At 44.1% G+C, this 115,343-nt stretch carries 110 protein-coding genes, 1 tRNA gene, 1 CRISPR repeat array and 1 other annotated feature (2 of these 113 running past the window's edge); of the genes, 18 read left to right on the top strand and 93 right to left on the bottom strand.

Going from position 1 to position 115,343, the window contains the following annotated elements; all coding sequences use genetic code 11:
- The 4 genes from eno to R2J37_RS13395 all read right to left on the bottom strand — a co-directional run.
- Positions 1-503, bottom strand: the beginning of a protein-coding gene (gene eno, locus R2J37_RS13380) for a phosphopyruvate hydratase (protein ID WP_316265517.1). Its footprint begins 787 nt before the window's first position; only the first 503 of its 1,290 coding nucleotides appear in the window; the start codon lies at positions 501-503; its stop codon lies beyond the left edge, outside the window.
- Positions 504-616: 113 nt separating this feature from the next.
- Entirely contained in the window at positions 617-1,966 is a 1,350-nt protein-coding gene (glmM, locus tag R2J37_RS13385) for a phosphoglucosamine mutase (RefSeq protein WP_230105215.1), read from the bottom strand.
- Between the two features lie 111 nt (positions 1,967-2,077).
- Positions 2,078-3,256 (bottom strand): phosphoribosylaminoimidazolecarboxamide formyltransferase, encoded by a 1,179-nt coding sequence (locus tag R2J37_RS13390; RefSeq protein ID WP_230105214.1) that lies wholly within the window; start codon positions 3,254-3,256, stop codon positions 2,078-2,080.
- 40 nt (positions 3,257-3,296) lie between these two features.
- Positions 3,297-4,010 carry an IMP cyclohydrolase gene (locus R2J37_RS13395; RefSeq protein WP_256193088.1) on the bottom strand — a complete coding sequence of 238 codons (714 nt, stop codon included), beginning with the start codon at positions 4,008-4,010 and terminating at the stop codon, positions 3,297-3,299.
- Positions 4,011-4,267: 257 nt separating this feature from the next.
- On the opposite strand from R2J37_RS13395, the gene R2J37_RS13400 reads away from it, so the two are divergent.
- Positions 4,268-5,302 (top strand): acyltransferase family protein, encoded by a 1,035-nt coding sequence (locus R2J37_RS13400; protein WP_316265519.1) that lies wholly within the window; start codon positions 4,268-4,270, stop codon positions 5,300-5,302.
- A 71-nt stretch (positions 5,303-5,373) separates the two neighbouring features.
- Here the strand turns inward: R2J37_RS13400 and R2J37_RS13405 are convergent, their stop codons facing one another.
- From R2J37_RS13405 to R2J37_RS13445, 9 genes are all read right to left on the bottom strand, one after another.
- Positions 5,374-5,610 carry an HPr family phosphocarrier protein gene (locus R2J37_RS13405; protein WP_230105211.1) on the bottom strand — a complete coding sequence of 79 codons (237 nt, stop codon included), beginning with the start codon at positions 5,608-5,610 and terminating at the stop codon, positions 5,374-5,376.
- Between the two features lie 189 nt (positions 5,611-5,799).
- Positions 5,800-7,323: a response regulator transcription factor gene (locus R2J37_RS13410; RefSeq protein ID WP_316265520.1), complete on the bottom strand. Its 1,524-nt coding sequence runs from the start codon at positions 7,321-7,323 to the stop codon at positions 5,800-5,802.
- Entirely contained in the window at positions 7,298-9,007 is a 1,710-nt protein-coding gene (locus R2J37_RS13415) for a sensor histidine kinase (RefSeq protein ID WP_316265522.1), read from the bottom strand. The genes R2J37_RS13410 and R2J37_RS13415 overlap by 26 nt, the downstream gene beginning before the upstream one ends.
- On the bottom strand, positions 9,008-9,742 hold the full coding sequence (locus R2J37_RS13420; RefSeq protein WP_316265525.1) for an amino acid kinase family protein: 735 nt from the start codon (positions 9,740-9,742) through the stop codon (positions 9,008-9,010). It lies immediately after the preceding gene.
- 22 nt (positions 9,743-9,764) lie between these two features.
- A complete protein-coding gene (gene greA / locus R2J37_RS13425; RefSeq protein ID WP_230105207.1) occupies positions 9,765-10,268 on the bottom strand; it encodes a transcription elongation factor GreA in 504 nt (167 codons plus the stop codon).
- A gap of 52 nt (positions 10,269-10,320) precedes the next feature.
- Entirely contained in the window at positions 10,321-11,622 is a 1,302-nt protein-coding gene (locus R2J37_RS13430) for an MATE family efflux transporter (RefSeq protein ID WP_316265527.1), read from the bottom strand.
- A 279-nt stretch (positions 11,623-11,901) separates the two neighbouring features.
- Complete coding sequence (locus tag R2J37_RS13435; RefSeq protein ID WP_316265529.1) at positions 11,902-14,565, bottom strand: translation factor GTPase family protein; 2,664 nt, start codon at positions 14,563-14,565, stop codon at positions 11,902-11,904.
- Positions 14,566-14,678: 113 nt separating this feature from the next.
- The gene (locus tag R2J37_RS13440) at positions 14,679-15,332 is read right to left on the bottom strand and encodes an ATP-binding protein (RefSeq protein WP_316265531.1); all 654 of its coding nucleotides are present in this window, start codon (positions 15,330-15,332) and stop codon (positions 14,679-14,681) included.
- Between the two features lie 251 nt (positions 15,333-15,583).
- Positions 15,584-16,918 (bottom strand): MATE family efflux transporter, encoded by a 1,335-nt coding sequence (locus R2J37_RS13445; RefSeq protein ID WP_316267046.1) that lies wholly within the window; start codon positions 16,916-16,918, stop codon positions 15,584-15,586.
- Positions 16,919-17,111: 193 nt separating this feature from the next.
- Between R2J37_RS13445 and R2J37_RS13450 the strand changes: the two genes are divergently transcribed.
- Positions 17,112-17,693 carry a restriction endonuclease subunit S gene (locus R2J37_RS13450; protein WP_316265533.1) on the top strand — a complete coding sequence of 194 codons (582 nt, stop codon included), beginning with the start codon at positions 17,112-17,114 and terminating at the stop codon, positions 17,691-17,693.
- A gap of 74 nt (positions 17,694-17,767) precedes the next feature.
- On the top strand, positions 17,768-18,637 hold the full coding sequence (locus tag R2J37_RS13455; protein ID WP_316267047.1) for a site-specific integrase: 870 nt from the start codon (positions 17,768-17,770) through the stop codon (positions 18,635-18,637).
- 4 nt (positions 18,638-18,641) lie between these two features.
- On the opposite strand, the gene R2J37_RS13460 is transcribed toward R2J37_RS13455, so the two are convergent.
- The 8 genes from R2J37_RS13460 to add form a co-directional block, all read right to left on the bottom strand.
- Positions 18,642-19,145, bottom strand: coding sequence for a restriction endonuclease subunit S (locus tag R2J37_RS13460; protein ID WP_316265535.1), 504 nt, complete (start codon positions 19,143-19,145; stop codon positions 18,642-18,644).
- Between the two features lie 146 nt (positions 19,146-19,291).
- The gene (locus R2J37_RS13465) at positions 19,292-20,893 is read right to left on the bottom strand and encodes a type I restriction-modification system subunit M (RefSeq protein ID WP_316265537.1); all 1,602 of its coding nucleotides are present in this window, start codon (positions 20,891-20,893) and stop codon (positions 19,292-19,294) included.
- A 42-nt stretch (positions 20,894-20,935) separates the two neighbouring features.
- Entirely contained in the window at positions 20,936-21,544 is a 609-nt protein-coding gene (gene fic / locus R2J37_RS13470) for a protein adenylyltransferase Fic (RefSeq protein WP_316265539.1), read from the bottom strand.
- A 17-nt stretch (positions 21,545-21,561) separates the two neighbouring features.
- Entirely contained in the window at positions 21,562-22,788 is a 1,227-nt protein-coding gene (locus tag R2J37_RS13475) for a restriction endonuclease subunit S (RefSeq protein ID WP_316265541.1), read from the bottom strand.
- A gap of 119 nt (positions 22,789-22,907) precedes the next feature.
- Positions 22,908-26,105 carry a type I restriction endonuclease subunit R gene (locus R2J37_RS13480; protein ID WP_316265543.1) on the bottom strand — a complete coding sequence of 1,066 codons (3,198 nt, stop codon included), beginning with the start codon at positions 26,103-26,105 and terminating at the stop codon, positions 22,908-22,910.
- Complete coding sequence (locus R2J37_RS13485) at positions 26,086-26,670, bottom strand: restriction endonuclease subunit S (RefSeq protein WP_316265545.1); 585 nt, start codon at positions 26,668-26,670, stop codon at positions 26,086-26,088. Before R2J37_RS13485 ends, R2J37_RS13480 begins: the two co-directional genes overlap by 20 nt.
- A 178-nt stretch (positions 26,671-26,848) precedes the next feature.
- Complete coding sequence (locus R2J37_RS13490) at positions 26,849-27,664, bottom strand: purine-nucleoside phosphorylase (protein ID WP_316265546.1); 816 nt, start codon at positions 27,662-27,664, stop codon at positions 26,849-26,851.
- A gap of 37 nt (positions 27,665-27,701) precedes the next feature.
- A complete protein-coding gene (gene add / locus R2J37_RS13495; RefSeq protein ID WP_316265548.1) occupies positions 27,702-28,676 on the bottom strand; it encodes an adenosine deaminase in 975 nt (324 codons plus the stop codon).
- 174 nt (positions 28,677-28,850) lie between these two features.
- Here add and hdhA point away from each other — a divergent pair, with 174 nt between their 5' ends.
- Positions 28,851-29,648: a 7alpha-hydroxysteroid dehydrogenase gene (gene hdhA / locus R2J37_RS13500; RefSeq protein WP_316265550.1), complete on the top strand. Its 798-nt coding sequence runs from the start codon at positions 28,851-28,853 to the stop codon at positions 29,646-29,648.
- A 246-nt stretch (positions 29,649-29,894) separates the two neighbouring features.
- Positions 29,895-31,576: a CRISPR direct-repeat array (repeat unit 36 nt; unit sequence GTTTCATTACCCTATAGATTTACACTACTCTCAAAC).
- A gap of 51 nt (positions 31,577-31,627) precedes the next feature.
- On the opposite strand, the gene csn2 is transcribed toward hdhA, so the two are convergent.
- From csn2 to rplM, 6 genes are all read right to left on the bottom strand, one after another.
- The gene (gene csn2 / locus R2J37_RS13505) at positions 31,628-32,293 is read right to left on the bottom strand and encodes a type II-A CRISPR-associated protein Csn2 (RefSeq protein ID WP_316265551.1); all 666 of its coding nucleotides are present in this window, start codon (positions 32,291-32,293) and stop codon (positions 31,628-31,630) included.
- A complete protein-coding gene (cas2, locus tag R2J37_RS13510; protein WP_316265553.1) occupies positions 32,290-32,595 on the bottom strand; it encodes a CRISPR-associated endonuclease Cas2 in 306 nt (101 codons plus the stop codon). The genes csn2 and cas2 overlap by 4 nt, the downstream gene beginning before the upstream one ends.
- Positions 32,596-32,606: 11 nt before the next feature.
- Positions 32,607-33,473 (bottom strand): type II CRISPR-associated endonuclease Cas1, encoded by an 867-nt coding sequence (gene cas1 / locus R2J37_RS13515; protein ID WP_316265555.1) that lies wholly within the window; start codon positions 33,471-33,473, stop codon positions 32,607-32,609.
- Positions 33,470-37,537 (bottom strand): type II CRISPR RNA-guided endonuclease Cas9, encoded by a 4,068-nt coding sequence (cas9, locus tag R2J37_RS13520; RefSeq protein WP_316265557.1) that lies wholly within the window; start codon positions 37,535-37,537, stop codon positions 33,470-33,472. Before cas9 ends, cas1 begins: the two co-directional genes overlap by 4 nt.
- A gap of 374 nt (positions 37,538-37,911) precedes the next feature.
- A complete protein-coding gene (gene rpsI / locus R2J37_RS13525; protein WP_230105196.1) occupies positions 37,912-38,304 on the bottom strand; it encodes a 30S ribosomal protein S9 in 393 nt (130 codons plus the stop codon).
- A gap of 28 nt (positions 38,305-38,332) precedes the next feature.
- The gene (gene rplM / locus R2J37_RS13530; RefSeq protein WP_230105195.1) at positions 38,333-38,761 is read right to left on the bottom strand and encodes a 50S ribosomal protein L13; all 429 of its coding nucleotides are present in this window, start codon (positions 38,759-38,761) and stop codon (positions 38,333-38,335) included.
- Between the two features lie 437 nt (positions 38,762-39,198).
- On the opposite strand from rplM, the gene nox reads away from it, so the two are divergent.
- Positions 39,199-40,527: a H2O-forming NADH oxidase gene (nox, locus tag R2J37_RS13535; RefSeq protein WP_316265559.1), complete on the top strand. Its 1,329-nt coding sequence runs from the start codon at positions 39,199-39,201 to the stop codon at positions 40,525-40,527.
- Positions 40,528-40,642: 115 nt separating this feature from the next.
- On the opposite strand, the gene R2J37_RS13540 is transcribed toward nox, so the two are convergent.
- Positions 40,643-41,023: a GNAT family N-acetyltransferase gene (locus tag R2J37_RS13540; protein WP_316267049.1), complete on the bottom strand. Its 381-nt coding sequence runs from the start codon at positions 41,021-41,023 to the stop codon at positions 40,643-40,645.
- A gap of 304 nt (positions 41,024-41,327) precedes the next feature.
- Between R2J37_RS13540 and R2J37_RS13545 the strand changes: the two genes are divergently transcribed.
- From R2J37_RS13545 to R2J37_RS13560, 4 genes are all read left to right on the top strand, one after another.
- A complete protein-coding gene (locus R2J37_RS13545) occupies positions 41,328-42,512 on the top strand; it encodes an IS110 family RNA-guided transposase (protein WP_316264811.1) in 1,185 nt (394 codons plus the stop codon).
- Positions 42,513-43,030: 518 nt separating this feature from the next.
- The gene (locus R2J37_RS13550; RefSeq protein WP_256193063.1) at positions 43,031-44,434 is read left to right on the top strand and encodes an MATE family efflux transporter; all 1,404 of its coding nucleotides are present in this window, start codon (positions 43,031-43,033) and stop codon (positions 44,432-44,434) included.
- Positions 44,435-44,536: 102 nt separating this feature from the next.
- On the top strand, positions 44,537-45,844 hold the full coding sequence (locus R2J37_RS13555; RefSeq protein WP_316265560.1) for an alpha-amylase family glycosyl hydrolase: 1,308 nt from the start codon (positions 44,537-44,539) through the stop codon (positions 45,842-45,844).
- Positions 45,845-45,949: 105 nt separating this feature from the next.
- Complete coding sequence (locus tag R2J37_RS13560) at positions 45,950-46,894, top strand: carbohydrate kinase family protein (RefSeq protein WP_316265562.1); 945 nt, start codon at positions 45,950-45,952, stop codon at positions 46,892-46,894.
- 30 nt (positions 46,895-46,924) lie between these two features.
- Here the strand turns inward: R2J37_RS13560 and R2J37_RS13565 are convergent, their stop codons facing one another.
- The 4 genes from R2J37_RS13565 to nagA all read right to left on the bottom strand — a co-directional run bounded on the left by R2J37_RS13565 (position 46,925) and on the right by nagA (position 51,191).
- Positions 46,925-47,446 carry a flavin reductase family protein gene (locus R2J37_RS13565; RefSeq protein WP_256193060.1) on the bottom strand — a complete coding sequence of 174 codons (522 nt, stop codon included), beginning with the start codon at positions 47,444-47,446 and terminating at the stop codon, positions 46,925-46,927.
- 146 nt (positions 47,447-47,592) lie between these two features.
- The gene (tyrS, locus tag R2J37_RS13570; RefSeq protein WP_230105188.1) at positions 47,593-48,813 is read right to left on the bottom strand and encodes a tyrosine--tRNA ligase; all 1,221 of its coding nucleotides are present in this window, start codon (positions 48,811-48,813) and stop codon (positions 47,593-47,595) included.
- Positions 48,814-48,961: 148 nt separating this feature from the next.
- Positions 48,962-49,235 (bottom strand) — a binding site (T-box leader).
- Between the two features lie 77 nt (positions 49,236-49,312).
- A complete protein-coding gene (locus R2J37_RS13575) occupies positions 49,313-50,014 on the bottom strand; it encodes a DUF5714 domain-containing protein (RefSeq protein ID WP_316265565.1) in 702 nt (233 codons plus the stop codon).
- 28 nt (positions 50,015-50,042) lie between these two features.
- Positions 50,043-51,191 (bottom strand): N-acetylglucosamine-6-phosphate deacetylase, encoded by a 1,149-nt coding sequence (nagA, locus tag R2J37_RS13580; protein WP_316265567.1) that lies wholly within the window; start codon positions 51,189-51,191, stop codon positions 50,043-50,045.
- Between the two features lie 171 nt (positions 51,192-51,362).
- Between nagA and R2J37_RS13585 the strand changes: the two genes are divergently transcribed.
- On the top strand, positions 51,363-52,646 hold the full coding sequence (locus R2J37_RS13585) for an L-cysteine desulfidase family protein (protein WP_316265569.1): 1,284 nt from the start codon (positions 51,363-51,365) through the stop codon (positions 52,644-52,646).
- A 99-nt stretch (positions 52,647-52,745) separates the two neighbouring features.
- On the opposite strand, the gene R2J37_RS13590 is transcribed toward R2J37_RS13585, so the two are convergent.
- The 10 genes from R2J37_RS13590 to R2J37_RS13635 all read right to left on the bottom strand — a co-directional run bounded on the left by R2J37_RS13590 (position 52,746) and on the right by R2J37_RS13635 (position 63,281).
- The gene (locus tag R2J37_RS13590) at positions 52,746-54,284 is read right to left on the bottom strand and encodes an ATP-binding cassette domain-containing protein (protein ID WP_316265571.1); all 1,539 of its coding nucleotides are present in this window, start codon (positions 54,282-54,284) and stop codon (positions 52,746-52,748) included.
- Between the two features lie 385 nt (positions 54,285-54,669).
- A complete protein-coding gene (locus tag R2J37_RS13595; protein ID WP_316265573.1) occupies positions 54,670-55,956 on the bottom strand; it encodes a permease prefix domain 1-containing protein in 1,287 nt (428 codons plus the stop codon).
- The gene (locus R2J37_RS13600) at positions 55,943-56,284 is read right to left on the bottom strand and encodes a PadR family transcriptional regulator (protein WP_230105182.1); all 342 of its coding nucleotides are present in this window, start codon (positions 56,282-56,284) and stop codon (positions 55,943-55,945) included. The genes R2J37_RS13595 and R2J37_RS13600 overlap by 14 nt, the downstream gene beginning before the upstream one ends.
- A gap of 198 nt (positions 56,285-56,482) precedes the next feature.
- A complete protein-coding gene (locus tag R2J37_RS13605) occupies positions 56,483-58,465 on the bottom strand; it encodes a sodium-translocating pyrophosphatase (RefSeq protein ID WP_230105181.1) in 1,983 nt (660 codons plus the stop codon).
- A 114-nt stretch (positions 58,466-58,579) separates the two neighbouring features.
- Positions 58,580-59,368 carry a tRNA pseudouridine(38-40) synthase TruA gene (truA, locus tag R2J37_RS13610; RefSeq protein ID WP_316265576.1) on the bottom strand — a complete coding sequence of 263 codons (789 nt, stop codon included), beginning with the start codon at positions 59,366-59,368 and terminating at the stop codon, positions 58,580-58,582.
- A gap of 80 nt (positions 59,369-59,448) precedes the next feature.
- On the bottom strand, positions 59,449-60,264 hold the full coding sequence (locus R2J37_RS13615; RefSeq protein ID WP_316265578.1) for an energy-coupling factor transporter transmembrane component T family protein: 816 nt from the start codon (positions 60,262-60,264) through the stop codon (positions 59,449-59,451).
- Positions 60,261-61,127, bottom strand: a complete 867-nt coding sequence (locus R2J37_RS13620) for an energy-coupling factor transporter ATPase (RefSeq protein WP_230105178.1) — start codon at positions 61,125-61,127, stop codon at positions 60,261-60,263. Before R2J37_RS13620 ends, R2J37_RS13615 begins: the two co-directional genes overlap by 4 nt.
- Positions 61,112-61,969 (bottom strand): energy-coupling factor transporter ATPase, encoded by an 858-nt coding sequence (locus R2J37_RS13625; RefSeq protein ID WP_230105177.1) that lies wholly within the window; start codon positions 61,967-61,969, stop codon positions 61,112-61,114. The genes R2J37_RS13620 and R2J37_RS13625 overlap by 16 nt, the downstream gene beginning before the upstream one ends.
- Positions 61,970-62,025: 56 nt before the next feature.
- On the bottom strand, positions 62,026-62,544 hold the full coding sequence (locus R2J37_RS13630; RefSeq protein WP_230105176.1) for a peptidylprolyl isomerase: 519 nt from the start codon (positions 62,542-62,544) through the stop codon (positions 62,026-62,028).
- 86 nt (positions 62,545-62,630) lie between these two features.
- Positions 62,631-63,281 carry a hypothetical protein gene (locus R2J37_RS13635; protein ID WP_316265581.1) on the bottom strand — a complete coding sequence of 217 codons (651 nt, stop codon included), beginning with the start codon at positions 63,279-63,281 and terminating at the stop codon, positions 62,631-62,633.
- A gap of 188 nt (positions 63,282-63,469) precedes the next feature.
- Between R2J37_RS13635 and R2J37_RS13640 the strand changes: the two genes are divergently transcribed.
- Positions 63,470-64,075, top strand: coding sequence for a putative ABC transporter permease (locus R2J37_RS13640; RefSeq protein WP_256193050.1), 606 nt, complete (start codon positions 63,470-63,472; stop codon positions 64,073-64,075).
- A 272-nt stretch (positions 64,076-64,347) separates the two neighbouring features.
- Here the strand turns inward: R2J37_RS13640 and R2J37_RS13645 are convergent, their stop codons facing one another.
- From R2J37_RS13645 to sdaAB, 17 genes are all read right to left on the bottom strand, one after another.
- The gene (locus R2J37_RS13645) at positions 64,348-64,626 is read right to left on the bottom strand and encodes a hypothetical protein (RefSeq protein ID WP_316265584.1); all 279 of its coding nucleotides are present in this window, start codon (positions 64,624-64,626) and stop codon (positions 64,348-64,350) included.
- Between the two features lie 170 nt (positions 64,627-64,796).
- Entirely contained in the window at positions 64,797-65,525 is a 729-nt protein-coding gene (locus R2J37_RS13650) for an NAD-dependent protein deacylase (protein ID WP_316265586.1), read from the bottom strand.
- Positions 65,526-65,544: 19 nt separating this feature from the next.
- Positions 65,545-65,991, bottom strand: a complete 447-nt coding sequence (locus R2J37_RS13655) for a MarR family winged helix-turn-helix transcriptional regulator (protein WP_230105171.1) — start codon at positions 65,989-65,991, stop codon at positions 65,545-65,547.
- A 38-nt stretch (positions 65,992-66,029) separates the two neighbouring features.
- Positions 66,030-67,121: an NAD(P)H-dependent flavin oxidoreductase gene (locus R2J37_RS13660; protein ID WP_316265587.1), complete on the bottom strand. Its 1,092-nt coding sequence runs from the start codon at positions 67,119-67,121 to the stop codon at positions 66,030-66,032.
- Between the two features lie 10 nt (positions 67,122-67,131).
- A complete protein-coding gene (locus R2J37_RS13665; protein ID WP_230105169.1) occupies positions 67,132-68,847 on the bottom strand; it encodes an acetyl-CoA carboxylase carboxyltransferase subunit alpha in 1,716 nt (571 codons plus the stop codon).
- Positions 68,844-70,202 (bottom strand): acetyl-CoA carboxylase biotin carboxylase subunit, encoded by a 1,359-nt coding sequence (locus tag R2J37_RS13670; protein WP_230107586.1) that lies wholly within the window; start codon positions 70,200-70,202, stop codon positions 68,844-68,846. Before R2J37_RS13670 ends, R2J37_RS13665 begins: the two co-directional genes overlap by 4 nt.
- 19 nt (positions 70,203-70,221) lie before the next feature.
- Positions 70,222-70,650 carry a 3-hydroxyacyl-ACP dehydratase FabZ gene (fabZ, locus tag R2J37_RS13675; protein ID WP_230105168.1) on the bottom strand — a complete coding sequence of 143 codons (429 nt, stop codon included), beginning with the start codon at positions 70,648-70,650 and terminating at the stop codon, positions 70,222-70,224.
- Positions 70,651-70,667: 17 nt separating this feature from the next.
- A complete protein-coding gene (gene accB / locus R2J37_RS13680; protein WP_230105167.1) occupies positions 70,668-71,174 on the bottom strand; it encodes an acetyl-CoA carboxylase biotin carboxyl carrier protein in 507 nt (168 codons plus the stop codon).
- A gap of 16 nt (positions 71,175-71,190) precedes the next feature.
- Positions 71,191-72,429, bottom strand: coding sequence for a beta-ketoacyl-ACP synthase II (fabF, locus tag R2J37_RS13685; protein ID WP_230107585.1), 1,239 nt, complete (start codon positions 72,427-72,429; stop codon positions 71,191-71,193).
- Entirely contained in the window at positions 72,429-73,169 is a 741-nt protein-coding gene (gene fabG, locus R2J37_RS13690; RefSeq protein WP_256193047.1) for a 3-oxoacyl-[acyl-carrier-protein] reductase, read from the bottom strand. Before fabG ends, fabF begins: the two co-directional genes overlap by 1 nt.
- A 54-nt stretch (positions 73,170-73,223) precedes the next feature.
- On the bottom strand, positions 73,224-74,156 hold the full coding sequence (gene fabD / locus R2J37_RS13695) for an ACP S-malonyltransferase (RefSeq protein ID WP_316265591.1): 933 nt from the start codon (positions 74,154-74,156) through the stop codon (positions 73,224-73,226).
- Entirely contained in the window at positions 74,149-75,087 is a 939-nt protein-coding gene (gene fabK / locus R2J37_RS13700; protein ID WP_230105164.1) for an enoyl-[acyl-carrier-protein] reductase FabK, read from the bottom strand. The genes fabD and fabK overlap by 8 nt, the downstream gene beginning before the upstream one ends.
- Positions 75,088-75,178: 91 nt before the next feature.
- Positions 75,179-75,403, bottom strand: a complete 225-nt coding sequence (acpP, locus tag R2J37_RS13705; RefSeq protein ID WP_256193044.1) for an acyl carrier protein — start codon at positions 75,401-75,403, stop codon at positions 75,179-75,181.
- Between the two features lie 83 nt (positions 75,404-75,486).
- Entirely contained in the window at positions 75,487-76,452 is a 966-nt protein-coding gene (locus R2J37_RS13710; RefSeq protein WP_316265593.1) for a beta-ketoacyl-ACP synthase III, read from the bottom strand.
- A gap of 134 nt (positions 76,453-76,586) precedes the next feature.
- Positions 76,587-77,315 (bottom strand): class I SAM-dependent methyltransferase, encoded by a 729-nt coding sequence (locus R2J37_RS13715; protein ID WP_316265595.1) that lies wholly within the window; start codon positions 77,313-77,315, stop codon positions 76,587-76,589.
- Positions 77,316-77,445: 130 nt separating this feature from the next.
- Positions 77,446-78,321, bottom strand: a complete 876-nt coding sequence (gene sdaAA / locus R2J37_RS13720) for an L-serine ammonia-lyase, iron-sulfur-dependent, subunit alpha (protein ID WP_256193040.1) — start codon at positions 78,319-78,321, stop codon at positions 77,446-77,448.
- Between the two features lie 16 nt (positions 78,322-78,337).
- Complete coding sequence (gene sdaAB / locus R2J37_RS13725; protein WP_230105159.1) at positions 78,338-79,015, bottom strand: L-serine ammonia-lyase, iron-sulfur-dependent subunit beta; 678 nt, start codon at positions 79,013-79,015, stop codon at positions 78,338-78,340.
- Between the two features lie 258 nt (positions 79,016-79,273).
- Between sdaAB and R2J37_RS13730 the strand changes: the two genes are divergently transcribed.
- The 3 genes from R2J37_RS13730 (at position 79,274) to R2J37_RS13740 (ending at position 80,324) form a co-directional block, all read left to right on the top strand.
- Positions 79,274-79,356: transfer RNA gene (locus R2J37_RS13730), tRNA-Leu, on the top strand.
- A gap of 288 nt (positions 79,357-79,644) precedes the next feature.
- On the top strand, positions 79,645-79,935 hold the full coding sequence (locus R2J37_RS13735; RefSeq protein ID WP_230105156.1) for an LPS biosynthesis protein: 291 nt from the start codon (positions 79,645-79,647) through the stop codon (positions 79,933-79,935).
- A 47-nt stretch (positions 79,936-79,982) separates the two neighbouring features.
- Positions 79,983-80,324, top strand: a complete 342-nt coding sequence (locus R2J37_RS13740; protein ID WP_256193039.1) for a phenylpyruvate tautomerase MIF-related protein — start codon at positions 79,983-79,985, stop codon at positions 80,322-80,324.
- A gap of 17 nt (positions 80,325-80,341) precedes the next feature.
- Here the strand turns inward: R2J37_RS13740 and R2J37_RS13745 are convergent, their stop codons facing one another.
- Together R2J37_RS13745 and R2J37_RS13750 are read right to left on the bottom strand one after the other, a co-directional pair.
- On the bottom strand, positions 80,342-81,838 hold the full coding sequence (locus R2J37_RS13745; protein ID WP_316265600.1) for a PH domain-containing protein: 1,497 nt from the start codon (positions 81,836-81,838) through the stop codon (positions 80,342-80,344).
- A complete protein-coding gene (locus R2J37_RS13750) occupies positions 81,825-82,313 on the bottom strand; it encodes a PH domain-containing protein (RefSeq protein WP_230105153.1) in 489 nt (162 codons plus the stop codon). The genes R2J37_RS13745 and R2J37_RS13750 overlap by 14 nt, the downstream gene beginning before the upstream one ends.
- 178 nt (positions 82,314-82,491) lie before the next feature.
- On the opposite strand from R2J37_RS13750, the gene R2J37_RS13755 reads away from it, so the two are divergent.
- From R2J37_RS13755 to R2J37_RS13765, 3 genes are all read left to right on the top strand, one after another.
- The gene (locus tag R2J37_RS13755) at positions 82,492-83,196 is read left to right on the top strand and encodes a response regulator transcription factor (RefSeq protein WP_316265602.1); all 705 of its coding nucleotides are present in this window, start codon (positions 82,492-82,494) and stop codon (positions 83,194-83,196) included.
- Complete coding sequence (locus R2J37_RS13760; RefSeq protein WP_316265606.1) at positions 83,168-84,730, top strand: sensor histidine kinase; 1,563 nt, start codon at positions 83,168-83,170, stop codon at positions 84,728-84,730. The genes R2J37_RS13755 and R2J37_RS13760 overlap by 29 nt, the downstream gene beginning before the upstream one ends.
- Positions 84,731-85,041: 311 nt before the next feature.
- The gene (locus R2J37_RS13765) at positions 85,042-85,770 is read left to right on the top strand and encodes an HAD family hydrolase (protein WP_316265608.1); all 729 of its coding nucleotides are present in this window, start codon (positions 85,042-85,044) and stop codon (positions 85,768-85,770) included.
- 25 nt (positions 85,771-85,795) lie between these two features.
- On the opposite strand, the gene R2J37_RS13770 is transcribed toward R2J37_RS13765, so the two are convergent.
- The 6 genes from R2J37_RS13770 to R2J37_RS13795 all read right to left on the bottom strand — a co-directional run bounded on the left by R2J37_RS13770 (position 85,796) and on the right by R2J37_RS13795 (position 91,344).
- Entirely contained in the window at positions 85,796-86,851 is a 1,056-nt protein-coding gene (locus tag R2J37_RS13770; protein WP_316265610.1) for a carbohydrate kinase family protein, read from the bottom strand.
- A 51-nt stretch (positions 86,852-86,902) separates the two neighbouring features.
- Positions 86,903-87,751, bottom strand: a complete 849-nt coding sequence (locus tag R2J37_RS13775) for a class II fructose-bisphosphate aldolase (RefSeq protein ID WP_316265612.1) — start codon at positions 87,749-87,751, stop codon at positions 86,903-86,905.
- Positions 87,752-87,876: 125 nt separating this feature from the next.
- Positions 87,877-89,148 (bottom strand): hypothetical protein, encoded by a 1,272-nt coding sequence (locus tag R2J37_RS13780; protein WP_230105148.1) that lies wholly within the window; start codon positions 89,146-89,148, stop codon positions 87,877-87,879.
- Positions 89,149-90,024, bottom strand: coding sequence for an ABC transporter ATP-binding protein (locus R2J37_RS13785; protein WP_316265613.1), 876 nt, complete (start codon positions 90,022-90,024; stop codon positions 89,149-89,151). It lies immediately after the preceding gene.
- Positions 90,009-90,824: a hypothetical protein gene (locus tag R2J37_RS13790; protein ID WP_316265614.1), complete on the bottom strand. Its 816-nt coding sequence runs from the start codon at positions 90,822-90,824 to the stop codon at positions 90,009-90,011. The genes R2J37_RS13785 and R2J37_RS13790 overlap by 16 nt, the downstream gene beginning before the upstream one ends.
- Positions 90,817-91,344: an RNA polymerase sigma factor gene (locus tag R2J37_RS13795; RefSeq protein WP_316265615.1), complete on the bottom strand. Its 528-nt coding sequence runs from the start codon at positions 91,342-91,344 to the stop codon at positions 90,817-90,819. The genes R2J37_RS13790 and R2J37_RS13795 overlap by 8 nt, the downstream gene beginning before the upstream one ends.
- Before the next feature lie 264 nt (positions 91,345-91,608).
- Between R2J37_RS13795 and R2J37_RS13800 the strand changes: the two genes are divergently transcribed.
- Positions 91,609-93,048, top strand: coding sequence for an ISLre2 family transposase (locus R2J37_RS13800; protein ID WP_316265616.1), 1,440 nt, complete (start codon positions 91,609-91,611; stop codon positions 93,046-93,048).
- Between the two features lie 464 nt (positions 93,049-93,512).
- Here the strand turns inward: R2J37_RS13800 and R2J37_RS13805 are convergent, their stop codons facing one another.
- The 26 genes from R2J37_RS13805 to R2J37_RS13930 all read right to left on the bottom strand — a co-directional run.
- Positions 93,513-95,033: a DUF6034 family protein gene (locus R2J37_RS13805; RefSeq protein WP_316265617.1), complete on the bottom strand. Its 1,521-nt coding sequence runs from the start codon at positions 95,031-95,033 to the stop codon at positions 93,513-93,515.
- Between the two features lie 18 nt (positions 95,034-95,051).
- Positions 95,052-95,351, bottom strand: coding sequence for a type II toxin-antitoxin system RelE/ParE family toxin (locus R2J37_RS13810; protein WP_316265618.1), 300 nt, complete (start codon positions 95,349-95,351; stop codon positions 95,052-95,054).
- 3 nt (positions 95,352-95,354) lie between these two features.
- Positions 95,355-95,603, bottom strand: a complete 249-nt coding sequence (locus R2J37_RS13815) for a type II toxin-antitoxin system prevent-host-death family antitoxin (protein WP_316265619.1) — start codon at positions 95,601-95,603, stop codon at positions 95,355-95,357.
- Between the two features lie 165 nt (positions 95,604-95,768).
- On the bottom strand, positions 95,769-96,386 hold the full coding sequence (locus R2J37_RS13820; RefSeq protein ID WP_230105144.1) for a V-type ATP synthase subunit D: 618 nt from the start codon (positions 96,384-96,386) through the stop codon (positions 95,769-95,771).
- A gap of 38 nt (positions 96,387-96,424) precedes the next feature.
- A complete protein-coding gene (locus R2J37_RS13825; RefSeq protein WP_230105143.1) occupies positions 96,425-97,855 on the bottom strand; it encodes a V-type ATP synthase subunit B in 1,431 nt (476 codons plus the stop codon).
- A 15-nt stretch (positions 97,856-97,870) separates the two neighbouring features.
- Positions 97,871-99,637 carry a V-type ATP synthase subunit A gene (locus R2J37_RS13830; protein WP_230105142.1) on the bottom strand — a complete coding sequence of 589 codons (1,767 nt, stop codon included), beginning with the start codon at positions 99,635-99,637 and terminating at the stop codon, positions 97,871-97,873.
- Positions 99,630-100,217, bottom strand: a complete 588-nt coding sequence (locus tag R2J37_RS13835; protein ID WP_230105141.1) for a V-type ATP synthase subunit E — start codon at positions 100,215-100,217, stop codon at positions 99,630-99,632. The genes R2J37_RS13830 and R2J37_RS13835 overlap by 8 nt, the downstream gene beginning before the upstream one ends.
- Before the next feature lie 31 nt (positions 100,218-100,248).
- A complete protein-coding gene (locus R2J37_RS13840) occupies positions 100,249-100,557 on the bottom strand; it encodes a V-type ATP synthase subunit F (protein WP_230105140.1) in 309 nt (102 codons plus the stop codon).
- A gap of 1 nt (position 100,558) precedes the next feature.
- Positions 100,559-100,993, bottom strand: a complete 435-nt coding sequence (locus tag R2J37_RS13845; protein WP_230105139.1) for an ATP synthase subunit C — start codon at positions 100,991-100,993, stop codon at positions 100,559-100,561.
- 18 nt (positions 100,994-101,011) lie between these two features.
- Positions 101,012-102,952 carry a V-type ATP synthase subunit I gene (locus R2J37_RS13850; RefSeq protein ID WP_230105138.1) on the bottom strand — a complete coding sequence of 647 codons (1,941 nt, stop codon included), beginning with the start codon at positions 102,950-102,952 and terminating at the stop codon, positions 101,012-101,014.
- Positions 102,949-104,007 (bottom strand): V0D/AC39 family V-type ATPase subunit, encoded by a 1,059-nt coding sequence (locus R2J37_RS13855; protein ID WP_256193022.1) that lies wholly within the window; start codon positions 104,005-104,007, stop codon positions 102,949-102,951. Before R2J37_RS13855 ends, R2J37_RS13850 begins: the two co-directional genes overlap by 4 nt.
- A 3-nt stretch (positions 104,008-104,010) precedes the next feature.
- On the bottom strand, positions 104,011-104,322 hold the full coding sequence (locus R2J37_RS13860; protein ID WP_256193021.1) for a hypothetical protein: 312 nt from the start codon (positions 104,320-104,322) through the stop codon (positions 104,011-104,013).
- A gap of 145 nt (positions 104,323-104,467) precedes the next feature.
- Positions 104,468-104,926, bottom strand: a complete 459-nt coding sequence (locus R2J37_RS13865; RefSeq protein WP_230105135.1) for a hypothetical protein — start codon at positions 104,924-104,926, stop codon at positions 104,468-104,470.
- An 82-nt stretch (positions 104,927-105,008) separates the two neighbouring features.
- Positions 105,009-106,604, bottom strand: a complete 1,596-nt coding sequence (locus R2J37_RS13870; RefSeq protein ID WP_316265622.1) for an aryl-sulfate sulfotransferase — start codon at positions 106,602-106,604, stop codon at positions 105,009-105,011.
- A gap of 66 nt (positions 106,605-106,670) precedes the next feature.
- Positions 106,671-107,534: a DUF2238 domain-containing protein gene (locus R2J37_RS13875; protein ID WP_416387391.1), complete on the bottom strand. Its 864-nt coding sequence runs from the start codon at positions 107,532-107,534 to the stop codon at positions 106,671-106,673.
- The gene (thiD, locus tag R2J37_RS13880; protein WP_230105132.1) at positions 107,512-108,336 is read right to left on the bottom strand and encodes a bifunctional hydroxymethylpyrimidine kinase/phosphomethylpyrimidine kinase; all 825 of its coding nucleotides are present in this window, start codon (positions 108,334-108,336) and stop codon (positions 107,512-107,514) included. The genes R2J37_RS13875 and thiD overlap by 23 nt, the downstream gene beginning before the upstream one ends.
- Positions 108,333-109,001, bottom strand: coding sequence for an HAD family hydrolase (locus R2J37_RS13885; RefSeq protein ID WP_230105131.1), 669 nt, complete (start codon positions 108,999-109,001; stop codon positions 108,333-108,335). Before R2J37_RS13885 ends, thiD begins: the two co-directional genes overlap by 4 nt.
- Positions 108,998-109,654 (bottom strand): thiamine phosphate synthase, encoded by a 657-nt coding sequence (thiE, locus tag R2J37_RS13890; protein WP_331490096.1) that lies wholly within the window; start codon positions 109,652-109,654, stop codon positions 108,998-109,000. Before thiE ends, R2J37_RS13885 begins: the two co-directional genes overlap by 4 nt.
- Positions 109,635-110,456 (bottom strand): hydroxyethylthiazole kinase, encoded by an 822-nt coding sequence (gene thiM / locus R2J37_RS13895; protein ID WP_316265626.1) that lies wholly within the window; start codon positions 110,454-110,456, stop codon positions 109,635-109,637. The genes thiE and thiM overlap by 20 nt, the downstream gene beginning before the upstream one ends.
- Positions 110,457-110,483: 27 nt before the next feature.
- The gene (locus tag R2J37_RS13900) at positions 110,484-111,413 is read right to left on the bottom strand and encodes a SufB/SufD family protein (RefSeq protein ID WP_230107583.1); all 930 of its coding nucleotides are present in this window, start codon (positions 111,411-111,413) and stop codon (positions 110,484-110,486) included.
- Positions 111,414-111,453: 40 nt separating this feature from the next.
- Positions 111,454-112,179, bottom strand: coding sequence for an ABC transporter ATP-binding protein (locus R2J37_RS13905; protein ID WP_230105129.1), 726 nt, complete (start codon positions 112,177-112,179; stop codon positions 111,454-111,456).
- Positions 112,151-112,711: a phosphodiesterase gene (gene yfcE, locus R2J37_RS13910; RefSeq protein ID WP_230107582.1), complete on the bottom strand. Its 561-nt coding sequence runs from the start codon at positions 112,709-112,711 to the stop codon at positions 112,151-112,153. Before yfcE ends, R2J37_RS13905 begins: the two co-directional genes overlap by 29 nt.
- A 98-nt stretch (positions 112,712-112,809) precedes the next feature.
- Positions 112,810-113,433, bottom strand: a complete 624-nt coding sequence (locus R2J37_RS13915) for a DUF47 domain-containing protein (RefSeq protein WP_230105128.1) — start codon at positions 113,431-113,433, stop codon at positions 112,810-112,812.
- Between the two features lie 24 nt (positions 113,434-113,457).
- Positions 113,458-114,510 (bottom strand): inorganic phosphate transporter, encoded by a 1,053-nt coding sequence (locus R2J37_RS13920; RefSeq protein ID WP_256193014.1) that lies wholly within the window; start codon positions 114,508-114,510, stop codon positions 113,458-113,460.
- A gap of 21 nt (positions 114,511-114,531) precedes the next feature.
- Positions 114,532-115,197 (bottom strand): potassium channel family protein, encoded by a 666-nt coding sequence (locus R2J37_RS13925; RefSeq protein ID WP_230107581.1) that lies wholly within the window; start codon positions 115,195-115,197, stop codon positions 114,532-114,534.
- Between the two features lie 48 nt (positions 115,198-115,245).
- Positions 115,246-115,343 carry the 3' end of a TrkH family potassium uptake protein gene (locus R2J37_RS13930; protein WP_316265629.1) on the bottom strand. The gene runs 1,204 nt beyond the window's last position, so the window shows 98 of its 1,302 coding nt (coding positions 1,205-1,302); its start codon lies beyond the right edge, outside the window; it ends in the stop codon at positions 115,246-115,248.

A 115,343-nucleotide genomic window follows, 5' to 3' on the forward strand; every position in this document is an offset into this window, starting at 1 on the left:
ATAAATTCCTGAATATCGATCGTATTGTCTGCATGCTGTCCGCCGTTCATAATATTCATCATTGGAATGGGCATCGTCTTCGCATTAACCCCTCCCAGATAAGAATAAAGCGGAAGCCTTAACGCCGCTGCTGCTGCCCTGGCCGCCGCCATGGAAACCCCCAGCGTCGCATTAGCGCCCATATTCCTCTTGTTGGGCGTCCCGTCCAGCTTTATCAGCAGTTCGTCTAAGGCCACCTGATCCAGTACATTTTTTCCGATGATCTCCGAAGCAATCTTTGTATTGACATTTTCCGCCGCCTGCTGTACCCCTTTCCCTCCGTAACGTTCCTCTCCATCCCTTAATTCCACAGCCTCATACTGTCCTGTGGAGGCGCCGGACGGAACGCTGGCTCTTCCAAGGTATTTATCTGCAGCAAGCACTTCCACTTCTATCGTTGGATTTCCCCGGGAATCAATGATTTCTCTTGCGTATACATCTGTAATCGGTAAATACTGATACATACTGACTCCTCCTTTTTAAACCGTTTTGCCGGCTCCAGGAATTAGTATGTCCCTTTTCCTCATCAAAATACCCCGCAGAATACTGCGGGGCAATGATTTTTCACTCTATGTTCTTATGCTTCGGCAACCAGATTTTCCTTATATATAACCTCGACTACCTGATCCACATATTTGCTGCACAGCTCGTCAGTAGCAGCCTCCACCATAACACGGATCACAGGTTCTGTTCCGCTTTCTCTTACCAGAATACGTCCGTCATCACCAAGGGCCGCTGTTACTTCCTCTACTGCTTTTACAACAGCCGGATTTTCTCTTGCTGTCTTTTTGTCAGTTACACGCACATTTTTCAGAAGCTGCGGATAAATCTTGACTTCCTCTGTCAGTTTGCCAAGGCTTAACTTCTTCTCCAGCATAACTTCCATAACCATAAGGGAGGTCAAGATGCCGTCTCCGGTTGTAGCATGTTTGCTGAAAATAATATGTCCGGACTGTTCCCCGCCCAGGGAGAAATTGTTTTTCACCATGTTTTCATAGACATATTTATCTCCAACTGCCGTCTTTTCATACTTCAGTCCCACTTTATCACAGGCTTTGTAAAGTCCCAGATTGGACATGATCGTTGTAACAATGGTATCTCCATTGAGACGTCCGTTTTCTTTCATGTATTTTCCGCAGACATACATGATCATATCGCCGTCCACTACATTTCCGTTTTCATCTACTGCGATGCAGCGGTCTGCATCACCATCGTAGGCGAACGCAATATCCAGGCCCTCTTCTTTGACATACTGCTGCAGTACTTCTATATGAGTGGAGCCGCAGTTTAAGTTAATATTTGTACCATTTGGCTCGTTATTGATGACGTATGTTTTAGCTCCAAGAGCATCATACACGCTTTTAGCGATCATAAACGCGCTTCCGTTGGAACAGTCAAGTCCTACTTTAATTCCTTCAAAAGAACGGGTCGCAAGAGAAATCAGATATCCTACATACCGGTTTCTTCCTGCCACATAGTCTGTTGTCCGCCCGATATTGTCTTTCTTTGCAAGGGGCAGTTCTCCTATCTCGCCGTCAATATAAGCCTCGATTTTTTCTTCTACCTCGGCCTCCAGTTTATGCCCTTTTCCGTTGATCACCTTAATTCCATTGTCATAGAACGGGTTATGGCTTGCAGAGATCATAATACCACAGTCAAAGTTTTCTGTTCTTGTTACATAGGACACGCTGGGAGTTGTTGTTACGTGAAGAAGGAACGCATCCGCACCTGATGCGGTCAGACCTGCAACAAGCGCATACTCAAACATATAACTGCTTCTTCTTGTATCTTTTCCGATCACTACTCTCGCCTTGTGCTCCTGTCCATAATACCATCCCAGAAACCGGCCTACCTTAAAAGCATGTTCTACTGTCAATACTTCATTGGCTTCTCCCCGAAAGCCATCTGTACCGAAATATTTTCCCATCTTACTAATTCTCCTTTTACCGCATATTTTTGACCGATTGTCCGTTTTTTTTGCACAATCAGTCTCACACAAAACTATTATAATCGTTTTGCGTCAAATATACAACAAATTTTAATGATGGAAAAGGCGGATCCCCGTAAATGACATCACTATACCGTATTTATTGCACACTTCGATGACATTATCGTCTCTCACAGAACCGCCCGGCTGAGCGATATATTTCACTCCGCTTCTGTGGGCGCGCTCAATATTGTCCCCAAATGGGAAGAAAGCATCAGAGCCAAGAGCAACGTCTGTCATCTGATCCAGCCATGCTCTTTTTTCTTCTCTTGTAAAGACTTCCGGCTTCCTTACAAAAATTTTCTGCCATTCTCCTTCTGCCAGCACATCCATGTAGTCTTCTCCGATATACAGGTCAATAGCATTGTCCCTGTCTGCTCTTCCGATAGACGGAAGGAACTCAAGTCCCATTACCTTGGGTGACTGGCGAAGGTACCAATTGTCTGCCTTCTGACCTGCCAGCCTTGTACAGTGGATCCTGGACTGCTGTCCTGCTCCGATTCCGATTGCCTGTCCGCCTTTCACATAGCACACGGAATTAGACTGGGTATATTTCAGTGTGATCATAGAGATAGCAAGATCGATCTTAGCCTCTTTTGTCAGTTCCTTGTTCTCTGTCACGATATTGTCGAAGAAATCTTCACCGATATTCAGCTCATTTCTTCCCTGCTCAAATGTGATTCCATAAACCTCTTTATGTTCCAGAGCTGCCGGAGTATAATCCTCATCGATCTGAATGATATTGTAGTTTCCTTTTTTCTTCTGCTTCAGGATTTCCAGCGCTTCCGGCTCATAACCCGGCGCGATCACTCCGTCGGATACTTCCCTCTTGATCAGTCTTGCTGTATCTGTATCACAAACATCAGACAGAGCAATGAAATCTCCGAAGGAAGACATTCTGTCGGCTCCCCTGGCTCTTGCGTAAGCGCTGGCAAGCAAAGAAAGCTCTCCCAGGTCATCTACCCAGTAAATCTTGGCAAGGGTTTCGCTTAATGGAAGGCCGATCGCAGCCCCTGCCGGGGATACATGCTTAAAGGAAGTGGCTGCCGGATATCCGGTGGCTTTCTTCAGTTCTTTTACAAGCTGCCATCCATTGAAGGCATCCATAAAATTGATATATCCCGGTTTCCCGTTCAGCACCTGGATCGGGAGATCACTTCCGTCTGCCACATAGATCCTGGATGGTTTCTGATTAGGGTTGCATCCATATTTCAACTGTAATTCTTTCATTTTTATCTGTTCCTTTCTTTTGTTTTTTCTCTTCAAAAAACTACTGATTTTTATTGATGATACGTGTCTGCCACTTTCCCGTTTCTATATCAATATAACGCACAAACAAGGAGACCTTATTTTCCTCATTCAGACTGCTCCAGAGACTTTCTGCAAAAGCATCCATATCATCCGGAATCCCGATCAGCTTCGGTTCACCTTCAAAACTTGGCAGAGGATTGCCGTCATGCATATATGTATGGATAAAATGTCCCTCTCCCGGAGCTGCATTCTCATAGGCAAATGTAAAACGATTACAGCTTTCAGGGCTTCCGTTATTGCTCTTTAAAATAGACATTGCATAGCTGTATTTTCCGCCTTCTATATGCATGATACCGGAAATGCGAGGTGTATAATTAGGGCCGTCCGGCTCAAATTCTCTGCAGCGAAGAGATTGTTCAAATGTCATCTGCTTGTCCATACCTTCATAGATCGTGTCTGTCTGATCTCCGTTTGTCACGATCGTCTTATTTCCCAGCACGCGCACCGGTGCATAGATGATCAGGCTTGGGTCCGTCAACTTAGAAGGATCAAATGCCTGAGTACGGATTCCGTCACCGTCTTCTACGAAAATGCGGTTGCGGCTGTTTTCACTTCTTCCCATAATAAAATATGCTGTCACTGCATTTTTCCCATCTGCACTTCTTCCAATAATGATTCCTCTGCCCGGATAAGAATTTCCCTGTAATTCTTTTTCAATTGATAACATTTCCATGTATCCCTCTCCTTTTCATGCCATTTGCTGGTTTATCTGTCCCCGGCTGCAGGCACACATTCTTTGCCAGCCGAGGTTTTCCTCTATCATTATATAAGAATTACCAATAACTTTCCACTATTAATTAGCATTATTTATAAGAAAACCCTTGTCTCCCTCCCCAAAAAGGAGTAAGATATCTTCTGCGAAATTCGGCAGTTTTTTGCAGAAGCACAGATGTTTCTGTATGCCGCTGCATTTTAGCAAGGGGGATTCCAATGGATACAACAACCGCAAAGCGTGATTTTCTTTTTGACAATTATAAAGCTGTCTTGATCGTCCTTGTCATTATGGGACACTTTACAGACTTAAACTATGGAAATAATGCTTTTTTATACAATTTAAAATGGCTGATCTCATCTTTTCATATGCCGGCTTTTATCTACATATCAGGATATTTTTCCAAACGCCAGCATTCTTTGACAGAGCTGATCCAAAAGCTCCTCATTCCATATCTCGTATATGAATGTGTTTATTATGCCCTGTACACCTTCATCCTGCACAGGCCCACAGGACTCTATCTTCTCTATCCGAAGTTTTCTCTGTGGTATATTCTAGCTCTTTTTGCATGGAGATTGGCAACTCCCTACTTCAAAAAGCTGCCGGGACATATGATCCTTGCAGTTGCGGCAGGACTCCTGATCGGGCTGTCCGGAATGAAAGACAACTTCCTCTCCATTCCAAGGATCCTGGTCTTCTATCCTTACTTCCTGGCAGGCTATCATATGAACCGGGAATTTTTCACAAGGATGCGTACCCGCCGGATACGTATTCTTTCAGCTGCAGGACTGATCTTTGCCACCGTTTTCCTTGTCGCTGATCCGATCCACAAAGGCTATGATCCTAAGATATGCTACGGAAGATACAATTATCATTACCTGGGACAAGCTCCTCTGGAAGGAATGCTGGTGCGCCTGATCTGCTATGGTGCAGGATTTGCTCTGACTTTCCTGATCGCCTTTATCATAACGGAGAAACGCACATTTTTCTCTTACCTGGGCAGTCGGACCATGCCGATCTACATCTTTCACGGGCTTGTATACTCCTGCTTTAAATACGGTTCCCATATCCTGCAGAATATAAATACTATTCCGGAGACCATCCTTTTGCTTGCTTTCTGCACAAGCCTTGCTTTCATCGGTTCTTCCGATATCCTGGTCAGAATTACAGATCGGATTTCCCATCTGATTCCTCCTTCCGGCAACAGACCTTCTTTCGGGAAATCTTATCGTGAAAACAAAAATGTAAATTAAAAAGGGAGGCCGCCTGTTCATCCATCGCTGATGATCTGCGGCTCTCCCTCATTTTTTCATTTTAAATACTTCTATGCAACGACATACTTCCCGATCGCATTTACAACTTCACTGCAGTCTTCGTCGGAATAAATACACAGCTCCAGGTTATTTTCCAGTCCGAGAGCAAGAATACCAAGCAGCGATTTTGCGTCAACAACTTTTCTGCTGCTTTTCTTCAGATCCATGTTGTAATCATACTTTGAAACAACATTTGTAAAATCCATAACTTCTTCCGGCGTTTTGAATTGTACTTTTACCTGACTCATACGTCTTCCCCTTTTCCTAAAATTTTCTTAAAACTATATATTCTTGTCTGTCTTATTATGTTCCATTTTTTCCAAGTCAAGACTATCATATATCATTATTGCCAAAAAAACAGGCTCATATTTTTAAAAAAGGAGTAATTTTTTAATCTTTTTCGTGTATTTTCCCCGTATCCTCTGTATCGTTCCCTCCTACAAATGTGTTTTCCGGTATTCTGAAGGAAGCATTCCTGTCTCTTCCCTGAAAATCCTGCTCATGTATTTCGGATCACTGTAGCCTGCCTGGTCTGCGATCTGGTTCAGCTTTAAACTGGTAGACACAAGGAGTTCTTTGATACGCTCTATTCTGACTTTTTTCATTGTCTCCGTAAATGTCATGCCGGTTTCTTTTTTCAGCCGCGTACTCAAATATTCTCCCGACACCCCCAGCTTATCCGCAATCTCTTCCAATGTAATTCCCTGATTATAATAATCTCCAATCAGAACACGTGCCTTTCTCACAAGAAGACTTTCATCCTGCTCCTCATTCTCTCCTTCAATCTGACTCATACAGTCAGAAAATACATCTCTGATCTGCTGCCATGTCACAGCTTCCATCATCTCCTGCATCCGCCGGGCCACGGGAAGATCTGTCTGATAGATCCTTCCGTACTCCCGCGCCGCATGGAAAACCACACTGAAATAGCGGAAACAGGCTTCTTTAACTGCTGCCGGATGGAAATCTCCCGCCTTGCAGTAAGCGATAAACTTATCCACACACCTGGATATTTCGGTACTGTTCTTCCCTGCAACTGCCTGTTTTACTCTTGTTTCCAGCTCCAGCGGATATTTGAACGGCTCCTTCCCCATTTCCAGGATCTTGTCATAATATATAAGCTCCCGTCCCCCTCCGGTCAGAGAATAATCGAGTACGCCAAAAAGACCCGCCGCTGCCTCTGACAGCCCCTTAAGCCCATGGCAAAAATGAAGCCCCATGACCGCCCGGCCTCCTGTCTGCCCCGAAATCACAGAAGCAAGCTTTGTTTCTATGTATGCCGCTGCTTCTTCCTGACCCGGCATCCGATACAGTACTGCCATCACAAGGTCTCTCTTTTCTCTTTTGAGAGCACAGGAAGAAAAAATCCCACTGTTCCTGCCTGCCTCCTTAAGGCTGCTGTAAATCTCCTCTGCATAATCCTGAAACCGCTCTCCCAGCCACACGAAGAAAATGCCCAAATTTCCATCTGCGTCAAATCCATACTTCTCCATCAGCTGTTCTTTCATATAGGTATCTGTTTCCGGCATCTCTGCCAAAGCCAGGGTTAAAGCCGACTCCAATGAATATTTTTTCTTTTGTTCTTTTTCCTCATTGATCCTTTTTTCGGCAAGCTTTAAAGTCTCTTCCAGTTCCTTAAGCTTTACCGGTTTAAGAAGATAATTTTCAATTCCTAGTTCAATTGCTGTTTTCGCATAGTCAAAATCAGAATAGGCCGTTAAAACCACTGCCCTGCAGCCATTGTTCTCCTGTCTGAGTACTTTCAGCATCTCAAGGCCGTCCATATCGGGCATACGGATATCCAGGATCACCAAATCCGGCTTCTCTTTCCGGATCATTTCCAATCCTTCTATCCCGTTTGACGCTTTTCCCACAAGCTCATATGCCGGATTCAGCTTTTTCAGTATATTTCCCATTCCATTTCGTATTGCCGCTTCATCTTCTACAATCACGATTTTCATCTATATCGCCGCCTTTTTCTGTAGGAATATACATATGTACTCTTGTAAATTCTCCCGGAACACTTTCAAATTCCAGGGATGCTCTGCTGGAATAATACAACTGAAGCCTCTTCCTTACATTTTCTATTCCTACGTGCCCGTTTTCCGGTTCCTTCTGCCTGATCTTTTCCAGTTCCCGTTCCCCAATCCCTTTTCCATTGTCTTCTATGACAATATGAAGCAGACCTTCCTCCTGTGCCATGCGTATCAGGAGCCTGCATTCTCCTTGCTGATCGCGGAACCCGTGCCGGATACTGTTTTCCGCAAAAGGCTGAAGCAGCAGTTTATGGAGCTTTCTATTTTTTATATCTTCCGGCACATCTTCCTCTATGAGAATTTCCTTCCCGATTCTTTCCTGCTGCAGCCTGACATATTGACGAAGCCAGTAAAGCTCCCCTCTTACCGTTGTTTCTTCACCGGCGTTCATCACAGAGTAACGAAGGATATCAGCAAGATCTCCTAACATCTGGCTGATTTCCAGTTCCCCCTTTTCAATTGCTTTCCAGTTGATCGCATCCAGTGTATTGTAGAGAAAATGAGGGTCTATCTGCGCTTCAAGAGCCTGGAGTTCTGCATTCCTTTGTTCCTCTGCTGCCGCCCTGCCCTGCTTATCCAGAATATCGATCTGACGCATCATGTCATTAAACCCTTCTGAAATCCGATTCAGTTCGTAAGGCATCTTCTTATCTGCCGTCAGTCTCACAGAAAAGTCCCCGCTTCTTGCGGCATTCATAGCTGTCACAATCCGTCCCACCTGCCGCACCAGAGGCGCTGACATAAAATAGGCTACAACTACCAGAATAACAATAACAGCGACAGCAATCATCAATTCAAATATCACCTGCCCCCAGAGAGTCCGCGCATACAGACTAAGAGAGTAATGCTCCTCAATCTTCCATCCTGTATCCTTCATTGTTCTTGTCTCCACATAAGAACTGTCATCACTTAGCTCTTTTGTAGAAATGCCGATGGCGGAAGAGTCTGATGAGCTGATCACCCTGCCTTTATCGATGATAAAAGTCGTTGTATTGGAGCCGTTTTGAATAGTTTCTCTGATCACGTTTTCATTCAGGCTCATTACTACCTGACCTATTGCATTTTCTTCCTCATCTTTTATAAGACCGATAATATGAAAGAGATACTGCTCCCCTGATTTCGTAAACACAGGTGCAGTATCTGTATGGTAAGTAATCTCCTGATCTGTTTCCACAAAAAGGCTCTCATCCATCCAGCTGTCAGACTTTGAGGCTTCTTCCTCTCTTTCATAGAAGAGCGAAGTCCCCCTCGGTCCCAGCAGGCTCATCCCTTCTATACCGGTGTTTCTCCGGCAAATATATGCAAAGTCCTGCTGTATACTTTCTCCGGCTGCTTTTCCCTTCCCCTGTTCTTCTCCAAGATTCCGGACGTTTTCCTGAAATTCTTCATCTGTTGATAATTCGTGCAGAATAGAAGTATATTTGTCCAGAGTAACATCAAGCATTCTTACTGACTGCTGCAGATCGTTTTTTACCTGTTCCTGATAGCGGTCAGTAAGAGTTTCTTCCAGGCTGACGATTGCCATAACAGAAAGAATCACAACCGGTATGGCTGCCAGCGCCAGAATAAGCGGCAGCAGCTTTTCCCGGAAGGTTTTTTCTTTTCTCATCTAATCTTCATCCTTTTCATGAGCATAGAGCTGATTTTCATCCTTAATCATGGCCGTCCCTACTCCTGCTACACTGAAAAATTCCAAAAGGAGGGCATGCTGCATCCTTCCATCCAGGAGATGTACACGGTTTACTCCCTTCTCGATTGCCGTAAGTCCCCGTTCCACTCTGGACATAACGCCCTCGGTCACTTTTCCCTCTTCTTTCATCTTCTGGATCTTCTCTACCGTCAGATGAGGATAAACTTCGGTTCTTTTCTCATCCTTCCATATTCCCCTGTGGGAAGAAAGATAGATCAGCTTGTCCGCATGAAGGACCACCGCCGTTTCAAGCGCAGCATCCTTGGAATCAATCACTACGTTTTCATTGTCAATATCATTGGGCATGATAACCGGAATATAATCATTGTCCAGCATCATGTGAAGGGTATGGGAATCGATGCCGCACACGCCGATCGCCTTCGTGCCGCATAATTCCAAAAGCTTGGCAATACGCTTATTCTCCCTGAATTTATCTACTCCCATTGGAGCATCATGGACAACTACCGGTTTCATTCCTACTGTTTTTAAAAGAGCAATATCCTGCATCAGATCCTGTTCTGCTACAGGACTTAAATACTTACGGCACCCATATTCAATGACCGCCACCTGCCTGTTGAAATCTCTGATATAGGGAAGCGCCCTGATCAGAATTTCCGCTTTGCGTTCAATCTCCTCAAATACTTTCTGTTCCATTTTCCCTTCTCCTTCCTCCCCTCTAATACCGACGGATCTCATCCTCGTCCTCGCCTTCTGTGCTTTCCACAGAACGGATCACAACATAGTACCCGGCATTTTCATTTATTTTTACATAAACCCTGTCACCGGCCTTATGCTTCAAAATTGCTTTTCCAATGGGGGATTCTATGCTGATCTTTCCATTTAAAGAACTTCCCCTCACAGAAGTGACGAGCTTAAATACTTCTGTCTCATCATCGTCTTCAAAATAGACCTCTACTTTCTTGTCTATACCCACCTCGTCAGCTGCAGAGTCATCCTGAACGATTTTCGCCGTTTTCAGCATCCGCTCCAGATACCGGATCCGGCTCTCATTCTGATTCTTATCTTTTTTAGCAGCATGGTACTCAAAATTCTCACTGAGATCGCCATGGGCTCTTGCCTCTTTTACTGCCTCAATTGCATTTTTTCTTACAACCAGCTTCCGGTACTCAATTTCTTTCTGTATTTTTTCCACATCCTGCTTCGTCAGCTGTTCCCGCAATTTTAACACCTCTTTATTTCTTCATCTTCTTATTCACTATAGCATAAATCGTCTACCTGGAAAAGGGATTCTTCCTGCGCCAAACAAAAAAGACAGATAAAAGAAGGGTCGTTGCCTCCGTAGCCGGAAATGCCGCCCATATGCCGGTCATGCCGAACAATTTTGAAAGGACTGCCGCGTAGATCACAATACAGATCAGCCCTCTCATTACCGAAATGAGGAAGGATTCTCCTGCCTGCTCCAATGCTCCTTTGCACGCGGCTGTCACAATATTCACACCTGCCGCCAGAAATCCCAGGAAGTAGATACGAAGACCTGTATGAGCGATACGGGCAAGCTCCTTATTCCCCTCGCTGTTAAATACAGCGATCAAAGAATCCGTGGCAAAAAATGCGGTCAGTACAAGAAAAACACCTACTGCCAAAGCCAATATCACCATATAACGATATATTTCCCGCACTTTTGCACCGTTTCCCTCCCCATAATATTTGCTCAAAAGAGGCTGGCTTCCCTGTGAGATACCGGTAAAAATCGAAAGAGCCACCAGGGCAAGGTTTGCGATCACCCCATAAGCCGCAACTCCCGTATTTCCGCTGATCCCCAGGATCAAAAGATTCAGAACGATCAGTACGACGCCGGAAGAGACTTCATTGATAAAGGATGAAGCTCCCAGACCAGGGATCCCTTTTGCATAGCGCCAGAAGGATCCGTCTGTCTGCAAATGAAAGCCATTCTTTCCGGAAAACTTGTGCCGGGAAAGGATCAGCATACTGATAACAGGAGCAAGCCCTGTCGCAAACGCTGCTCCGAACATTCCCATATCCGCCGGGAAAATAAAAATATAGTCTAAAATAACATTGGAAAAACTTCCCACAAGCATCCCGATCATAGAAAGCCGGGGATTGCCGTCATTTCTCACAAAGGCAAGAAAAATGTTGTTGCATATAAAACAGGGGGAAAAACATAAAATTGTCCGCAGGTAAACCGTAGTCATCTCTATGATCTTTCCCTCCGCTCCAAGAAGGATCGATAGCGGCCGAGCCGCAAAAATTCCCACTGCAAATAAAATGATTCCGATCAAAAGTCCCATTGCAAGGGCCGCCGTAAATACACGGTTTCCCTTTTCCTCTTCTCTTCTGGAACGATAAATAGAGTACTTTGTTCCGCCTCCGATCCCGATCATCAGCCCCGTTCCATTGATAAAACTGTAAATAGAAATGGCAAGATTAAGGGCTGTCAGACCGTCGGCCCCCATCTTTGCTGAAACAAAAAATGTATCCGCCAGAATATAACAGGACAGCCCCAGCATTCCAAAAATATTCAAAGATACATATTTGCCAAATTCTCTCTTCATGTCTTATTTCCTCCTTGCTCCTCTTTCTGCCAGGTCACTTACTTTTTGCGATACCCGAAAGGCTCTTATTTGATCAGGGAACAAAGTTTCCCGACAAACAAAAATATCCAGCCGTATTCCTTCTAAGACCTACCGGAATACGGCTGGACACTTTTCTCCATCTACCCGGTGGCAGATGGGGCCCTTTCTCTTGCTTGTGTCTACTTATATCACAGTCAGATATTCGAAGTCAAGCATTTTTCCTGCATTTTCTTTTCCTGCATTTCTTTTTCAAAGTCATCATTCCCCGGAGTTCAAAACATCATCCGGCATGATCTCGGACAAATACGCTTTTCCGGAAACAGGGCGGTCCATATGCTGCAGGCGCATTTCTTTCCCTGTATCCTTTATTTCCCGAAGAAGCCCCTGTGCAGACAGTCTTCTTGCCCCCTGTCCCATTATGATGATCTGCTCCAGACCGTCCGAGGTAGCGACCGTCACCTGATGCTCTTTTGAGATCTCATGCACAGTCTTCTCAATATATTGATCCGCCGTCTCTGCCTCCTTGGTGTAAACAACATAAATATTATGATATTTCTGCACTTCCCCTGTGTATCCCGGCACTTTATATGCGTCAAATACAAGGATCAGCGTCATTTTGCGGTAGCCCTGATAATTGCAGAGAACATCCATCAGCTTCCCTCTGGCTGCCTCAATATTCTCCTTAGCCAGTTCTTTCAGATCTTCCCATGCAAAAATAATATTATATCCATCCACCAAAAGGTATTCTTTTCCTTTTTTCTTCTTCTCTCCTCTATAGGTGCCGCTGCTTTCCGAATGCACGGTGCGCTTCCATGCAGTGCGCTTTTCTCCGGAACCATATGTTCGTGCAAAAATCGCCTTCAGCTCCTCTTCATCTGCCATGGCGGTATGAACCCTGTGCTTTCGATCCTCCAGCTCCGATACTTCCTCCGCCTCTTCTCTCTTTCGGATCCCTTCCACATGCATATAATCTTCCACCTGATCCCAGCTGACGGTAAATCCCGCTCCATGAGCGCAGAATACGGATCCTGTCGGATTATCAGTATCCGCCTCCGGATCATATCCCATCTTTTCTACGATTTCTTCCTGGTTGTGGCAGGGCTCATATCCTTTCAGCGTGCAGAAAAACCTCCCTCTTCCACCGGTAAAGGACAGAAGTTCTGTCTGATATCCTCTCATACAGATTACCGGGGCGCTTCCGGTTAAGATCATCCGATCCCCTTCTGCAACGGGAGGCTCAAAACTGCCGCTCATTCGCTGCACATCTGCAAGCACACGCCCGATCTGCTCCCGGGGAACCTCGATCCGAAATTCATACACCGGTTCCAGAAGAACACTTTCCGCTTTCCGAAGTCCCTGGCGCACTGCCCGGTATGTAGCCTGGCGGAAGTCTCCGCCTTCGGTATGCTTCTGGTGGGCCCGTCCTGCAATGAGTGTGATCTTCATATCTGTAATCTCAGAACCGGTCAGCACTCCTCTGTGCTTTTTCTCTTCCAGATGGGTCAATATCAGTCTCTGCCAGTTTACATCCAGCATATCCTCACTGCATTCCGCTGCAAACTGCAGTCCCTCTCCTCTCTCCCCCGGTTCCAGGAGAAGATGGACTTCCGCATAATGCCTAAGAGGCTCAAAATGTCCCACTCCCTCCACCGGGGCGGCAATCGTCTCCTTATATACAATGCTTCCCTCCCCAAAGGAAACCGGCACTCCAAACCGCTCCAGAATGAGAGCTTTTAAAATATCCATCTGCACTTCACCCATGATCTGTATATGGATTTCCGACAGTTCCTCCTGCCATACGATGTGCATTTCCGGAATCTCTTCCTCCAATTGCCGAAGCTTCAGGCAAAGACTGTGCATGTCGCAATCCACCTGCGGCTGCAGCCGGTAAGTCAGCACCGGCTCCAGAATCGGCGCTTCAGACTGTTTCTCTATGCCCAGTCCCTGCCCCGCATAACTGGTCCGCGGTCCGATCAGGGCGCAGATCGTTCCGGGGCCGGCCTCTGTTACATTCTGAAAACCTGTCCCGGAATAAATGCGGATCTGTTCCGCCTTATCCTCGCTTGTCTCATCCAGACGCATTTTCACTTTCAACGTTCCGCCCGTCACTTTCAGATGGGTCAGTCTCATACCTGAACTGTCTCTTGAAATTTTATAGACTCTGGCGCCAAATTCCCGGGGATAGACAGGATATTCCATGTACCGGTCCAGACCATCCAAAAACTGCTGTACCCCCTCCATCTTAAGGGCCGAACCGAAAAAGCAGGGAAACAGCTTCCTTTCTTTTACCAGACCTGCAATGTCTTCCCTCCCCGGCATATTTCCTTCAAGATACTCTTCCAGAAGGGTTTCGTCATGGAGGGAGATCCTTTCACAAAACTCCTCATCAGCCTGTTCACCGTCCCGCATAAAATCCTCACAGTCATCAGAAAGCCGTTCCTTCAGCTCTCCCATAAGCTGCTCCCTGTCTGTTCCTTCCAGGTCCATTTTATTGACAAACAAAAACGTTGGTATATCATAACACTTCAGCAGGTGCCACAGCGTTTCCACATGGCCCTGCACCCCGTCCGATCCGCTGATCACAAGGACCGCATAGTCCAACACCTGCAGCGTCCGCTCCATCTCTGCGGAAAAATCCACATGTCCCGGCGTATCAAGAAGCGTCACTTCTTTCTCTCCAATGGTAAGTTCTGCCTGCTTGGAAAAGATGGTGATCCCCCTCTCCTTCTCCATTGCATGGGTATCAAGAAACGCATCTTTATGATCCACCCGGCCCAATTTACGGATCTGTCCGGTCTGGTATAATATGCCTTCCGCCAATGTCGTTTTCCCCGCATCTACATGGGCCAGAATACCGACACAGATGTGATCCGCCCGTTTTCCGGGCGCGTTTTTCTCTCTATTTTTGGATGTATTTTCCATGAAAAAACCCCTTTTTGCGCTGTAATAATGACTGTATTATCATAGCACAAAAAGGGGGATAAGTCGATAAAGCATTGTCTGTCCTGTATCGTTTAAGGAGCGGAAAGCTTTATCTATTTGATTTTGTATCTGCGCCCTTTGTTCTTTCCGATCGCTTTTATCTTATTTCGCTTTGCAAGTTCATTTACCAAAACTCTGGCTCTCGACTCTTTCACTCCGATGACTTCTGCTATCTCACTTGTTTTATATTCTTTGTCCGGAAGCATGTATTCCAAAACAGTCTCCATCTGTCGTTCTGTCTTTTTTGTCACTTTCTTTTTATCACCGCTTTTTATCGCCACTTTTTTATCGCCACTTTTTATCGCCACTTTTTTTACAAACGATAATTTTAAAATGGTTCTGTCTGGTCCATATTCTTCTATGACCTCCGGCTGCTCCCATCCCTGCCGCTCCCAGGCACTATATATATCCGGCACACCGCTTCCTGCTCTTTCTCCAATCCCAATCAAATTAAACATCTTCATCAAAGCTTTATTCCTGGGATCCGATATACCTCCTTTCAGCATCTGCTCTTTTCCAGTTCTGATACTTCCCGGATTTTCCATTACGATAGTCTCTTCATCTTTCCGGATCACAATTCCTCTCGGAACGTAAAAATCTGTATTTACCAAACAATTCGCCAAGGCTTCTCTCAACGCTTTATGCACAGGCGTATCATCTACTCTGGTTATCCCTTCCAGTTTAAAAGGAATTTTCAAATCTTTCACAACTTTCCCATAAACTCGAAAAAAGAAATCGAATAAATTCCCTGTCCAGTCACCGGAACTAGATTGCAATCTGTCCGTCCACCGGATACTAGGATCAAGAATTTCCCGATAATCCAGGAAATATTCCGGGAATTCATACAAAATCCTATATTCCTCTCCAAATATTCTTCATCGTTTAGCCTCTCCCATACATGTTCCGTTCTATAAGCCATATGCCGATTACGATAAGCACGTACAGTTTCTGAACTTTGCTAGGCTGCCTGCAGGATATGCCGTATACATTTTTTCCTCACAAAATAGAAACATATCGCCTGCATAAGAATCGTAATGATCCAGGAAGCCGGATAGGAGATAAACAGAAAGTAAAGCGACCTGTGGTTTGGAAACATTCCGTAAATCCACACGATCCTTGTTCCTACCGTTCCGATCACCGACAGGATCATGGGTACTGCCGAATGTCCCATTCCCCGCAGCGCTCCCGGTATCAGATCCATAATACCGCACAGGAAATACGGCACTGTCGTAATGGACAGGATTTCCAGACCGTAGCGTATTACGTCACCTTCTGTCGTATATATCTTTAGAAGCGTTCCTCCGAACACATAACTGCCAACTCCCAGAACAGCCGCCGTCCCCACCGATAATATCATGCAGTTTAGCAGTACTCTGTCCATTCGCTTATACTTCCCTACGCTGTAATTTTGGCTTGTAAAGCTCATGCACGCCTGTGTTACTGCATTGATGGCCACATATAAAAATCCAAGGATATTGTTGGCCGCCGCATATCCGGCCATAGCGATGGAACCAAAAGAATTAACCGACGACTGCAGAAGAGCGTTGGAAAAATTGATCACCACACTCTGGATCCCCGCCGGAATCCCCACCTGAAAAATCTGTTTCAAATGAACGCTTTTCATCCTGAGCATGGAGAATTTAAGCTGGTAACTTCCTTCCGTTTTACACAGACACCGCACTACAAGGATGGACGAAACACACTGGGATGCCACTGTACCCACCGCTACTCCCGCAACCCCCAACGGTATGACAATGACCAGCAAAAGATCCAGTACTACATTTGCCATTCCGGCCAGGCTTAGAAAGAGCAGAGGTCTTTTTGTATCACCTACCGCACGCAGGATTGCTGATCCGTAATTGTAAAGCATGAAAAACGGCATTCCCATAAAATAGATCCTCATATAGCGCGCAGACTGCCCGATCACGTCCGATGGAGTCCCCATCAGTTTCAGCACAGGATATGCAGAACACACGCCGATGAATGCCATCACGATTCCTGAGAGCAAAGCAAATGTAATAGCTGTATGTACCGTCTCAGACATTTCCTTATCCCGCCCCGCAGCATAATGTCTGGCAGCCAGTACATTGGCGCCCAGAGAGATTCCAACAAACAGATTCGTAAAAATATGGATCAGAGATGTTGTGGATCCCACGGCAGCCAAGGCCGAGCTGCTGTCAAACCTTCCCACGACAATAATGTCCACTGCGTTGAACATAAGCTGAAGAATACTGGTCAGCATAAGCGGCAGTGAGAAGGAAATCAGTTTATCCATGATCGAACCATTGCACATATCGATCTCATATCTTTTGTTTTTCAAGAAGAACCCCTCCCATATCACGTTTTCTACCACAGATTATCTTACTTCGTTCTTATTTTTTCGTCAATGGTTCTTTCCGTAATAAAAAAGAAAGCGAATTTTACATTTGTATTTTCATCATTATAATCAACTACAAATCTGCAAGTATAATGTTGAAATATTAAGGATGACCATAAAAATATTTTTATTCATAAACTTTGTAATTATATTAGCTTATACTGGATTTACGGAAGATTGGGAACAGCGTAAGGTATCTGATTTACTTCAAGAACGTAATGAACAAGCACCAATGAGTGAAGAATATCCATTGATGGCATTTATTGCTAATCAGGGTGTTGCCCCAAAAGGAGAACGCTATGATCGTAGTGCCTTAGTAAATGACGAAAAAGGAAAGAAATATAAAAAAACAGAATTTGGTGATTTTATTTATAGTTCAAATAACTTAGAAACAGGTTCAATTGGATTGAATAAGTACGGAAATGCTAGTATTTCTCCTGTTTACAGTATCTTTAAACCAATTGGTATAGATGATTTAGACTTTCTTGGAAGAAGATTTTTAAGAAAAGATTTTATTAATGAAATGGTTAGATGGAGACAAGGAGTTGTTTATGGACAGTGGAAAATTCACGAATCTGATTTTTTTAAAAAAAAAATTACTGTTCCTACAATAACAGAACAAAAGAAAATAGGAGGTTATCTGGATAAACTTGATCAACTTATCACCCTTCATCAGCGTAAGCTACTATAGCAAGGAGGTGTTATATATTGTCAAACAACTTTAAAAGCGCTGATTTATTCTGTGAATATTATTTTACATGGATTATGGTTTATAAAAAGGATGCCGTCAGAAAAGTAACTCTAAATAAATATTTCATGACATATCAATGGATAATAAAATTAGCTCCTAAACTAAAACTATTTGAATTGAATCGCATCACATATCAACAATTGCTAAATGATTATGCTACTTGTCACGAACGCCAAACTACTATGGATTTTCACCATCAGTTAAAAGGAGCCATACTAGATGCTGTAGATGAAGGTTTAATCAACCGCGATCCAACACGCAAAGCAATTATAAAAGGGAAAACTCCAACAGAAAAAAAGCTGAAATATCTTAATCAGTTTGAGCTTCATACACTACTAAGTTCCCTATCACTAACTCCTGAAATAAACTGGGATTGGTTTATACTACTTCTTGCAAAGACTGGAATGCGGTTTTCCGAAGCACTCGCTTTGACCCCAAAAGATTTTGATTTTATTCATCAGTCTCTTTCTGTAAACAAAACATGGGATTATAAAGAAGGTACCGGCTTTTTGCCCACAAAAAATAAGTCTTCTATTCGCAAAATTCAAATAGACTGGCAAACAGTAGTTCAATATTCAACTCTGGTGAAAAACTTACCGGAGGATGAACCAATATTTGTAAAAGGCAGAGTATACAATTCCACAGTGAATGGAATATTGTCACGTCACTGCAAACAGGTAAATATTCCTGAAATAACGGTTCATGGACTTCGACATAGGCACGCTTCCCTTCTCCTATTCGCAGGAGTATCGATTGCAAGTGTAGCACAGCGTTTGGGGCATTCTAGCATTACAACAACTCAAAAAACTTACTTACATATTATTCATGAACTAGAAAATAAAGATGTAGATTTAGTCATGCGATCTTTGTCTAGTCTAAATTAAATTTTTATTCAAATAGCTTACGCTGATGAAGGGTGATAAGGTGGTCGATGTTTTCCAAATAATCTCCAATAACTCTCTGTTCCTCAATGGATGGAAGGGATACCGTTGTGTTTCCTACAAGCTCTTTGTTAAGATTATTAACCGTGCTACCTGCGGCAAACATCCTATACTGGTTAAGCATTTGTTCCGTTCCAAGCATGTGACACAGGAACTTCAAATCAAACCTGCTCTGAGTATCTCGGATGAGGAGCCAACCGTCATGAATACATCCATTTATCCCCATAATATATGGTTTTCCGAAACTCATTGAGTTGGAAAGAATCAAATCACCAGGCTGCACTTGCCTCGTTTTTGAAAGGCCTTCCGGTTTTATTTTTTCGACGGTTTTGGTGATGTATCTGCCTTGCTCTGGAGCATCTCCAATCTTCACCCAATTCAGGCCGTTAGGTGCGTCGGTGATGTAATCATCTATCGGCCTGGGCGATCCACCACGCTCAATTAGTACCAAATCTGAGAACTTACGCTGTTCCCAAACTATAGCTTTTCCACCTTCTCATCATTCTCTTTTCCTGGTCTTTATTAAACTGCCAATATTTATATAGGTCTTTTTCATTCGTTCCATATAATAAACTCAATAATTATCATATATCTTTTTTATAATTCCACGCCTAAAATTTCGAGCTGCTCTTTTATCTCTTTTTCAAGCTTCTCTATTTCTGCATTATCCTTTTCCAACTCTTTGCACACTGCCAATATATCTACCGGAGGTTCTTCCTCAAAAGTATCTACATATCTTGGTATATTCAAGTTAAAATCATTGTCTTTAATCTCTTCATATGAAGCAAGATGTGCATATTTATCAATGTCTTTTCTTTCCTTATAGACTTTAATAATTTTTTCTACATTCTCATCACTTAAATTATTTTGATTTTTCCCTTTTTCAAATTCTTGACTGGCATCTATAAACAATATATCTTTCGTTGTACGGTTTTTCTTAAATACCAAAATTGTTGTCGGAATACCTGTACCATAGAACAAATTAGGTGGCAAGCCAATCACTGTATCCAGGTAATTCTTTTCTATAATTGTCTGCCGTATTTTCCCTTCTGCTGCCCCTCTAAACAGAACACCATGGGGAAGCACAATTGCCATCGTCCCTTCATGATTCAAATGATAAAGACTATGCAGTACAAATGCATAATCTGCTTTAGAGGCAGGTGCAAGCTTTCCATATTCCACAAAACGGGGATCCTTTAATTTCGACTCTCTGTTATCCCACTTTGCGGAATATGGCGGATTCGCTACAACAGCATCAAAACTGCGAGGGTGATCTACCCCCTTTTCATCTGGTCCATCAGGCCAGTCAACCTCTAACGTATCTGCATTATTTAAGTCCATATTATTAAACGAAACATTATGCATCATCAGATTCATTCGAGCAAGGTTATAGGTTGTTGTATTTAACTCCTGACCGAAAAATTTAATTGCTCCTGTTCTGCCTCCTTCCGGAAGTTCATCACGCACTGTTAAAAGCAAAGACCCTGACCCCATAGCAGGGTCGTATACCATAAAAGTATCATCCAGCTTTTCAATATTAGCTGTTACTATTTTAGCTAAAATCTTGCTTACCTGGTGAGGTGTATAAAACTCTCCTCCTTTTTTTCCCGCACTAGCTGCAAATTGTCCTATCAAATATTCATAAATTTCTCCGAGAATATCCTTGCCATCCTCACTCTTATATTCAATTCTATCTACAAGTTTTACAATGTTATTCAAAGACTTTGCACGTGCAGTTGTAGAATTTCCAAGCCTGGAATCACCCAGGTTAATGTCATTAAATACTCCCCGAAAATCTCGTGACGCATCAGAATTTAACTCCGCATTTTTATTGAAATGATCGAAAATTGTTTGATAATCACTGGGAATTACCATGGATTCATCTATTTTATAATTTAAAGAAGCCCATGTATCTTCCGGTTCAATTGCATATCCTAATGTTGCAGAAATATCCCGGAGATATTCTGGAAGTTCTTCTCCCGACGCCTGCTCACTATATGCTTCATTAATCGTTTGATCTTCCCTGATATCAATGACACCATTATCAACCAGATATTTTTCCTGATGCTCTGACAAATAACGGTAAAACATAAATGCTAAAATATAATTTTTAAACTCCCCTGCATCCATGTTTCCACGAAGTTCATTCGCCATAGCCCATAATTGGCTTGCTATTGTATTTACATTATTATTAGACATAACTTGTCTCCTTTTATCCTTTCTATTTCACAAAGATCTCTTTTATTGAAGCTCTTCCGTTTTGAATGTATTATAACCTTCATAATAATAACTCGCGTCAATCCCTTTCATATAGACACTTCTGTCATTCACCGCATCCGTTAATGCCTCTTTTAACAAAACTTTGATCTCCACATCTTTAATCGGACTTCTCTCCATCGCAAGCAAATAATCTTCTTTATCTACTTTGCTCCAGTCAATCACTTGCTGTATTTCTTTTTTCAAAATTGCGTCAAGCCAAATTCTTGTACTCCTCCCGTTTCCCTCTCGAAAGGGATGAGCTACATTCATTTCAACATATTTCTCTATAATCTCATCAAATGTTGTTTGAGGCATTTTATCTATATGTTCCAAGGCTGCCGCCAGATACATAACCGGTGCAAAACGAAAATTTCCTTTAGCAATATTCTCGTCCCTTACTTTCCCTGCAAAATCATATACTTCATCAAATAAGTATTTATGAATTTCAGCCAGACCCGCAAAAGTACCAACCTCAAATTGATCCAATAAGCCTTTTTCAAATAATTCCATGGCCTTTTTCTTGCTTATTCTTTCTTCTTCCCGCGCAAGTTCCGACGAATCGCTGATTCCTAATTTATTTTTTAACGCCATAAATATAAACTCCTTTTCTATACAAACATTTGCTGAAGCAGACCTTTTTTCAACTCTTTCAGATGATCTAACTTACGCTGATGAAGGGTGATAAGGTGGTCGATGTTTTCCAAATAATCTCCAATAACTCTCTGTTCCTCAATGGATGGAAGGGATACCGTTGTGTTTCCTACAAGCTCTTTGTTAAGATTATTAACCGTGCTACCTGCGGCAAACATCCTATACTGGTTAAGCATTTGTTCCGTTCCAAGCATGTGACACAGGAACTTCAAATCAAACCTGCTCTGAGTATCTCGGATGAGGAGCCAACCGTCATGAATACATCCATTTATCCCCATAATATATGGTTTTCCGAAACTCATTGAGTTGGAAAGAATCAAATCACCAGGCTGCACTTGCCTCGTTTTTGAAAGGCCTTCCGGTTTTATTTTTTCGACGGTTTTGGTGATGTATCTGCCTTGCTCTGGAGCATCTCCAATCTTCACCCAATTCAGGCCGTTAGGTGCGTCGGTGATGTAATCATCTATCGGCCTGGGCGATCCACCACGCTCAATTAGTACCAAATCTGAGAACTTACGCTGTTCCCAATCTTCCGTAAATCCTGGAAATCTTAATTCCGGAATTTTTTCTCCATTTTTAGGAAACATTTTTTGCAGTAATCCTTTTTTCAGCTCTTTTAAACGATCACACTTACGCTGATGAAGGGTGATAAGGTGGTCGAGTTTATCAAAATATGCTGCTATTTTTGCCTGTTCTTTCTGCGAAAGTGGCATAACTATCTCACTTCGCAATATGTTGTCATTGTATAAATGCTTGACTGTAGACCCCTCTATCAACCACTTTATTACTTGATAAGATATCTTAAGGAACTTTTTGTTAATACTCCCATCTGTCTTGAGCCATACAACGTTTGAATCTTGAAAATACTCATCTTTCCCTTTATATTCAGCAGTTCTTCCGATACTTCCAACTACTGAAATCAAAGTATCTCCTACTTCTGGATACGGATATAGTCTGCGAAATTCTTCGTACACTTCTCTTGAAATATATGAGTCAGGTTCTAAACCAATAGTTCCATTCTTAAAAAAAGGAATGTCTCCATGTTCCGATGTTTGTTCTTTAAAAATACGTTTGCAAGTCTGAACCGTACCGAGTTCCCCCAACTTACGCTGTTCCCAATCTTCCGTAAATCCTGGAAATCTTAACTTTGGCACTCTTCTTTTATTTTCATCACTTTTACTCATTTTCTTTCCTCTAAATTCTTTTACTTAAAGTGATAATTATTACGCAACAATAATCATCCGTATTGCCATTTTACCATTTTTGTTTTCCCTTCGCAATTTCACTATAGATATACCCTCTTTTAATGATCTGCCAGTTCGTCCGCCAACGCATAAATTGCATCCCTAAGGCTGTTTCGATACTTAATCCTCACCATTGACTGTACTTCTTCATCATGGGCCAGCATTGCATAGTCACGGCTGCCTTTAGCTATAATATCCTGGATACGGCCTGTATCATCTAAATCTCTCTGTCCGAATCTATGTCTTTCAAACATCTCTCGCATTTCTTCACTTGAAACAACATCAATAATTCCCCACTTGATCCGGAAATCCTGGAAACGCCGTTCCAGACTTACCTTATTTGCCTCCTGTATGATTTCAACGCTTCCGTTTTTCAGATGTACCGGATATTTAAAATCAGGATCATTTGGATAAAGTCCATTAATAATTGCCAGTACTGCATTCATGATCTGTCCTGCGTAATGCCTGTCTTCCAAACCATTGGCAAACTGACGTATCTTCTCTTTTGTTTCACCAGCTCCATCTCTGTCTTTTTCATGTACCTGATTTAAGAGCTTTTCTACAAGTTCTGTCAGGTAATCATAATCTACCTTGATATCTTTTACATGAGTCATTTTCAGTTCAATCTGAACAACTGGTATTTTCTTTTCTTTTGCAATGCTCTGTTTCAATTCATTACTAAGAACCGTTGTCAGCATAACCTCTTCTTCCGGCTCCATTCCCAACGCCCGAAGCAGATCATCCGGTTCCTCATAATCAAACCCTATTTTTTCTCCATTTATGATTTCCGGGTCATACTGTTTCAGTTTTATCATCCCGGCGTTATATTGGCGCATGAGATCCAACATCTTTTCCTGCTTTTTTTCACTATCTGGAATCTTTTGGAATTGATCTGTCATTTCTTTCAATTCCCCCACAATTCCTTTAACTTCATTAAAAACGGATTGAAACGGCTTTGCTATAATACCCGATTTTTCATTGAAATCTTTTCGTTCTTCATCCGACAGTTTTGCTGAATCTCTGTTGGCATATACAGAAAGAGCTTCATTCATCAACTTTTCGTTCTGAGCCGGCCAGCGATAATTAACAATCCTTCCCCATGGTTTTGCCTCCCGATCTGAAATCCGGTTTGTTCTGGAATATGCCTGAATAAGATTCGCCCCTCGCAGCACTCTGTCCACATAGAGCGTATTCAGTTCCGGAGCATCAAAGCCTGTCAGAAGCTGATCGACTACAATTACCAGATCCAGATACTTTCCGTCAATGGCCGTACGATCCAACCTACTCCTCACATCTTCTGTATAAGCAGATATATCCTTCATTTCAAACTCTGTATCAAATTCCTTATTATACTGATCTATTGCCTCAGACAGTCCTCGATTCGTTTCAAGCTGGCTATCATTATTTGATGTATTCAAACTAAACGTAACCGCTACTTTTAAAGTCGGTTTTCCTTCTTTTTCATTCTTTTGATTCACCCGCTGAAATTCTCTGTAATACATCATAGCCATGGGGGTACTGGCTCGTCCTCCTCCCACATGCGTAGTAAACATTGCATTATATTTTCCATCTCCGGAACGATTTTTCCAGTTCTTAAAAATATCTTCCACTACTAATTTTACATGTTCTTCATTCTCATCATAAAAGCTTGGCTCTATCGTGTCATCGATATCTTCTACTGTTAAATGTTTTATTTTTTCTTCAATCTGTTCCTTGGTCCATTTCGGGAAGCGCGCTTTATAAAACTCTGGGAGATATTCTGTTCTCATTTTTTCTTCATCAATTGTAGTTTCAAAATCCACCTTAAATCCAAGTACATTTTTGTCCGCAATGGCCTCACGAATTGTATAAGCATGAAGAAGTTTTCCAAATATATCTTCCGTCCTAAGTCCTGTTGTCGTTTCATCAAACATTGGCGTTCCTGTATAACCCACCCACGCCGAGCGTTTAAATGCTTTCTGTATTGCGGCAAAATTATCTCCCGCCGTACTTCTGTGCGCTTCGTCTACAATAAACACAATATTCTTATCCGGGGATTTAAAACTTTTCCTTTTTACCAGTGTCCCTAGTTTTTGCACGGATGTCACTATAATCTTATTATCTTTACTTCTTAATTTCCTGCTTAAATCGGTCGTGTTTTTTGTATCCTCTACCCCTCCTGTTGCAAAGCTTTCTCCTGCATACCCATCCGGATCATAAGCCTGATATTTCTCATTTGTCTGTCTTGTAAGCGCAATCCTGTCCACGACGAACACAACTTTGTCTACATTTGGTAATCTGCTTGCCAGCCATGCCGTTTTAAAACTGGTAATCGTTTTTCCCGACCCTGTTGTATGCCAGATGTATCCCACTTTTTTATCACCGGCCTCAAAGTCCATATGTTTGATTCCTTCTATTACTTTCTGTGTTGCATAGACTTGATAAGGACGCATTACTTTTAATGTTTCCTTGTTTTTCGTTCCATCCAGAATCATATAATTTACTGCCATTTGATGTGCCATAGGAATACTGAGCATACAATCTGCAAATTCTCTCCAATCACGCACAATGGAGTTGTCTTTTCTTCTCTGCCAATGAAAAGCAAAATCTTTGTTAAACTTTTCTATTGTAGTATTTGCCATATACTTTACATTATTTGGCGTCATTGCAACTAAAATTTGCAACGTGGAATAGATATTCCCATACTGATTCTCGTCTATGTACTGGCGCATTTGATTGAGCGCTTCATTGACATCATGAGTATCGGATTTTTCTTCAATCTGTATGATTGGAAGACCATTAATCAGAAGAGTGGTATCAAATATCCTTTCTTGCTTTCCTGCGATAACCGGCTGACGATGAATTTGATTCACCACCTGATAAATCGTATCCCCTGCCCCAATTTGCTTCTGATCAAATACAGTGAGAAAGACATGGCGGCCATCGTCCAAATCTATCTCAATCTGCGAAACTCCATTTAGGCCATATAAGAATTGTCCTGCCTCATATGGCGTATGAAGATCTGAAATAATCTTTTTTACCTGATTAAATTCTACCACACTCAAGGGGTAATCCAGAGTAGCCTGGTTATGCTGTTCTAATATTTCTTTAAAATTTTTCCACAAAGCTTCTGTCGTTTTGATGTGTGGTTCATATTTCCACTTTTTCGTTTTTACAATATAGCTGCCCGTTTCACGAATTTTGTTATTTGATTTATCCCCTATACTTTCTCCCGAAAGATAACGGATTAATTCATTTTCAAATACAAGTTCTCTCATATATTTCCTCCAATCTACTGAATATAAGCAACTTTTCTTCTTCTGCCTTTCTCTTTTTCAAAGCCTCCACCCTCGTCTGCTTCAGATAAACTTCTCCTATTCCTCGCTGTATTTCCAATAGCGGCAGCGATGGAAACCTTATTTCTTTTAATTGTTTCAATGTATATTTTAAAACAGAAGAGCCTTGCAAGCCCGACCTAAGCTGTTTCCTTACTTTTCTGTCCTGATTCAAAAGATAGACCAAAAATGACGGATCCAGATTTTCATTTGGACAGATTTTGATATAGTTTTGAGTATACAAAAATCCCTTATGAGCTTCTCCCACGACACAGGCATAACCTGATATTAAACTAAACACTGTATCGCCCGCATCCAGGGTAGACACTATATCATTCGTATAGATTTTCTTGCTCGTTTCACAATTATCTTCTATTCCAGTCAGATCTTCCATAAGATCCTTTTGACTGTACATCTCATATTCTTTGGCCTGTCCCCTCGAGAGCTCTACTATTCTAAATTGAGGTGATCCACTCATAAATCTGACATATTTTTTCAATTCATACATAATCGTGCCTTTCAATAATTACAAATTTTTTATATTCACTATATCATATTTATTTACTAGGTACAATATTTTTGTAATTTTTCAAAATTACTTCTATTTCATATATAAAAAAGGATGGTTTCTACCACCCTTTCATATTCTAAACACCAATCCTCTTTTAACCATCTGCCGTAACCGCTTATTTTCCCACCAGTCCGGTAATCAGATTCTCAAATTTTTCTTTTGCCTGATCCGCGCTCTTTTGCACCTCCCGGTGATCCAGAGGCTGATCCAAAATTCCGGCGGCCATATTCGTAATACAGGAAATCCCGCATACTTTCATTCCCATATGACGGGCGGCAATCGCCTCACAGACAGTACTCATACCTACCGCATCTGCACCCAGCGCACCCAGCATCCTTATTTCCGCCGGCGTCTCATAACTGGGACCGCTGCACTGCACATAAATCCCTTCTCTAAGGGAAATACCCTGGCGCGCCGCCGCTTCTTTCGCCGCCTCCTGAAGCTCCGGATCATAGACATGGCTCATATCCGGAAAACGAGTTCCCAGCTCATCTATATTTTCTCCTCTGAGGGGATTCGGAACCGCTATAGAAATATGATCCGTGATCAGCATCAGATCCCCCGCCTGGAACGTCCTGTTGATCCCACCTGCCGCATTGGTAAGGATAACCGTATCTGCTCCCAAAAGTCCCATCAGACGCACCGGGAGCACCACATCTTCCATGGGATATCCCTCATAGTAATGCACTCTTCCTTTCATCAAAATAACGGGAGTGTTTTTTACGTAGCCAAACAAAAACTTCCCGTCGTGACCCTGTACAGTGGACACAGGAAATCCCGGAATTTCACGGTATGGAATTTCACAGGATATTTCCATATTATCGGCATATCCCCCAAGCCCGGATCCAAGCACAATTCCCACCTGGGGCCTGAAGTCTGTCCTTTTTCGTATTTCCTCCCGGCATTTCAGCAATCTTTCATATGGACGCATATTTCTTTCCTCCTTTTTCCATCACTGGACAATAACCTTATATTTCATATAGACGAAGCAGACGGTTTTTCACTGCTTCATCAGCAAAAGATACTTCCACTGCATTTCTCATCATCCTAAAAATTTCTTCGTCTTTTATTCCATAATTTTTCTGAATAAACTTTAGCTCATCCGTAACCGTTGTTCCGCTCACGGTCCGGTTATCTGTATTCACCGTTACCAAAAGCCCTTCTCCTAAAAACAGATTCATGGGATACTCCCGGCGGTCCGGCACCGCTTTCGTCTGCAGATTGCTGACCGGGCACATTTCGATCCCAATCTGTCTTTCCCTGCAAAGGCAGCGGATTTCCGGATCTTCCCTCATAGCAATCCCGTGTCCGATCCTCGAAGCTCCCACCTCCACAGCCTCTTTGGTATTCTTCGCACTTCCGCATTCCCCGGCATGGATCGTAAATGGCATGTCCATTTTCTTCACTTCCCCAAAAAGTTCCAGAAATCCCTCCATCGGATAGGCTGCCTCATCTCCTGCCAGGTCGGCGGCGCACACTCCTTCTCCAAGAAATTCTCTCGCCTGCCGGATCATGTGCAGATTATCCTCCAGGCTGTGATGCCTCATGGCACAGACGATCACATTGTACTCTACTTGAAATTCCTTTTTTCCCTGCTCCAGTCCCTGCAGAACGCTCTCTATCACCTGTTTTGTCCCCAGATTTTCGTGTACAGAAAGCAAAGGGGCAAACCGAACCTCTATATACTTCACATTTTCCTTTGACACCGAACGGATCAAGTCATAGCCGGCTCCTTTTAAGCCTTCCTCATTCTGCAGCGCCAAAAGTGGCAGATCAAATTTCTGCAAATATTCCGCCAGATTTTTACACTCCCATCCAGCCTGAATCTGCGACAAAGAAATATCCTGTCTTAGCCTTTCTTTTAAAAATTCTAAAGACAAGGAGCCATCTAAATGACAATGAAGCTCCAGCTTGGGCAAATTCCGCAGCAATTCGTAATCCATATCCTCCCCCGCCTTTCTACCATGTCAACCACTTTTTGTATACAATTTTGTGTAAGCAAATTGTACCATAATTTCCGAAAGAAACAAATATAAATGTGACCAAATCACTGTTAATGCATTTTTTACCGGACTATAATATAAAATAACAGAAAACACCGGAAAGGAGAATTACTTATGAGACTAAAAAACAAAGTGGCTGTTGTAACAGCATCTACCAGAGGAATCGGAGCTGCTATTGCAGAAACATTCGCACAGGAAGGAGCCAAAGTTTATCTGGCTGCCCGCAATCCCGAACGTGCTCAGGCTATGATCGACCGCCTGACGAAAGAAGGATGTTCTGTTTCCTATGTATATAATGATGCCTATAAGCAGGAGACTTATAAAAGCATGATCGAAGAGACTGTTGAAAAGGAAGGACGAATCGATATCCTTGTCAATAACTTCGGTACTTCTGATCCGACGAAAGATCTGGATATTAAATCCACAGAATACGATGAATTTCTAAGAACCCTCAATGCAAATATCGGAAGCGTGTTCCTCGCTTCCCAGGCTGCTATTTCACATATGGCAAAAAATGGCGGCGGAAGCATTATCAATATTTCTTCTATCGGCGGTTCTGTACCGGACATTTCACAGATCGGTTATGGTACCAGCAAAGCTGCCATCAACTATCTCACTAAACTGATCGCCACCCAGGCTGCCAGAGATAACATCCGCTGCAATGCCGTACTCCCGGGCATGACTGCAACTGATGCCGTTATGCAGAACCTGACCCAGGATTTCCAGGATTTCTTCCTGAAGCACACGCCAATCAAACGGATGGGAACTCCGGAAAACATTGCGCAGGCTGTATTGTATTTTGCAAGCGATGAGTCTTCCTACACAACAGGCCAGATCCTGGAAGTATCAGGAGGCTTCGGAATGCCTACACCGGTTTTCGGTGATATGATCGAGATGAAGAATAGGAGATAATTCAGACATCAATTTAGTTCAAAAAAGTCCATACTTCCCTTTGGGGAATGGTATGGACTTTTTAGTTATTTCTGAATTAAGGCTTTTCATTATTGTAAATACCTGTTATGTTCTACTTTTTTGAATATAGTGTCACAAACGTTCATCGCTTTTAAGCACACCATCCGAAAGTCTTTCTGGATATTTTATTACCCTATATTTACACTACTCTCAAACTACGGTTCATGCAGCACCTGTCCGGAACTTGTTTCATTACCCTATAGATTTACACTACTCTCAAACTTCAGATCATCCCACATCACAAGCAAAGGAGTTTCATTACCCTATAGATTTACACTACTCTCAAACGATGATGTTGCAAATACAGAAAGTGACATAGTTTCATTACCCTATAGATTTACACTACTCTCAAACTAGCTCTTTGGATTGTGTGCGGATATTAGGTTTCATTACCCTATAGATTTACACTACTCTCAAACGAGGTATTGGATATTGAAAGCCCAAACACCGTTTCATTACCCTATAGATTTACACTACTCTCAAACGATATTCATAGAGGTATAAATCAAATCACTGTTTCATTACCCTATAGATTTACACTACTCTCAAACTCCCTTAATAAGACAGAGTATGATGCAGAGGTTTCATTACCCTATAGATTTACACTACTCTCAAACTGCCCTGTGTCCTCTGACCTAACCGCGTTGTTTCATTACCCTATAGATTTACACTACTCTCAAACACTCTGTGCAAGTTCCATTCCATTGTTTCCGTTTCATTACCCTATAGATTTACACTACTCTCAAACTTGACTGCTGCCGTCGCAACTCCCGCGATCGTTTCATTACCCTATAGATTTACACTACTCTCAAACTACTTGTGTTTTCTCATTTACACAAACTACGTTTCATTACCCTATAGATTTACACTACTCTCAAACCCTGCATATGGATTTTTCTCCTCTTCGTCAGTTTCATTACCCTATAGATTTACACTACTCTCAAACTGAAGGAGATTCTGGAATTACGGATAAAAGTTTCATTACCCTATAGATTTACACTACTCTCAAACTACTCCTTTTACATCATGGTATGGTGACGAGTTTCATTACCCTATAGATTTACACTACTCTCAAACCGTATCACCGCCCTGATTGTTCTTTCCCTCGTTTCATTACCCTATAGATTTACACTACTCTCAAACTTTGTCTCGATAACCTGCATTCCTTCTTGGGTTTCATTACCCTATAGATTTACACTACTCTCAAACCCGTACCCCGGAAGAAATGCGGCTTTTATGGTTTCATTACCCTATAGATTTACACTACTCTCAAACTAACTGGATCATATCCGATGTAAAATTCGGGTTTCATTACCCTATAGATTTACACTACTCTCAAACTGTGTTTACGCCGGTTTTCTGATGCGCAAGTTTCATTACCCTATAGATTTACACTACTCTCAAACTGTGCCGAGAGACGGATACCATGGGCTTTAGTTTCATTACCCTATAGATTTACACTACTCTCAAACGAAAGAGACACTTGAATTTTTTAAAGCAATGTTTCATTACCCTATAGATTTACACTACTCTCAAACCGTAGGTCTTAGAGTTCATAGTCCAGAACAGTTTCATTACCCTATAGATTTACACTACTCTCAAACGGAGAAACGGGAGCATACGGAGGGTTCCAGGTTTCATTACCCTATAGATTTACACTACTCTCAAACTGCGGGCATATACTTTCTGGATATTTACAAGTTTCATTACCCTATAGATTTACACTACTCTCAAACAAACCTGTCCTGCGTGGATAGTGTCGCTCTGTTTCATTACCCTATAGATTTACACTACTCTCAAACCTCTACCGCCAAAGCACAGTATCTACATGGGTTTCATTACCCTATAGATTTACACTACTCTCAAACCTCAAATTCAAGAAAACGACCTGCTATCGCCGTGAAATCTATAGGGATTATTCAAAACTCACATAAATCACGATCAACAATCAATCGACTTTCATTTTCCAACCCTTCGAAATCATGACTGTCAATCAACAACACTTGAAAAGAGTGTCCTGTCACAGTATCTGCAAACTCCTGTAGCTGCTCTCTTCCAATATAACTACTCAAATTAACAAAAATAAACAGCTTATCTCCTTCAAATTCCCGCACCAGTTCCATATATGCATAGATTTTGTCAACCAGTCTATCATACTCATCTGCCACTGTCAGTTCTGCCGCTTTAAGTATCTGCTGAAGAGAGATATCATGACACTCTATATCTGCATCAAAATTAAGGCTCAAATCATTAATATATGTTTCAATTTCAGCCATCAATTTTTGTGTCCGTTCATAGTATACATCATCCTGTCCGCATTTTTCCATAGCTGCCAGCACCTTTTTTATGATCGTCCTGTTATTCATCTCAACAGCCAATGGATCAGTGACCAGTTCCGCATATTTATGAAAACTAACAGGTTCATCATGAATCGAGAGAACCGTATCACCATCAAGATTATCCATCTGTCGTTTTATATCAGTTAACACTTCATACAGAAAATCCGGTGCTTCAATCACAAGCACATTGATTCGTTGATCTGATATTTCAATCCTACTGCTTATCTTTGGATGTACAACTTTCATAATATAACCAGCCTTTCATCTGTATCTATCACTTCTTTGTTTGATTTTCCCACCAAAAATTCCATTTTTGAAAATTGTTTCTCCGTAACAGACAGAACCTGTACTAATCCTGATGGGGGCTTGGCTTTTCGAATTGTATCAACCACACTTTTTTCTATACTTGGATTCAAGACCATTCTACAATAAACAGATTCCTGCATCATAAAAAAACCGTTTTTCAAAAGTGTTTTTCGAAATGATCGGTAATTTCTTATATCTTCTGATGTTTGTACCGGCAAATCAAAGAAAACTAAAATTCTCATAAATCGATAACTCATAATCCATAAAATGTAATCAATGATAAATCCTTTTCATTTATCGCATCAAAAACGCTTTTCACATAAATCTTAATACCATTATTCAGCACTTGCCGTGTATTGTTAATACCTATTTCCTGTTGTAGAAGTTCTAACATTCTGTGCTTTTCTTCCACCGAAAACTCTGTAAATCCACCGGCATAAACATATCGGTCTACCAGGACACGAAACGGTTCCATCAAATCACAGCTCAAATTGAATTGATTGAACATATTATCATGAAAAAATCCCAGTTGTGTCAGATAACCATTCGCCACAACCTCCCGGTTAATTGTCGACAAGATGAGAGAATATCCATAGTTCAAAGCCGCATTGACAGGATTGTCATCGTTTCTGGTAAATTCTTTTCCAAACAGTGCATTAAAATAAACTTTTGCTGCATGTCCTTCCCGATTCGTTGCATCCCGATATTCCATTTCGTCTATATAGCCCCTAAGCAGCGCTTCTTCATCTTTTTGTAAATCTGCCAAAAAGTCTGCCTGTTTTCGGATTTTCTCTTTCACAATTCTCGTCCATATCTCACCTTTTAATTCTTCACTCCAGGATATCTGTAATTTAATTTTGCTGGAACAATCATGGCAGCCATAATAAGGGACTAATTCTGATTGAGGATTCCTTTTACTGTCACAAAAAATCACTTTGATCTTTTTCTGCATCAATGCCTCAATCAGACAACCTGTAAGAGATACAGCCGGATTCTCTATAATGATTGTATGAATGTCATCTAAGAGAATCCTCTTTGTATCTTCTTTTCTCACTTCCAGGAAGTTCATTTTGTAATCTAATTTACAGCGTTTCGTAATAACAACAGTTCTAAAACTCATAATAACTCCAATAGATTTTGAGAGACCTTTCTATGCAGCCCAGCTGCAGAAATATCAACAATTCGGACGTCTTTGAAAGACTTTTTCCAGTTAGACAATTTAGAATTAGTAGTAAAAATAGCAGCCTGTCCAACTCCCCCTAACGCTTTTAAATCACATCCTGTTGTCCTTCCTGTCTGAAAAACTGAAAGGATATTTAAAAGTACTTCTACCTGCTCTTCCAGTGTTAATTTTTCAAACTGATCCTTACCATTTTTCAGCACCTCCAATTGACTTCCAAATATCGCATCATACGGTTTAGTCTCTAATTTACCTTTAAAAAATGAATACATGGAGCTATTTTCCGCTTTTGTTATTTTGTCATATGTTTCCTCCACATATAATTCTTTGCTTTGCTTTTTCTTTTTAGAGAAACTCTCCAGACGTTTTATATATCTTTCTTTCTCACGATCCACAAGCAACGGCATCATAGATCTGAATAATAACTTTTGTCCTCCACTAGATTTTCCTGCAATAGCCACGTCAAATCCATCCAATGACAAGAGCGTATTTACTTTTAGTTTTCTCATACCTAATGGAAAGCTTACTTCCTGCACCGTTTCTCTTGGTTTCCCGATAATCTGTGCAATTGTTTTTCCTACATATTCTTCCGCATATGTTTTATTGTCCATGATTCGCTTCGTTTCCATCAAATCAATCGGGACAAACATCACGTCTTTCTTGGGTTTTTTCCCCGCTTCTGTATATTTTGCCAACAGGAAATAACTTGCGGTTGATTTATTATAACCGCCATACTTTTCCGTATCCAATCCACCTTTTCGTTCAATCAATCCAGCTGCTGCTCTCAATGGCTGTTGGTCAAACAAACCGCCTTTTCTCTCAAAAGCATATCTCGTGTAATGGACACTGTTCTTAGCAAGCACTTTCTTCACTCGTGCAATATCTTTTCCACCATTCCACACCAATTCTTTTCCACACCATACTTTATTCCCAAAAATCACCTTAGTTTTGACTGAATAATCATCCTGATCAATCTTAAAGAACTTTGTAGTAAATCTGGCATTATACACCTCTCCTGCCACAATATTTAAATATGCATCTTTGGCATGATGAAGGTCATTGACACTCCTGCTTTTCACGGATTCCAGCACCTGATTTCGGAAATCAGAAACTAAGCCTGCCTTTACGAAAACTATTTCTGTTTCGGGAAAGACATATTGAAGAATCCTCGTCACTGCTTTTGTAGACTGACGTGTTTCCACTAATTGACGATTGATAAATTCCATTTTCTCAGTATTTGAAAACGAAGTTTTTCTTGTTAAACGTAGATATTTTTCATCTGAAATCAAGCCTTTTTTATGATAAACTCTCCACATATCAGCCATTTTTTCCTGGATTTCTGCACTGATCGGATATTTATCCCCTTTTGCTCCATTTTCTTCCGATAGAACAAGTACTTTATTTGACAGACTGTCATCCTTTACTCTACATTGCGGATAAATGTGATCTACGTTATAGGCATCTGTTGGCAATTTATTAATATCAATCGGTTTCCCGGAATACATACTTCTTCCAAGCTGCATAAAATATAAAAACAGTACTTCACTTCTAAGTTGACGTTCTCCCCTGTCTTCCAGCTGCTTTGACAATTCACGCACTTCTGCTTTATCCATGTTCTTATATAATTCCAGAATCTGTTCTTTTCTTGATTTTTTACGACTTTTCTCCTCTTCCTGTCCTCTTGCCATCTCTACATAAATCTTTTTTGGCGCTGTCTTACAAACACTTTTAATATCTTTTATTATGTCTAACGTTCTGTAAATCGGACGCTTTACAGCATTTGAAACATACATTTCATCCAACAAAGACTCTATTGTCATCGGATGTTCTGCATAGTATTCTCTTTGTTCTTCTTCAATGCGCTCTTTGAACGTATAGCGGTCTGAAAGCAACTTCATTAAATTATCATTTTTCTCCCACAATGCCTGTATAATAGTAAAGCTCTCACCTGTCTCCTTGTCTGCAGCACGGATTCCAGTAAGCAATTTCTTAGACAGCCTCCCAAATCCAGTATATTTCAGTTTCGATAAATATTTTCTGTCTTCCTCTGATAGTTTTGGAAACTCTCGTTCTAATCGCCGCAAAATCCTACTGCGTTCTTCCGAATATGTAATGCATTCTATAATTCTTTCAACTTCTCTTTCGCTTAAGATTCCAGAACGCAGAAGTCTTTTGAAATCATGCTGCGGCTTTAAAGAAGATTTTATCGCAATATCAATACCGCCAAGTGTATCTCCCGATTGCATATAGTTGTTACTGATCAAATATTTCTTTATTTTATCAACAGTTACCTTTTTATTTTCTTCAAAAAGGCCATAAATTTCCTGTTTACATTTTACCGAAATTGGCTCCCCATTGACCTTAATATTATTGATCTCATTCAATACAGTGAATTTACAGTACAATAAGGAGTTCTGCGGCAGCACAGTCTCACCTGGCAGATAAGAACAACTATTTGTCATCCGATCAATAAACGCATCCTCGCTCTGATCCAAATCCACCTTTTCCTCAAAATTCCAAGGATAGATTTTCCCTTCTGTCTTCCGTTTCAACCACGCATGTTCGCTAGCTAGGCAAAGAGGCCCCACAAAATATGGAATACGGAATTCAAAAACAGAAAGCAATTTCTCTTTATTAGAAATTCCATCCTCATCTGTCTCACGCAAAAACGGCAGATAAGTTTCTGCATTTTCCAGAATTTTTTTTAACTCGTAATAATAAAGTTGGTATGGTATTACACGATTGTCCCCGTTTACCTGTTTCGGCATAAACGTATATGTCTCCAATCGGAGCATGATTTCCTGATATACCTCCTGGTCTTCCGGCTCACATGTGATATCCTTTAATTTCTTTTTCAGATAGTCGCAAAATTCCTCTTGTGTTGCTTTTTTCTTATAGTCCTTCGTTCTTTTTTCTTTTGGTATATTATATACATACGCCGCATAGTTTTCTTTATCTACACTCTTAAAAATTGCGTTAAACTCATCCGGACAATACTTATGAACAAAATTTTTTAACACATTCAAATCTGATTTGTGCTGATCATAATCCTTTACTTTTGCTTCGGAAATACTGGAACAGCCATGCAAAGAATCCACCAGCAAAGCCCAGTCATAAAGTGCTCTAAGCCGGATTAGGTATTCTGCATCTTCTGCATCCATTTCACTTAATATCAATTGAAAATCTTCTTCTGATTTTCTCAAAGAAATGGAAATCTTCTCTTCAAAATCTTTCTGACAGAATAGTTTTCCTGCTTCTACAGTTCCACCGGCAAGAAGTTTTATAATCCCCTCCTTGCTAATATGGTCCTCTTCCTCGGTCTTCGGTTTCTTTCCAGCATATAACAGATCCCAGAATTGACGCTCTTTATTTCTAACCGTCTGATTCAACAGGAGAATACTTTGAAATTTTTCTTTATCATCACACATCCACGGCTTTTCAGAAAAAAGTTCCATGAAATTTCCATAGATCGAATCGAAATCAAGTAATGCAGCAATATTATCCTTGTTTACCTCACTCAAAAAATGCCCGCGGTGCGCCATAAGCCACGCAACTGCCAAATAAACCAACCGAACATCATGTGGAGTTTGATCCTCCATTAATTCCTTAATGAGATGATGAATGGTCGGATAATCTCTGTGATACTCCTTGTCCGTATATGTTTCGTCTTGAAAAAAGATATAGGTATCTCTCCCGCTGGTATCTTCCCGAAATAATGCGCTTTCTTTCAATCGTATAAAAAAACGCTCGTCAATTTCACTGATAGCTTTTACAAAAATCTGTTGTGTCAAGTGAACCCTCTGCTGCCTGCGGTCTAAACGTCTGCGTGCCGTTCTATATCCGCGCCGCTCCGCACACTGCTTACCTTCTTCAAACACGTGCGATCCCCACATAGGTTCTCCTTTATGCTTCAATAAATTGAAACATTCATCTGTCACTGCATAACCAACAGAATTTGTTCCAATATCCAATCCCACATAATAATTCTCTTTCATTCTTGACATCCCACCTCAGAATATGATATTTTCTATTTGTAAATCATTACCCTATAGATTTACACTGCAAGTTCAAATAATATTATTATGAAATCGTCGGGCAACCGACAAACACAGTGTGTGTTATTAAAGAGTCTATCTTTGATAGGCTTTTTATTTTTCTTGATTTTAATATACCATCTTTTTCCATAAAAACAACTAAAAATCTCCTAATTTTTAGTTACTTTTTCACAATTATAATAGTAACATATAGTTCTCTTTCTTATCTAAATTTACCTTTATAAAAATCCAGCTATTCTTATTCTACGAAAAAACCTCCCAAGACCAAAGTCTTGAGAGGTTTGTAAATTTTCTTTTGAAATTGTCTGCTCTGAAACGTCTGATTATCGTTTGGAGAACTGCGGAGCTCTACGAGCTGCTTTGAGTCCGTATTTCTTACGCTCTTTCATACGTGGGTCACGTGTCAGGTATCCTGCTTTCTTAAGGATCGGTCTGTAATCAGCATCTGCCTCAAGAAGAGCTCTGGAAATTCCGTGGCGGATTGCTCCTGCCTGTCCTGTGTAACCGCCGCCTTTTACGTTAACGATCACATCAAATTTTCCTTCTGTCTCTGTCGCAACAAGCGGCTGACGAACAATAACTTTCAGTGTTTCCAGTCCAAGATACTCATCGATATCTCTTTTATTTATTGTAATTTTTCCTGTTCCAGGTACTAAATATACTCTTGCGATTGATTTTTTTCTTCTTCCTGTTCCGTAGAATTTTCCGTTAGCCATTTCTTAATATCCTCCTTTCGACCTCTGATTAAAATTTCAGTTCTTCTGGTTTCTGAGCCTGATGTGCATGCTCTGGTCCAGCGTATACATGAAGTTTCTTAATCATGCTTCTTCCTAAAGGTCCCTTCGGAAGCATTCCTTTTACAGCCAGCTCAATTACTTTTTCCGGTTTCTTATCCATCATCTCTGCCAGTGTAGTTTCTTTCATTCCGCCTACATAATCAGAGTGATTGTAGTAAATTTTCTGAAGCATTTTCTTTCCGGTTACTTTTACATCTTTTGCATTGATCACGATCACGTAATCACCTGTGTCGATATGCGGTGTAAATTCCGGTTTGTTCTTTCCTCTCAAAACCTTAGCTACTTCTGATGCTAAACGTCCTAATGTATATCCTGCAGCGTCAACTACATACCATTTTCTTTCAATCTTGTCTGGACTAGCCATATAAGTTTTCATTGGTTTACCTCCTATGAATCGTTGCATTCTATGCGTTTACTTATAGATATTATATCGAAATCAGCCAGGTTCCGGGGCTTTGGTGCCTGCTGTTTCTCCTTTTGTCATACTGCATTATTATATTATACGCTTCCACGCGTGTCAACTGTTTTTATGGATTTTTTGCTGTATTTCTTCAGTATTTTTACCTTATTTTATTTGGCAAAAATCTGGAATAAATATTTCCGGACTAATCTTTGTTTATAGATTGACAATTTTCTTCTTTTATCCTATAATCGTCTTAAAAATAACAGTAATAGTTATTATTACCTTTTAGGTATGTGTTCCGGACATCAGAAAGATTTATCATCCAAAAAACAAACAGTACGGATATACGGCTGTTTTATTTATAAAAAGTAAAATCCTATCAAAAACTATTTATCAAAGGAGGAACAACTATGAAAACTGTAATTATTGGAGCAAATCATGCTGGAATTGCTGCAGCCAACACTCTCTTGGACAACTATCCTGATCAGAAGGTGGTTATGCTTGACCAGAACACAAACTTAAGCTATCTCGGATGCGGAACTGCACTGTGGGTCGGACGCCAGATTGATTCTTATGAAAATCTTTTCTATACCGATAAAAGTGCTTTCGAAGCAAAGGGCGCTGTTATCCGCATGGAAACAACGGTAGAAAAGGTAGATTTTGAAAAGAAGATTGTTTTCTGCAGAACAAAAGATGGTGCTTCTTTTGAAGAAAATTATGACAAGCTGATCCTTGCTACAGGTTCTCTTCCAATTGCGCCGACACTTCCCGGCAGTGATTTAAAAGGGATCAGTTTCCTGAAACTTTTCCAGGACGGCCAGAATGTAGACCGCCAGATCAGCGATCCAAACGTCAAAGACGTGGCTGTCATCGGAGCCGGATACATCGGTGTGGAAATTGCTGAAGCAGCGAAACGCCGGGGCAAAAATGTCCGCCTTTTCGATGTAGCTCCCACTTCCCTTGCCAGCTATTATGATCCGTGGTTTGCAGAAGATATGGACAAAAATCTCGCTGCACATGGAATCGAGCTTCATTATGGCGAGCGCGCTACTGCCTACAAAGGCACAGAACATGTAGAAGCAGTTGTGACAGATAAGGGAGAATATAAAACAGATCTTGTCATCAACGCAATTGGCTTTCTTCCAAACAACGCTCTTGGAAAAGATCATCTGGAGTGTTTCCGGAACGGAGCATATAAAGTAGATAAACATCAAAAGACAAGCGATCCGGATGTATACGCCGTAGGCGACTGCGCCACAATCTACTCCAACGCGCTTCGGGCTGAGACTTATATCGCACTTGCCACCAATGCAGTCCGTACAGGAATTATTGCCGCTCACAACATTGGCGGAACCACCCTTGACGCTATTGGAGTACAGGGTTCCAACGGCATTTCCATCTTTGGCTACAATATGGTTTCCACCGGATTGTCCGTTGCCGCTGCACAGAAAAACAATATGAGTGTGGAATATACTGACTACGAAGACCTGCAAAGACCGGGATTCATGAAGGAAAACGCAAAAGTTAAAATCCGTATCGTATACGAATCAGATTCCCGCCGCATTGTAGGTGCACAAATGGCTTCAACAGAAGATATTTCCATGGGAATCCATATGTTCTCCCTTGCAATCGAAGAGGGCGTAACTATTGATAAACTGAAACTTTTGGACATTTTCTTCCTTCCTCATTTCAATCAGCCGTATAACTACATTACTATGGCTGCACTTAGCGCAAAATAAAAATCCGCCTGCAAGAGGCAGGCAAAAATAAGAAAGGCCCTCTATCCCTTCCATTTCTTTATAGGAAGGGATAGAAGGTCTTTCCTGTTTTTTCATGCAGCTATACTGACCGCAGTTATTTCGCTTTATCTATCATGTAGGATTGCAGGCTTTTTTGACAGCCATTTTTTTCATAAAATCTTTCCACTCCCGGCTGCGCGCCAAAATATAACATAGTAGGAGTGTTCTCCTTTGCAAGTTCAAGAAGTTTACTTCCTACACCTTGCCTTTGATATTCCGGAAGAACAAGCAATTCTGTAATCGTTCCAAAAAAATACCCGTCTGTAAGAATGCGCAGGCACCCCACAAGTATTTCATTATCATACGCTGTAATATTCACTGTCTTAGATAATGCAGTTTGTGTCCGTTCCATATCATAATCGCCTTGCCATATTTGATTGACAAAGGGCAGGAAAACCGAAGCCGCAAGCTCTGTATCATTTACTTTATATTCCATTTTATCCCTGGTATATTGTAATTGACTCATCTAACGGTCACTTACAAATATACCGTCTCCTTTCTATCAACCTTTTAGTCCGTGGTTGATTACGGTATTGTACATTTGTATGATGTAAATATGTGATGTGGATTTGTATTTTTTTATCCTGTGGCTTTGACTACTTGTAGGAGGTTCTCACCACACCTTATTTCTAAATAATGATTAGTTAGATGAGTCTTGAATTCCTATCTTGTACCAGGTTTTACGAAGTAAGTGCTGTGGATAACACATTGCATATTTTTTACGAAAGGAATGTATTATCATGATTTTAGTCGGAATTGACATTGGTAAACATCAACACATCTTCTCCATCATTGACAAACAATCCGGTGAAATACTTTCTAATCCTTCTGTTTTTCATAACAATCAAGATGGCTTTTTGTTACTCATCGGAAAACTAAGCTGCTATGCCAAATCACAGCTTCTTATTGGCATGGAAGATACCGGGCATTATCATTTTGCCTTACTCAAATATCTTCTTAACAGGCACTATACTGTTGCTCTGATCAACCCAACCACTACTGACCTTACCAGAAAACTTCAGGGCGGCATTACCAAAAACGATCCCCTGGATTCTCTTACCATTTGTGATGTCATCGGCTCAAATCAGCGTAAAAAGCCTTATCGCATTACAAAAGTAAACCGTTTCGACCTTTATGAACAAAAGCAGCTGACACGCCATCACCACAACCTGAAAGAGGAATTAAACCTCTACAAAAACCGGCTTCAGAAATGTATTGATATCGTATTCCCTGAATTTAATTCCTTATTCCGTTCAAAGTATGGCATTGTTTACATGAATGTTTTAAAATCGTTTGCTTCTGCTGAAAAGATTGCAAACTCTGATATCCGGACCATCCGGAAATGTTTTGAATATGAGGGGCGCGGAAAACGGATTCAACTTTCTGCCGAACAGCTTAAAACAGCAGCCAAAGCTTCTGTCGGCATCTCTTCTGTTGCTGAAGAAATCCAGATCAGACACCTTGTAAGTCAAATTGAAATGATAGAAGAACAACTTTCTGAAATAGACAAAAAGATAGAAGAGTTTTCCCTGCAAAACAACTCTCCTATCCTCTCCATACCAGGAATTTCACACTTCTCTGGTACTTCTATTTTAGCGGAATTAGGAGATGTTTGCAACTATACAAAAGCGTCTCAAATCATTAAATTTGCCGGTGTCGCCCCATATCACTATGAATCCAGTCAGTTTATCGCCCGGCATACTGCAATCACCAAGAAAGGTTCCCGGTATCTGAGAAAAACACTGTATCAGATTATCTTGCCGGTCATCAATCACAACAGGGTCTTCACTTCTTATTACAACAAAAAGATAGCCGAAGGCAAAGGTCACAGATGTGCTCAGGGTCACTGTATCAGAAAACTTTTAAGAGTCATCTATCATCTTCTAAGTACCGGACAGAGTTTTGATTCTACGTTACTGATATAGCTATAATTACAACCCAGCTTATTACAATGAGCCTTCTTGGGAAGGTCTGTTTGTTGTGCCACAAAATCCATAATTATTCACATATTTTCAAAGTACATACTTTTACTAACTAAAATTCAATGTTAAAAAAACTACTTGATTTTTATATAGTTAGCTCCTATATATAATGAATCATATTCCGATAATCTTTCCATCTATGCCTGCATCTTCGCATACACTGGATTTTTCATATTCTCATTCTACCATAGCTCTCCTTTTTCCGGCAATCTCTGTTCTCCCTGTTCTTTCTATATTATTTATATTTTGCCGTAAGTGAAATGGACTTTTCCCTTGCCTGTAATCTGCTCATTTGATTCTTGCCTTCCCTCCTGTGCAAAGAGTATAATATGTTGGCATTAGATTTTTTTACTTTAGCGTCGGTGTACAAGGGGGACAAAATCTACCCTTCACCGCCGTGTTGCCCCTTGTACACCGACGCTATCATCCTTTAATGAAAGAACACTCTGGAGGAATCATCTATGAGAAAAAATATTGACCTCGTAAACGGCCCTGTGCTGAAATCTCTGACACAGCTCGCCCTTCCCATTATGGCCACCTCTTTGATACAAACCGCCTACAACCTTACGGATATGCTCTGGATTGGAAGAGTCGGCAGCAATGCTGTCGCGTCAGTGGGGGCTGCCGGAATGTACATGTGGCTCTCCAATGGTCTTGCTGCTCTGCCAAAAATGGGCGGTCAAGTAAATGTGGGGCATGTGCTGGGAGCTGGCCGTCCCAAGGATGCAGCCAACTACGCAACAGCCGCACTTCATATTTCTATAATTTTCGGCCTCGTTTTTGGACTGGTCTGTATCTTGTTTTCCAATCCGCTGATCGGATTTTTTAACCTGACCGGACATCAGGTCATCGCCGACGCTCGCATTTACCTGAAGATCACCTGCGGATGTGTCATTTTTTCTTTTTTAAACCAGACACTTACCGGAATATTTACTGCAGCCGGCAATAGCCGCTCCTCTTTTATGGCAACTTTAACCGGCCTTCTTATCAATATGATATTGGATCCGGTACTTATCTTCGGACTTGGACCATTTCCTGTCATGGGTGTGGCCGGAGCGGCTATCGCAACTGTACTGGCACAGGCGACAGTAACCCTTATCTTTTTTGTCTTTGCCAAAAAAGACAACATTATTTTTTGCCATATAAAACTATTTCGAATCCCGGACAGAAGTCTTTTTTCTTCTATTGTCAGAATCGGATTCCCAACTTGCATACAAAATATGATTTTTACAGGTATTTCCATGATCATTGCCCGGCTCGTTGCAGGATATGGAGATGCCGCTGTTGCAGTGCAAAAAGTTGGTTCACAGATTGAATCCATCTCCTGGATGACTGCAGATGGATTTGCCGCTGCTGTAAACTCTTTTCTTGCTCAAAATCATGGTGCCGGAAAATACAGCCGAATCCCAAAAGGATATTACAGCGCAATGAAAGTTGTTCTTGTATGGGGACTTTTCTGTACACTACTGCTAATTTTCCTCCCTGCCCCTGTATTCCGCCTTTTTATTACAGAAGCAGACATTCTCCCCATGGGAGTAGATTATCTCATGATACTTGGTGTGTCCCAGCTCTTCATGAGTGTTGAGATTACCACCGCCGGTGCATTTGCAGGGCTTGGCAGAACTTTGCCCCCTTCTGTAACCAGCATCGTTTTGACAGGTATGCGCATCCCGCTTGCTATGCTCCTGATCCATACGCCACTTGGACTGAATGGAATCTGGTGGAGTATTACTATTTCCAGTATTTTCAAAGGAATTATCTTATTTATATGGTTCCGTCATCTGCTCGCTCACAGGAAAAACTATGTTGATATATCCGACAGCGGGAAAATGTATACAGAATCTTCTAAATGTAGTAAAATATAAACACAATTTCGTACGTACTGATCAGGAACAGCTCCTGTCAGGACTGTAAATGATCCAGGCTAATATAATAATCAATAATAATGACAAAGAGAGGTTAAAACTATGTGGGCTTACAATAGCATTTTTTATCAAATATATCCTATCGGCTTTTGCGGGGCTCCGGTTCATAATGACGGGGAATGTGTACCGCGTATACGTAAAATTATGGAGTGGAGTGAATATCTGGAAAAACTCGGTGTAGATTCTATTTTACTGAACCCGATTTTTGAATCCGACAATCATGGTTATGATACCCGCGATTTCAAAATCATCGACTGCCGTCTGGGGACAAACGAAGACTTTGCCGATGTCTGCCAGGATCTTCACAATCACAATGTAAAAATTGTGTTGGATGGCGTATTTAACCATGTCGGCAGAGGATTCTGGGCTTTTAAAGATGTCTGTGAGAAGAAATGGGATTCTCCATACAAGGACTGGTTCCACATCAATTTTGACGGCAACAGCTGCTACAATGACGGCTTCTGGTATGAAGGATGGGAAGGTCATTTTGAGCTGGTAAAGCTGAACCTGCAAAATCCCGCTGTGACGGATTATCTTCTGGAATGTGTCAAATTCTGGGTGGATACTTTTGATATCGACGGCCTGCGCCTGGATGTGGCCTACTGCCTGGATCCTGATTTTATGCGCCGTCTGCGTTCCTATGCCCAGGAACTGAAAGAAGACTTTGTCCTGATCGGGGAAGTTCTTTTCGGAGACTACAATCGTATTGTCAACGATGAAATGCTCCACAGCTGTACAAATTACGAATGTTATAAAGGAATTTATTCCAGTTTTAATTCCATGAATATGTTTGAGATTGCCCATTCACTTCAGCGTCAGTACGGCCCGGAACAATGGTGCCTGTACCGCGGAAAACATCTGATGACCTTCGTAGATAATCACGATGTCACCAGGATCGCAAGCATTCTCACAAACAAAAACCACCTTCCCCTGACTTACGGGATTCTTCTTGGAATGCCGGGCATTCCCTGCATTTACTATGGAAGCGAATGGGGAACATTAGGTGAAAAAGCGCCCGACAACGATTATGCACTTCGCCCCTGCTTCGAACAACCCAGCCCCAATGAACTTACAGAACTCATCCACAAGTTAATCCGAATCCGCCAGCAAAGCGATGCACTGTGCAGCGGTTCTTACCGCAATGTCGTACTTACGAACCATCAGCTCATTTTCGAGCGCGCATCCGAAAAAGAACGCATGTTGGTGGCGATCAACGCCTCCGACACTGACTACACCGCATACCACGGCGATCTCCAGGGAAATGCCCGTGAACTGATAAATGAAAAAATTTTAAGCCTTGACGGAAAACTGGAAATGCCGGCCTACAGCATACAATATCTTGTGTTTTAAGCAATTTTGCACAGGGTGTTTCGCAGTTTTGCACGGGGTATATTGCAGATGAGGACGTAACACTTTTAAACTTTGTTACGTCCTCATCTGCAGAAAGGAGCCAATATGAACCATCCTATCTTTATCATTGCCGGAGCCGCTATCATGGATGTTCTTGCGCGACCGGTGAATCCTTCTGTCTTTCGGACCGGTTCCATACCGGCGAAGGGGATTACGATGCGCACCGGAGGCGATGCCATGAATGAGGCCAAGGCACTCTCTTCTCTTGGCAATCCGGTCCGTCTGATCAGCAAGATTGGCCGGGACACCGCCGGGGATACGATCATGACGGAATGCTCCATGTCCCGTATTGACACGAGCTGCATCTGCCGTTCCGAGGATATCCCTACCAGTGTGAATATTGTTCTTGTGGACGATCAGGGAGAACGTCATTTCATCACTTCACCCCGGGGTACCCTTCGGAATCTGTACCCGGAAGACATTCCTGACAGTGCTTTGGAAGGAGGTAAATTTTTCTGTTTTGCCAGTATTTTTGTATCTCCTTTTTTTGACAACGCCGCCCTCACGGATCTGTTCCGAAGAGTCAAAGATCAGAAAATGACCTTATGTGCCGATATGACCAAGTGTAAAAACAAGGAGACACTTGCAGATATGAAGGAGTGCCTCTCTCTTCTTGACTATGTCTTTCCCAACTATGAGGAAGCCGCGCTTCTTACCGGCAAGACGGACCTTGACGATATTGCGGATGCTTTTCTTCAATGCGGAGTGAAACATGTTGTTATTAAAAACGGTTCCCGGGGCTGTTTTATCAAAACCAATCAGGAACGCTGGGAAATACCGGCATATTCCGGTGCGAAATGTATAGATACAACCGGAGCCGGCGATACCTTCACCGCATGTTTTCTCCATGCATTAGGCAAAAATTTTTCCCTCCCCGACTGCGGCCGTTTTGCAAATGCCGGAGCTTCCATCTGCATTGAAAATCTGGGAGCCTGCGGCGCCGGGAACGATATAAACGTTATTTTAAAAAGAGCAGGACTTGAGGAATGATTCCCAGGTCCTGCCTTTCTATTACCGCCCTTATTCTCTTACAAGAACTTTCTCGATTTCCGCCATATACATCACATGATAGTCTTTCTGCGGATACCAGGTTTCTTTGCTTTTTTCGTCCACAAAACACTCCGGAAGCATTTCCTGCACATAGAGTTTTCTGCAGACAAAGATCATTTCCGCCTCGGAAACAGCAACTGCTTTTCCGCCTTCTACTTCGACACAGCAGGGCGTAAGACCCGCCGTCTCCCATTTATCTGCCACATCTCTTCCGGAAACAGAACCGCAGATTTTAAGAGCCTCTCTTTTTTCTTCCGTCAAAAAGGAAAGGGTGAATCTGTCATTTGTATCTACAAATTCTTTTGTGTATCTCTGGGGGCGGATATAGGCGGTTGCAACCGGTTTCCCCCACATAAATCCAACGCCTCCCCAGCTTGCTGTCATTGTATTGGATTTCTCCTGATCTCCTGCTGTGATCAGCATCCACTGTTTGCTGATCTTATCAAAGGGATTAAACTGCAGCGTATGGATATCTACTTCTTTAAAGGCCATATTTTTTCCTCCTCGTTGTCTCTGTTTCTCTTAGTACCAGCGCACCATTGGGAAATCATTGTCAATTCCATTTGTCGACACAATCTGGTGCAGGTCAATCATTCCATTTATGAGGATTATTTTTTATTTTCCCGATAAAAAATCTCTTATTTCATCACAATTTTACGGAAGTTTTTCTTTCCCTTTTTCAGCACAATACCTGCTTTAAATGCATCCTCTGTGAACACTTCATGGATGTTTTCCACTTTTTCGCCATCCACGGAAACGCCGCCTTGCTGCACTGCACGTCTTGCCTCTGATTTAGAAGGAACCAGCCCGCTCTTTACAAGCATTGTGAGGATATCGATGCATCCGTCTTCCATATCCTCTTCCGTAAGCTCTGTAGTCGGCATCTGTGCCGCTGCACCCTGGCTGAACAAAGCTCTTGCAGACGCCTGTGCTTTTTCTGCTTCTTCCTCGCCATGCACCAGTTTGGTAAGCTCGTAAGCAAGGATCTCTTTTGCAGTATTTAACTGTGCGCCTTCCCAGGAATCCATCTTGTCAATCTCTTCCAGCGGAAGGAATGTCAGCATACGGATACATTTCAGTACGTCTGCATCTGCCACATTTCTCCAGTACTGATAGAAATCAAACGGAGAGGTCTTTTCCGGATCAAGCCATACTGCGCCGCTCTGTGTTTTTCCCATCTTCTTTCCCTCGGAGTTCAGAAGAAGTGTAATGGTCATAGCGCATGCATTTTTACCCAGCTTACGGCGGATCAATTCAGTTCCTCCCAGCATGTTGCTCCACTGGTCGTCCCCGCCGAACTGCATGTTGCAACCGTATTTCTGGAACAGTTCATAGAAATCATAGCTCTGCATGATCATATAGTTAAACTCCAGGAAACTTAATCCCTTTTCCATTCTCTGTTTATAGCATTCTGCCGCAAGCATACGGTTTACGGAAAAATGCGGTCCCACTTCCCTGAGAAGATCAATATAATTCAGATCCAGAAGCCAGTCTGCATTGTTTACCATCAAAGCCTTTCCGTCAGAGAAATCAATGAAACGGCTCATCTGCTTCTTAAAGCAGTCGCAGTTGTGCTGGATCTGCTCCGGCGTCATCATGGAGCGCATGTCTGATCTTCCCGAAGGATCGCCAATGTAGCCTGTTCCTCCTCCGATCAGGGCGATCGGTCTGTTTCCAGCTTCCTGGAGACGTTTCATCAGACAAAGCGCCATAAAATGTCCTACGTGGAGGCTGTCTGCTGTAGGGTCAAATCCAATATAAAAGGTTGCTTTTCCATTGTTGATCAGTTCTCTTATCTCTTCTTCATCTGTCACCTGGGCAATCAGTCCTCTTGCCTGCAGTTCTTCATAAATTCCCATTTTTTCTTCTCCTTTTTTCTGATTCTTTTTTGACTCATTCTGCTTTGATCTCTGATACATGAAAGGCCTGTGCATTCTGTCCGGAGCGTTTTATTCAGTAGGGAACGAAGATTCCTATTGAATAAAAAAGCCCCTACTGTTTTTCAACAGTAAGGGCGAATTGCTCGCGGTACCACCTTATTTCACCGCTGCCTCACAGCAGACGGCCTTTCAAGGCTGCGTTCTCTTTTACAGCCTGTGCATGATAACGTATGCCACCTACGTCGCATCCTACTTTCTTTTGACCTTTCCTTTGGCCTTTTCCGATTTCAGTGCGAAGCTCCAAGATGTATTCACATCCGACTCCTTCATGCGCCTCTCATCCGCCGGCAGCTTTCTGTCTGGGTGTTTCGAATGCTACTTCTTCTTTTCAAAGCCTTTTTATATTTGTCGTTTCTCTGTCTGCAATCCTAACGTATTTGCATATATTTGTCAAGCACAATATAAAGTAAAATCTCCTTTACCTGTGATACGGACAGGCCTTTTTCAGGCACTGCTGATTTTCCTCCGAAAAAGTGCAGACGATTTCCGCCGGGCAGTCCATTTCCACCCCAAGTTCCTTTGCCGTCATCTCCGCCGCTTTTCGGATCGCCGTAAATGTATCCCGCTTGCAGCACCTGGGGCCTCCAAGCTCCCCGATGGCCTCCAGCGCCTTGGCCGTTGTCCGGTTTGCCAGCCCCCAGGAGCGTCCCGCAAGAGGCGTGGCTCCCGTTACAATACTCATATAGATCCCTGTGCTGACTCCTGCTCCGCAGCACCCCCAGAAGCCGCACACGCCGCCCGGTATCTGGCTGCCTCTTTCTTTCATCTCTTCCAGGGCCTCTTTTAAGTCGATATCGCCGCCGCTGTTGCGGTATGCCGTAAGAAGAACCGCTCCCACCATGACATGATGTTCCGGCCCATGCATGTAAATGTAGGGATCTTCCATGATCTTCCGGGCAATTTCCACCGGATTTTTTGAATCCGTCTTTTGGCAGATTTCCATAATGACCTCAATGCCTTTTTTAGCATGGCAGGCATCGCAGACATAGTGCCCTTTCTCGCAGGAAGCATGAGAAAGTTCCGTCTTTCCACAGAAAACACATTCCATCTCCACTGCTTTGGGATAATAAGTCAGATTTTCTCCGCATACCAGGCAGGCGCCTCTTTTTCTCTCACTCATTGTCGTATTCCCTCTTTTTCCCTTTTTATTACACAGCTTGCCTTTCTAACATTTTCCCGTCTTTTATGACTGCTTTCAGGTTCAGATCCTTATCAAGGAGCAGCATATTGGCCTTTTTCCCCACGGAAATAGATCCGTATTTATCATAGACTCCAAGGCTTTTAGCCGGATTTACTGTGGCGCATCCGATAGCTGTCTCCAGAGGAATCTCCATCTTTTTAACTGCCGTCCGCACACAGTCCATCAGATTGGTTGCAGATCCTGCCAGAGATCCATCCGATACAAGGGTTGCGCGGTTCCCCTTCACATCCACGTCCAACCCTCCCAGTGTGTATCTGCCGTCCGGCATACCGGTGGCTCTCATACTGTCGCTGATGAAAATGATCCGTTCTTCTCCAAGCATTTTAAAGGTTGTACGCACCACTGCCGGGTGAATATGCACCCCGTCGCAGATCAGTTCCGCCATCACATGAGAGCTGTCCGCCACAGCCCCTACAACGCCCGGCGCCCGGTGAGAAAAGGCCGGCATGGCATTGTACAGATGAACCGCATGACATGCCCCTTTGTCGTACGCTGCCTTTGCAGAGTCATAATCCGCATTGGTATGAGCCAGGGAAACATGGACTTCGTCTTTTACCTCTTCCACAAATTCCAGCGCTCCTTCTTTTTCCGGCGCGATCCCGATATATTTCACAAGTCCTTCTGCCGCATTCTGGAAACGCCGGAACATGCCGGCATCACACCTGCAAATATTCCTTGCATCCTGGGCCCCTTTCTTTTCTTCACTGATAAACGGTCCTTCCATATTCACGCCCAAGAGGTCGGCCCCTCCATGAGCGCCTTTCCGATATCCTGCCGCTGTGGCAAGAATGTGCTCCAGCTCTCCTGCCGGAAGCGTCATAGTGGCCGGGCAAATGGCTGTCACGCCTACAGACGCCTCGTATTCCGCGATCTTCTCTATTGCCTCTGTTGTGCCGTCACAGAAATCATAGCCTTTGCAGCCGTGGAAATGGATGTCAATGAATCCGGGAACTGCAAAGCAGCCCTCTCCATCTATCACTTTCCCTTCCGGCAAATTTTCGCCTTCCGCAAAAATCCCTCTGTCTTCATCTATAAAAATTTCTCCTTCTTCAAATCGTTTGTCTTCTCCGTATACTTTTACATTTTTAATCTGCATGATCTTTTTCGCTCCTTTCCCTGCTCTTCCCGGACAAATTCCCTTTCCGGGGCGGACAATGCTTTATGCAAAGATTGTAACATTTACCGTCAACAAAAGCAATTTCCAGCATTGTGGATTGTTATGCTTTTTGTTATAGTAAAGTTGTAATCATACAAATCGGAGGAAACAATGAACGGGGAAATTTATAATAATTACGTAGAAATTTTAAGAACAGAACTCATACCTGCTCTTGGATGTACGGAGCCGATCGCTCTTGCCTATGCTTCCGCAAAGGCAGTAGAAGTCCTTGGAGATTTTCCGGAAAGTATAAAGGCTCTGTGCAGCGGTAATATCATCAAGAATGTAAAAGGAGTAAAAGTTCCCAATTCCGGAGGGTTAAAAGGGGTAGAAGCCGCTGTCATCCTGGGAGCGCTGGGCGGAGATGCCGGGCGTAAACTGGAAGTACTGGAAACCGTTTCTGAAAAAGACCGCATAAAGACAAAGGAACTTCTGAAATCTCATTTCTGCACCTGTCTCTTGAAAGAAGGTGTACCCAATCTTTTTATTGAGATTCACGCCTGCAAAGGAACAGACAAAGCAGTTGTACGTATTGAAAACAGCCACACCTGCATTACTTTGATCGAACGAAATGGAGAAGTTATCTATCAGGGAGACGCCGATCCTGTGAAAGCACAGGTGGACAAGTCTCTTTTAAACCTAAAAGACATTATTGCTTTTGCGAAAGAAGTAGATCTGGGTGAAGTCCGGGAAGTTCTGGAACGGCAGATTGCATATAACACAGCTATTTCAGATGAAGGTCTGGAACATGAGTGGGGCGCCGGGATCGGCCGTATGATCCTTGAAGAGTTCGGAGACGACGTCAAATGGAGATCCATTTCGCGGGCTGCCGCCGGATCTGACGCCAGAATGAGCGGCTGTTCCCTTCCTGTTATTATTATCTCAGGTTCCGGCAATCAGGGAATGACCTGTTCCCTTCCTGTGATCGAATACGCGAAGGGCACCGGAAAATCACAGGAGCAGCTCCTTCGCGCTCTTTGCATTTCCAACCTGGTTGCCCAGGATCAGAAACGTTATATCGGTCCTCTTTCCGCCTACTGCGGCGCTGTCTGTGCGGCTGCCGGGGCAGGGGCAGGCATCACCTATCTGTGCGGCGGTACACAGGAACAAATTGAAAATACAGTGATCAATACCATCGTAAATGTGGGAGGGATCACCTGCGACGGCGCAAAACCAAGCTGTGCCGCTAAAATTTCCTCCTCTCTTCAGGCAGCGTTTCTCGGTCACAAAATGGCAATGAAAGGCATCCGCTTTGAAGCAGGCGAAGGTCTTGCCATGGAAACGGCAGAGGACACCGTAAAGGCCATCGGATATATGGGACGGGAAGGCATGCGTCAGACCGATGTGGAAATCCTGAATCTCATGATCGGAAAAACTGATCTTTCCTGTATTTAAAAATCACAATTACAATGAAGAGAGCAGGTCACCTAAAAACCTGCTCTTTTATATTTTCTGCTTCTTCCGGCACATAGATGCCTTTTACGCAGATGCTTTTTACGGCACGGTTACGGTGCGCACCGCCACCTGTCTGACAAAGTCATAATCGTGCTCCACCAGCAGCATTGTTGGCTGATATTTTCTGATCAGTTCTATGATCTGCTGCCGGGAAAAAATATCAATATAGTTCATTGGTTCATCCCAAATATAAAGATGGGCCTGCTCACATAAACTTTTTGCAATAAGAACCTTCTTTTTCTGTCCCATGCTGTAATCTTCCAGTCTTTTTTCAAACTGCATTCTTGAAAAATCCATCTTCCGAAGCAGCGCAAGAAAAGTAGATTCGGGAAGATCATATCTGTCCGCGTATTCCTTTAATGTTCCTTCCAGTCCTGACGGCGTCTGGGGAACATAGGAAATAATAAGTCCTGCCGCTGTTTCTATTTTCCCTTCCTTCTTCAGCTCATCCCGGCTTTCTTCCTTCTCTTGTCCTTTCAAGCCGGCGTCTTCTTTCCATCCTGTAGCCTCCAGCACTGCCTTTAAAATACTGGATTTCCCGCATCCGTTAGGCCCCTGCAGGAGAATCCGCTCATTCTGGCAGATCTTTAAATCCCATCCTCTGCACACTTCATGGTTCCCATAGGCCAGAGTCACATCTTCCATGGCAACAAGACATTGCTTATGATGGGTGAGAGGATAAAGCTTCAGCTCTTCTGTATGCTCCACATTTTTCAGGAGCTTTTTCTTTTCCTCTGCCGCAGCATTTCTCCGGTTTTCTATACTTTTTGAACGTTTCATCATTTTTGCCGCCTTATGTCCGATCGCTCCCCGGTCAGGGCGCAGTCCCGCTATTTTGCTGCCTGTCTTTGTCCGCTCCACCGCATCTGACCAGCCTTCCGTCCGTCTGGCTGCCTCCTCCAGGCGTCGGATATCCTTTTTCAATTTTTCATTTTCTGCCTGCTGGGAAACGTCTCTTTTCTCTTTCTCTGACTGCCATGTAGAAAAATTCCCACGGGTTATTTCTATATTTTCCGGGTTAATGGCAAGAATGTGATCCACACATCCGTCCAGGAAATGTCTGTCGTGAGACACCAGGATAAATCCCTTTTTTCTCTTTAAATACTGCATGACCTGCTCTCTTGCCCCCATATCCAGATGATTGGTAGGTTCATCGATCAAAAGAAAATGATTATCCCTTGAAAACAGAACTGCCAGCATGACCTTCGTCTGTTCTCCGCCGCTCAGCGAGTCAAAAGGACGGTACAGCACTTCACTGTCCACATCGAGAAAGGACAGTTCCCGGCATATTTTCCAAAGCTCATAATCCGGATCCAGCTCCTTGGCTATCACGATCGTATCCTGCCCTGGATCCGTGATCTCAAAAGGAAAATAATCCATTTCCCCGGCTCCTGTTATGGTTCCTGTATATTCGTATTTTCCCTCTAATATGTGAAGAAGCGTTGTTTTACCCCTTCCATTCCTGCCAGTCAGCCCCAGCTTCCAGTTTGTGTCGATCTGGAAGGAGACATCTTCAAAGACCGGCTCTATCCCTCCCTCATAGCAAAAGGAAAGATGATTTACACTTATCAAAGACATATCCGCATTCCTCCTTTTTCCAGGTGCATGACAGCAGAAAAAATACCGGGAACAAAGTTTCCTGTCAAATAAAAAAGACACGGAACAATTTCCATGTCTTCCTTCTTTTCCATTTGCCTTTTTATGCTGCGCCGTAGCATTCCATACGCAGTTTCTTTTCCGGATTCCAGGATCTTCTTCTCTGCATGCACACACCATTTATCATTGCGATCATTGTGCGCCAAATATGAAATTCATATTTATCTGCAGAAATTCTTCATCCTTTCATCTCCTGTTCTATATCAGATTCATTCCTTTTACATGATCGACTGCATCTTTGCAGCCAACTGCTGTCTCTATTAACCTACCACAGTATCCGGAGCATGTCAATCTGTATTCTTGTTCTCTAATTCTTCACTACCCGGCTGTTTCTGTAAACGGACAGAAGAAGTCCTGTGTAAATGTAGGTCACTGTCATATTAGTCCCTCCAATCGTACAAAACGGCATATAACCCTGACCTGACGGCAAAAGCCCCAGATTGCTTCCCAGATACCAGATGATCTGAACCGCAACAAAGCTTACGCATCCCAGCCCTATCAGAAATCCCAGACGATTTTTTTGCCGGAAAACCGCCAGAAAGAGAAAGACAAGAAAAAGGACTGCCAAAACAGTAAGCAGCGTAACCGGAGCCATCCCAAAACGATAAAACAAATAAAGCCACAGAAAATCGCCCCGCACATCAAACCTTGTCCACTCAAGTTCGCTTCCGGTAAGATCCACTCCCGCCTTATCCATTGCCGCAAGACTCTGAACATTTTCACGCACCGTCTGACTGTATTCCATTGGGATGAAATGATTCCCTGTATACCAGGCAAGCAAAAGAGCGCCGACTGCCGTCAAAAGGATAAGCCCCAGTAAAATCCGGATTTGTTTTTTGTCTTTCTTCTGATTTTGTTTTTGGAAAAACCAGCCTTTCCACACTGTCACACAGAGCATTGTCCCGCAGATTCCAAACACAACCGAAGCATATATATGGTTCTGAAGCGGAAGCAGAAAAAGAATGCCAATCACAAGCAGCCATCCTGCACTTTTGGCAATTCCTTTTTCTTTGCCTCCCCTGCCGCTCCACAGCATTCCGGCAAAGGCAGGCAGAAGAAGGCAGTCGATCAGCGCTCCATAAGAGTAAATTCCCCCATTGATCCATATTCCCCTGTACCACATCACGTTTACCGCATAAGTGAATACCTCCAGACCAAGAACCGCCAGCCATATCCTGCCCGCATATCTCCCGATCAGGCTGTAATCCATAAAACAAAGCAGGATCATAATTACAAAACCTGCTGCCGAATATCTTACCTGCCTCCAGACTTCTGCCGCTTTATATGCAGAATCGGGCTGCTGATAAGTCATCCACTGAAGAAGCAGCCCAACTGCTGCCAACAGAAACGCAACTGCCAGAAGCTTCCAGTCCATTATGGGGCGATGGATGTGATTCAGACTCATTCCGGTTTCTTCCGGATCTCCCATCTGCCGCACCGCTTCCTCCTCCGCTTCTTTTTCAGTCATTCCCTCTGCCATGCAGTCGATCTTCTGATCTTCAATATGATCCCTAAGTTTCTTTTCTATCATGGGCCACGCCCTTCTGCACCGGATCTGCTCTGAAACTGTCATGAGATAATCATGCATATTCATATACTGCACCTCCCAGTACATTTGCAACTGCACGGGAATACTCCTTCCACTCTTTCGTTTTTTCCTTCAGCTGTTTTTTTCCCTCCTTTGTGATCCGGTAGTACTTTCTCACCTTTCCCCCTATTTCACTTTCATAGGACTCCAACGCCCCTTTTTCTTCCAGAGAATGCAGAAGCGGGTACAGGGTACCTGCTTTCAGCTCAAAAACATTTTCAGACCGCTCCCGAAGAGTTTCTATCATTTCATATCCATACATTTCCTTTTCTTCGAGAAGCTTTAAAATCAGCATAGCCGTACTTCCTGATAAAAGACTTTTTTCCACAGCCATAGTTCCTCCTTATATAGATTATCGATATATCGGTTATCTATATAATATATAGATGTCCGATATATGTCAAGGCAAATCCGTAAAGTTTCATACAAAAGAAAGCCGCCCAAACTATAGAAGCAAAATATCCATAGTTTGAGCGGTCCTTCTTTTCTACTCTAAGTTCAGGTTATTCTTTTTCCTTACCCCGTCATTCTTCTATAAAAGTCCTCCGATCGACAAAAACAGCGGTGCAAATACCAGTGATACAATAGTCATTAATTTAATTAAAATATTGATGGACGGTCCGGATGTATCCTTAAAAGGATCCCCCACGGTATCTCCAACAACTGCCGCTTTATGGGCATCGCTTCCCTTGCCTCCATGGTTACCGTCCTCGATATACTTTTTCGCATTATCCCAGGCGCCTCCTGCATTGGACATAAATACCGCCATCATCACTCCGGTTACAAGAGATCCTGCCAGCAGACCTCCAAGCGCGTCCGGTCCTAAGACAATACCGATCAGAAGAGGCGCCGCTACTGCCATCACTCCGGGAACCAGCATTTCCTTTAATGCTGCTGTTGTGGAAATCGCTACACAGGACTTGTAATCCGGCCGCTGTGTTCCTTCCATGATTCCCGGCATAGCTGCAAACTGTCTCCGTACTTCCTCGATCATCTGATAGGCAGCCTTGGAGACCGATTCCATCGTCATTGCTGAAAACAGAAACGGAAGCATGCCTCCAATAAAAAGTCCTATGATCACACGGTTATTTAAAAGATCGATCTGTGTCAGCTGGACAGCTTCTGCATAAGATACAAATAAGGCCAGCGCCGTCAGGGCTGCAGAACCGATCGCAAATCCTTTGCCGATGGCTGCCGTTGTATTGCCCACTGCATCCAATTTATCTGTGATCTTCCTTACTTCCGGCTCCAGTCCGGACATTTCTGCAATTCCTCCTGCATTGTCGGCGATCGGTCCATAAGCGTCCACTGCAACGGTAATGGCTGTAGTGGAAAGCATACCTACAGCGGCAAGAGCAATTCCATAAAGACCACTGAACTGATAAGCGGCAAAAATTCCCACACAGATCAGAAGGATCGGTGCTGCCGTCGATTTCATTCCCACGGCAAGGCCGCTGATAATAGTGGTAGCGGAACCTGTTTCCGACTGTGCTGCGATTTCTTTTACTGATTTGTAATCTCCTGATGTATATATTTCAGTGATGATACCGATCACCAGACCAACGATCAATCCGGCTACAATAGAAATCGCTTCATTCATGCCCCCAAACATGAACCAGCTGAATACAAATGCAGCAATCACCACAAAAATACTGGAAACGTATGTACCCATCTTCAACGCCTTATGTGGATTGGAATTTTCATCTCCTCGCACAAAAAAGCTTCCCAGTATAGACGCCAAAAGTCCCAGTCCGGCTATGATCAGCGGATAGGCTGCACCTGCTATCTGATAATAGACAACTCCAAGTGTAAGAGCTGAGATCAATGCTCCCACATAAGATTCAAATAAATCCGCTCCCATGCCTGCAACATCTCCTACATTGTCACCTACATTATCTGCAATGACTGCCGGGTTTCTCGGATCATCCTCCGGGATGCCGGCCTCTACTTTTCCCACCAGGTCAGCTCCCACATCTGCAGCCTTTGTGTAAATGCCTCCGCCCACACGGGCAAACAATGCAATCGAAGAAGCGCCGAGACTGAATCCGGACAGGATCTCTACATTTTCCGTCAATGCATAGATCAAACCCACCCCCAGCACTCCAAATCCAGCCACGCACATCCCCATAACAGCGCCGCCGGAAAATGCAATGGATAAGGCTTTATTCATCCCGCTGTTTCTTGCAGCATTTGCCGTTCTGACATTAGCCCGTGTAGCCACCTGCATTCCGCAGTACCCGGCAAGGGTGGAAAACAAAGCTCCGCAGACAAAGCATACTGCCGTGATCCAGTTGCCGATTCCCAGGCCGATCAGCACAAATAAAATGAGTACAAAAAATACGAGAATCTTGTACTCTGCCATGAGGAAAGCTCTGGCCCCTTCACTGATGGCCGATGCGATTTCCTTCATGCGCTGTGTTCCTTCTTCCTGCCTTGACACCTTTGCTGCCAGATAGGCCGCAAAAATTAATGCCAGAATGCCGAAGAACGGAACCACCTTCAACAATCCTTCCATACAAAATACCTCCGTTCTCTTTTTTCGTACATTCATTCTAACATTAATTTCTATCAATTACTATATTTCTATTGTATTTTCTGTGTTTTTCATTTATACATTTGAATTAGCACATTATTTTTCAGATTCTCCGTAAAGTATTTTAACCAAAACCAGTCCCTGGGGCGGAGCTGTCACTCCCGCTTCCGTCCTCTTTTTCATCTGCAAAATCTGCTCTACCTTCTCCGGCTCGTAGAATCCCCGTCCTACACGGATCAGGGTCCCGACAATAATACGCACCATATTATAGAGGAATCCATTGCCTTTAATACGGATGACGATCTCTCTTCCGCCAAGGGAAGACTCTTCCTCTGTCTGCTCTTCCCGTGTCAGAATCTGTATATCCTCAATAGTACGGACCGTATCTTCCGTGTTGGTCCGTACATTGCAAAAACTTGCAAAATCATGCTCTCCTATGAGGTAGTCTGCCCCCATCCGCATTTTTTCTATATCCAGGGGAAAAGAAACAAAGGCGGCATAGCAGCGCTTCATCGGGTCAGGCACCGGCCCGTTGTAAATATGATATTCATATATTTTGCTGATGTTATCCTGATATCTGGGATGCCAGTCAGCCGGAACTTCCCGGGAATCTGTGATCACAATATCCTCCGGCAGTTTCTGGTTCAGAGCATAGGCAAACCGCTGCGGCGGTATTGAGGATTCCGTATCAAATACCGCCACATTTCCAAGGGCGTGCACGCCGGAATCCGTTCTGCTGGCTCCGATCACTTTGATATCTTCTCCGGTAAGAGCGCTGATCTTTTTATTAAGTACCTCCTCTACCGTCAGTCCATTCGGCTGGATCTGCCAGCCACAATAGTTTGTTCCGTCATAAGCGACTGTTAATTTTATTCTTTTCCGCATGTTATCCACATCCTTTTCCACATTTTGGGGATATCTCTTTTTATAAAGGGATGTTTCCAAATCAAAGAAAAACGGAGGCTCTAAAAAACCCCCGTCCCCAGTTTTCCAATACAGAACACTGCCGCAACATAAACGATCACGATAATATAAGCGGCCCGGTCTCTGCCATGATATTTCAGCGGTTTCATTTTTGTACGTCCTTCGCCGCCCCGGTAACACCTTGATTCCATAGCCATGGCAAGGTCATTGGCTCGCCGGAATGCAGACACAAACAGAGGAACCAGTATAGGTATCATACTTTTGGCCCTCTGGATGATATTTCCACTCTCCAGATCGGCGCCTCTGGCAATCTGCGCTTTCATGATCTTATCTGTCTCTTCCAGAAGAATAGGAATAAACCGAAGCGCAATGGACATCATCATGGCAACCTCATGCACCGGAACATGGATCTTATTCAGCGGATGCAGAAGACTTTCAATCCCGTCCGTCAGCGCATTAGGCGTTGTTGTAAATGTCATAAGAGAGGAGCCCGCAATCAGATAGATCAGACGTATCGCCATAAAAACTGCCGTCCGAAGACCTGATTCTGTTATGGTAAAAATCCAGGCATGAAAAAGTACATCTCCTCCTCTGGTAAGAAAAAGATTGAAAAGCACTGTTATCAGCAAAAGCATAATGATCGGCTTCATGCCTTTCATAATATAGCTGAAAGGAACCTTAGACAAACGGATAATTGTAATCAGAAAGACCGTTGCCACAAGATAGCCCCAAATATTATCAAAAAGGAACAAAGATATCAGATATAAAAGCGTTCCAACCAGTTTCACTCTCGGATCAAGACGATGCAGTACACTCTTGGCCGGATAATATTGTCCTATTGTTATGTCTCGTATCATTCTTTTCTCCCCCGCCTCGCCTGAACTGCCTGCATAATCTCTTCTGCCGCTTCCGCCACTGTCGTTGCCGTCACTTTCACATCAAACCCCTTCTCTTTCAAATCGTGCATGATATAAGTCACCTGGGGCGCTGCCAGACCAATCTGCTCCAATTCCTGATAATGAGAAAAAACCATCTTGGGCCTGTCATTATACAGGACCTGACCTTTATTCATCACGATCAGCCGGTCTGCATATTTTGCAATGTCTTCCATACTGTGGGAGACAAGGATTACTGTCATGTCTCTTTGCTGGTGCAGATACGCGATCTGATCAAGGATCTCATCACGACCCTTGGGATCCAGCCCCGCCGTCGGCTCATCCAGAACCAACACATTGGGATCCATTGCAAGAACACCTGCAATGGCTGCTCTTCTTTTCTGCCCTCCCGACAGCTCAAAAGGAGAGGATTTATAATATTTTTCCTTTAGTCCTACCAGCTTTAAAGCTTCCCTTGCCTTCTCTTCACACTCTTCCGGTGAAAATCCCTGGTTTTTGGGACCAAAACATACATCGGACAGAACATCCACTTCAAAAAGCTGATGCTCCGGATACTGAAACACAAGTCCCACCTGGCTCCTAAGCTTCTTCATGTCATAGCCTTCTTTATAGATGTCCTCTCCGTTATAGTAAATCGTTCCGCTGGTTGCCCGGATCAGTCCGTTTAAATGCTGGATCAGTGTCGATTTTCCGGATCCGGTATGACCGATGATCCCTACAAATTCCCCATGAGGAATCTCAAGGCAGATATCCTTAAGCGCCTGTTTTTCGTAAGCAGTTCCGGGACTGTATATATAATTCAGATGTTCTAATTTAATTGACATAGTGCTTCCACCAATTCTTCTTTCTTTAAAATTCCCGCCGGAATATCCAGCCCCTTTTTCCTAAGTTCATCCGCCAGCATGGTAACCTGCGGCACATCCAGGCGGTAATGCTTCAGCATGTCCACCTGTGAGAAAATTTCTTTTGGAGTTCCATTCATCACTACTTTTCCATGATCCATTACAAAAATCTTATCTGCATATATGACTTCTTCCATATAGTGCGTGATGAGGATTACCGTAACGTTTTTCCGATGGCGGAGCGCCCGCACGGTATTTAACACTTCTTTTCTTCCGATCGGATCCAGCATGGCAGTAGGTTCATCCAGCACAACGCATTTTGGTTCCATAGCGATCACACCTGCAATAGCGACTCTCTGCTTCTGTCCGCCGGACAGCTTGTTGGGAGAATGATGGCGGTATTCAATCATTCCAACAGCCTTTAAGCTGTCCTCCACACGCTTCCAGATCTCATCTGTGGGAACGCCCAGATTTTCCGGTCCGAATCCCACATCCTCTTCCACCACTGTGCCAATGATCTGATTGTCCGGATTCTGAAATACCATTCCCGCACTTTGACGCACATTCCAGAGTTCTTCCGGATCTTTCGTATCCTTTCCGTCTACCCAGATCGTCCCTCCTGTGGGAACAAGGATCGCATTGATATGTTTTGCCAGTGTTGACTTACCAGAACCGTTGTGACCTAAAATGGCAATAAACTGGCCTTCTTTAATATCCAGATCCACTTCATCGATCGCACGGGAACTGCCGATCACGTTTCCTTCTTCATCCCGCTTTTCATATTCAAAGACAAGGTCCCTTGTCCTAACCATTTCTTCTGCCATCTTTTTGCCGCTCCCTTTCCGGTCAATTTTACTGTGTCCTATTTTACGTTATCCTTCTATGCCTTCTCCGGTTCCGGATAATCTACGCCCATTGTGTCTACTGTCACCTTTGCCATTCTCTGCACATTAAGAGGTCTGTCACTGTAGTCTGTGTCAGTCTCTGCAATCTTATTTACAATGTCCATTCCCTCTGTGATCTTACCGAACGCCGCATATGCACCGTCCAGGTGAGGTGAAGTTTTGTGCATGATAAAGAACTGGCTTCCTGCAGAGTCCGGATGCATTGCTCTTGCCATGGACAGCACTCCCTCTGTATGCTTCAGATCATTTGCAAAACCATTCTGGCTGAATTCTCCTTTGATATTGTATCCCGGACCGCCTGTTCCGATTCCGTCGGGGCATCCGCCCTGGATCATGAATCCGCTGATCACACGGTGAAAGATCAGACCGTCATAGTATCCTTTCTTCACCAATGAGATAAAGTTATTGACTGTATTAGGAGCAATCTCCGGATACAGCTCTGCTTTCATGATATCTCCGTTTTCCATTTCAATCGTAACGATAGGATTTGCCATATTTTCTTACCTCGTTTCTTTCATCAGATTTCCTGAATATTGTAACATGGGGACAGTGCTTTTTGCAAACTCCTTCATCCCCTATCCTAAAAAGCGGACTCCCTCTTTTCCCCATCTTCAATGGAGTAAAGGATCATCCCTCCTTTTGGCTCTCTCCCGGTTTCCCACAGTTCATCCAGAACAAATGTGGTTGCCTGACCGTAAGTTGCCGCTGTCACCAGCCTTTTCTTCTGATCTCCCGCTGTTTTTTCTTCATACCCCACCAGGAGAAACCAGTGCCAGATAAAGTCTCTGAACTGCCCTGTATCTTCGTGGCGCAGCAAAAGGTAAGGAATCGGATATCCGGCGTCAATCTGTCTCTTAATTACTTCCCAGGCTTTGTCACAGGAATTTTCCCCTGCAAAAGCCTCCATACGGATATGTTTTCCCGACTGTTCCACATCCTGAAGATAATCTGTCATCCCGTCTATGTAAAGTTCCAGTTTATCTACGCCGCCTTTTCGTGGTTTCAGATAAGGCTTCATTTTCATACTGAAACTTTTGTAATCTCTCTTTGAAAGGTCATAGGGAGCATAGGGATAAAGATGTTTCATCCCTTTTTCCCGCGCAAAATAGATGCAGCTGTCACATGCTGTAGCAGCGGCGCATCCGCCAATGTGCATCACTACGTTTGTAAACCAGTCCTGGTTCCCTCCGAACTCTCCTTCTATTTCAAAATAATCCAGTTGTTTTTTCATGTCTGACTGCAAACCTCCATCTGCAATATAGCTGATTTCTTCTCTCCATATCAATCCTAAATTTCAATGCTTAATTTTTCCGTCAAAAATCTTTCGGAAATCTTTATAATTTTCCGCCCTATATCTTTAATTCTTTCTTTTACACTATAGGCAGATAAAAAAGAAACGATCATGAAGGGGGTAATGTTATGAAAACTGCTGTAAACCGTATGGAAAACCTGCTTTTATCCATCCGTCCGTCTGCTTCTTTGGAATATCAGAAACACTATTCCTTCCCGTCGCTTGTTCTGATCTTCTTTACCTTTTCCGGTATTGGATGGCTGTGGGAAGTCCTCCTTCATCTTGTTATGGACGGCATGTTCATCAACCGCGGCGTCCTGACCGGTCCGTGGCTGCCGATTTACGGGACCGGCGGAGTCCTGATCCTTCTTGTGCTGAAGAAATGGCAGGACCGTCCGCTCCGCCTCTTCGGCATGACGATGCTGTTGTGCGGCATCATCGAATACTTTTCCGGACTGGCTCTGGAAACTTTATTCCAAGTCCGCTGGTGGAACTATTCGGACATGCTTTTTGAGATCCAGGGAAGAGTCTGCCTGACAGGACTTCTGATCTTCGGCATCGGCGGACTTGCCATCGTATATATCATCGCTCCAAAGCTTGAAGGGATATTTTCCCGCATCCCCCAAAAATACCTCTGCCTTCTCTGCGCGGCTCTTCTTCTTATTTTTGCTGCCGACATTGCCGTATCCTTTCTGCATCCCAATACAGGATTCGGTATTACAACCGCCATCTGACTTTCGACTTTACCGTTGATTTTATCACAGATGTCTTGTCCATGTACAGAGAAAAGAAACTTTCGCGGCAGTTATATCATATGCAAAACTATGCAGCGGCCATTTCTCACCTGATTTTAGAAATTTTCATTTAAAATTGACTGACAAACTGGTATGATGACAGTATAAATCTATGGAACAATTTAATAGAGCAAGCGTTTTATTTTCATGAGAGGGGAAACATATGAGAAAGTTTAATAAAAAACCATTTTCACAGCTCTGTTGGTCTATCTCTATTCCATCCTTGCCGTTCCTGCCATAAACTTCCGATTAGAACAGAGCATTTCAGACCCCATAAGTCTTGTCGGTTTCCAGGCCATACATGTCATCATCTCATACATATTGTTCGCTCTTGCGATCGTAAACATAGGCCGGGAGAAGAAGCGGTCAGAGTCATTGTTATGGGAAATCCTCTTGATCGACCTCCCATCTGTCTGGATGGCAACCTTATCGATCCAGATATATTTATTCGCTATGTATGCCGGAGTCTCACTCTTAGAAACGAATGCCATGTTTCTGACCCGCATAGGCGCGTTGATGGCAGGCGCCGAGATTTACCGATATATCAGATATATCAAAGGCAGGAAACATAAAACAGAATCCGAATGATCTGAAACATAAAATTCAGGGGAGACCGCAACTTTTCGCAAGGTACGATCTCCCCTTCTTATCATCCTATATTTTATCTTACCTGGATCTGTCCCAATATTTCTCCGATAGGCGCCGCAATACTAAGTTCTGCCCCCACTTCTTTTGCAGTGGCGCTCTTATTGATTACCACCAGATGTTTTTCGTGAAAATAGTCGATAAAGCCTGCCGCCGGGTATACTACCAGGGATGTGCCTCCAATGATCAGCGTATCGGCGCTGCTGATAGCCTCTATGCTTCCCCGGATGGTAGATCCGTCCAGACTCTCCTCATAGAGTACCACATCCGGCTTGATGATCCCGCCGCACTGGCATCTGGGAACTCCCCGGGATTCTTTTACATAGGCTGCGTCATAGAATTTTCCGCATTTCTGGCAGTAATTCCGGTGAACGCTGCCGTGGAGCTCATACACCTTTCGGCTTCCTGCCATCTGATGAAGTCCGTCAATATTCTGGGTGATGACCGCCGCAAGCTTTCCCTTCTCCTCCAGCTCTGCCAGCTTTTTGTGAGCCTGATTCGGCTTCGCCTCAAGACATACCATCTTCTCTTTATAAAAATCATAAAACGCTTCCGTATGACGCACAAAAAAGCTGTGGCTTACAACCTGCTCCGGAGCGTATTTATACTGCTGGTGATAAATACCGTCAGCGCTTCTGAAGTCAGGTATTCCGCTTTCTGTAGACACACCTGCCCCTCCAAAAAATACGATCCTTTCACTGTCATCAATAATTTCCTGCAGCTTTTTTATCTCTTCTTCATACATATTCATCCCTCCCGGAGCCTTATGATTTCTGACTGTACCCCCGGAAAAATTCAGACAATCCGTCCAGGGTTTTCATCAGGACCGGAATCTCATCTTCGCTTAGCTTCGCCAGGATCGCTTCTGTCATCTGGCGATGATAATCTTCGTGGTGCTGATAGGCACGGATACCTTTTTCTGTAAGCTTTACATAGACAACTCGCCGGTCTTTTTCGCTTCTGCTTCTTGAAACATAAGATTTGTTTACAAGGCTGTTCATAGCTGTCGTCAACGATCCTACCGTAATATTCAGTTTTTTTGCAATGGATGACATATTGTTACCTTCCTCTGGGCCGATCGCTTCTATGACATGCATATCATTGTTGGTGAGATCTTTAAATTCTTCTGTAATGATCGCTTTTTCTTCCAACTCCCAGATTTCGTTGATAAGATTCACCAGGATATCGTTGATCGTTTTGTATGCATCCATGAAAAGCCCTCCTTCCTGTAAACATTTCTCTATTTCTATTATACCGGTTCCGGCAGCAAAGAGGCAATGACTTCTTTCACTGTTTCGATCCTTTTTGCCTTATAGGCATATGCTCCGCAAAAGAGAAGAGCCTGTTCCGTCTCTCCTTTTGCCGCGTTGATCAGTGCGTCTGTGATACAATATGGTATCTCCTTTGGATTACAGGAATGAAGGCACTGATGGCAGGGACTGTGAGGAATTTTTCCTTCCTTTATGACCCTCTCCATAAACGCGTTCCGGATTGCCCTTCCCGGCATTCCCACCGGGCTTTTTACAATGATAATATCCCCTTTTTCCGCTTTTATATAAGCTTCCTTATATCGGATATCCGCATCACATTCTTCTGTGGTTACGAAGCGTGTCGCCACCTGTACGGCGTCTGCTCCCAGCTCAAATGCCCGTTTTACCTGCTCTTTTCCCTCTATTCCGCCTGCAAGGGCTACCGGGATTTTCCGGCCGTATTTTTCTTCAAATTCTCTCACCGCTTCCAGTATATTCCGGATTTCCTCTTCATAGGAATCTTTGCCAAAATGCTCCAGCTGATCTTTAGTAAATCCAAGGTGCCCCCCTGCAAGAGGTCCTTCTATTACCAGAAGATCCGGAATCCTCTGATATTTTCTGTCCCAGTACCTTAAGATAACGCGGGCAGACTTTTCTGTGGAAACAATGGGTGCAAGCAGTACTTTTCTGTCTCTTTTATATTCTGTCTCTGCTTTTTTTGCGATCCTCGGCAGATCCATGGGAAGGCCCGCTCCCGATATGATAAGATCTGCTCCTGCTTTGATCACTTCCCTGACATAGTCCTCATAAAATTTCATAGCCACCATCAGATTGAAGCCGATCACACCATCCGGCGAGATCTTTCGTGCCTTCTCATACTCTGTCGTTATCGCTCTTAGGTTGGCCGCTTTGGGATCCCGGTCAAAATCCGGTTCCCGATATCCAATCTGTGCTGCGGAAATGATTCCGATTCCTCCCTCTTTGGCAACAGCCCCGGCAAGACCGCCAAGGCTGATGCCCACTCCCATTCCTCCCTGGATCACCGGGAGTTTTGCTGTAATCTCTCCCAGCTTTAATGGCTCTATTTTCATATAAATTCTCCTACATACGGCGGAAACGCTGATATCTTCTTTCTGTCAATTCTTCTTCCGGCATTTCCTGATAAACAGTTAAGAACCTCTGAATATCCTGGCAAAGGTTCTCCGTTACCTTCTCTATGTTCATAACCGTATAGTGCTCCGGTTCCGGAATCACCTTTTCTACGATCCCCGCCCGATAAAGATCTCCGGCAGTCAGTTTCATGACTTCTGCCGCTTCTTTTGCCTTGGTACTGTCTTTCCACAATATACTTGCAAATCCTTCCGGAGACAAAATTGAATAAATGGAATTTTCCAGCATCCACACCTCATCGGCGGTAGCCATAGCAAGTGCGCCGCCGCTTCCGCCTTCGCCGATAATAACAGAAAGTACCGGAACTTTCAAAGCGGACATTTCATAAATGCTTCTTGCAATCGCTTCTCCCTGCCCTCTCTCTTCTGCTTCCAGTCCGCAGAACGCGCCGGGCGTATCTACAAAACAGATGACCGGTCGATGGAATTTCTCTGCCTGTTTCATCAGCCGGAGAGCTTTGCGGTATCCGTCCGGTGAAGGCATTCCGAAATTCCGTTCAATATTCTCTTTCGTATTTGTTCCTTTTGCCTGTGCGATCACTGTTACCGGCTGTCCTTTAAACCTGGCAACGCCTCCAATGATCGCCTTGTCATCTGCAAAATATCTGTCTCCGTGAAATTCCATAAAATCCGTAAATAAAGCACGGATATAGTCTTCGCCTACCGGCCGGTCCTTCATTCTGGAAAGCTGCACTCTCTCCCACGCGCTGATATCCTGGCCGGAAAGCTGTCCTTTTTCCTTCTGGTTTTCAGATTCTTTCAGGGAAGGGCTCTCAACCGCTGCCTTCTCCTTTTTATGAAGTTTAAGGATCTCCGAAAGTACTGATTTCATTTCCTGACGCTCTACAATCCGATCCACAAATCCATGTTCCAAAAGGAACTCGGATCTCTGGAATCCTTTCGGAAGCTTCTGACCGATAGTCTGTTCAATCACCCTCGGCCCTGCAAAACCGATCAATGCTTTCGGTTCAGCCAGGATAACATCTCCCAGCATGGCAAAGCTTGCCGTCACGCCTCCCGTTGTCGGATCTGTCAGTACGGAAATATAGAGAAGGCCTGCATCGCTGTGGCGCTTCAATGCAGCAGATGTCTTAGCCATCTGCATAAGGGATGTGATCCCCTCCTGCATTCTGGCTCCGCCGGAACAGGCGAACAGGATCACAGGCAGCTTTTCTTCTGTTGCTCTTTCTATTGCTCTTGCAACCTTTTCTCCCACTGCCTCTCCCATGCTTGCCATGAAAAAACGACCGTCACATACGCCGATCACAGCGTCGGTCCCCTCAATCTTCGCTTTTCCTGTCACAACTGCTTCCCGAAGATTTGTTTTCTCCTGGACTGCCTTCATTTTTTCCGGATATCCCTTATAATCCATAGGATTTCCGCCGATCAGGTCTTTGTCCCACTCCTCGAATGTTCCCGCATCAGCGATCATTTCAATCCTTCTGTAGGCATGGACGCGAAAATATCCTCCGCACTTCGGACAAATATAATATCCCCGTTTTACATCTTCGGCAATAATAGCGCTTCCGCATTTATTACATTTTCTAAGCAGTCCTTCCGGCACTTCGGGGCGTTTTTCCCGCAATGAAATATAAGATTTTTTCCCAGATGCTGTTCTGGTCTTTTTGAACATATTTTCTAACTTCATTTCTTCGCTCTTTCCAGTTCCTCAATAAATTCAATATCTATATTTCCAGCTATGTAATCCGGGTTGTTCAGAATTTCATACTGGTAGTCTACATTGGTGTCGATTCCCTCAATAATGATCTCGCCGAGAGCGCTCTGCATTTTCCGTATGGCTTCCCCGCGGTTTTTGGCCCACACGATCAGCTTGGCGATCATGGAATCATAGTAAGGCGGGATGGTATAACCGCTGTAAATTGCAGAATCGATGCGTATTCCCTTGCCTCCCGGAAGATAGATATCTGTGATCGTCCCCGGTGAAGGGCGGAAGCCTTTTTCCGGATTTTCAGCATTGATTCGGCACTCGATGGCATGACCGGTAAGTTTTACATCTTCCTGGGTATAGGAAAGCTCCATTCCAGATGCAATGCGGATCTGCTCTTTGATCAGATCAATGCCTGTCACCCATTCCGTAACGGGATGTTCCACCTGTATTCTGGTATTCATTTCCATGAAATAGAAGTTTCCATTTTTTTCCAGAAGAAATTCAATGGTTCCCGCATTGACATATCCTGCTGCCTTCGCAGCCTTTACTGCCGCCTCGCCCATTTGCCGGCGCAGATCTTCTGTAAGGGCCGTGGAGGGAGATTCTTCGATCATCTTCTGATGATTTCTCTGGATGGAGCAGTCTCTCTCTCCAAGATGAATGACATGTCCGTATTCATCCGCCAGAATCTGAAATTCAATGTGACGCGGGTGTTCTACAAAGTGCTCAATGTACATCGTATTATCCCCGAACGCCATCTGCGTTTCCTTCTGTGCTGTCAAAAAGCTGGACTCAAATTCTTCCGGTGTCTGTGCAACGCGCATTCCTTTTCCGCCGCCTCCGAGAGCTGCCTTTACAATAACAGGATACCCTACTTCTTCCGCGACTTTGGCACCGCTTTGCGCATCGTAGATCGGCTCCTTACTTCCCGGAATAACCGGCACGCCGGCCGCCACCATTGTATTTCTTGCTTCCTGCTTATTTCCCAGCTTTGCAATGACTTCGGCTTTCGGGCCGATAAAGGTAATGTTGCACTGCTCGCACAGCTCGGCGAATCTGCTGTTTTCTGAAAGAAATCCAAAACCCGGATGAATGGCGTCGGCTCCGGATATGATCGTCGCGCTGATAATGCGGTCCATGCTTAAATAGCTCTCTGTCGAAGGCGCCGGACCGATACAGACCGCTTCATCTGCAAGCTGCGTATGAAGCGCTTCTTTATCCGCTTCCGAATAGACGGCAACGGTCTCAATCCCCATTTCCCGGCACGCCCGGATAATGCGCACTGCAATCTCGCCGCGGTTGGCAATCAATACTTTTTTTATTTCATGTCTCATCTGTTTCACCTGTTTCCTCTTAACCTACCATAAAGGTCAGCTCCGCGCTGACTACAACCTTCCCGTCCACACTGGCTGTTGCCTCTCCAATTCCCATGGGACCTTTGGCTTTGATAATCTTAGTCTCCAGTCTCACTTTATCTCCGGGAACAATTTTCCCTTTAAATTTACATTTACTGATACCGCCGAAATAAGCGATCTTTCCCTTGTTTTCTTCCTTGCTTAAAATTGCAACCGCACCTACCTGTGCAAGGGCCTCTACCGTCAGAACGCCGGGCATAACAGGCTCCTGGGGGAAATGCCCTTTGAAGAAGTCCTCCCGGTATGTGACACATTTGTATCCCACAGCAAACTGTCCCGGTTCATAATCTTCGATGTAATCCACCAAAAGGAACGGATGTCTGTGAGGTATGATCTCTTTGATCTGATTAATATCTAAATGGTTCATATGTCCTCCTTCCGGAACTAGGAAATGCGGAATAAAGGCTGTCCGTACTCAACTCCCTGCCCGTTTTCTACAAGGATCTCCGCAATAGTTCCGTCGTAATCACTCTCAATTTCATTCATCAGCTTCATAGCCTCAACGATTGCAAGTACCTGTCCTTTTTTCACTGTGTCGCCCACAGATACATAGGCCTTTGCATCTTCTGCCGGAGCCGCATAAAATGTTCCTACAAGGGGAGACTTCACGATCTTTCCGCCAAGGTCTGCCGCCTTCACTTCTGTTTCCTGTACTTTATCATCAGCGCTGGTATCCTCCGCTGCTCCTGTACTTTCTCCCGCTGCCGCGGAAGATACAAAGGCTGGCGTGCCGGCTGCAAATTCCATAGCCGGGCCGGAACACTGTGTCGCAATTACAGTGTCTTTTTGCTTTGTCAGATGTATTTTTACCCCTTTTTCTTCATATTTCAGCCCAGTCAGTTCTGAATCAGATACTGCCTGGATCAATGTCAGCAGGTTTTTAAATTCCATGTTTGATATACTCCTTTTACTCTTCGTATTTTTTAATCAGTAAAGTAGCATTGTGTCCGCCAAATCCAAGGGAATTTGTCATGGCGTAATGAATTTCTTTTTCAACCGGCGCTCCTATAGCATAGTTCAGATCGCACTCTTCGTCTGCCTGAACGGTTCCCATAGTCTGATGGATGAAGCCGTCTTCAATGGCCTTTACACAGGTAATAAATTCTACGCCGCCGGCTGCTCCAAGCAGATGACCGATCATGGATTTTGTAGAGTTGATCACTACATCTTTTGCCGCTTCGCCAAAAGCTCTCTTGATGGCTCTTGTCTCAAACAGGTCGTTGTGATGTGTACTTGTTCCGTGAGCGTTAATATATTCAACCTGCTCTGGCGATACGCAGGCTTCCTCCATAGCAAGCTCCATGGCCTTTGCGGCTCCGGCTCCGTCCTCTGCCGGAGAGGTAATATGGTACGCATCTCCTGTAGATCCGTATCCGACTACTTCCGCATAGATCTTCGCTCCTCTGGCCTTTGCATGCTCCAGCTCTTCCAGAATCACAACTCCGGCTCCTTCTCCCATAACAAATCCATCTCTGTCCTTGTCAAAGGGGCGGGATGCTTTCATTGGATCTTCATTCAGAGAAAGCGCGGTAAGCGCGGTGAATCCTGCCACTCCAGTAGGACAAATCGCACTTTCTGTTCCTCCGGCGATCATAATGTCTGCATCATTGTACTGAATTGCCCGGAATGCATCACCAATACAGTTTGTACCGGAAGCACAGGCTGTCACCACATTCGTACATTTTCCTCTGAATCCAAGCTGAATGGAAACATTCCCTGCCGCCATATTGGAGATCATCAGAGGCACCATAAGCGGATTTACTTTGCCAGGTCCCTTCGTGCTGATCTTCTCACAGCTGGATTCTGCCTGCTGCAGACTTCCGATTCCGGATCCGATAATGACGCCGGCGCGGAAAGGATCTTCTTTTTCAATATCAAGTCCTGAATCCTCATAGGCTTCTTTTGACGCGGCAACAGCATACTGTGAAAATGCTTCCATTCTCTTGGCCGCTTTAAAATCCATTCTTTCTTTTGCCACAAAATCTTTGACTTCTGCAGCGATCTTTACTTTATAATCAGAAGTATCAAATTTCGTGATAGGCCCGATTCCTACTTTTCCTTCTTTAATTCCTGCCCAGAAATCTTCTACCGTATTTCCGATCGGAGTCACCGCTCCAAGTCCTGTCACTACTACTCTTCTTTTCATCATATTGCCATTCCTCCGTCTACCTGGATCACCTGTCCTGTAATATAACCTGCAGCGTCTGAAGCAAGGAAGGCTGCTGTCTTTGCAATATCTTCCGGTTTTCCGAATTTCCCAAGGGGGATCTGAGCAATAGACGCTTCTTTTACCGCATCAGACAGTACGTCTGTCATCTCTGTCTCAATGAATCCCGGTGCAATTGCGTTGACTGTAATTCCTCTGGAAGCCAGTTCTCTGGCCGCTGCCTTCGTAAGACCGATCACTCCGGCCTTTGAGGACGCATAGTTTGCCTGTCCTGCATTTCCGCTGATTCCCACAACAGAAGACATATTAATGATACGTCCGCTTCTTTGCTTCAGCATCTGCCTGGAAACAAAACGGATCGTGTTAAATGTCCCCTTTAAATTCACGTCGATCACCTGGTCAAAGTCCTCCTCTGACATCTTCATCAAAAGACCGTCCCTGGTAATACCTGCATTGTTCACCAGAATATCAATTCTTCCATACTCTTTTACAACATGTTTCAGAAATTCTTCGCATGCGTCAAATTCTGATACATTACACTGATAAATTTCAGCGCTGCCGCCGTTTTTCTCTATCTCAGCCTTTACTTCCTCTGCCCGCTCTTTCGAACCATTGTAATTGATCACCACAAATGCTCCGGAAGCTGCAAGTTCCAGGGCAATTGCCCGTCCGATTCCGCGGGAGGCTCCTGTTACTACCGCTACTTTCTGTTCTGCCATTTTCCATTTGGGACGGGGTATTTTGAAAAATATCCCGTCCCTACCTCCTTCGATTTACTTTAAGTTCTCTACCACTTTTTCCACATCGTCCCATATCCCGATGTTGTATACCTTCACATCGCGGCTGATCTTCCGCATAAATCCGGCAAGTGTCTTTCCCGGACCGATCTCCACAAAAGTGTCCACACCGTCGGCGATCAGGTTCTCCATACTCTGCTGCCATTTTACAGAAGAGCTGACCTGCTTTGCCAGCAGATCTCTTGTCATTCCGATATCGCTGACCTGCTCTGCTGTTACATTTGTCACATACGGCACTTTCAGAGGGGACAGCTCAACGTCCTTCAGAACTTCAGCCAGTTCTTCCCCTGCTTTTTCCAGCATAGGAGAATGGAACGGACCGCTTACGTTAAGCATAACTGTCCTTTTCGCTCCGGCCTCCTTCAGTTTCTCTGACGCTTCCTCCACTGCCTTTGTCTCTCCGGTAATGACAATCTGTCCCGGACAGTTGTAATTAGCAATGGAAACGCCTGCCATTCCTTCAATGACTTCTTCAATGGCTTCTCCTGTCATACCCATCACTGCCGCCATGGCTCCTTCTCCTGCCGGCACCGTGTTCTGCATCAGCAGACCTCTTTTTCGCACCAGACGGATGGCATCTTCATCTTTCATGCCGCCTGCTGCCGCAATAGCAGAATATTCTCCCAGGCTTAAGCCCGCCGTCACATCCGGATGGATGCCGGCTTCCTCCACAACCTTTGTCATGGCAAGGCATGTGGTTACCAGCGCTGCCTGTGTATATTCTGTCAAATCCAATTTATCGTTCTCATGAAAGCACAGGTCTTTCATGTCAATGTCCATGTTATCTTTCAGTACTTCTGACGCCATATCATATACTGCTTTGGCGGATGTACTGTTTTCGTAAAAATCTGCACCCATTCCGCATTTCTGGGCGCCCTGCCCCGGGTAAATAAATGCAATCTTACTCATAAAATCCTGCTCCTTTTATCAGCGCATCTGTTTCCTTCACCAGCTTATCGATCAGCTCCTTACAGGTCATTTTTTCTTTTACCATACCTGCGATCTGACCTGCCATTACACTTCCGTTCTTCACATCGCCTTCCACAACGGCCTTGCGAAGTCCTCCAAGTGTCAGAAGCTCCAGCTCTTCAAAGCTTGCCCCGCTGTTTTCCAGTTCCAGATATTTTTTTGTCATGTCGTTTCTAAGCGCACGGACCGGATGTCCTGTCGTACGTCCTGTCACGCGTGAATCAATATCTTTCGCTTTAAGGATACGCTCTTTATAGTTTTCATGTACCTGGGACTCTTCTGTCACAACAAAATGAGTTCCCATCTGTACTCCCTTCGCTCCCAGCATAAATGCAGCGGCAATTCCTCTTCCGTCCGCAATTCCTCCGGCAGCAATTACAGGAATATTCACGGCATCTACTACCTGCGGTACCAGTACCATCGTCGTATTTTCACCAATGTGTCCTCCTGCTTCCGTACCTTCTGCCACAAGAGCATCAGCTCCGCAGCGCTCCATACGTTTTGCCAGTGCAACGGAAGCAACAACCGGTATAACCTTTACTCCCGCTTCCTTCCACATCTTCATGTATTTTTCCGGACTTCCGGCTCCTGTTGTAACAACCTTCACGCCTTCTTCCACAATAACTTTTGCCACGTCATCCGCATGAGGACTCATAAGCATGATATTTACTCCAAAAGGCTTATCAGTCAGTTTCCTTGCCTCCCGGATCTGTTCGCGTACCCAGTCCGCCGGAGCACTTGCAGCTCCAATAAGCCCAAGCCCACCGGCATTTGATACGCCGGCTGCCAAGTGATACTCTGCAACCCAGGCCATTCCTCCCTGAATAATCGGATATTCTATTCCAAGCAATTCGGTTACTTCTGTTTTCATATTGACAACCTCTTTTTCTTCTTTCTCTGTTTTTATTTCTCTTTTTGTTTTCTTACTCAAAATCAACTGCTCCCATTTAAGGCGCAGGTTCTTATTGATGGGATTCGATATATTTTACAACGTCGCCTACTGTTGCGATGCTTTCCAGATCTTCTGTCGGAATCTCTACATCATACTCTTCTTCCAGAGCCATAACCAGTTCAAACAGGTCCAGAGAATCTGCTCCCAGATCATCTTTGAAGGATGATTCCTCTGTAATTGTTCCAGCGTCCACTCCCAATGAGTCAGCGATCATTTCTTTAATTTTTTCTAACATTTTTGTTCTCCTTTTCTTCTACTCTTTCATTTCTTTTATTACATCACTGCTGTAAAACAGTGGTGTTCTCTTGCTTCATTCTGTTATTTATTCCATTCCAGGATAGTTGCCCCCCAGGAAAGTCCCGCTCCGAATCCTGCCAGGATGATCTTCTGACCTTTCTTCAGTCTTCCGTCCCGGCTCATTTCATCCAGAAGGATCGGAATGCTGGCGGAAGAAGTATTTCCATATTCCTGAAGATTCATAGGAAATTTGTCAATGGACACATCCAGTCTTTTGGCTACCGCTTCCACGATCCTTTTATTTGCCTGGTGAAGGATAAAATAGTCAATCTCTTCTGCTGTCATATTATTTTTTTCCAAAACCTCTTTGACAGCTTCCGGCACTCTTTTGACGGCAAACTTAAATACAGCCTGTCCGTCCATCTGCATATAAGTCTCTTCCAGCGGAATCTCTTCCCAGTTTCTGTTATGTCTGCTGGTACAGGTCAGCGCCTCTCCCTTAAAACCATCGGAATGAGTGACCGCTCTGTAAAGCTTTCCCTCTGCCGCCTTTACAACTGCAGCTCCCGCACCGTCTCCAAACAGGATACAGGTTCCTCGGTCCTTCCAGTTTGTAAGATTGGATAAACTTTCACTTCCAATGATCAATACGGTTTGGTACATGCCGCTGGCCAGATAGGCAACAGCAGTATTGTAGGCAAAAACAAACCCGGTACATGCCGCACTTAGATCAAAGCAGGTCGCATTTACCGCGCCGATCGCTTTTTGCACTTCGCAGGCCGCGCATGGCAGGATTACATTGGAAGAAATGGTAGACACCAGTATCAGATCCACTTCTTCGGCAGAAACATTTCCATTTTCCAACGCTTTTCTCGCAGCGTCGGCTGCCATGGAAACGGTTGTTTCTTCCTGGATGATATGGCGCTTCACGACTCCTGTCCTCTCGCGGATCCATTCATCATTTGTCTCAACGAGCTGTGCAATATCGTTATTATCCATTGTATGTACAGGTATATATGACCCTGTGCCGCATATTACTCCAGTCATTTTTTGTTTCCTCGTTTCCTCAATTCTTCTGTTACTCAAATATTTTTAATTATGAATATTTTGACTTTCAAAGTATATAGCAGCATATACTCTCTTGTCAAGTACCTGAATTAATTTTGTCCCATCTCTTTCTTTTACAATTTGGCTGCACCGACTAAAAGCATCATCGGCCTCCTCATTTCATCTTTCATCCCCGGGATATCTATCATTGCCGGATCCGGCATGGCTTCCTCCAACGCCTCTATCACAAAACCATTCTCAAGGAGACCTCCCAGGATCTGTGTCAGCGTATGGTGCTGTTTAATTACATCCTTTCCCAGAAAATTCGTTTTTCTCTCTCCCGGATAAAAATAGTCATCCACCGGCCAATACAATACATTCCCCTTGTCATCTCGGATCCATTCCTGACCTACACTTCCGGTAAATACCGGATGTTCTATATTAAAGAGAAATTTGCCCCCTGGTTTCAGCGTATGGTATACCTTCTGATAAATCCCATTTAAATCCTGAATATAGTGCAGGACAAGATTCGACAAAACGATATCGTATTCATTTGCCGGATAAGAATAGTCTTCTGCCCCGCATACCTGATACTGTATCCTGTTGTCGCTGTTCCTCTTCTGCGCCTCCTCGATCATCCGCCGGCTGGAATCTATCCCCCTTACTTCTGCCGCGCCTTTCCGAACTGCATAGGCACAATGCCATCCATACCCGCATCCGAGATCCAGAACTTTTTTCCCTTTCATTTCCGGAAAAAATCTGCAAAACTGATGCCACTCTCCAGCTCCCTGCAGCCCTTTTTCACTTCTTTCCATCTGCGCGTAAGCCTGGAAAAACCCTTCATCATCATATATATTTTTCATCACACACCTCATTTCTGACGGTCTTTCAATAACCCAAGATCAAGATATCAGTAAAACAAACATGTCCGCAAGCATACAGGAAGCGCTGACAGCCGCCAGCGCTCCTTCTCTTTTACATACAATAATGAAATTATATTTCCGCTGTCATCTTCTCCGCAACTTCCATGCCCTTCAGGCTGGCAGCCACTCCTCCTGCGCCTGTCTCGCGCAAAGTGACATCCATCTTTTCTCCAACTTCCCTCATGGCATCGATCACCTGATCTACCGGAATCTGGCTTTCAATTCCAGCCAGAGCCATATCCGCTGCTGTCAATGCGTTTACAGCTCCGCCTACATTTCTCTTCACACAGGGAACCTCGACCAGCCCGGCCACCGGGTCACAGACAAGTCCCATCAGATTTTTCAGCGCCATTGCTGCTGCATGTTCCATCTGCATAATATCGGCTCCCTTTACATGACATATGGCTGCTGCCGCCATGGCAGAACCGGATCCGATCTCCGCCTGACATCCTCCTGCTGCACCTGCCAGAAATGCACGGTTTGCAATGACCTGACCTACGCCGGCCGCTACATACATTGCCTCCACCATCGTTTCCTCCGGCACTTCATTTTCTTTGAAATAAGGGATCAGAACCGCCGGAAGAACACCGCACGCCCCGGCTGTGGGCGCCGCAATGATTCTCTTCATACATGCATTGTTGCATCCCATTTTCAAGGCTACTGTCATGACTTTCGCAATAAAATCTCCGCAAAGAGTATCTCCCTTTTTCTGATATTCCTCCATCTGGCCGCCTTCTTTTCCAACCAGGCCGCTTCTGGATACAAGATCCGGCTCATAAGCGTCCACGTTTTCACACATAATGCGCCACATGCGTGTCATCTCATTCCAGGAATCTTCCGTCGAAGCCCCTCTCTCATTGCAGTCTTCCAATTGTACGGCCTTCCAGAACTCGATTCCTTCCGCTTCACATCTTTTTCTTATTTCTTCCATTGACTGATATGACATATTCTTTCTGGCCCTCCTATTCCTCTGCTGTTCCGCTCACATTCAGAAATGTTACTTTAATAATGCCCTCCAGATTTTCCAGCCAGGAAATTGCCTGATCCGGAATAATCTGATCCGTCTCGATCACCATAACGGCATAGCCGCCCCTCTTATCTCTGAAGAGCTGCATGGTTGCAATGTTGATCTCCTTCTGACTCAGGATATTCGCCACCTGAGCCACATGTCCCGGCTGATCTACATTATGTACGATCAGAGTATTGCTCTCCGCGTTAAAATTCACCTCAATGTCATCCAGCTTGCTGACTTTAATTCTTCCGCCGCCAATGGAACATGCCTGTATCTTCAGACTGTCTACTCCATCTGCTTCCAAAGTCATCTGAACTGTGTTTGGATGAGCTCCCCTGATCTCCTTTTTCTGAATGGTAAAATCCATCCCCCATTCTTTCGCAATTTCAAAACTATTTGGAATGCGCATATCGTCAGGCTTCATCCCCAAGAGTCCTGCTACAATGGCTCGGTCTGTACCATGTCCCTCTCCCGTCGCTGCAAAAGAACCGTGCAGATAGATCAATGCCTTTTTCGGCTGTTTCCCAAGAAGCTGTCTTCCTATCAGCCCAATTCTGACTGCCCCCGCAGTATGGGAGCTGGATGGTCCTACCATTACCGGACCAAGAATGTCGAAAATACTTGCCATTTTTTTACCTTTCCTTTCTACTCTACAGTATTTACTGCCCGCCCCACCGGGCCACATCACGGGAATCTGCCATCCTCCGACCGGCATGACAGATGGGAGGCCCGTGCTTCCTCCGTCTGTAGTTGCTTTTATGTCTCATAAGCTAAGTTAAATTTATTATACCATATAGCGACTTTAGAAACCTCATAAATATTTTTTAATTTTTTCAAAAAAACATTTGCAAATCTCTTCGTTATGTGATATGATACTTCTTGTCGAGCGGAGATGGCGGAATGGCAGACGCGCTAGATTCAGGTTCTAGTGGGAGCAATCCTGTGAGGGTTCAAGTCCCTTTCTCCGCATGGATTTAGAAGAGCGGAAATCCTTTATTTTTCAAGGGTTTCTGTTCTTTTTTTATTACTTTTACGCCGGTAAAATTTGATTACCTTTGATTACCTTTTAATGGAAAAAAATTTCCTATTAAACCAAAAAAGAGCAAGAGACAGACTTCCGGAAAATCCGGGAGTCTGTCTCTTGCTTTTACACCCTTCCGGATGTTATCATGGTCAGGGAGTACCGGCATGTATGCGAGGCAGAGAATGCTATTGTTGTATTCCATTTCGTAGAAAGAAGTTTTCAGGAGGTACAAAATGATCATTGAAAAAAATCCAAAAGAACTGGCTGCAATGGAAGAATTTCACAAGGGCAACCGTAAAGAAGGACTTCGGCTCCAGGAAGAATTTGCCGCTAAGTTTCGCGAAGAATATAAGGACAAGGATCACTGTCCCTGTCAAAAAGCCTGTAAATACCATGGAAACTGTAAAGAATGCGTGGCAATCCACAGAGCGCACCAGGAACATGTACCGAACTGTATGAGAGCCATGATAAATAATAAACTGAAAGTTCTGTCAGAATTGACAGAGCATACTTTCTGCCCGTAACAAACTGCCCGGATCATCTTTATTTTTTCAGACAAGGAGGAACCCATATGCCATTTATAAATACGAAAACAACTTTACCACTGGATGTTTCCAAAAAGGAAACTCTCTCTGACGGCCTCGCACAGATTGCAAAGGACTGTCTTGGAAAATCCGAAAACTGGCTGATGACCGGATTTGAAGAAAAAGCTGACATCTATTTCCGCAAAACCTGGACAGCCGCCGCCTACATCGAAGTAAAATTGTGCGGTCATGCCGATTCTGCTGCATTTTCACAGATGACAGAAAAGATCTGCTCCCTCTATGAGAAGGAGCTTGGACTTCCGGGTGAACGCATCTATGTATCTTATTTCCCCACACCGGACTGGGGATGGAATGGGAAAAACTTCTGATTTCCACTTACCATCTATTACCGGCCAAGAATTTTTTCTTTTATCTTTTCCTCCAGATTCATGCGGAAATAAGGAATATCATGTTCCCGCATACTCACTGCGGCAAGAAGGGAGAAGGATCCTTTCTGAATGCCGCAGAGTCTGGCAGGAAGATTCTGTTTTAGCTCCACATATTGAATCTTGTCATATCTTACCGCAACCAGAGTCTTTCCGAAAAATCCATCGGCAGTTCTCAAAACCCGCTCATCCACAGCAATTCCCGCTGTCAGATAATCCATAAGAACCAAAACAGGAACAAAAATTCCGGCAAATACGGCAACTGCCACTACGATCATCCGGTATTCTTCCAGAAATGCAACCACTCCCATCGCTGTCAATATCAATACTGCCTCGTATATGACAAGAGGAATTGCTCTGACGGCCAGGGCAAGCGCGGGCTGCCTTGTCACCTTTGCATCGACCACGCCTGCAAATTCCGGCAACAGTTTTTCTAGTTTCTCTTCTACATCTTTTTTCTTACCATAAAGGATAAAGAAGGAGTTTTTTTCCGACTTATCATCCCCCATACCTACATTGATCAATTCTGCCATACACATTCCCATTGCCCGTGCGATCAATGTCTGGCGGATTTTCAATGCCTGTATTTTATCAACAGGAATGGTGTATTCCACCTTCTTCAGGACTCCATACCGGATATAGAGTTCGTCTTTTCTTCTTTTAACGCCAAAATCAAAGTAACGGATGAAATCTTTTACTATGTCCCATATGGCAGACAAAATAAAAGAAAATGCTGCAAGGATTCCTACAATACTGCTTATGGCAGTCTTCAGAACTTCTCCTTCTTCTGTAAGGCGTGACAAAACTTCTATCAGTCCGCCCACTCCCACAACTACAACTACAAGAGAGAGTACTGTAATTGAGCAGAACCCATGCCGCAGTATATCTGCAGTGGAAGCTGTCACATCAAACGTTTCCCTGCCGTGATCATCGACAACAGAAAGTCCTTCTTCAGCCGCCTCCCCTTTTGCTTCCTTAAGGAGGACCGCAACTGTACGGCGAAACGCCTCTGCATCCGCCTTTTTCAAAACGATCTTCACATCCGTCTGATCCGCCGTAGACAGACTGCTTGTATCGATCTTAATTTTGCAGGTTCCCATGATCATCTCAAATAAATTCTGCTCTGTATTAATATTGGAAATATTTTTTATGCCGATGGTATTTACCTTCTGATTCACCGTATTTCTCTCGATCACGATCGTCTGTCCGTCTATATAGATCCATGTCTTTGACCATGTCCACATTTGCTTTACCGCCGCCGCAATAAAAAGCAGAAGGATTCCTCCTACGATCATCAGACCTCGTCCGGCTTCTGCAAAGGAAAAATCAACCTCCATCAGCTCATCTGCATTCTGGATCAGGATTCCGAACGCAACTGCGGCCAGCGCCGCAAATCCGCCACCGATCTGTTCTGCCACGATTGAAATATGATTTCTGATCTTCTTATTCTTCTCCATTTTCCCTTCTCTGCTCCACTACAATCTCATTGATCCTTCTGCGCAGGCTCTCTGCAATCTGCTCTGCCTTCTTTTCATCCAGAAAAGAAATCGTCACATCTCCGCCGGCAGTCGTCACTACTACCTTTGCCACTTTAAAAATCTGATCGATCGGCCCTTTTGCGGTTTCCAGTTTATGCAGCCTTTCAATCGGTACAATATGCCTCTTTACAAACAGATACCCTTCCTGAATGTCAATACATTCTTCATTAATGCTATAGCGATATCTGTGATAACGGAAAACAGGACTGATCAGAGCGTCGATACCGATCAGAATCAGGAGCGCCAATGAAATCCATTTCCCGATCTCAATATCTTTTGGAAAAATCCAGAAATAATTTACTGCTCCCAGAATCGCTATTACGACAACGGCTGTAAGGATACCCGCCGTGTACATACAGTAAAGCGCATTTTTCGATAATTTTTCGTATTTCATTTTCCCTCCTCCTTATGTACTTTTATACTATCTCAATAATACAATTAAGTCAATTGATATCTTTTTCATTTTGTAATCTTAAGAAAATTGTAAAAAATATGAATAAAATTTCTTGCTCCTTTCTGCTATACTAACTTCAGTGTTCAGGAGAACCATTTGGCACACAGGAGGATTTATTATGGAACAGTACTGCATTTTAGTCGTTGACGACGACCGGGAGATCGTTCGCTCTCTTGGGAAACTTCTTGAGCGGGAGGGCTATGGGGTCAAAAAAGCTTATGACGACAAAGAAGCCCTGGATCTTCTTTTGTCTGAGACCATTCATCTTATCATCCTGGATGTCATGATGCCTCAGCTTAACGGCCTGTCCGCTCTCATGAAAATACGGGAAAAGAACAACATTCCGGTCATTATGCTGTCGGCCCGAACAGAGGAAAGCGACAAAGTGATCGGCCTGTCCATGGGTGCGGATGACTATGTAACAAAACCATATAATACGGCAGAACTTATGGCGAGGATCCGCTCACAGCTTAGGCGGTATTTTTCTCTTGGATCAGCTCTTTCGCAAAATGATGGCGACACACTGAAAAACGGCAGTCTGCTCCTTGACCGCAATACAAAACAGGTAACTGTAGACGGCGCTCCGGTAAAACTGACTGCCACAGAATTTAAAATCCTGGAGCTTTTAATGGAGCATCCCGGCTATGTCTTTTCCGCTGAACAGATTTACAGCCGTGTATGGAAGGAAGACGCCTATGCCGGGGAAAAAACAGTCATGGTACATATTCGCAGAATCCGGGAAAAAATCGAAATCGATCCGAAAAATCCAAAATATTTAAAGGTGGTGTGGGGAATTGGTTACAAAATTGAAAAAGATACCTAGACGTACAAAAATCGTATTCTTTGCATGGCTGCTTAGCGGCTGCATCCTGGCCGGAATCGCCGGGATGAGTCTATTTTACTTATGGAACGCCTATTATTTCTACAATTCTATGGGACACATGTTTCGTCTGCTCCTTGGCGGGCTGGCAGGTATTGCTGTGCTTATCTACCTTGTTTTTCTCTTTTACCGTCCTTCCTCCTGGAAAAATATAAAGCCGTTGTCTCTGGATCATATCCATCTGGAACTGCTGGCGGCTTTTACCGGCTTCACCGGCTTCCTCTGGCTTCACTCGCTTTATATCTGTATGAGAGACAGCCTGCTGTTTGGTTACTTTTTCATTGGTCCAGGCGCTGTGCCCATTGTATCTGTTCTCTTTTTTCTTCCGCTGGCACTTTTGTTCCTTGGCGAATGTCTGCTTGTGATGCGGCGCTTCCTTCTTGGCAGTGTAAAACAAACTTCACTATTATATGGGATGGCAGAAAAATGGCGGGAAGCTACCCCTCTGGAGAAACGCCTTGCAAGGAAAAATCTGTGGCCGTTTCTCTTCATCCTCGCGGGAGTCGGATGCTGTATCTGGGTGGCTTTTGATGCGGTCGGTTCTGTGTACTTTCTGTTCATCATAGCAGGATCCGCTATTATATTGGTTGCCGCCGCCAAAGGACTGATCCACAACCGCATTTACAAAGACCTGGGATGTCTGATCCAGCAGATCAATGAAATGGCAAAAGGAGATCTGAATACTTCCGTTTACTTTTCGGAAAATTCGGAACTTTATCCGGCGTCACAGTCTCTTCTGGCAATCCGTTCCAACCTGAAATCTATTCTGGAAAAGCAAATGAAATCCGAACGGATGAAAATAGAACTGATCACCAATGTATCCCATGATCTCAAAACGCCTCTCACATCCATGATCGGCTATGTGGAACTTTTAAAAACAGAACCTTTAAGCGACGAGGCAAAGGACTATGTGGAAATTCTGGCTGACAAGCAGGAGCATCTGAAACGGATGATACAGGACATTTTTGATCTGTCAAAATCCACAAGCGGCACAGCAGAGTTTGAACTGGAAGAACTGGATATGAAAAAACTTCTGGAACAAACTCTTGGAGATATGGAAGACGCCATTCAGAAAAGCGGCATGGTCATCCGGGAAAATATCGCCGAAACGCCTCTGAAATTTATCGGAGATGGGAAAAAGCTGTACCGCGTACTGCAGAATCTCCTGGACAACGCTCTGAAATATTCCATGAAAGGAACCCGCATTTTCGTTTCTGCTGAAAAAAAAGAACAGAAAGTAATCGTAACGATTAAAAACACCGCCTCTTATGAGATGGCTTTTACTCCTGAAGAGATCATGGAACGATTTTCACGGGGGGACAAGTCCAGAAATACAGAAGGACACGGCCTGGGACTTGCCATAGCCGAAAGCTTCGTTAAAAATATGGGAGGCGAGCTGACCGTCCATATAGACGGAGATCAATTCAAAACATCTCTCTGCTTCGATCTGCTGGGAGTCTCTTCCGAAGAAATATAACATGTATAGAAAAGCTGCTGTCTGGATCCCGATCTCCCAGACAGCAGCTTTTAATTCTCATAAAAAACACCAAAACAAAAAACGAAAACAATTAAAAATATGTGAATCAGCCGGCACTTTCTAACCATTCACTTTTTCAAGCGCAAGCGATAAAACTATCCTCCTTCCATTCTTCTTTCTCCTACTATCAAGTATAGTAACATTCTCTGACAAATGCCAATTGTTTTTCCACATATATTTATAGACAAATTCTATAACCCTTCTTTTTCATATCCTGTATAATAGACATTAACAAAAATTGGAGGAACTCTATGTATAAAACTTGCATTTTTGATCTATACGGCACATTAATCGATATCCATACAGACGAAGAACAACCATTGGTATGGGAAAAATTAGCTCTTTTTTATCGGTATTACGGTGCTTCCTATACGCCGGTCCGGCTTAAGGAAGCCTATGAGAATATAACAGAAAATCAATCAGCCGGAAATCTGTTCCGGGGAGACTCTCACGAAGCATTCCCCGAGCTGAAACTTGAGCATGTTTTTCTTGAACTTTTCACCAGGAAAGGCGTAGAAGCCAACACGGAACTTGCCATTCACGCCGGTCAGTTTTTCCGCATCTTATCTACAGAATATATCCGGCTTTATCCTCATACGCTGCAAATGTTGGAAGCATTAAAGAAAGCCGGGAAAAAACTTTATCTTCTCTCCAATGCACAGAAGATTTTTACGGAGTACGAAATGAAATCTCTCAATCTCCGGGACTATTTTGACGGCATTTTTCTGTCGTCAGATTACGGAATCAAAAAGCCGGATCCGCGCTTTTTTCAAAAGTTAGCAGATACCTGTCATATTTCTCCTGCCGGAACCATTATGATCGGAAATGACGGCAACTGTGATATCGCCGGCGCAAAACAGATCGGATGGGATACACTTTATGTACATTCTAATATTTCGCCAAAAGAAGCAGCGCCCGCTGCCACATTTGTTCTGCCGGAAATGGATATGAGAAAGATCCGGCAAATTCTCCTCAAGTAAAAAGGAGCAGGTAAAACCTGCCCCTTTACTGCTTCGCCCACCCGGCTTCTATTTTCTTCTCCAGTTCTTCCAGAGTTCTTAAACCTCCCAGTGCATCGTAGGCTTCCACACAGCTTGCCCCTTCCGCCGCCGCCAGATGAAGGCAGGTCTCTATGGAGCGCCCGTCCATAACCGCTTTTAGAAACGCCGCAATACATGTATCTCCAGCCCCTGTTCCGGAACGAACGATTTCCGGCTTATAACTTCTCTCAAAAATCCTGATCTTGCCATTCTGAAAGTACAGCCCGGCAGCTCCGCATTTAATCAGCAGATTTCCGGTTCCCATTTCCAGGACTTTCTCCGCCAGGGGAGCAACGTCTTTTTCAATATCCAGCACAGTGGTAATATCCTGACTGCCGGCTCTCTTCTGCCATTCCTCGTATCTCTTCTTATCGACCATGGCGCAGAGTTCTTCCACACTCGGAACAAAATAGTCCACATAGGGCAGCACGTTCCGAAGGATCTTCTCCCAGTCGGCTTTTCCCGCCTCGCTGTCCTCATCTACAAACGCCATATCAAGAGATGTAATCGTTCCCGTCTCTTTTATCCGCCGGAACATCTCGATCAATTCTCGTCCATCCTCTGCATAGGTACGCTTCATAAGAGGAGGATACCCAAAATGGAAAAGGTCTGCCTCAGCAATTTTTCCAAAATCCAGATCCTCCAGTGAAAAGGTATCATTCGCTCCCGGATTATGCAGAAAAATCCGATCTGTTCCCGGAGGCGCGATGGCTATTGTATAAGACGTACTGCTGTCCTTTGATACAATAAGTCCCTTCTCCGCATTATACTTCTGAAAACGGCTGTACACGATCTGTCCCAGCTCATCTTTTCCGATTTTTCCCATCAGCTCTACATCAGCGCCCAAAAACTTTAAAGCCAGTCCGGTGTTTGCCACAACACCGCCTGTACTTAGGGTAATATCCTTCATCTGTGTCAGCTTGCCCGGAACCATGATCTTTTGAAGCGGCAGGACTTTTTCTGCCGAAAACACCGGAGTGATATCCAGACAGACATGTCCCGCAACAATGATCTTTGCCATATCCTCTGCTCCTTTCCCTTACGTTTTCCAAACAGACGCATATGCTTTTATCTAAGCTCTGTTCACGCTTCCGAACACCTTCATTTTCTTCATGGTCTCCTGCTTCACTGCCTCGATCACCTGATTCTGTATATTCGTCTGCCCCAGTCCTTCCCTGTAATTTTCATAAGCAGCCTTTGCGGCGATACAGTTGATATCCGTGAAAATATTAATCTTCGTAATTCCGTTTGCCACACAGTTTCTGAAATCGTCATCGGAAAGTCCGCTTCCCCCGTGCAGCACTAAAGGAGTTTCTATTGTACGGGATATTTCCGCAAGCCTTCCGATATCGAGTCTGGGCTTTTCCTTATACGCTCCGTGAGCCGTTCCAATAGCCACTGCCAGCGCATCCACATTTGTCCGCTTGGCAAAATCCTTTGCCTGCTCCGGCTGGGTATAAATGCTGTCATCCTCTGCATCTGTTTTTCCCAGATTTCCCTCATTGGCTCCTACATGCCCCAATTCTGCTTCTACTGATGCACCAAAGGTTCCTGCTGTTTTCACCATATCCGCCACACGTTTTACATTATTCTCATAGGTATCTGTAGAACAGTCATACATGACAGAGGTATACCCCAGCTTCAGCGCCTCCATAATCCTCTGCTCGGTTACTCCGTGGTCGAAATGCAGCACGACCGGAACAGAAGCTTTCTTCGCCATGGGAACCATAAAATACGCCAGCTCTTCCAGTTCCGCATAAGGAAGAAGTACCTCTGCCGTTCCGATAATAACCGGTGAGCGCAGCTCCTCCGCAGCCTGTATCACCCCTTTTGTCATTTCCAGATTCACTGTATTAAAGAGTCCCACACCGTACTTTTTTTCCTTCGCATCCTTTAAAACCTCCCGTAATGTGACAAGCATACCATTTCCTCCTTATTTCCACTTTTGTTATATTGATTCATAAATCCAATTTACAAATCTACTTCTTCCAGTGTAGCGGAAAGACAGGGGAAAGTCAAAACATATTCCGGGTTTCCTGCTCTTTTTTACCCTTTGCTCTTCCCGCACCAGTCACGCACAGCAAAGAGGAAAAATACCACCGTTTCCACTGCGGCCGCTCCCACCATAACAAAGGGAATCCATACCGCCATATCGCCGGCAAAGACAAATTTTGTGTCCAGGAGCGCATAGGTCAGGCTGTTATTAAGTCCCACTCCGGAGGAAGGAAGAAGACAGCGCAGCCAGTTTCCCACATTTCCATTTGCCATGATATAGAGCAAAAGCGGAAGGAAAAGAAACACCAGAGCCAGGATGGATGAAGAAAATATTTTTTTCATTCTCCCGGATAAAAACAGAGTAAAGCATATGGTTGCCAGAAGGCTGATATATCCTCCCAAAATGATCAGAATCTGCAGCTCCCATATATTCACGGGCAGAAAGACAGCCACAGACAGAAGCGCCTGCACAGAAGTCTTCAGACTCTCCCATCCAAATGCCGTGTCCATGATCAAAAGGAAAATGCCAGTGCAGAGAAAATATTCTACTGTCACGATCAAAAGGGCTGCCAGTATTCTGTTTACTGCAAGTTTCCTTCGCCCGTGTCTGGTACATTTTATGATCTGTTCCGCCTGGGTCTGATAATCACCGGAAAATGCAGGTGCTACCAGGATCGTCCCCAGTATGACAAGTAAAAACACAATAAGCACTGTATAATCCACCGCATTGGAGGAAATACCCGACTCATAATAAAACGGCCGGTCTATCTGTTCATAGAGTGTTTTCGCCTGACTTACCGCCGCATCCACTTTCTTTCCGGTACCGTTTTCCAGATAGAGAAGATCGGACAAATGCTGGTCTATCTGCTGATAAAATCCATCTGCATGTTCCTCTGTCAATTCTTCTCTGGAAAGAGCCATTCCTGTCTCCGGTTCTGCATAGGCTTCCGACATTCTCGTCAAGATCCACTCATAGGGATAGACATCCTGGAAATAATCGCTCCCACTCACCCGGTCGTCATAAATCCCGTCAGGAAGCCCTCCCTCATACCGGTTTTCAAATGAATGCCACCGGTCGATGGATTCTGCAAGCTTTTCTTCGGTGATCTCTCCGTGGAACTGCCCCTGATTTTCTCTTTGCATTCGGATGGCTTCCAGTCCTTCAACCGTCACTTCCTGCCCGTCTTCATCCGTATAAATATAGCTTTCAAATGAAATCGGAAAATACGCCAGCGCCACCGCAAAAAGCAGACCCAAAAGCAGCGTGATCTGTACGGACCTTGTCTTTAAAAATCGTTTCAGCTCTGCTGTAAAAATACGCATCTATTCCACCTCCTCTTCCGGGAAGAGCCACAAATACAAGTCCTCCAGCTTTGGAGCACATTCTTTTGTTCCTTCTATCACAGGCCTCTTTGCCAGGTAACGGATAGAAACCATATTTTCTTCTTCCCCCCGGATATTTACAATACGCAGATTTTTTTCATACTTATGAAGATCATATTCCGGAATACAGGCTGACCACACTTTATGCTCCACCTGCTTAAGAAGTTCTTTTGGCGTTCCGGCCGCCACAATTTTTCCTTCTTTCATAATCGCCGTACTCGCTGCAATATACTCAATGTCCGGAACAATGTGAGTAGATATCAGCACAATGCGGTCTGTGGCAAATTCCGACAGAAGATTGCGTAATTTGATCCGCTCTCCCGGATCAAGTCCGCTGGTCGGCTCATCCAGGATCAACACTTCCGGATCGTTTAAAAGAGCCTGTGCGATCCCTACCCTCCTCTTCATTCCTCCGGACAGCTGGCGGATCTTCTTTTTCCTTACATCTGCCAGGGAAAATGTCTGCAGCAGACCTTCTATCCGTTTTGCGGCTGTTTTCCTGCTGATCCCTTTTAACGCCGCCATATAATCCAGATAATCCTGCACATGAAATTCCGGATAAAAGCCAAATTCCTGGGGCAGATAACCGAAAATACTGCGGTAGCTTCCTCCCAGTACATCAATAGAAACATTGTCGTATTCCACCGTTCCCGACGAAGGCTTTATCAGACCTGCCACCATGCGCATAAGGGTTGTCTTTCCGGCTCCGTTTGCTCCAAGAAGCCCCCATATGCCCGGAGTCAGCGTCCAGTTCACGCGATCCACTGCCCTTTTATCTTTAAATTCTTTCGTCAGATCTTTTATACAAAGTTCCATTCCATCTCTTCCCCTTCCTGTTCAAAATAAAATTGAGTTTTCTTTAATTTCCAGATCTCAAGAAGGCAGGCCAAAAGCGAAAGAGCGCACAGCACCCATATAACCGCCGACAGGCTGCCGCTTCCGTCATATCCCCAGACTTTGCGCCATATAAGAAACGCTCCTGCCACAAGAATCAGCGATATGGTACTTCCCCATACAAGGTGTTCCCTTTTCTGAAGCATGAAATAGAAAACACAGGCAACAGAGAGCAGAAATGGCAGGATGAGATAAGCTGCCAGCTCATTAAAACAAACGATATTTCTGACAAAAACGAATCCTCCAATAGACGCCGCCATAATCCCGGCACTCCCCATACACACAACAATTCTTGCCATCATCAGGCGGGACAGTGAAAAATAAGAAGACTCTTCCAGCTCCGCCATATTATGGCGAAAAGATCTGGCAAAGGCAGGAACGCTGCTCCACGCCGCCGCAACTGCTGAGACACATAAGATCAGTACTCCTTTGTTCTGGAGATATACCAGCCCCCGAGGCCCCTCTTCTGTCAGAGCTGTTACTACAATAAGCACAAAAATAAAAATAAGAAGCTGCAGTCCCAGGCTGAGCTTTCCCACACACTGCACCTGACTGGCAAGGAGCCTTAAAAATCCTGCATCGGGACCAAAGGAGCGTCTTATTTCCCACATATCTGCCGCCCGCCTGACTGTCTGGTAAACGTGAGCACTGCACGGTACAGATTTTTCTTTCTCTTTTTGAAATTCCTGTTTTATTACATTTTTCACCATACGTCTATTCATTCATATTCCACCTTCTTTCTTCCATTTCTTTTTCCAGCAGTTTTAACGCTTTTCTAAGTCTTGACTGAACCGTTCGGAGCGGAAGGTTTAAAACCTGTCCGATTTCCCTAAGTTTCAGTTCCTGGGAAAACCTTAAAAATACAATTTCCCTAAGGTCGTCCGGCAGGCAGCTCAATAGAAGCAGGAAATCTTCTTTCTCCTCTTCCTCATCCAACCCTTTGTCCCAGCAGGGGATTTCGGGCAAGAGAGTGTTGTCTCTTGCTTTTCTGCACAGATCCACACAGGTATTGGCTGCCACCTGATATAAAAAGGCGCGGAACTTTCCCTTATGTCTGTAACGGTCCAGATAGCGGAACACTTTCAGAAATGTTTCCTGCACAGCGTCCTCCGCCATCCCCGGATCAGGGACATGATATCTGCAGTAGACAAGGATTTCTCCATAATAAAGCTGTACCAGTTCTTCCACTGCATCGCGGTTTCCACTTTTCAGTTGTTCAAAAATTTCATCTTCGCGCGTCATAGTTTTCCCTTTGCTTTGAGGTAATAGAGTCTCTATATAATATACAACGGATCGAATGGAGGAAAATGATTAAAGGGGGGAAGAAAATCTTTCGGATTTGTAAACGGCTGATTACGCCAGATTGGGAAAATGACCGGAATATTCCTGATATAGGTTGGAGTAAAAAAATAGTCAGTTGATAAAAAATAAATGAAAAGAGTATTGGTTCCTTGAGGTATAATGATTTCGACGAAAAAAACAAAAACCGAAAGGAGTCCAATACTCATGGATATTATAACATTAATCAATACTCTTGTCAGCGGATTACTCAATGCGGAGGAGAAATTTCTGGAACACCTGGATTCATTTACTATGTTCGAGGAAACGGTCAGCAGCTTGAGCAATCAACTGGCGGCAGATTTTATCGGGCTGGTACTGACGAATGCGGACCAGCTGATCCGTGACAGCGGGATACGCAAAGGCCGTTATACTGTACAGCGGAGCAGACAGAGGACCTTGATCTCCATTGTGGGAGATATTACCTTTACGCATACCCTGTATAAAGATCAGGCGGGAAAGAACCGATGCCTTCTGGATGAACTGATACGTCTGCCGGACAGAGAAAGATTTACAGCCGCGGCAGAAGCAAAACTGTTAAATGAAGCGGAAGTCCATTCTTATCAGCATGCTGCGGAGTCTATAAAGACAAATGGACAAACGATCACAAAGACAACGGTAATGAACAAAGTCCACTCCATCGAAAAACAGATCCCGGAGATGGAAGAGGCGCCAAAGGAAAAGAAAGCCTGCGAATACCTCTATATTGAAGCAGATGAGGATCATATCCACCGACAGAAAGATGGAAAAGAACAGGGATGTTTTATCGGCAAGCTGGTCTATCTCTTTGAAGGGAAGGAAGAGATCTGCAATGGCAGGAGAAAGCTGGTCTCACCGTTCTATTTTGGAGGGCTTTATGCGGGATCAGAACAGAATGCCGCCCTGTGGGAATCTGTAGATGCTTATATCCGGCAGCACTATGATCTGGATGTACTGAAATGCGTGTATATCAACAGCGATGGAGGGAGCTGGATCCGAGCAGCCGCCGGCTATGTAAGTAAAAGCAGACTTGTAGCAGACCGGTTCCATCTGATGAAATACATTAACCGGGTAGCCCGGTATACGCTGGAAGAAGAAGGAATCACAAAAGGCCGGTTCTATAAGTATATTTATAAAAATAAGCTCTTGGCAGCCAAAAAGCTTCTGACCCGGATCCAGAACCACTGTGAAGGGAGCGACCGTGCGGTAGAAGACTGCAGGACATATCTTGTTGGAAACTGGGAGTATATCGAGAGGGCATTTCATGATAAGTACGTACTGGGGTGCAGCGCGGAAGGACATGTGAGCAGCGTTTTATCTGAACGCATGAGCTCAAGGCCAATGGGCTGGAGTGAAACAGGCTCAGACCGGATGTGCAAGCTGCGTTGTTTTATCCGTAATTATGGCCGGGAAAAAGTGATCGATCTGGTGAATTACCGGAGGGATCGGGAACTGGAAACCTGCGTGGCAACAGGAACAGACGGCTTGATAGATGAGCGGCAGAAGAAAAAGTATACGGCGAAGCAGAGGGAGGCCCAGCGGTACGCAGAGGCTTTACATGGAACTCTGGCAGGAAATTCCACAGTGCGGAAGATCCTTGCCATCCGAGAACAGATTGGAAATATATAAACTTGAAAAAAAGAAAAGCCGGTTGTATGATTAAGAAAATAGGTCTGAAGTCATATCTTCTTGGACGTAGTCTTTTTCATATCAACTGACAATTCGTTTACTTCATCCTGATATAGATAATCTGAAGACATTATGCCAGTTGTATGATATACTTTAGATAAACTTTTAAGTGAAGACTGGAGACGATATCAAATTAGTTTTACGTTTAAGACAGAACCGGAAACAATATATCAATGTGAAAGGTTGGGGAAAAAATGAACATACGTAAAATAACAGATAATATAATCTTAATTTTCTGCATCGGTTATTTAACTCTTAGAACTATTTATCTTGAATATCCAGAGAATCCACATCTTGCAGGATTTTCTTTCTTTTGCGGTTTACAGATATTGATATATGTCATAGAAATATGGATACGGGAACGGAAATCTAAATAAATTTCCGTTCCTGTATCCATATCATGATTATAAGGGAACCGAAACATAGCCTCCGTCAATAGCATTGATCAAAACAACGCTTGGCGGCAAAACGCTTTCCTCGATTTTCCCTTCATCATATTCATAGACTCCAGTACGTCCCACTTTAAATACCCACACCGGCACCAGCCAAGCTGCATCGGGATCCTCATAGGCATTGACATTGGCCGCGCGAAGCTGTACGTCTTTCACGTCATAAATATAGGAGGCATCCGGTGGAATCTCGCCACCTTCTACGGACAGCTCTGCATAGAAGAGATGATCTGCCAGCTTTTCTTTGATCTCATCGAAAGAAAGAAGCATCGTATTTGCTGCAATCATATCCTTCTTTTCAGAGATATAGTCCCATTCAAATTTCTTGACGCCGTCTTCTGTAACCATTATCTCAATGCAGGCTGTGAGAAATGTTGGTGCATAGGAAGTTTCCGGAAGATTCTCATATTGCTTAGATCGCTGCAGCGTATAGCCTTTCACATCTCCGGCCTGCGGATATAGACGGAAAGAATATCCTGCTTCTAGTTCAGGGGCATTTAACTCCAACTCGTTCCAGTTTTCTGTATCTGAAGATCCGATCATTTTGACACAATCGCTCACTTCCATATCCTGGATATTCAAATCCTCCACCATATTTTCTACCATCTCCTTGGCATCTTCTTCTGTAAAATCTTCGCATGTGCTCTGCTCTATCATACTCAAAGTACGTTCATATGATTCCGACTCTTCCTCTGTTCCAATCGTAGCTCTCATTTCCAGATTTCTTTCTGCCTGTTTTTGATCTGTCCAAATGCCCTGCTGATACAAAAAAGCAGAAACACTTCCTACATCTTTGTCATAGCTCACTGCACGGATCAAAGGATCACATCCTTCTATCCGATCTACTCTTGCAAGAAATCCAATCTTTTTGTCCGTATCATAATACCAGGGATAATAGCCATCGTTAATAAAGACTTTTGCGCCTCTTTGCTCTTCTTTTGTCATCTGAGGTTCTGTCAGTTTCGGTTCAATATACTTTCTTTCCCCATTCTTTTCTGGAGCCTTTTCAAGCGCCTTGTCCAGCGCTTTAAGCGCCTCTTCTATTGCATCATATTCCAAATATGAAGCGCTGCTTTTCTGCTGTTCCAGCTCTTCCTTTTTCTCGGCCAACTCGCTCTTTGTCATACCCTGGTATTCATAAATCCGATCCCCGTTCGCAAAATAATCGCAGAGCCTTTCCAGAAATTCATCAGTCATTGGCAGAGCTTCCCAAGCGTAAACCGGGGTGTTGTAAACTTCCGGAATTTCGATATCATAATCCGACTCCAAAGTCACAAATCCATCCCCTCTTACCAAAGTCTCCTGCCAGTGTTTGGGCAAATCTAAATCTTTGGGCGTATCCTTCTCCTCTGGAATCGCACTCCCCTCTGGAAGACCTTGGGATTTATCTGTCACCACCGCCTCCTCCGGCGTCTTTTGACAAGCAGATAATAAAATGGTAACCACTATAAAACTAATAATACATCTTTTTTTCATTAATCTCCATCAATTCCTCTATTCAAAAATCCTCATAATATCTCTGTAGCGATTTACCACTCGATAGATTTCCACATACTCTTCTACCACCTTATAAATAATCACATAGTTCTTCCAAACAGTATATTTGTAGTCTGTTTGAAAGCTGACCTTTTTAGAGAGATCTGTCCCCATTGCAGGGAATACTTGAATGTTCTCAAATTTAGCATAAATTTCTTTTATCGTCTTTGCAGCGTATTCCGGATTATCTTCAGCGATATAATCACGTATCTCTTTTAAGTCCGCTGCAACAAACGGGTTAATCCGCAATTTCAGCATAATTTACTCCTGCATAAGTTCTTTTAATTCATCCAGACTAAGCCAGCCTTCACCACTTTTGACTGCCTCCTCTGCCTCCTGCAGTTTCATTAACAACTTTTTCTCCGCGCGATCACGCTCATAATCCTCTATGTCCAGTACTACAAAACGTCCTCTTCCATTTTTTGTCAGAAATACTGGCTCCCCTGTCCTGCATTTTTTTAAAACTTCATTATAATTTCTCAAATCAGATACCGGTAAAATATTCGGCATATAAATCCCTTCTTTCTATTTACAGTATTCTTTCTGTCTTTATTATATGTAGATAAGCTATAAAATTCAACTTAAAATTTTACAGCTGTTTTCGGTTTTACATATAAAATTAGGGATGGATTTTTCAAAAAAATCCATCCCTAATGAAGAAATCCCTCTCCCTATTTACCCCTGCTTTCGTCTCTTAATGACCTTCAGACGGGTAAATTCTTCCCGTTCTTTTTCTTCCAGTGCATTGGTAATGGTATACACAAGATTTGTATACATAGGAATTGTGATATTCTGAAGGGCGTTCGCCCTCTTCTGTGTTTTCTTAATATTGGCTGCCAGCCGGTAGGCTGCATTCTCTACCATGGACAGCTTGACGGTCAGGTCTTTTACCTTACGGAAGGCCTCCACCGCCTGATCTACCGACTCCTTTGTCGTGCTGAATGCATAAGTGGGAACGGCAGCGGAGGGTGTGTATTTCACATGAGGTATCTCTGTCCCCATGATACTTCTCGTCTGGATCACTACGGAATCCTCAATAGGAACCGTATAAGCAATCTGAGAGATTGTGCTGATCCCGTTCTCAATATTGGCTCTTTGCAGGCACTGATACGCATAGGTAAAGGTGCTGTCAATCTCTTCCTGGATGCTCCTGGCCTCGTCAATCAGTTCCATCAGCTCGCGGATCAGAATATTTCTCTTCTTATCCATCAGCTCATATCCCTGCCTGGCAAGGGCCAGCGAGTTTTTCGCCAGCATCAGATTTCCCTTGGTCGGAAATGTACGCGGATCCATAACGTCCCTCCCTTCTTATGAATACTTATAAGATTGCTCTACTGATTGGCAATGGAACCCGGACTTGCGCTTGTAGTAACGCCCTCGTCCCGTTTTGTGGGATGATAATATTTATCCAGTATCTTTGTATCCACACGGTCCAGTTCTTCTTTCGGAAGCCTTCCCAAAAGCTCCCAGCCCAGATTCAATGTCTCTTCAATGGTACGGTTCTCCTCCGCACCCTGTCCGATATATTTTTCTTCAAATTCTTTTCCGAAAGCAAGATATTCCTTGTCAATAGGTGACAGTTCATCTTCCCCGATAACAGAAGCAAGGTTCCTTGCATCTCCTACTTTTGCATAGGCGGAAAAGAGCTGATTGGCAAGATCCTGATGATCTTCCCTTGTATAACCCTCGCCGATGCCGTCCTTCATCAGACGGGAAAGAGATGGAAGGACACTGATAGGCGGATAGATAGACTGTCCGTTCAGATTGCGGTCCAGAACGATCTGCCCCTCTGTAATATATCCGGTCAGATCCGGGATCGGATGAGTGATATCATCGTTCGGCATAGTCAGGATGGGAATCTGTGTCACGGAACCGTTTACGCCGCGGACAATGCCCGCACGCTCATAAATGGCCGCCAGCTCACTGTACAGATAGCCGGGAAATCCTTTTCGGCTGGGAATCTCTCCTTTTGAGGAAGAAACTTCACGCATGGCCTCTGCAAAGGATGTCATATCCGTCAATATAACAAGGATATGCATATTCTGCTCAAACGCCAGGTATTCGGCAACCGTCAGCGCTACCTTTGGCGTGATCAGACGTTCCACCACCGGGTCATTTGCCAGGTTCAGAAACATGGCAACATGGTCTGCCGCCCCGCTCTCCTCAAATGTCCTTCGGAAAAAGTCCGCCACGTCATGTTTCACACCCATGGCCGCAAATACAATGGCAAACTCCTCATTGGAATCCTCTCCGAGGGACGCCTGCTTTACGATCTGGGCAGCCAGCTGGTCATGGGGAAGTCCGTTCCCGGAAAAGATAGGCAATTTCTGCCCGCGAATCAGCGTGGTGAGTCCGTCAATCGCCGAGATCCCTGTCCGGATATAGTTTCTCGGATATTCCCTCTTGACCGGATTCAGCGGAAGGCCGTTGACATCCCTCTTCAATCTGGAGACGATGGGTCCCAGATCATCGATAGGCTGGCCAATCCCATTGAACGTCCGTCCCAGCATATCTTTGGAAAGCGCGATCTCCATAGGATGCCCGGTCAGCCTGGTATGGGTATTCTTAAGGGACATACCTTCCGACCCTTCAAACACCTGGATCACGGCTTTATCTTCATACAGCTCAATGATACGTCCGATTCTTCTTTCCGTACCATTTACAACAAATTCCACAATCTCATCATAAAAGGCATCCTGTATCCCTTCCATGGCGATCAGAGGGCCATTGATGTTGCTAAGTCCAAGATATTCTATTGGCATGATCTATTTCCCCCTTTACGCATTCTTTTCCAATACGCGCTGATAAAACGCGTCAATGTCACGATGGTACTGTGCAAACATTTCCAGCCGGTCATTCGGAACATCATATTTAATGGAAATGACACGCTCAAAAATATTTTCCGCTTTCAAAACAGACATGGGATGCCCCATTGTCACCAGCGCTCTTGCCTGTTTATAGAGATAAAGTATGGTATCCATCATTAAAAACTGCTTTTCCATAGAAACGCAGGTGTCATCCTTATGGAAAGCGTTCTGCTGCAGGAATCCCAGACGGATCACTCTGGCGATCTCCAGGATCAGCTTCTGATCATCAGGAAGCACATCGCTTCCGATCAGCTTGACAATTTCCAGAAGACTGCTCTCCTGATTGAGAAGCGCCATCAGGCGGTTTCTGTAATCGACAAATTTCGGCGATACGTTATCCTGGTACCAGGGCGCCAGATCTCCCAGATATTCACTGTAACTGCTAAGCCAGTGAATCGCCGGGAAATGTCGGGAGTAGGCAAGACTCTTATCCAATCCCCAGAAACACCGCACGAACCGCTTCGTATTCTGGGTGACAGGCTCCGAGAAATCTCCTCCCTGTGGGGACACTGCCCCGATAATAGAGACAGAGCCGTCTGTTCCATTCAGATTATGCATCATACCTGCCCTTTCATAAAACGCCGAAAGCCTTGAGGCAAGATAAGCAGGGAAACCTTCTTCCGCCGGCATTTCCTCCAAACGTCCGGACAGCTCCCTTAATGCCTCTGCCCACCGGGATGTAGAGTCCGCCATGATCGCCACGTCATATCCCATGTCCCGATAATACTCCGCCAGAGTAAGACCTGTGTAAATGCTGGCTTCTCTGGCAGCCACCGGCATGTTGGATGTGTTGGCGATAAGCGTGGTCCGGTCCATCAAAGGGTTCCCCGTTCTTGGATCTGTCAGCTCGGCAAACTCTTCCAGAACCTGGGTCATTTCATTTCCACGCTCTCCGCATCCAATATAAATGATGATGTCCGCATCCGACCATTTTGCAATCTGGTGCTGCGTCATCGTCTTTCCTGTTCCGAATCCTCCTGGGATTGCCGCCGTTCCTCCCTTTGCAATGGGAAACATGGTATCAATGATCCTCTGGCCTGTCACAAGGGGAACAGACGCGGAAAACCGCTGGCTTACAGGACGGGCAGTCCGGATCGGCCATTTCTGTGCCATGGCGACCTCAGTTCTTTTCCCGTTATTTCCCTCCACCACGATCAACGTTTCCTCTATGGTGTAGTCTCCATCTTCTGCAACTGAGACGACAGTACCTTCCACATCAGGCGGGATCATACATTTATGGACAATAGCCCGGGTTTCCGGCACTTCTGCAAAGATATCTCCTCCGTGAAGATATTCTCCTTCTTTTACTGTGATATGGGTACTCCATTTTTTTGTCTTATCCAGGGAATCCACGGAAACTCCCTTGGTGATAAATGCTCCGCCGCTCTCGGATATCTTCTCCAGAGGGCGTTCGATTCCATCGAAAATATTATTCAGTATGCCGGGAGCCAATGTTACTGAGACAGGTCCGCCCGATGCGATAACTTCTTCCCCCGGTCTAAGACCGGATGTTTCTTCATAAACCTGTATCGTTGTCCTGTCTTTATCAAGGGCAATGACTTCTCCTACCAGATGTTCTTCACCGACATATACCATCTCCGACATACAGAATCCTGTATTTCCCTTCAAATAGATGACAGGACCATTGATCCCGTAAATTTTCCCGGTATTAGCCAAGTCCCTCACCTCCCTGAAGCATGAACTGATCATATTCATTCTGAAGAGCTGTCTTAAAAGAATGATCGATCAGAATATTTCTGCTGCGGATGACAGAGCGCACCCCGCCTATAAAATCTTCCGCACTGATCGTAAGAAGCACCCCTGTTTCCTTTTCCAAAGCAGACTTTTTCTCCTGATCGGAAGGATCAATATAAATTGTCATTTCTTCCCGCCCGGCAAAATCCAGTGCGTTCTTAATGCAATCCGCAAGAAAACGGTCGTATTCCGGTGTTTTTCTGTATGCTGCGATAAGCTGATGCACCTCATCAAAAATTTTGTCCTTCAGCTCCTGCTGCACTTTGCTCTGCTCCCGCTTCAGATCCAGCTGCGCCTTTGCCATAGCCTGGTTTCTCTGCAGTCTGGCATTGGTCGTCTCTGCTTTGATCCGGGTCTGAGCCTGGTGCTGTGCCTCTCTTTTATGATCTTCAAACACCTTCTCCAATGCTTCTTTATAGGAGCTGATAATGGAATTTCCTTCTGTCCTGGCTTCTTCCATGGATACACTTCGGATGTGTGCGATCTTTTCTTCTAATGTCAAGAGGAATCCCTCCTTATTTTTGATTACTGTCTTATAATTTCAGTCCGATTGCTTCTGTAATATAAGAAGTGATAAAGTCTTTACTGCGGCCGGTTCCGTGCCTGTCAGGAATCTCGATCAGAAGAGGCATCTTTCTCTCCAGCCGGAACTCATCAATGATATCCGGAAATTCTCTGCCGAATTTCTCCGTCAGAAGAACAATGCCTACTGTTTTGTCCTGCAGAACATTCTGGAGCGCATGATAGAGTTCTTCTCTTTCATGAACTACAACCCCATCAACGCCTGCAAGGCGCATTCCTGTATAGGTATCTACATTATCACTGATTAAATACATTTTCATGCTACAGCTGTCCCAGGATCATGAAGGAGATGATCAGCCCGTAAAGGCAGACACCTTCTGCAAGTCCTACAAAGATCAGTGATTTACCAAGAACGCTGGAATCTTCACTGATTGCTCCAAGCGCCGCACTTGCTGCGCTTGCCACAGCGATACCGCCGCCGATACAGGATAAACCGGTAACCAGAGCAGCTGCGATATAGCCAAGTCCTGTCGCCATAGAGGCAGCTTCTCCCGCTGCTTCCGCCGCCTGTGCGTCCATTCCGGAAAACATCATAATGCCTCCGATCACAAACGCTCCGAAAAAGAAAAATACATTCACTCCAAGAGCCCGTTTATACCGTCCCTTGTTCTTTTCCCCGATCAGATAATATCCGAAAGGAATGATAATACTTAAAATCAAAGCTGCAATAAGAATCAGTCTGGCTGCAAGAGTCATATTCGCTCTCCTCCTTCTCTACTTTTTATTGTTTTTCGTCTTTGTATATGGATCAAACGCCCGTCCGCTTCCTTTGTAAAAACGGCTGAACATTTCATAATATTCCAGACGGAGTACCTGAATGCCGACAACCAACCCTTCCATCAGACATACAAACAGGTTGCCGAGGACAATGACTACCCAGTTGGGACTTCCCTCTTCTGCGCCCGCAAGCATCAGGACAACTTCCATCATGGCTGCGTGACTTACGGCAAATGCTCCGATACGGACAAAGGAAAGAGTGTTTGAAAAGTAACTTAACAATGTTTCAAACAGCTCAAAAAAACCTTCCACAATGAACATCGCCTTGCTCTCTTCCATTTTAGCCGTTTTCTTCTTGATCTTATTTGTCAATGGCTCCTTGAAAAGGATCAGAAGCAGAGGCACACCGAACATTACCCCAAGTACAATTCCCGCCGGAGTATTATGTCCTGTCATAAACAGGACGATCACCGCCGCAACCGATGCATAAAACACAAGTCCGGCCACCCCGTTTGCGTCAAACCAGGTGGATGCCGTATCTTTAGCCCTGACCGCATTTATAATATGCAGGATCATCGCTACAATGATCAGTCCCATACCAAAAGCCACCGATACGATAAAGACTGTATTCAGTTTACCTACAAAGGGCAGCGTCGTCATATGATCGATCGGCCTGATCCACAGCGGATCTATGATATTTTCAAAGCCGAAGACACTGCCGAACATAAAACCAAAGATCGTGGAAAAGATTCCGGCTGTCGCTATGATCCCGGCCAGAGGAAGCCTTTTAAAATGATAGATCAAAGCTCCCACGATCACCAGGAGCAGTCCCTGTCCCACATCACCGAACATAACGCCGAAAATAAAGGAATAAGTAAGTCCTACAAACACTGTGGGATCCATCTCATCGTGAGACGGAAGGCCATACATACCCACAAACATTTCAAAGGGCCGGAAGATCTTCGGATTCTCCAATTTGGTAGGAGGCTCCCCGAAATAATTATCGTGGTCATCTTCCACTACAATAAACACTTTATCGTCATCCTTTGCCTCTTCCATGAACTTTTCTACGTCGTCATCCGCCATCCAGCCGCACAAAATATAATAATCTTCTTTTTTATCTTCCACCCTGGCTGCCATCTTGCGCACATCAAAATTGTGAGCCAGCTCCTCCAGGCGTTTTTTTGCTCCCACAAGTTTTGCAGCCTTTTCTGTGAGCAGCTTTGCTTCTTCCTTTTCAATATCGCCGATCTGTTTCTGGATATCAAAGCTTTCTTTTGTCAATTCCTGGCAGACACGCTCAGGTGTTCCCCTGTACGCTGCCGGTATGTCGATCCGCTCAAAATGCAGGGACCGAAATACTGCGTCTACTTTGTGGGCTTCCGCCGGAGAAACAAAGTAAGCGCCGTATACCATACTTTCATCCTGCTGCCCTTTGACAAAAATAGCGCCCAGATCGTTCATCAAAAACTTTTCCATTTTCTGGTACTGCTCTGCAGGAAGTTTTCCAAAACGGTAGGCGATATATTTATAACTTAAAATCTTATCTAATTCCCCGTCAATCGGGCGGAAAGGTTCTATCACTCTCTGTCTGGACTGCACATCTTCCTGCTTTTTCTTCAGAGAATCCTTCTTTGCTTCCATAGCAAGAAATTCTTCATTGGTAGCGCGGATCAATTCAAAAATATCATCCAGCCCCATCTTGGTGTCCGGTTCTATCCTGTCCGAATCTTCCAGAAAGCCGACAAACTGCGTGGCCTTTAAAAGAGCATCTTTATAGGGATTGATCTCCACAAAGGGGCGGAGATTATCCACTGTTTTCAGCTCGGAAAGCGCTGATTCCAGCTGTATCTCATATCTGGACAAATACAGGTCCATCACCCGGTCAATATCATCCCTTGGCCCTGATATATTGATAAATTTCATCTTAACAATCATGTTTTCCGCCCTCCTATATACTCCAGCGTCTCTTCAGGCGAAACACCATAGCGTACGCATTCTATTGCGGTGGTCAGCTTCTGCAGCTCCTCTTCCTTTAAAAAGAGATACGTATTGACAGAAGCAATGGAATAAGGGTTTCTCCTCCGGTCTGTCACATACAGATAATGCAGGTAATCCGCATACATTCTCTCTATTGTCAGATCTTTTTCAAAGTCATAATGTCTTGCATAAGATGTCTTTTCAAAAGCGCGGTAAAACTCTTCCACCGAAGGAGCCTCTACCATTTCTTTCACCAGATCTGTACTGATCTTATAGTGAACAGGAATGAGAAGTGCATATATGTCTGCAGAAGAAAGACTGAAATATTTCTTTGCCCGATAAATCCACTGAATATTCAGCATATTGATCTTTGCTCCGCAGTCTTTGATATAAATTTCCAGCTCCTTCTCACTCAAAATTCTCTTTAATATTCCTTTCCGCTCTTTCCATATAGCGGTAAAATAGTACAAATTCAGCGCCAGATCATAATCAAACAAGGTAACGGCACGGCCGTTCTGCAGCCTTTTCAGAGGCTCGTAATATTCCGTTCCTTTCAGATTTTCCACCAGCTCGTCTGTCGTTCTTGCGTGGATAAGGCTGTCAATATTGATCTGCGAGTATTTATCAAAAAACATTTTTTTGTACTGCAGATCAAAAGGCTCACTGTAATGATTTATGACAATCCTCAGACAGTAATTAATGAGCTCCACTTCATACCGTTTCAGATAAAGCCTGAGAAAACGTCTCTGATCCTGACTGCCGAAACGGTAGATTTTCGTGTAATCCTTATAAAGCGACAACAGCAGCAGCTTCTCAATATTACCGCGATGGAGCATTTCCGGCGGCATCCCGTCCAGTATCTCCCCATACGAGGATTTTTCCATCAAATATGCCGCAACCTCCGGCACACTCTTCATTGCACTGATCTCTTCAAACTGCTTTGGACTGAGCAGCTTTGCCTCCATTGCACGTATTTTCGTAACGATCCCACTGTAGGCAAGTATATTTCCCATAAGCTACACCTCTGTAATCCGCTTCAGTATTTCCTGTGCATACTTTGTGTGGTTTTCGTCATACTCCTTTAGAAGCAGCCGGATACTGCCGGCATTCGCGCCGGACTGGCCGTCCAGCAGCCTTTTTTTATCTTTCTCCAGCTCCTCCTGAATCTTACTTAATTCACTCTGAGTTTTTGCTTCCAATTCTTTGTCAAACGCTTTTTTTCTTTCTTCATACTCCTTGTCAAGAACCGCTTTCTGTTCCTCTGCATGGGCCACAATGGCATCAGCAGCTTCTTCAATTTCCGTCAATTTGTTGATAACAGAGTCCATAAAAAGCCTCCTTTTTGTATGAATTGCCGATATACTTTATCATACACCTTTTGTCAAAAAATGCAATGGTTTTTTCCCTTCAAATCTTCTGTTTTATGTTAAGATTTCGTTAAAAAGAGACAGGGTATTTTTACCCTGTCCCTGTTTAAAGGAACTCTTTCATATCTTTCATCATATCCTCTTCCAGCTTCACCAGTTTCTGCGCCAGTGACTTGCTTTCTTTGGAGGCTTCCTTATATTTATGGATGTTTTCCGTAATCCCCTGAACGCCCATATTACATCCGTCTATCAAAAGTTTTGCGATCTGTCCGCTGCCTTCATCCATCATAAGTTTTACATTTGTAGTAATCCATGACATAGCGGACGCGGCTGCCTTCACGGAGGGTTCCGCCTTTCCTTCTGCCTCCAGAAGAGCAGCCGCCTCCTTTTCCAGTTCCCTGTGTTTTTTCTTATATCTGCTTACTACATCAGATAATCTGTCATTTTCAATATGCTCCTGTATCTGATTGATGCTGTTGATCGCCATCTTGCATCCCTGGCTGCATTCTTCCAGCAGTTTTTCTGTACACACTTCCATATCTGATCCCTCTTTTCCTTTCCGCATAATTCCTTTTCCGCGTTTCCGCAGATATCTCATTCATAATATGAACAAAAAGGGGAAAAAATATGTATGCCTTTTCTCAGGATTAAAGATTATATTTATATACTCTGTAAATAAACGATTCTTTTTCCATTGTAAATGACCGGATCAGTTCACCGCTGCTGTCATATTCTCCAAACACTCCCTGCATACCGCTGTCTGCCACAATATTATTTCCGATTTCCTGAACACTGCTCACATACCCTGAGTAAGGAAGCTCAAACCGCTCTGTCAGCTGATAGGTGCCTTTTTCCTCATCCACCAGATATTTATAGAAATAGGAAGCCGTGCCGTCCGAAGCCGAATCCTGTACGCCCGGGATCACGGTCCAGTCAAATTCAGGTCTTGTCTCACTCACGCCGATATTGTTATTAAACATATAAATATAATACTGGCCTTCCGGTAAAGAAGAATCCTCCACATACGTAATGCTGTGCTGTCCTGCCTGACTGGGAAAATCACCGTCTTTCTCCAGTACATAGCTGCTGTAGTCCGTATTCTCCCACACTGCCGGATCGCTGATAATATAGTCTATTTGAGGCGAACCATAGATATCTCCTATTTTAATGATAGAAGAGGTTTCCCTGGAGCTTAAAAGGATTTCTTCCTCACCCATCCACTGAATGGTATTAATATGCATCCAGTCCAGCTCGCCATCACTGTTCTCTGTACAGGATTCTTTATAACTTCCGAACAGATCTTCCAGATCCAGCACCTCCTCTACCGTGCCATCCTCTGTATCCAGCCGGAGAATAATGTCTTCCACACTGTCCTGGCCTGTGTCACTGGCCAGGATCAAAATATTACCTGCATCATCAAATACATAATCATGGTGCAGTTCATACTGTCCCAGGTCATATACCTGTGTGATCTGGCCCAGCTCATCCATCTGCGCCATCCTTGTCTCCGAGATGCTGTAATACATATTGTCATCGTCAAATAAAATCCGGTGGCTCCGGTAGCCGATGATGGGAACTTCTCCGCGGATCACCCCGTTATTGTCATAATAATACATAAAATCCAGACCGGAACTGTCATTTTCAAGTATGACATACAGACCGTTCTCCAGCTCTTCTTCGCTTGTTCCATCCTGACTTTTCAATACAGTTTCTTCTGTTCCCATCAGACTTCCCATGTCATAAGTGATCGTTTCCTGGTAAGAACTTCCGTCCGGAAGAGAAAAGGTAAAAATAATTTCATTTTGATGATCCGGCACAAGTCCCAGCACCTGATACTCATGCTCTGTCACATAGCTTCCGTCCTCCGTCAGCTGCTGCGTATAATCCGGTATAGTTTCATCTTCTACATGAATGGTACAGCTTACATTTTCTGCCTGCTCACTTTCAAAATATACATAGAGAGACAGCGTATTTGTGCCAAAAGGATTATACTCTACCAGCATGTCGCTCTCGGAATATTCCTTCTCTTCCTTTTTGTCATCCAACTCCTCGCGGATCTCCTCCTGGCTGTCCGTATTATATATCTTCCTGATCTCCTCTTTTTGTAACTGCTGTTTCTGATCATCAGCCTGTGTTTCTTTATCTTCCGCTTTTTCCCTGTACATGCCCACCGAAACGCCCACAGCGCATGCAATCACACCCAGGATCATAACCGCCGCCGCTATTTTTTCCTTTCTCTTCATAAAAAACCTCACTTTCTTCTTTTTATAATAGAGAAAAAAAGTGAGGTTTTTTTGTTTAAATTATGATTATTCTGTGTCCTCTTCCCGCTGCACCTGCTTCAAATAATCGTGCTCTTTTTTCTTCGGTCTCGGAATCAGCCTTCCGGTAAATTTTCCTTTTCCCCGGTTCTTTACATAGAAATATCCGATAACAGAAAACACTGCCGCCCCAATAAAATTGACAAACAGATCCTGCATAGTATCAATAAGGCCAATATCCAGATAGCCTCCAAGTCCCAGGCTTTCTCCGTTTATCACTACATCCGTGATATCTCTTATAACAGCAGGATGATTGCCTCCTGCCGGATCCAGCATAACAGAGCTGATAGAATGAACAACCGTATCTTTCTGCATATCCAGACCGAAAAACCGATCCATGGCAAATTCAAAAAATTCCCAGACCACTCCGATGGTCATGGAAAAGCAAAACGCTCCAAGAGACACATATAAAGGAGACAGTTTAATGGAAAAACGTTCATTCCTGTTCAAAATATCTACCAACGAAAATCCTATCGCCGCCATCAGAAATCCATTTGTAGTATGCAAAGCAGTATCCCATTCCGGTATCTTTATGTAATATGCCTGTATTTCTCCTAAAATTTCCGCCGCAAATATGAAAAACAGCAAAATAATTTCCAATCCGGTGGGAAACTCGATCTTTAAATTCACCTGTATAAAGCTCGGCACGATCAGAAGGATCAATGTGAGTATACAGAGAAATACATTTTCAAAATTCCGGTTAAAGATCTGAAGAATCATTACACAAATGACAAGCGCACGCAGGATCACATACACCAAAAAGGAACTTTTGTGCTCCCGAAGCTCCATCTTAAGCGCTTTGCCCATTGCCTTCCATCTGCTGTTTCCTTTATTCTTCTTCATACGACACATCCTTTGTTTCAAATGCCGGCAAAGCATATCCGTGATCCATAGGTCCGCTTCCCTTTCCCAGATCAAGCCCTGCTCCAAGGGCGCCGGAAATATATTGTTTCGCCCTCTCTATGCTCTTTTCCATTCCATAGCCTTTTGCCAGATTGCTGGCGATAGCAGAAGAGAGCGTACACCCTGTTCCATGAGTGTTGGGGTTGTCGATCCTCTCTCCCCTGAACCAGATCATTTTCCCTCTCCAAAAGAGCAGATCATTGGCATCATTCATATCATGTCCACCTTTAATGAGTACGGCTCCGGGATAACGCGTTCCCAGGATGGAGGCCGCCTCCTCCATCTTCTTAGGACTGTCAATCTGAATACCGGAGAGTACCTCCGCTTCAGGAATATTGGGCGTGATCACCGCCGCCAGGGGAAGGAGCTTTGATTCCAGCGCTTCTTTGGCCTCATCCTGCAAAAGGCTGCTTCCGCTGGTGGCTACCATGACCGGATCCACTACGATATTTTCTGCCTTCCACTTCACCAGTTCGTCCGCGATCACTTCGATCAGCAGGACGGAAGAAACCATACCGATCTTGACAGCGTCCGGAAAGATATCCTGAAAGATGCATTCCAGCTGATTCCTCAAAAACTCCGGAGTGGATTCCATAATTCCATATACTCCGGTTGTATTTTGTGCCGTAAGGGCTGTCACTGCACTCATTCCGTACACTCCGTTTGCCAGCATCGTCTTAAGATCTGCCTGAATGCCTGCTCCTCCGCTGCAGTCACTTCCGGCTATTGTAAGCACACTTTTCCTCTTCACTGTTCTATCTCCTTCAGCTGTAAATAATCACAGATATAGATATCTGCCTCTCTGCGTATCTTTTCTGCATCATGGGACGAGGATGCATCCTCCACGGCCACTGTATAGCATCCTGCTGCCCGTGCATTTTGAACCCCTTTCAGAATATCCTCGAACACAATGCATTTTTCCAGAGGAACCCTGATCCTCTTTGCCGCAAGCTCATATACCTCCGCCGTTTCCTTTCCATGCTCTGTCTCTGATGACAGTGCAAATGCCTGGAAATAATCATAAACCCCGTTCCGTTTCAGAGCCGGCTCATAAAGAAGAGGATCCGAAGATGTAGCAGCAGCGATTTTTACTCCTCTTTCTCTTAAAGCCGCAAGATATTCCGCCGCATGAGGCTTAAGCTCCACCTCGCCGGCATACATCCCTTTCGCAATAGCGAACCATTCTTCCATGATCTGAGCTTCACTTTTTTCCATTGCGTATCGCTTCTTTGTATATTCTGCCGCCTGTGCAAAATGCATGGTAAGCAGATCCTGTATGTAGTCTTTTTCAAAGGGAAGCCCGTTGTTCTCCAGGAAACGCCTGTCCACGATCTCCCAGACTCCCATGGAGTCAAGAATCGTTCCGTCCAGGTCGAATACCGCTCCCTCCCAGTCTTTTCCACCGTATGTTATCATGATCCTTCTCTTTCCTGCTTTTTCTGACTTCGAACCGCTTCAGAAAGTTCGCTTGCCGCCCGTTCAATATCATCGGCGGCAATGACTGCTGAAACGACTGCTATTCCGTCAACGCACGTCCCCTTCAGTTCCGGAAGGGTTTGCCTATTCATACCGCCGATGGCAACGATAGGAAGATCCACCATCTCACGGATTTTCTTTAATTCTTCCACTGTGGTAACATCTGCGTCCGTCTTGGTGCTGGTAGCATGCATGGCCCCTACTCCCAGGTAATCCGCGCCGTCCTCCCGGGCTTTTACTGCCTCCCGGACACTCCCTGCCGACACGCCGATCACCTTGTCTCCACCGAGGATCCTGCGCACAGACGCCGCCGGCAGGTCATCCTGCCCTACATGGACTCCGTCTGCATTTACGGCAAGCGCGATATCCACTCTGTCATTGATGATCAGCGGTATCTTATATTCATCTGTTATTTTTTTTACCCGAAGGGCAGTTTCATAAAATTCCAGAGAGGAGCAGTCTTTCTCCCGAAGCTGCACAACCGTGCATCCTCCTTTCACTGCCTGTTCTACCGCTTCCTCAATGGTGTCTGTGCTCATCAGATCTCTGTCTGTGCACAGATAGAGCGTGTAATCAATTTCCTGTTTCTTCAAATCGCGCCATCTCCTTCACTGTTTTTTCATCCAGTCTGCTCAAAGCATCTATAACAGCCATATGGAAACTTCCGGTTCCCTTTTCTCCTGCCTCCCGGAATGCAAGTTCACCGGCTATTCCCATTGCCGCTACACCTGATGCCGCCGCTGTAAAAGGATCTCCTCCCGCGCCCAGGAAAGCGCCCACCAAAGCAGTCGTCATGCAGCCTGTTCCTGTTACTCTGGAGAGCATTGGATGACCGTTATGGATCTTCACCAGTTCTGTTCCGTCCGTAATGACATCCACCGCTCCAGTCAGGGCTGCCGTACATCCCAGTCTGGCAGCCGCCTCTCTTGCCGCCTGCGCCGCATCATTTCCAGTATCCCTGTCAGAGCTGTCTACTCCCTTTGTAGATGACGGCAGTCCTGCCACATAGGACAGCTCCGAGAGATTTCCACGGATAACAGAAAAACGGATTTGCCGGGTCAGTTCTCTTACCGTATCGTTCCGAAGCAGAGACGCTCCCGCCCCTACCGGATCCAGAACAACCGGTATCCCGCACTCGTTGGCTTTTTCCCCTGCAAGGATCATCGATTCTATGGTCCGGTGATTTAAGGTTCCGATATTCAGTACCAGAGCCGAGGAAATTGCTGTAATATCCGCAGTCTCTTTCTCGTCATCTGCCATGATGGGGGAAGCGCCGATGGCCAGCGTCACATTAGCACAGTCGTTGACCGTCACATAGTTGGTAATATTATGTATCAGAGGCGAACGGCTCCTTACCTCAGTAAGAAGCGCCGCCGCCTTTTCTGTCATATTCATATCTGTTCCCCTTCTCTTTCTTGCGGATCAGTTAAGAAACGCCTCTACAATGACTCCTTCCGCTTCCTCCTCAGTCATTCCGAATGTCCGAAGCTTGATCAGCTGTTCATTGTTGATCCTTCCGATAGCCGCCTCATGGATGATCGCTGCATCCAGATGGCGGGCATCAATTTCCGGAATGGACTGTACTCTGGCGTGATCCATAATAATGGAATCACACTGGATATGTGCCTGGCATTTGGCTTCTCCGACAGCCCTTGGATGAAATACCTGCACAGAACCGCCCTTTGCCACAGACCGGGAAATAATCTGGGCAGAGCTTCCTTCTCCCTTCATATAGACGGCCATATTGGATTCCGCTTTCTGTTCGTCGTGAGTCATCAGCTTTTCCAAAACATAAAGACGTGCTCCTGCCCCCATTGTCACTTCTGTCTCACGCTGTGTAGAATCCACTCCTTTGATCTGCACTGTATCTAATGTAAAAACAGAATCTTCTTCCATATAAATCTTTGTCACCGGATTGAGCACTCTTGCTCCGGTTCCTTCCCCTTCGCCGTAATGCTTCTCCTCATAACGTACATTCGCACCCTTTCCTACGTGAAATGCGTGGATGCCGTCGTGCCGTGTTTCATTGCATCCGCTGTTATGGATCCCGCATCCGGCCACGATAGTCACATCTGCGCCGTCTGCAATATAGAAATCATTGTACACAATATCTACCATTCCGGACGTACTTACAACAACAGGGATATGCACCTGCTCCCCTTTTGCAGAACCGTCAATATAGACATCTATTCCAGGTTTATCCTCTTTCCTTTTGATCTTAATGTGTTCTGTATCTCCGTGACAGAGCGACACTCCGTTTTCCCGGAGATTGTAGGCTCCCTCCTGCTTAAATCCGGAACTGCTGTCTATCTGTTTCAGTACTTTTTCTGTAATCTTATCCAACAATGTCATTTCCATCTGCTCCCTTCTTTCGTCTGCCTTAACGGATCCTTTACATTTCCTGTTCCATGCAGGCACAACCGGCTCCATCTGTCAAAAGTGTCGGAAGAACTTCTTCTCTTGGCCCGATCTTTTTGATCGTTCCATCTTCAATCACCATGATCCTGTCTGCCATCCGTATAATTCTCTCCTGATGGGAAATCAGCATCAGCATTTGATCTTTCTTTTTATGGATTCTCTCAAACTGCTGTACAAGCATGGAAAAGCTCCAAAGATCAATGCCGGCCTCCGGCTCGTCAAAAATACAGAGCTTATGACTTTTTGCAAGCACTGTCGCGATCTCCAGACGTTTCATCTCTCCTCCGGACAAAGTCCCGTCAATTTCCCGGTTCAGATATTCTTTCGCGCACAGTCCCACTCCACTTAACATTTTACAGCAAACGTGCTCCGGCAATGTCTCGCCTGCCGCCAAAGAAAGAAGTTTATTTACCGTCATCCCCTTAAATCTTGGCGGCTGCTGAAAAGCAAATCCGATTCCCGCTTTGGCACGATGATCGATATCGTATTCGGAAATATCCTCGCCATCCAGAAGGATCTGTCCCGCGTCCGCTTTCTCAATCCCCATCAGAACCTTGGCAAGCGTAGATTTTCCTCCGCCGTTCGGGCCTGTGATCACCAGCATCTCTCCATTCTCCACTGTGAAACTGATGTCCTTTACAATGCTCCTCTCTACGCCATTTTCATTGACCTTAAATGTTAAGTTCTTTACTTCCAGCATATCTGTATTCCTCTCCTTCTTCCACCGTTTTCCAGGTAAAACTTCCATTCTCAAGTATCATATAGCTGTGCGGACTGTTCTCCTTCGGAATAGATACGGAACCCGGATTGATGTAGTATTTCCCGCCAAATTCTTCCAATACCGGCACGTGAGTGTGGCCGTGCAGGAGAATATCTCCTCTTTTCAGCATGGGAGGATTCTTTACATTATGCTGATGTCCGTGAGTGGCAAAGATCATTCTGCCCTCATCATACAGAATACAATACTCTGCAAGAATGGGAAATTCCAGCACCATCTGATCCACCTCTGTGTCGCAGTTTCCTCTGACACAGAGAATTTCTTCTTTTATTTCGTTCAGCATAGCAAGTACTTCCTTGGGAGCATAATCCCTGGGCAGGTCATTTCTCGGGCCATGATAGAGGATATCACCGAGAAGAAGCAGCTTGTCCGCTTTTTCCTCACGGTACCGTTCCAACAAAAGCCTGCAGTAATACGCGCTGCCATGTATATCTGATGCAATCAGAATCTTCATAATATGATCGTCCTTTCCTGTTTGCTGTTTTACTGTGACTTTTAATTTTAACATATATCTCTCTTTTTTTCACCCGTTTTCCCGGGAAAAATTATCTGTTATGAATTTTTCATCACTACACTTTCCACTACATCTGCAATATGCTCGCATTCATCTGCACATTTCTCCAGATAAGTATAAATTTCCCTCCAGGCAATCACATCCCTCACATCATTTTCTTCTGTGTGAAGCCTTCTCATACTGTCAATATATGCTTTATCTGTCTGCTCCTCATAGAAATTGATCTGTATAATACTTTCTTTTAATTTTTTGGAATGCCTGAAATCTGCAAACTCCTGTAAAAGGCAGCGCACCTCCTCGCTGCACTTGATAATGAGATCCAGCATTTTCAACGCGTCTTCCCTTATCTCTCTGATATTGTTGATGTAAATCCTGATAAAGACTTCTTCAATCTTATCCGTCAGCTCATCAATATTATAGCTAAGAGAGACAATATCTTCTCTCTCGATCGGTGTGATAAACGCTTTTGCCAGCTTGTCCGTCATCTGATGTTTTTTTTCATCTGCCTCATGCTCTATAGCATGAAGAAGATCCAGATTTTTCTCCATCTCATCCGACCGGAAATCTGTTAAAGTTTCCTTCAGAAAATGTGCCGCCCTGCAGGAAAGCTCCGTACACTCTATAAAATTTTCAAAATAAAATAAATCCTGTTTCTTTGACATTTTTCTTCTCCTTATCTGCTTCTTCTATAAAATCACCATAAATAGTTTTGCCATTATAAAGCTGATCAAGCCGCATCCCGGGAAGGTAAATACCCAGGTCAGCATCATCTCCTTTACAATATTGAAATTAATGGCAGACAGACGTTTTACTGCGCCCACACCCATAATCGCACTTGTTTTTGTGTGGGTCGTGGATACCGGGATTCCAAACAGACTGGAATACAAAAGACACAGCGCCCCTGCAAGGTCTGCCGAAAAGCCCTGGTATCTGTCCAGCTTCACCATATCCATTCCTACTGATTTAATAATTTTCTCTCCGCCTACACTTGTTCCCATTGCCATAACAATACTGCAAAGGAGCATAAGCCACACCGGTATCTCCATCCCGCTTACCGATGAACTGCCATTGTAAAACGCAATCCCCAGAAACAGAACACCGATAAACTTCTGTCCGTCTTGCGCCCCGTGCATAAAGCTCATGGCTGCAGCTCCTACAATCTGTGCGCCGCCGAAAAAACGATTTGCCCGGCTTCTTTCCATATTCCGGAACAATACCGTGATCAGTCTGCATATGATCCACCCTGTAGCAAATCCCAAAGCAAGACTGAGTACCAGACCGTATATGACCTTGATCCACTCTGCACCGTTGATCCCTTCCACTCCATGGTGAATGGCGATCGCCGCACCTGAAAGTCCGGCAATCAGACTGTGGCTTTCACTGGTAGGTATACCGAAACAGGAAGCTCCCACACTATATATCACTATAGACAAAAGTGCAGCACACAGCCCGATGAGAGCCTCATGAGTCTGGTTACCGAAATCCACCATATTACTGATCGTTGATGCTACTGAACTGTTGATCTGGGTCATCACAAATACCCCAAGAAAATTAAAAAATGCACTCATCCATATCGCTGTCCTTGCCCGAAGACACCGGGTTGCCACACAGGTTGCGATCGCATTGGGAGCATCTGTCCAGCCATTTACAAAAATAACTCCTAATGTAAGCAGTATCGTCACTGCCAGCACAGGACTTCCTGTGATTCCCGTCCAGAAGTATCCAAATGAAATTTCCATATTTTCCCCTTCCAATTACATTTATATATTTCTCTCAAAGTTGTTAATATTATCAACTTTCCCGATTACTACAATAATATCTGACTCATCCAGTCGATATTCCGGCTCAAATTCAATGATTGTTTTATTTTCTCTCTCAATCGCAATAATATTCAATCCGTGCTTCTGACGCAGCTTTATCTCTTCTATACTGCGGCCTGCCAGTTTTCCGGAAATCCTGATCTGGCGAATCTCCACACTGTCATCCAGAGAAACATACTCCAAAAAATTACCTGACAAAAGTCTTCTCCCCAGACGAAGCGCCATATCTCTTTCCGGGTATACTACTTCAGCCCCCAATTTCTTCAATACCGCTCCCTGTTCTGCTGAAAGAGCCTTTGCGATCACACGAGGCACACCCATTTCAATGACACTCATTGTAGTCAGGACGCTGACATCTACTTTTTCTCCGATGCAGACAATTACCACATCACAATTCTGGATCCCCGCCTCTTCCAGAGTTTCCATGCTAAGATCATCCGATACAAACGCATACTCTGTATATTGCCTCATCTCTCTGATCGTACTTTCTTCTCTGTCGATCACGATCACTTCATTATCCGACTGCGCCAGTGTAACAGCCAGAGCTGTTCCAAACCGTCCCAGTCCGATCACTCCATATGTAGCTGTTGTTTTTCTTTTCTTCATCATCCGCCTTGATTCCTTTCTACTTTATTTCTGCCTTTCCCAATCTCTTTATCCGATAGCAATGCTTTCTTCGGAATAGCGTATTGCAGATTCCGGACGACTGATCCACATAGTCAGTAAGGTGAATGCTCCCAGTCTTCCGATAA

Source organism: Claveliimonas bilis, assembly GCF_030296775.1.
GTDB lineage: Bacteria > Bacillota > Clostridia > Lachnospirales > Lachnospiraceae > Claveliimonas > Claveliimonas bilis.

Bases quoted from the DNA above. Each gene is read 5' to 3' on its own strand.
- R2J37_RS13625 (WP_230105177.1), bottom strand. From the start codon at position 61,969: ATGGCAGAAGAAATGGTTAGGACAAGGGACCTTGTCTTTGAATATGAA.
- R2J37_RS13655 (WP_230105171.1), bottom strand. From the start codon at position 65,991: ATGGATGCATACAAAACGATCAACGATATCCTGGTGAATCTTATCAAC.
- R2J37_RS13900 (WP_230107583.1), bottom strand. From the start codon at position 111,413: ATGACATTGTTGGATAAGATTACAGAAAAAGTACTGAAACAGATAGAC.
- sdaAB (WP_230105159.1), bottom strand. From the start codon at position 79,015: ATGGCAAGTATTTTCGACATTCTTGGTCCGGTAATGGTAGGACCATCC.
- R2J37_RS13450 (WP_316265533.1), top strand. From the start codon at position 17,112: ATGACCATAAAAATATTTTTATTCATAAACTTTGTAATTATATTAGCT.
- R2J37_RS13755 (WP_316265602.1), top strand. From the start codon at position 82,492: ATGGAACAGTACTGCATTTTAGTCGTTGACGACGACCGGGAGATCGTT.
- R2J37_RS13605 (WP_230105181.1), bottom strand. From the start codon at position 58,465: ATGGAAGGATTGTTGAAGGTGGTTCCGTTCTTCGGCATTCTGGCATTA.
- R2J37_RS13915 (WP_230105128.1), bottom strand. From the start codon at position 113,433: ATGTCAAAGAAACAGGATTTATTTTATTTTGAAAATTTTATAGAGTGT.
- R2J37_RS13745 (WP_316265600.1), bottom strand. From the start codon at position 81,838: ATGGAGAAGAATAAGAAGATCAGAAATCATATTTCAATCGTGGCAGAA.
- R2J37_RS13780 (WP_230105148.1), bottom strand. From the start codon at position 89,148: ATGCGTATTTTTACAGCAGAGCTGAAACGATTTTTAAAGACAAGGTCC.
- R2J37_RS13585 (WP_316265569.1), top strand. From the start codon at position 51,363: ATGAACGGGGAAATTTATAATAATTACGTAGAAATTTTAAGAACAGAA.
- R2J37_RS13435 (WP_316265529.1), bottom strand. From the start codon at position 14,565: ATGGAAAATACATCCAAAAATAGAGAGAAAAACGCGCCCGGAAAACGG.
- R2J37_RS13905 (WP_230105129.1), bottom strand. From the start codon at position 112,179: ATGCTGGAAGTAAAGAACTTAACATTTAAGGTCAATGAAAATGGCGTA.
- R2J37_RS13875 (WP_416387391.1), bottom strand. From the start codon at position 107,534: ATGTGTCGTATGAAGAAGAATAAAGGAAACAGCAGATGGAAGGCAATG.
- R2J37_RS13845 (WP_230105139.1), bottom strand. From the start codon at position 100,993: ATGACTCTTGCAGCCAGACTGATTCTTATTGCAGCTTTGATTTTAAGT.
- R2J37_RS13465 (WP_316265537.1), bottom strand. From the start codon at position 20,893: ATGTCTAATAATAATGTAAATACAATAGCAAGCCAATTATGGGCTATG.
- R2J37_RS13800 (WP_316265616.1), top strand. From the start codon at position 91,609: ATGGATATTATAACATTAATCAATACTCTTGTCAGCGGATTACTCAAT.
- R2J37_RS13650 (WP_316265586.1), bottom strand. From the start codon at position 65,525: ATGTATGAAGAAGAGATAAAAAAGCTGCAGGAAATTATTGATGACAGT.
- R2J37_RS13540 (WP_316267049.1), bottom strand. From the start codon at position 41,023: ATGGAATATAAAGTAAATGATACAGAGCTTGCGGCTTCGGTTTTCCTG.
- R2J37_RS13475 (WP_316265541.1), bottom strand. From the start codon at position 22,788: ATGAGTAAAAGTGATGAAAATAAAAGAAGAGTGCCAAAGTTAAGATTT.
- R2J37_RS13785 (WP_316265613.1), bottom strand. From the start codon at position 90,024: ATGGAACTTTGTATAAAAGATCTGACGAAAGAATTTAAAGATAAAAGG.
- R2J37_RS13565 (WP_256193060.1), bottom strand. From the start codon at position 47,446: ATGGCCTTTAAAGAAGTAGATATCCATACGCTGCAGTTTAATCCCTTT.
- glmM (WP_230105215.1), bottom strand. From the start codon at position 1,966: ATGGGAAAATATTTCGGTACAGATGGCTTTCGGGGAGAAGCCAATGAA.
- rpsI (WP_230105196.1), bottom strand. From the start codon at position 38,304: ATGGCTAACGGAAAATTCTACGGAACAGGAAGAAGAAAAAAATCAATC.
- R2J37_RS13715 (WP_316265595.1), bottom strand. From the start codon at position 77,315: ATGAAAAATATATATGATGATGAAGGGTTTTTCCAGGCTTACGCGCAG.
- R2J37_RS13630 (WP_230105176.1), bottom strand. From the start codon at position 62,544: ATGGCAAATCCTATCGTTACGATTGAAATGGAAAACGGAGATATCATG.
- truA (WP_316265576.1), bottom strand. From the start codon at position 59,368: ATGCGGAAAAGAATAAAATTAACAGTCGCTTATGACGGAACAAACTAT.
- R2J37_RS13810 (WP_316265618.1), bottom strand. From the start codon at position 95,351: ATGCTGAAATTGCGGATTAACCCGTTTGTTGCAGCGGACTTAAAAGAG.
- R2J37_RS13820 (WP_230105144.1), bottom strand. From the start codon at position 96,386: ATGGATCCGCGTACATTTCCGACCAAGGGAAATCTGATGCTGGCGAAA.
- tyrS (WP_230105188.1), bottom strand. From the start codon at position 48,813: ATGGGAATTTATGAAGAACTGCAGGCAAGAGGACTGATTGCCCAGGTG.
- R2J37_RS13660 (WP_316265587.1), bottom strand. From the start codon at position 67,121: ATGAAAATAGAGCCATTAAAGCTGGGAGAGATTACAGCAAAACTCCCG.
- fabG (WP_256193047.1), bottom strand. From the start codon at position 73,169: ATGGCAGAACAGAAAGTAGCGGTAGTAACAGGAGCCTCCCGCGGAATC.
- R2J37_RS13790 (WP_316265614.1), bottom strand. From the start codon at position 90,824: ATGAATAGACGTATGGTGAAAAATGTAATAAAACAGGAATTTCAAAAA.
- csn2 (WP_316265551.1), bottom strand. From the start codon at position 32,293: ATGAAAGTTGTACATCCAAAGATAAGCAGTAGGATTGAAATATCAGAT.
- fabK (WP_230105164.1), bottom strand. From the start codon at position 75,087: ATGAAAACAGAAGTAACCGAATTGCTTGGAATAGAATATCCGATTATT.
- R2J37_RS13765 (WP_316265608.1), top strand. From the start codon at position 85,042: ATGTATAAAACTTGCATTTTTGATCTATACGGCACATTAATCGATATC.
- R2J37_RS13670 (WP_230107586.1), bottom strand. From the start codon at position 70,202: ATGAGACATGAAATAAAAAAAGTATTGATTGCCAACCGCGGCGAGATT.
- R2J37_RS13455 (WP_316267047.1), top strand. From the start codon at position 17,768: ATGGTTTATAAAAAGGATGCCGTCAGAAAAGTAACTCTAAATAAATAT.
- R2J37_RS13415 (WP_316265522.1), bottom strand. From the start codon at position 9,007: ATGAGAAAAGAAAAAACCTTCCGGGAAAAGCTGCTGCCGCTTATTCTG.
- R2J37_RS13600 (WP_230105182.1), bottom strand. From the start codon at position 56,284: ATGGCTGTGGAAAAAAGTCTTTTATCAGGAAGTACGGCTATGCTGATT.
- R2J37_RS13620 (WP_230105178.1), bottom strand. From the start codon at position 61,127: ATGTCAATTAAATTAGAACATCTGAATTATATATACAGTCCCGGAACT.
- R2J37_RS13420 (WP_316265525.1), bottom strand. From the start codon at position 9,742: ATGGAACAGAAAGTATTTGAGGAGATTGAACGCAAAGCGGAAATTCTG.
- R2J37_RS13400 (WP_316265519.1), top strand. From the start codon at position 4,268: ATGGATACAACAACCGCAAAGCGTGATTTTCTTTTTGACAATTATAAA.
- R2J37_RS13560 (WP_316265562.1), top strand. From the start codon at position 45,950: ATGAACCATCCTATCTTTATCATTGCCGGAGCCGCTATCATGGATGTT.
- R2J37_RS13405 (WP_230105211.1), bottom strand. From the start codon at position 5,610: ATGAGTCAGGTAAAAGTACAATTCAAAACGCCGGAAGAAGTTATGGAT.
- thiM (WP_316265626.1), bottom strand. From the start codon at position 110,456: ATGAATATGACAGAAAAGGCGGCGGCGCTTCTTACTGAGGTAAGGAGC.
- R2J37_RS13860 (WP_256193021.1), bottom strand. From the start codon at position 104,322: ATGGACTCTGTTATCAACAAATTGACGGAAATTGAAGAAGCTGCTGAT.
- R2J37_RS13885 (WP_230105131.1), bottom strand. From the start codon at position 109,001: ATGATAACATACGGTGGAAAAGACTGGGAGGGAGCGGTATTCGACCTG.
- R2J37_RS13490 (WP_316265546.1), bottom strand. From the start codon at position 27,664: ATGCGTCCATATGAAAGATTGCTGAAATGCCGGGAGGAAATACGAAAA.
- R2J37_RS13855 (WP_256193022.1), bottom strand. From the start codon at position 104,007: ATGGGAAATATACTTGCCTACAGTGGGATCGTTACGAAAATACGTGCA.
- accB (WP_230105167.1), bottom strand. From the start codon at position 71,174: ATGGAATTTAAAAACCTGCTGACATTGATCCAGGCAGTATCTGATTCA.
- add (WP_316265548.1), bottom strand. From the start codon at position 28,676: ATGGATTACGAATTGCTGCGGAATTTGCCCAAGCTGGAGCTTCATTGT.
- R2J37_RS13920 (WP_256193014.1), bottom strand. From the start codon at position 114,510: ATGGAAATTTCATTTGGATACTTCTGGACGGGAATCACAGGAAGTCCT.
- fabZ (WP_230105168.1), bottom strand. From the start codon at position 70,650: ATGAACCATTTAGATATTAATCAGATCAAAGAGATCATACCTCACAGA.
- fabF (WP_230107585.1), bottom strand. From the start codon at position 72,429: ATGAAAAGAAGAGTAGTAGTGACAGGACTTGGAGCGGTGACTCCGATC.
- R2J37_RS13665 (WP_230105169.1), bottom strand. From the start codon at position 68,847: ATGAAGTTAGAAAATATGTTCAAAAAGACCAGAACAGCATCTGGGAAA.
- R2J37_RS13395 (WP_256193088.1), bottom strand. From the start codon at position 4,010: ATGGAAATGTTATCAATTGAAAAAGAATTACAGGGAAATTCTTATCCG.
- R2J37_RS13615 (WP_316265578.1), bottom strand. From the start codon at position 60,264: ATGATACGAGACATAACAATAGGACAATATTATCCGGCCAAGAGTGTA.
- cas2 (WP_316265553.1), bottom strand. From the start codon at position 32,595: ATGAGAATTTTAGTTTTCTTTGATTTGCCGGTACAAACATCAGAAGAT.
- R2J37_RS13595 (WP_316265573.1), bottom strand. From the start codon at position 55,956: ATGAATATGCATGATTATCTCATGACAGTTTCAGAGCAGATCCGGTGC.
- R2J37_RS13850 (WP_230105138.1), bottom strand. From the start codon at position 102,952: ATGATTGTTAAGATGAAATTTATCAATATATCAGGGCCAAGGGATGAT.
- R2J37_RS13775 (WP_316265612.1), bottom strand. From the start codon at position 87,751: ATGCTTGTCACATTACGGGAGGTTTTAAAGGATGCGAAGGAAAAAAAG.
- R2J37_RS13870 (WP_316265622.1), bottom strand. From the start codon at position 106,604: ATGAAGAGAAAGGAAAAAATAGCGGCGGCGGTTATGATCCTGGGTGTG.
- R2J37_RS13410 (WP_316265520.1), bottom strand. From the start codon at position 7,323: ATGAAAATCGTGATTGTAGAAGATGAAGCGGCAATACGAAATGGAATG.
- R2J37_RS13545 (WP_316264811.1), top strand. From the start codon at position 41,328: ATGATTTTAGTCGGAATTGACATTGGTAAACATCAACACATCTTCTCC.
- nagA (WP_316265567.1), bottom strand. From the start codon at position 51,191: ATGCAGATTAAAAATGTAAAAGTATACGGAGAAGACAAACGATTTGAA.
- R2J37_RS13555 (WP_316265560.1), top strand. From the start codon at position 44,537: ATGTGGGCTTACAATAGCATTTTTTATCAAATATATCCTATCGGCTTT.
- R2J37_RS13430 (WP_316265527.1), bottom strand. From the start codon at position 11,622: ATGAAGAGAGAATTTGGCAAATATGTATCTTTGAATATTTTTGGAATG.
- cas1 (WP_316265555.1), bottom strand. From the start codon at position 33,473: ATGAGTTTTAGAACTGTTGTTATTACGAAACGCTGTAAATTAGATTAC.
- sdaAA (WP_256193040.1), bottom strand. From the start codon at position 78,321: ATGTCATATCAGTCAATGGAAGAAATAAGAAAAAGATGTGAAGCGGAA.
- R2J37_RS13485 (WP_316265545.1), bottom strand. From the start codon at position 26,670: ATGTATGAATTGAAAAAATATGTCAGATTTATGAGTGGATCACCTCAA.
- R2J37_RS13640 (WP_256193050.1), top strand. From the start codon at position 63,470: ATGAAAACTGCTGTAAACCGTATGGAAAACCTGCTTTTATCCATCCGT.
- R2J37_RS13590 (WP_316265571.1), bottom strand. From the start codon at position 54,284: ATGTCTTTGATAAGTGTAAATCATCTTTCCTTTTGCTATGAGGGAGGG.
- R2J37_RS13735 (WP_230105156.1), top strand. From the start codon at position 79,645: ATGATCATTGAAAAAAATCCAAAAGAACTGGCTGCAATGGAAGAATTT.
- fabD (WP_316265591.1), bottom strand. From the start codon at position 74,156: ATGAGTAAGATTGCATTTATTTACCCGGGGCAGGGCGCCCAGAAATGC.
- hdhA (WP_316265550.1), top strand. From the start codon at position 28,851: ATGAGACTAAAAAACAAAGTGGCTGTTGTAACAGCATCTACCAGAGGA.
- R2J37_RS13795 (WP_316265615.1), bottom strand. From the start codon at position 91,344: ATGACGCGCGAAGATGAAATTTTTGAACAACTGAAAAGTGGAAACCGC.
- R2J37_RS13840 (WP_230105140.1), bottom strand. From the start codon at position 100,557: ATGAAAATGTATTTAATCAGTGATAATGTAGATACCTATACAGGAATG.
- R2J37_RS13740 (WP_256193039.1), top strand. From the start codon at position 79,983: ATGCCATTTATAAATACGAAAACAACTTTACCACTGGATGTTTCCAAA.
- R2J37_RS13805 (WP_316265617.1), bottom strand. From the start codon at position 95,033: ATGAAAAAAAGATGTATTATTAGTTTTATAGTGGTTACCATTTTATTA.
- R2J37_RS13825 (WP_230105143.1), bottom strand. From the start codon at position 97,855: ATGCCAATAGAATATCTTGGACTTAGCAACATCAATGGCCCTCTGATC.
- R2J37_RS13480 (WP_316265543.1), bottom strand. From the start codon at position 26,105: ATGAGAGAACTTGTATTTGAAAATGAATTAATCCGTTATCTTTCGGGA.
- acpP (WP_256193044.1), bottom strand. From the start codon at position 75,403: ATGTTAGAAAAAATTAAAGAAATGATCGCTGACTCATTGGGAGTGGAC.
- R2J37_RS13645 (WP_316265584.1), bottom strand. From the start codon at position 64,626: ATGGCATTCGTTTCTAAGAGTGAGACTCCGGCATACATAGCGAATAAA.
- R2J37_RS13390 (WP_230105214.1), bottom strand. From the start codon at position 3,256: ATGAAAGAATTACAGTTGAAATATGGATGCAACCCTAATCAGAAACCA.
- R2J37_RS13770 (WP_316265610.1), bottom strand. From the start codon at position 86,851: ATGGCAAAGATCATTGTTGCGGGACATGTCTGTCTGGATATCACTCCG.
- yfcE (WP_230107582.1), bottom strand. From the start codon at position 112,711: ATGAAGATTCTGATTGCATCAGATATACATGGCAGCGCGTATTACTGC.
- cas9 (WP_316265557.1), bottom strand. From the start codon at position 37,537: ATGTCAAGAATGAAAGAGAATTATTATGTGGGATTGGATATTGGAACA.
- rplM (WP_230105195.1), bottom strand. From the start codon at position 38,761: ATGAAAACTTATATGGCTAGTCCAGACAAGATTGAAAGAAAATGGTAT.
- R2J37_RS13750 (WP_230105153.1), bottom strand. From the start codon at position 82,313: ATGAAATACGAAAAATTATCGAAAAATGCGCTTTACTGTATGTACACG.
- R2J37_RS13710 (WP_316265593.1), bottom strand. From the start codon at position 76,452: ATGACTGGAGTAATATGCGGCACAGGGTCATATATACCTGTACATACA.
- R2J37_RS13445 (WP_316267046.1), bottom strand. From the start codon at position 16,918: ATGTGCAATGGTTCGATCATGGATAAACTGATTTCCTTCTCACTGCCG.
- R2J37_RS13635 (WP_316265581.1), bottom strand. From the start codon at position 63,281: ATGAAAAAACAACTGGATTATTTTGAAATAGAAGGAGAGTTCGGAGGG.
- fic (WP_316265539.1), bottom strand. From the start codon at position 21,544: ATGGCGTTAAAAAATAAATTAGGAATCAGCGATTCGTCGGAACTTGCG.
- R2J37_RS13815 (WP_316265619.1), bottom strand. From the start codon at position 95,603: ATGCCGAATATTTTACCGGTATCTGATTTGAGAAATTATAATGAAGTT.
- R2J37_RS13550 (WP_256193063.1), top strand. From the start codon at position 43,031: ATGAGAAAAAATATTGACCTCGTAAACGGCCCTGTGCTGAAATCTCTG.
- nox (WP_316265559.1), top strand. From the start codon at position 39,199: ATGAAAACTGTAATTATTGGAGCAAATCATGCTGGAATTGCTGCAGCC.
- R2J37_RS13865 (WP_230105135.1), bottom strand. From the start codon at position 104,926: ATGCGGAAAGGAAAAGAGGGATCAGATATGGAAGTGTGTACAGAAAAA.
- R2J37_RS13925 (WP_230107581.1), bottom strand. From the start codon at position 115,197: ATGAAGAAAAGAAAAACAACAGCTACATATGGAGTGATCGGACTGGGA.
- R2J37_RS13575 (WP_316265565.1), bottom strand. From the start codon at position 50,014: ATGAGTGAGAGAAAAAGAGGCGCCTGCCTGGTATGCGGAGAAAATCTG.